This is a genomic window from Cytophagales bacterium, from assembly GCA_033344775.1.
Lineage (GTDB): Bacteria > Bacteroidota > Bacteroidia > Cytophagales > Cyclobacteriaceae > JAWPMT01.
The window spans coordinates 1,499,461-1,614,803 of sequence record JAWPMT010000004.1 but is presented as its reverse complement, the minus strand read 5'-3'; the positions used below and the strand labels follow the sequence as shown (position 1 = coordinate 1,614,803).

84 protein-coding genes (2 of these 84 only partly in view) are annotated in these 115,343 nt (G+C 44.1%); 55 read left to right on the top strand and 29 right to left on the bottom strand.

The window, feature by feature from the left end; translation table 11 throughout:
* Positions 1 to 443, bottom strand: the beginning of a protein-coding gene (gene topA, locus R8G66_15715) for a type I DNA topoisomerase (protein MDW3193819.1). 1,879 nt of this gene lie to the left of the window's left edge; 443 of the gene's 2,322 nt are visible here — the first part of the coding sequence; its start codon is at positions 441 to 443; its stop codon lies beyond the left edge, outside the window.
* A gap of 120 nt (positions 444 to 563) precedes the next feature.
* Here topA and R8G66_15710 point away from each other — a divergent pair, with 120 nt between their 5' ends.
* Together R8G66_15710 and R8G66_15705 are read left to right on the top strand one after the other, a co-directional pair.
* Complete coding sequence (locus tag R8G66_15710; GenBank protein MDW3193818.1) at positions 564 to 1,049, top strand: histidine phosphatase family protein; 486 nt, start codon at positions 564 to 566, stop codon at positions 1,047 to 1,049.
* A complete protein-coding gene (locus tag R8G66_15705; GenBank protein ID MDW3193817.1) occupies positions 1,049 to 2,071 on the top strand; it encodes an agmatinase family protein in 1,023 nt (340 codons plus the stop codon). The genes R8G66_15710 and R8G66_15705 overlap by 1 nt, the downstream gene beginning before the upstream one ends.
* Here the strand turns inward: R8G66_15705 and R8G66_15700 are convergent.
* The gene (locus tag R8G66_15700; protein ID MDW3193816.1) at positions 2,046 to 2,657 is read right to left on the bottom strand and encodes a TlpA disulfide reductase family protein; all 612 of its coding nucleotides are present in this window, start codon (positions 2,655 to 2,657) and stop codon (positions 2,046 to 2,048) included. The two genes, R8G66_15705 and R8G66_15700, sit on opposite strands and share 26 nt — an antisense overlap.
* Before the next feature lie 265 nt (positions 2,658 to 2,922).
* Here R8G66_15700 and R8G66_15695 point away from each other — a divergent pair, with 265 nt between their 5' ends.
* On the top strand, positions 2,923 to 3,234 hold the full coding sequence (locus tag R8G66_15695; GenBank protein MDW3193815.1) for an endonuclease domain-containing protein: 312 nt from the start codon (positions 2,923 to 2,925) through the stop codon (positions 3,232 to 3,234).
* A 52-nt stretch (positions 3,235 to 3,286) separates the two neighbouring features.
* On the opposite strand, the gene R8G66_15690 is transcribed toward R8G66_15695, so the two are convergent.
* A complete protein-coding gene (locus R8G66_15690) occupies positions 3,287 to 3,481 on the bottom strand; it encodes a hypothetical protein (protein ID MDW3193814.1) in 195 nt (64 codons plus the stop codon).
* A 111-nt stretch (positions 3,482 to 3,592) separates the two neighbouring features.
* On the opposite strand from R8G66_15690, the gene R8G66_15685 reads away from it, so the two are divergent.
* The 4 genes from R8G66_15685 to R8G66_15670 all read left to right on the top strand — a co-directional run bounded on the left by R8G66_15685 (position 3,593) and on the right by R8G66_15670 (position 20,004).
* On the top strand, positions 3,593 to 5,842 hold the full coding sequence (locus tag R8G66_15685) for a Tex family protein (GenBank protein ID MDW3193813.1): 2,250 nt from the start codon (positions 3,593 to 3,595) through the stop codon (positions 5,840 to 5,842).
* An 85-nt stretch (positions 5,843 to 5,927) separates the two neighbouring features.
* Complete coding sequence (locus R8G66_15680) at positions 5,928 to 7,724, top strand: hypothetical protein (GenBank protein MDW3193812.1); 1,797 nt, start codon at positions 5,928 to 5,930, stop codon at positions 7,722 to 7,724.
* Complete coding sequence (locus R8G66_15675) at positions 7,708 to 8,148, top strand: hypothetical protein (GenBank protein MDW3193811.1); 441 nt, start codon at positions 7,708 to 7,710, stop codon at positions 8,146 to 8,148. Before R8G66_15680 ends, R8G66_15675 begins: the two co-directional genes overlap by 17 nt.
* Positions 8,149 to 8,688: 540 nt before the next feature.
* Positions 8,689 to 20,004 carry a T9SS type A sorting domain-containing protein gene (locus R8G66_15670; GenBank protein ID MDW3193810.1) on the top strand — a complete coding sequence of 3,772 codons (11,316 nt, stop codon included), beginning with the start codon at positions 8,689 to 8,691 and terminating at the stop codon, positions 20,002 to 20,004.
* A gap of 533 nt (positions 20,005 to 20,537) precedes the next feature.
* Here R8G66_15670 and R8G66_15665 read toward each other — a convergent pair.
* Entirely contained in the window at positions 20,538 to 23,996 is a 3,459-nt protein-coding gene (locus R8G66_15665) for a COR domain-containing protein (GenBank protein ID MDW3193809.1), read from the bottom strand.
* A gap of 552 nt (positions 23,997 to 24,548) precedes the next feature.
* On the opposite strand from R8G66_15665, the gene R8G66_15660 reads away from it, so the two are divergent.
* Positions 24,549 to 38,330 carry a Calx-beta domain-containing protein gene (locus R8G66_15660; GenBank protein MDW3193808.1) on the top strand — a complete coding sequence of 4,594 codons (13,782 nt, stop codon included), beginning with the start codon at positions 24,549 to 24,551 and terminating at the stop codon, positions 38,328 to 38,330.
* A gap of 534 nt (positions 38,331 to 38,864) precedes the next feature.
* Here R8G66_15660 and R8G66_15655 read toward each other — a convergent pair.
* Both R8G66_15655 and R8G66_15650 read right to left on the bottom strand, forming a co-directional pair.
* Positions 38,865 to 39,557, bottom strand: coding sequence for an RsmE family RNA methyltransferase (locus R8G66_15655; GenBank protein MDW3193807.1), 693 nt, complete (start codon positions 39,555 to 39,557; stop codon positions 38,865 to 38,867).
* 450 nt (positions 39,558 to 40,007) lie between these two features.
* Positions 40,008 to 42,722: a COR domain-containing protein gene (locus tag R8G66_15650; GenBank protein MDW3193806.1), complete on the bottom strand. Its 2,715-nt coding sequence runs from the start codon at positions 42,720 to 42,722 to the stop codon at positions 40,008 to 40,010.
* 317 nt (positions 42,723 to 43,039) lie between these two features.
* Between R8G66_15650 and R8G66_15645 the strand changes: the two genes are divergently transcribed.
* Positions 43,040 to 44,716 (top strand): hypothetical protein, encoded by a 1,677-nt coding sequence (locus R8G66_15645; GenBank protein MDW3193805.1) that lies wholly within the window; start codon positions 43,040 to 43,042, stop codon positions 44,714 to 44,716.
* Positions 44,717 to 45,078: 362 nt separating this feature from the next.
* On the opposite strand, the gene R8G66_15640 is transcribed toward R8G66_15645, so the two are convergent.
* On the bottom strand, positions 45,079 to 46,914 hold the full coding sequence (locus R8G66_15640; GenBank protein ID MDW3193804.1) for a hypothetical protein: 1,836 nt from the start codon (positions 46,912 to 46,914) through the stop codon (positions 45,079 to 45,081).
* Positions 46,911 to 47,267, bottom strand: coding sequence for a BlaI/MecI/CopY family transcriptional regulator (locus R8G66_15635; GenBank protein MDW3193803.1), 357 nt, complete (start codon positions 47,265 to 47,267; stop codon positions 46,911 to 46,913). The genes R8G66_15640 and R8G66_15635 overlap by 4 nt, the downstream gene beginning before the upstream one ends.
* A 141-nt stretch (positions 47,268 to 47,408) precedes the next feature.
* On the opposite strand from R8G66_15635, the gene R8G66_15630 reads away from it, so the two are divergent.
* The 6 genes from R8G66_15630 to R8G66_15605 all read left to right on the top strand — a co-directional run bounded on the left by R8G66_15630 (position 47,409) and on the right by R8G66_15605 (position 56,803).
* The gene (locus R8G66_15630; protein ID MDW3193802.1) at positions 47,409 to 47,573 is read left to right on the top strand and encodes a hypothetical protein; all 165 of its coding nucleotides are present in this window, start codon (positions 47,409 to 47,411) and stop codon (positions 47,571 to 47,573) included.
* 57 nt (positions 47,574 to 47,630) lie between these two features.
* Positions 47,631 to 48,164 carry a DinB family protein gene (locus R8G66_15625; GenBank protein ID MDW3193801.1) on the top strand — a complete coding sequence of 178 codons (534 nt, stop codon included), beginning with the start codon at positions 47,631 to 47,633 and terminating at the stop codon, positions 48,162 to 48,164.
* Positions 48,165 to 48,258: 94 nt separating this feature from the next.
* On the top strand, positions 48,259 to 49,173 hold the full coding sequence (locus tag R8G66_15620; GenBank protein ID MDW3193800.1) for a carboxypeptidase-like regulatory domain-containing protein: 915 nt from the start codon (positions 48,259 to 48,261) through the stop codon (positions 49,171 to 49,173).
* Positions 49,174 to 49,280: 107 nt separating this feature from the next.
* Positions 49,281 to 51,122: a histidine kinase gene (locus tag R8G66_15615; GenBank protein ID MDW3193799.1), complete on the top strand. Its 1,842-nt coding sequence runs from the start codon at positions 49,281 to 49,283 to the stop codon at positions 51,120 to 51,122.
* A gap of 11 nt (positions 51,123 to 51,133) precedes the next feature.
* Positions 51,134 to 51,874, top strand: a complete 741-nt coding sequence (locus R8G66_15610; GenBank protein MDW3193798.1) for a LytTR family DNA-binding domain-containing protein — start codon at positions 51,134 to 51,136, stop codon at positions 51,872 to 51,874.
* Positions 51,875 to 52,090: 216 nt separating this feature from the next.
* Positions 52,091 to 56,803, top strand: a complete 4,713-nt coding sequence (locus R8G66_15605) for an MBG domain-containing protein (GenBank protein ID MDW3193797.1) — start codon at positions 52,091 to 52,093, stop codon at positions 56,801 to 56,803.
* Between the two features lie 168 nt (positions 56,804 to 56,971).
* Here the strand turns inward: R8G66_15605 and R8G66_15600 are convergent, their stop codons facing one another.
* The 6 genes from R8G66_15600 to R8G66_15575 all read right to left on the bottom strand — a co-directional run bounded on the left by R8G66_15600 (position 56,972) and on the right by R8G66_15575 (position 61,999).
* Positions 56,972 to 57,640 (bottom strand): hypothetical protein, encoded by a 669-nt coding sequence (locus tag R8G66_15600; GenBank protein MDW3193796.1) that lies wholly within the window; start codon positions 57,638 to 57,640, stop codon positions 56,972 to 56,974.
* Between the two features lie 51 nt (positions 57,641 to 57,691).
* On the bottom strand, positions 57,692 to 58,276 hold the full coding sequence (locus R8G66_15595; protein MDW3193795.1) for a hypothetical protein: 585 nt from the start codon (positions 58,274 to 58,276) through the stop codon (positions 57,692 to 57,694).
* A gap of 95 nt (positions 58,277 to 58,371) precedes the next feature.
* Positions 58,372 to 59,028, bottom strand: a complete 657-nt coding sequence (locus tag R8G66_15590; GenBank protein MDW3193794.1) for a hypothetical protein — start codon at positions 59,026 to 59,028, stop codon at positions 58,372 to 58,374.
* Position 59,029: 1 nt separating this feature from the next.
* Positions 59,030 to 60,085 (bottom strand): DUF2911 domain-containing protein, encoded by a 1,056-nt coding sequence (locus R8G66_15585; GenBank protein MDW3193793.1) that lies wholly within the window; start codon positions 60,083 to 60,085, stop codon positions 59,030 to 59,032.
* 94 nt (positions 60,086 to 60,179) lie between these two features.
* Positions 60,180 to 60,944, bottom strand: coding sequence for a LytTR family DNA-binding domain-containing protein (locus tag R8G66_15580; protein MDW3193792.1), 765 nt, complete (start codon positions 60,942 to 60,944; stop codon positions 60,180 to 60,182).
* Positions 60,941 to 61,999 (bottom strand): histidine kinase, encoded by a 1,059-nt coding sequence (locus R8G66_15575; protein ID MDW3193791.1) that lies wholly within the window; start codon positions 61,997 to 61,999, stop codon positions 60,941 to 60,943. The genes R8G66_15580 and R8G66_15575 overlap by 4 nt, the downstream gene beginning before the upstream one ends.
* Positions 62,000 to 62,117: 118 nt before the next feature.
* Between R8G66_15575 and R8G66_15570 the strand changes: the two genes are divergently transcribed.
* Positions 62,118 to 62,606 (top strand): hypothetical protein, encoded by a 489-nt coding sequence (locus R8G66_15570; protein ID MDW3193790.1) that lies wholly within the window; start codon positions 62,118 to 62,120, stop codon positions 62,604 to 62,606.
* Positions 62,607 to 62,660: 54 nt separating this feature from the next.
* On the opposite strand, the gene R8G66_15565 is transcribed toward R8G66_15570, so the two are convergent.
* Positions 62,661 to 62,960, bottom strand: coding sequence for a hypothetical protein (locus R8G66_15565; protein ID MDW3193789.1), 300 nt, complete (start codon positions 62,958 to 62,960; stop codon positions 62,661 to 62,663).
* 52 nt (positions 62,961 to 63,012) lie between these two features.
* Positions 63,013 to 65,547: a methyl-accepting chemotaxis protein gene (locus R8G66_15560; GenBank protein ID MDW3193788.1), complete on the bottom strand. Its 2,535-nt coding sequence runs from the start codon at positions 65,545 to 65,547 to the stop codon at positions 63,013 to 63,015.
* A 169-nt stretch (positions 65,548 to 65,716) separates the two neighbouring features.
* Here R8G66_15560 and R8G66_15555 point away from each other — a divergent pair, with 169 nt between their 5' ends.
* The 7 genes from R8G66_15555 (at position 65,717) to R8G66_15525 (ending at position 70,584) form a co-directional block, all read left to right on the top strand.
* Positions 65,717 to 66,706 (top strand): NAD(P)-dependent alcohol dehydrogenase, encoded by a 990-nt coding sequence (locus R8G66_15555; GenBank protein MDW3193787.1) that lies wholly within the window; start codon positions 65,717 to 65,719, stop codon positions 66,704 to 66,706.
* Between the two features lie 2 nt (positions 66,707 to 66,708).
* Positions 66,709 to 67,050, top strand: a complete 342-nt coding sequence (locus R8G66_15550) for a DUF6713 family protein (GenBank protein MDW3193786.1) — start codon at positions 66,709 to 66,711, stop codon at positions 67,048 to 67,050.
* A 4-nt stretch (positions 67,051 to 67,054) separates the two neighbouring features.
* A complete protein-coding gene (locus R8G66_15545; protein ID MDW3193785.1) occupies positions 67,055 to 67,531 on the top strand; it encodes a GNAT family N-acetyltransferase in 477 nt (158 codons plus the stop codon).
* A gap of 201 nt (positions 67,532 to 67,732) precedes the next feature.
* Complete coding sequence (locus R8G66_15540; GenBank protein MDW3193784.1) at positions 67,733 to 68,725, top strand: endonuclease/exonuclease/phosphatase family protein; 993 nt, start codon at positions 67,733 to 67,735, stop codon at positions 68,723 to 68,725.
* Between the two features lie 212 nt (positions 68,726 to 68,937).
* Positions 68,938 to 69,252 (top strand): hypothetical protein, encoded by a 315-nt coding sequence (locus tag R8G66_15535; protein MDW3193783.1) that lies wholly within the window; start codon positions 68,938 to 68,940, stop codon positions 69,250 to 69,252.
* A 60-nt stretch (positions 69,253 to 69,312) separates the two neighbouring features.
* Positions 69,313 to 69,897: a hypothetical protein gene (locus R8G66_15530; protein MDW3193782.1), complete on the top strand. Its 585-nt coding sequence runs from the start codon at positions 69,313 to 69,315 to the stop codon at positions 69,895 to 69,897.
* A 69-nt stretch (positions 69,898 to 69,966) separates the two neighbouring features.
* Entirely contained in the window at positions 69,967 to 70,584 is a 618-nt protein-coding gene (locus R8G66_15525) for a hypothetical protein (GenBank protein MDW3193781.1), read from the top strand.
* Between the two features lie 18 nt (positions 70,585 to 70,602).
* Here the strand turns inward: R8G66_15525 and R8G66_15520 are convergent, their stop codons facing one another.
* The 4 genes from R8G66_15520 to R8G66_15505 are packed head-to-tail and all read right to left on the bottom strand — an operon-like array spanning position 70,603 to position 74,869.
* On the bottom strand, positions 70,603 to 71,568 hold the full coding sequence (locus R8G66_15520) for a kelch repeat-containing protein (GenBank protein MDW3193780.1): 966 nt from the start codon (positions 71,566 to 71,568) through the stop codon (positions 70,603 to 70,605).
* Positions 71,565 to 73,454 carry a serine hydrolase gene (locus R8G66_15515; GenBank protein ID MDW3193779.1) on the bottom strand — a complete coding sequence of 630 codons (1,890 nt, stop codon included), beginning with the start codon at positions 73,452 to 73,454 and terminating at the stop codon, positions 71,565 to 71,567. Before R8G66_15515 ends, R8G66_15520 begins: the two co-directional genes overlap by 4 nt.
* A 31-nt stretch (positions 73,455 to 73,485) precedes the next feature.
* Complete coding sequence (locus R8G66_15510) at positions 73,486 to 73,713, bottom strand: hypothetical protein (protein ID MDW3193778.1); 228 nt, start codon at positions 73,711 to 73,713, stop codon at positions 73,486 to 73,488.
* Between the two features lie 25 nt (positions 73,714 to 73,738).
* A complete protein-coding gene (locus R8G66_15505; GenBank protein ID MDW3193777.1) occupies positions 73,739 to 74,869 on the bottom strand; it encodes an IPT/TIG domain-containing protein in 1,131 nt (376 codons plus the stop codon).
* 87 nt (positions 74,870 to 74,956) lie between these two features.
* On the opposite strand from R8G66_15505, the gene R8G66_15500 reads away from it, so the two are divergent.
* From R8G66_15500 to R8G66_15470, 7 genes are all read left to right on the top strand, one after another.
* On the top strand, positions 74,957 to 76,051 hold the full coding sequence (locus tag R8G66_15500; GenBank protein MDW3193776.1) for a helix-turn-helix domain-containing protein: 1,095 nt from the start codon (positions 74,957 to 74,959) through the stop codon (positions 76,049 to 76,051).
* 95 nt (positions 76,052 to 76,146) lie between these two features.
* Complete coding sequence (locus R8G66_15495; protein ID MDW3193775.1) at positions 76,147 to 76,944, top strand: helix-turn-helix transcriptional regulator; 798 nt, start codon at positions 76,147 to 76,149, stop codon at positions 76,942 to 76,944.
* Between the two features lie 94 nt (positions 76,945 to 77,038).
* Positions 77,039 to 78,328: an SMP-30/gluconolactonase/LRE family protein gene (locus R8G66_15490; GenBank protein ID MDW3193774.1), complete on the top strand. Its 1,290-nt coding sequence runs from the start codon at positions 77,039 to 77,041 to the stop codon at positions 78,326 to 78,328.
* A 32-nt stretch (positions 78,329 to 78,360) separates the two neighbouring features.
* Positions 78,361 to 79,260 carry a WD40 repeat domain-containing protein gene (locus tag R8G66_15485; GenBank protein ID MDW3193773.1) on the top strand — a complete coding sequence of 300 codons (900 nt, stop codon included), beginning with the start codon at positions 78,361 to 78,363 and terminating at the stop codon, positions 79,258 to 79,260.
* Positions 79,245 to 80,294 (top strand): kelch repeat-containing protein, encoded by a 1,050-nt coding sequence (locus R8G66_15480; GenBank protein MDW3193772.1) that lies wholly within the window; start codon positions 79,245 to 79,247, stop codon positions 80,292 to 80,294. The genes R8G66_15485 and R8G66_15480 overlap by 16 nt, the downstream gene beginning before the upstream one ends.
* Positions 80,295 to 80,378: 84 nt before the next feature.
* Complete coding sequence (locus R8G66_15475; protein ID MDW3193771.1) at positions 80,379 to 80,717, top strand: helix-turn-helix transcriptional regulator; 339 nt, start codon at positions 80,379 to 80,381, stop codon at positions 80,715 to 80,717.
* Entirely contained in the window at positions 80,704 to 83,244 is a 2,541-nt protein-coding gene (locus tag R8G66_15470; GenBank protein ID MDW3193770.1) for an ABC transporter permease, read from the top strand. Before R8G66_15475 ends, R8G66_15470 begins: the two co-directional genes overlap by 14 nt.
* A 38-nt stretch (positions 83,245 to 83,282) precedes the next feature.
* Here R8G66_15470 and R8G66_15465 read toward each other — a convergent pair whose 3' ends face one another.
* Together R8G66_15465 and R8G66_15460 are read right to left on the bottom strand one after the other, a co-directional pair.
* Positions 83,283 to 84,230, bottom strand: coding sequence for a haloalkane dehalogenase (locus tag R8G66_15465; protein ID MDW3193769.1), 948 nt, complete (start codon positions 84,228 to 84,230; stop codon positions 83,283 to 83,285).
* Positions 84,231 to 84,267: 37 nt separating this feature from the next.
* The gene (locus tag R8G66_15460) at positions 84,268 to 85,152 is read right to left on the bottom strand and encodes an RNA polymerase sigma factor (protein ID MDW3193768.1); all 885 of its coding nucleotides are present in this window, start codon (positions 85,150 to 85,152) and stop codon (positions 84,268 to 84,270) included.
* A gap of 127 nt (positions 85,153 to 85,279) precedes the next feature.
* Between R8G66_15460 and R8G66_15455 the strand changes: the two genes are divergently transcribed.
* The 19 genes from R8G66_15455 to R8G66_15365 all read left to right on the top strand — a co-directional run bounded on the left by R8G66_15455 (position 85,280) and on the right by R8G66_15365 (position 100,067).
* Positions 85,280 to 85,672, top strand: a complete 393-nt coding sequence (locus tag R8G66_15455; protein MDW3193767.1) for an ACT domain-containing protein — start codon at positions 85,280 to 85,282, stop codon at positions 85,670 to 85,672.
* Positions 85,673 to 85,735: 63 nt separating this feature from the next.
* Positions 85,736 to 86,854: a helix-turn-helix domain-containing protein gene (locus R8G66_15450; GenBank protein ID MDW3193766.1), complete on the top strand. Its 1,119-nt coding sequence runs from the start codon at positions 85,736 to 85,738 to the stop codon at positions 86,852 to 86,854.
* Positions 86,855 to 86,971: 117 nt separating this feature from the next.
* A complete protein-coding gene (locus tag R8G66_15445) occupies positions 86,972 to 87,346 on the top strand; it encodes a hypothetical protein (protein ID MDW3193765.1) in 375 nt (124 codons plus the stop codon).
* A 625-nt stretch (positions 87,347 to 87,971) separates the two neighbouring features.
* The gene (locus R8G66_15440) at positions 87,972 to 88,556 is read left to right on the top strand and encodes a TetR/AcrR family transcriptional regulator (GenBank protein ID MDW3193764.1); all 585 of its coding nucleotides are present in this window, start codon (positions 87,972 to 87,974) and stop codon (positions 88,554 to 88,556) included.
* A 43-nt stretch (positions 88,557 to 88,599) separates the two neighbouring features.
* Positions 88,600 to 89,259: a hypothetical protein gene (locus R8G66_15435; protein ID MDW3193763.1), complete on the top strand. Its 660-nt coding sequence runs from the start codon at positions 88,600 to 88,602 to the stop codon at positions 89,257 to 89,259.
* Entirely contained in the window at positions 89,256 to 89,621 is a 366-nt protein-coding gene (locus R8G66_15430; GenBank protein MDW3193762.1) for a YciI family protein, read from the top strand. The genes R8G66_15435 and R8G66_15430 overlap by 4 nt, the downstream gene beginning before the upstream one ends.
* Before the next feature lie 124 nt (positions 89,622 to 89,745).
* Positions 89,746 to 90,345, top strand: coding sequence for a hypothetical protein (locus R8G66_15425; GenBank protein ID MDW3193761.1), 600 nt, complete (start codon positions 89,746 to 89,748; stop codon positions 90,343 to 90,345).
* Between the two features lie 81 nt (positions 90,346 to 90,426).
* Complete coding sequence (locus R8G66_15420; protein ID MDW3193760.1) at positions 90,427 to 90,795, top strand: nuclear transport factor 2 family protein; 369 nt, start codon at positions 90,427 to 90,429, stop codon at positions 90,793 to 90,795.
* Positions 90,767 to 91,156: a DUF1801 domain-containing protein gene (locus R8G66_15415; protein ID MDW3193759.1), complete on the top strand. Its 390-nt coding sequence runs from the start codon at positions 90,767 to 90,769 to the stop codon at positions 91,154 to 91,156. The genes R8G66_15420 and R8G66_15415 overlap by 29 nt, the downstream gene beginning before the upstream one ends.
* A gap of 3 nt (positions 91,157 to 91,159) precedes the next feature.
* A complete protein-coding gene (locus tag R8G66_15410) occupies positions 91,160 to 92,329 on the top strand; it encodes a hypothetical protein (GenBank protein ID MDW3193758.1) in 1,170 nt (389 codons plus the stop codon).
* 96 nt (positions 92,330 to 92,425) lie between these two features.
* Positions 92,426 to 93,202, top strand: a complete 777-nt coding sequence (locus R8G66_15405; GenBank protein ID MDW3193757.1) for a LytTR family DNA-binding domain-containing protein — start codon at positions 92,426 to 92,428, stop codon at positions 93,200 to 93,202.
* 59 nt (positions 93,203 to 93,261) lie between these two features.
* Positions 93,262 to 93,648, top strand: coding sequence for a DoxX family protein (locus R8G66_15400; GenBank protein ID MDW3193756.1), 387 nt, complete (start codon positions 93,262 to 93,264; stop codon positions 93,646 to 93,648).
* A gap of 58 nt (positions 93,649 to 93,706) precedes the next feature.
* Positions 93,707 to 94,051: a gamma-glutamylcyclotransferase gene (locus R8G66_15395; protein MDW3193755.1), complete on the top strand. Its 345-nt coding sequence runs from the start codon at positions 93,707 to 93,709 to the stop codon at positions 94,049 to 94,051.
* A gap of 118 nt (positions 94,052 to 94,169) precedes the next feature.
* On the top strand, positions 94,170 to 94,916 hold the full coding sequence (locus R8G66_15390; protein MDW3193754.1) for a DUF1330 domain-containing protein: 747 nt from the start codon (positions 94,170 to 94,172) through the stop codon (positions 94,914 to 94,916).
* 88 nt (positions 94,917 to 95,004) lie between these two features.
* Positions 95,005 to 96,036 (top strand): histidine kinase, encoded by a 1,032-nt coding sequence (locus tag R8G66_15385; GenBank protein ID MDW3193753.1) that lies wholly within the window; start codon positions 95,005 to 95,007, stop codon positions 96,034 to 96,036.
* Positions 96,033 to 96,782 (top strand): LytTR family DNA-binding domain-containing protein, encoded by a 750-nt coding sequence (locus R8G66_15380; protein MDW3193752.1) that lies wholly within the window; start codon positions 96,033 to 96,035, stop codon positions 96,780 to 96,782. The genes R8G66_15385 and R8G66_15380 overlap by 4 nt, the downstream gene beginning before the upstream one ends.
* A gap of 166 nt (positions 96,783 to 96,948) precedes the next feature.
* Positions 96,949 to 98,382: an alpha-amylase gene (locus R8G66_15375; protein ID MDW3193751.1), complete on the top strand. Its 1,434-nt coding sequence runs from the start codon at positions 96,949 to 96,951 to the stop codon at positions 98,380 to 98,382.
* A 177-nt stretch (positions 98,383 to 98,559) separates the two neighbouring features.
* A complete protein-coding gene (locus tag R8G66_15370) occupies positions 98,560 to 99,570 on the top strand; it encodes a helix-turn-helix domain-containing protein (GenBank protein MDW3193750.1) in 1,011 nt (336 codons plus the stop codon).
* A gap of 86 nt (positions 99,571 to 99,656) precedes the next feature.
* Complete coding sequence (locus R8G66_15365; protein MDW3193749.1) at positions 99,657 to 100,067, top strand: nuclear transport factor 2 family protein; 411 nt, start codon at positions 99,657 to 99,659, stop codon at positions 100,065 to 100,067.
* 184 nt (positions 100,068 to 100,251) lie between these two features.
* Here R8G66_15365 and R8G66_15360 read toward each other — a convergent pair whose 3' ends face one another.
* From R8G66_15360 to R8G66_15350, 3 genes are read right to left on the bottom strand one after another with little or no spacing between them, the layout of a single operon-like run.
* A complete protein-coding gene (locus R8G66_15360) occupies positions 100,252 to 100,920 on the bottom strand; it encodes a hypothetical protein (protein ID MDW3193748.1) in 669 nt (222 codons plus the stop codon).
* 20 nt (positions 100,921 to 100,940) lie between these two features.
* Positions 100,941 to 101,279, bottom strand: coding sequence for a cyclic-phosphate processing receiver domain-containing protein (locus tag R8G66_15355; GenBank protein MDW3193747.1), 339 nt, complete (start codon positions 101,277 to 101,279; stop codon positions 100,941 to 100,943).
* Positions 101,276 to 103,567 (bottom strand): FdhF/YdeP family oxidoreductase, encoded by a 2,292-nt coding sequence (locus tag R8G66_15350; GenBank protein ID MDW3193746.1) that lies wholly within the window; start codon positions 103,565 to 103,567, stop codon positions 101,276 to 101,278. The genes R8G66_15355 and R8G66_15350 overlap by 4 nt, the downstream gene beginning before the upstream one ends.
* Before the next feature lie 86 nt (positions 103,568 to 103,653).
* Between R8G66_15350 and R8G66_15345 the strand changes: the two genes are divergently transcribed.
* Positions 103,654 to 104,646: a helix-turn-helix transcriptional regulator gene (locus R8G66_15345; GenBank protein ID MDW3193745.1), complete on the top strand. Its 993-nt coding sequence runs from the start codon at positions 103,654 to 103,656 to the stop codon at positions 104,644 to 104,646.
* Positions 104,647 to 104,910: 264 nt separating this feature from the next.
* The gene (locus tag R8G66_15340) at positions 104,911 to 107,307 is read left to right on the top strand and encodes an FtsX-like permease family protein (GenBank protein MDW3193744.1); all 2,397 of its coding nucleotides are present in this window, start codon (positions 104,911 to 104,913) and stop codon (positions 107,305 to 107,307) included.
* Here R8G66_15340 and R8G66_15335 read toward each other — a convergent pair whose 3' ends face one another.
* The 4 genes from R8G66_15335 to R8G66_15320 form a co-directional block, all read right to left on the bottom strand.
* Positions 107,308 to 107,673, bottom strand: a complete 366-nt coding sequence (locus R8G66_15335; protein ID MDW3193743.1) for a hypothetical protein — start codon at positions 107,671 to 107,673, stop codon at positions 107,308 to 107,310.
* Positions 107,670 to 108,053: an alkyl hydroperoxide reductase gene (locus tag R8G66_15330; GenBank protein ID MDW3193742.1), complete on the bottom strand. Its 384-nt coding sequence runs from the start codon at positions 108,051 to 108,053 to the stop codon at positions 107,670 to 107,672. Before R8G66_15330 ends, R8G66_15335 begins: the two co-directional genes overlap by 4 nt.
* A gap of 150 nt (positions 108,054 to 108,203) precedes the next feature.
* Positions 108,204 to 108,851 carry a hypothetical protein gene (locus R8G66_15325; GenBank protein MDW3193741.1) on the bottom strand — a complete coding sequence of 216 codons (648 nt, stop codon included), beginning with the start codon at positions 108,849 to 108,851 and terminating at the stop codon, positions 108,204 to 108,206.
* Positions 108,835 to 109,326, bottom strand: coding sequence for a sigma-70 family RNA polymerase sigma factor (locus R8G66_15320; GenBank protein MDW3193740.1), 492 nt, complete (start codon positions 109,324 to 109,326; stop codon positions 108,835 to 108,837). The genes R8G66_15325 and R8G66_15320 overlap by 17 nt, the downstream gene beginning before the upstream one ends.
* 109 nt (positions 109,327 to 109,435) lie before the next feature.
* Here R8G66_15320 and R8G66_15315 point away from each other — a divergent pair, with 109 nt between their 5' ends.
* From R8G66_15315 to R8G66_15300, 4 genes are all read left to right on the top strand, one after another.
* Positions 109,436 to 110,383, top strand: a complete 948-nt coding sequence (locus R8G66_15315) for a proline iminopeptidase-family hydrolase (GenBank protein MDW3193739.1) — start codon at positions 109,436 to 109,438, stop codon at positions 110,381 to 110,383.
* 232 nt (positions 110,384 to 110,615) lie between these two features.
* Complete coding sequence (locus R8G66_15310; GenBank protein MDW3193738.1) at positions 110,616 to 113,090, top strand: FG-GAP-like repeat-containing protein; 2,475 nt, start codon at positions 110,616 to 110,618, stop codon at positions 113,088 to 113,090.
* Positions 113,091 to 113,268: 178 nt separating this feature from the next.
* Positions 113,269 to 115,272, top strand: coding sequence for an OmpA family protein (locus R8G66_15305; GenBank protein MDW3193737.1), 2,004 nt, complete (start codon positions 113,269 to 113,271; stop codon positions 115,270 to 115,272).
* On the top strand, positions 115,269 to 115,343 hold the start of the coding sequence (locus R8G66_15300) for a hypothetical protein (GenBank protein ID MDW3193736.1). It continues 1,974 nt past the right edge of the window; 75 of the gene's 2,049 nt are visible here — the first part of the coding sequence; the start codon lies at positions 115,269 to 115,271; its stop codon lies off the right edge, out of view. Before R8G66_15305 ends, R8G66_15300 begins: the two co-directional genes overlap by 4 nt.

Genomic DNA, 115,343 nt, shown 5'->3' with positions numbered 1-115,343 from the left:
AACCCTACCAATCTATCGAGGATACGACGGGCTTGCTGCGCATTGACAAGATCCAGATCTATCCCTCGAGGATTTTCGATAGCATTGGTTACTGCCTTTTTGGTGATCTCACGAAATACGATCCGCTTGGTTTTCGACTCCTGCAGCTCCAAAGCCTCTTTCAGGTGCCACGAAATGGCTTCTCCTTCACGGTCATCATCACTCGCGAGGTAGATGGTCTCGGCTGTCTTGGATCGTTTCTTTAGTTCTTTGATGACATCTTTTTTGTCCGGCGAAACTTCATAGGTCGGTTTGAAGCCATTCGCTATGTCAATTGCGTTTTCTCCTTTTGGCAAATCCCGGACGTGACCATACGAGGAAGTGACTTCATAGTCCTTTCCCAGGTAGCCTTCAATGGTCTTTGCTTTCGCAGGAGACTCTACAATGACAAGATTTTTCCCCATAATAGTCGTGTTTTACGGCGCCAAAGATGTAACCAATGTTTTGTAAACTCCAAGTGAACTTTGGCATTCAATGGATAAATTGCGTAATTCAACCCTCTGATTAACGCCGCCGCAATAATAATGGTTAAGAAACTTTATCTCGTAAGACACGCCGAAGCAGCCAATACGACTGCAAGTGATTTTCAACGACCTCTGACTGGTGAAGGAGAACGAGTCGCCCGACGCCTAGGGAAATGGGTGGATGAGCAAGCATTTTCTATCGATCAAATTATTTCAAGTACGGCATTGAGAGCCAAAACCACCGCGGAATTAATCAACGAATCCTTAGGCAAAGGTAGCGTTCAGCAAGATGCGGAACTGTATGAAGCTTCGGTGCGGACTTTTTTAAGGACGGTTAATGCCATTTCCGATGATATCAATGGGGCGATGATGGTGGCCCACAATCCTTCCATTACTTACCTCGCAGAGTACCTCACAGGATCTCCAGTTGTCAACATGGAACCTGGAAGTATGGCCATCATTACATTCTCCGACTTTGATTGGGCTGAAGCAAGTGAGAAAACCGGGAACCTGGATCGCTACGTTTCTCCAAGAGAGATCAGTTGATGGTCGATTTTGATCCGTCAGGAGTAGGCATAAAAGGCAGTCTGTTTGGTTTTCCTTATCAACCAGAAGATGCCGACCTGATCATTATTCCGATGCCATGGGATGTTACCGTTTCTTATGGAGCAGGTACAGCTTTGGGGCCAAAGGCCATTTTGGATGCTTCTGTTCAATTGGATTTTGAGCTTTATGGGGTGGAAAGACCCTGGTCTTACCCCGTGGCAATGGTTGAGAATTTATTGTTTGAGAAAGACAACATTCAAAGTCGTCAATTGGCCGAAGCCATCATTGATGAGCTTGAGCAAGACAAGCCAGTTGATTCTAATCAACTTAGGATGGTCAACCAGGCTTGCCAGGAAATGTTTTTGCATGGCCATGATTTGGCCAGTACCTGGTTGGACAGAGGAAAAAAGGTCGCTTTTCTAGGAGGTGATCACTCTACTCCGCTGGGTTTGATAAAGGCTTTGAGTGATCAACAGAGTTTTGGTATACTGCAGATTGATGCACACATGGACTTGAGACAAGCTTATGAAGGATTCGAATTTTCCCATGCCTCAATCATGTACAATGCCATTCGATTAGAAAGAATTCAGTCGATCACGCAAGTAGGTATCCGGGATTATTGCGAGGAGGAAGTGAATTTCATCAAGCAGTCCGAAAATCCGATCCATGTCTTTTATGACGATCAGGTGAAAGCCGGTATGATGCAGGGGCATTCCTGGCATGATTGGGTGGAGCAAATCATTGCAACGTTACCCGATCGGGTTTATATCAGTTTTGATATCGATGGGTTGCAGCCTTTTCTATGTCCTAATGCGGGTACTCCAGTTCCTGGAGGACTTACATTCGAAGAAGCCGATTATTTATTACGAGCAGTAGCCAGATCCGGTAAAGAGATCATTGGATTTGACCTGTCAGAAGTAGGTCCAGGGGAAAATGAGTGGGATGCGAATGTAGGGGCGCGTATCCTTTATAGATTGTGTACCTACCTGGGACTTTCTAGCGGTCAGTTAAATTGGGATTGAGCAGGTCGTCTGAGTTGAGAGAAGCCAAATAATTCCTAAATTCCTCCGTATCGTATTTGGCCATACCCGAACGCGTTACAGTAATGTTGCCTTTAGGGGAAATGACGAAAGTAGTCGGGATAGAACCGGTCTGATATTGTGGAGGCATGGCCGAACGTTGAAAGTAGACTGGAAAATCATAGCCTTTGCGTAAAATCCAGTTCCTGGCTTTAGCCTCATCTTCATCCCTTGAAAGCATGACAAAAGCTACTTCACCATTCATTTGCTCGTACAGCCCGTTTATGTCGGGCATTTCCGCGACACAGGGTGCACACCAGGTAGCCCATAGGTTCATGAAGATGGTTTTGCCTTTCAAAGAAGACAAGGACACTTGGTTGCCTTCCATGTCTTCCAGTAAAAGATCATATGAGGCCTTTTTCATCTCCTGCTCCAGTGAAGGTTGCATGATGCCTGTGGCCAGAATCCCCCGCTGCAAGGTGCCGATCACGGTCGTATGAAGCCCTGTGAAATAAAGGAACGATCCTACTGCGATCAGGATGATCCATTCACGTGCTTCTTTGGAAATTTTTCGTTGTTTCTCAGCCATGCTTCTTTATTCAGTCATCAAGAATACAATATTTTGAAAGGTAAGATTCCGATCCCATTAAAAATTAACAGAATTTGTCGTTCAATTTAAAGGAGTCCCCCTTGAAAGGGGGTGCCCGGAAAGGGTGGGGGATTCTTATCAAATTACGATTCAAACAACTTTCAGAATAACGTGTATTACTTACCCTATAACAAAAACCTTAAGGAGTTTTCAAGACAGCTAAGGAATAATAGCACATATTCCGAAGTTTTACTTTGGGAATGAATTGAGGGCTGCCCAGGTTAAAGGATTCAAATTCAATCGTCAAAAACCAATAGATAACTATATTGTTGATTTCTATTGTAAGAAGCTAAATCTTGTGATTGAAGTGGACGGAGAGAGTCATGTTCATGACCAGGCATCGATTGGAGATGAGAGAAGACAAAACCTTTTGGAACAAATGGGGGTGTCATTCCTCCGTTTTGACGATCTGGATGTGAAATTTATTATGACCTTTGTTCTAGGCGAAATATATCATTTCATTGAAGTCTGGAAAGCTTCGAATCCCCCTAGCCCCCTTGATAAGAGGGATTACTAAATAGAAGTCCAATAGACTCACTGTGCAATCACGGTTGATTACTCTCTCAAATTCACCCCACTACCTGTGCGCACCTCAATTCCTTCAGCACCTTGTGCCCAATCCTTTCGGTCGTTTCATTAAACTGAAAAAGGACATTGTCAGGATTTGCGTGGTTCATGGCGACCATCGAATTGAAATCAGCAATGTTGGAAAAGTAGTATTGCTGCTCTTTAGAATCGAACCAGATGACGGCACTTACTTTCATTAATGCTTAACTTTTGCTGATATATACGGGAAGACAGCATAATACCCCACCTTCTTTTTCTCACTTTCCAACTTTTTCTATTTTTTTGCGCACCTCAAAAAATAAAATTGAATGAGATCTCACTCGGAGAAGATTGCCAAAGAATTATTGATCAAACCCTCACAGGTCGATGCTACCGTTAGTCTATTGGATGAAGGAGCCACAGTTCCATTCATCTCCAGATACCGGAAAGAGCGAACCGGCAGTTTGGATGATCTGGCAGTCAGTACGATCCGCGATCGCATTCAGCAGCTTCGTGATCTGGACAAACGACGTGAAAGCATTTTAGGCTCCATCGAGGAACAAGGAAAACTCACTCCGGAATTGAAAGCCAAGATCAACGGAGCAGAAACGATGAACGTGTTGGAGGATCTTTACCTCCCATACAAGCCCAAGCGTAAAACGAAAGCTTCCGTGGCGAGGGAAAAGGGGCTGGAGCCACTTTCACAATTCCTGTGGAAGCAAGGACCTGAAGATGTAATGGCCGAAGCAGCTAAATACGTGAACGAAGAAAAAGGAGTTGGCAGCGAGCTTCAGGCGATCTATGGGGCACGTGATATCATTGCTGAAATGATCAATGAAGACGCCAGCGCCAGAGATGAGATCAGAAGATTGTTCATGAAGGAAGGGGTGATTTCCTCCAAAGTCCTGAAAGGTAAAGAAACGGCCGCCGCTAAATACAAAGACTACTTTGAGTGGACAGAAGGCATTGACAAAATCCCTTCTCACCGACTGCTGGCTATCCGGCGTGGAGAGCGAGAAATGATGCTGTTGGTGGACATTGCACCAGATGAAGATGAAGCCGTTTCTCGTTTGGAAAGGCGCTTTTTGAAAGGCAACAATGAATCTACAGAGCAGGTGCAAGGAGCGATCAAAGATGCTTACAAACGGCTGATGAAACCCAGTCTCGAAAATGAAGTCCGACTGGAATCCAAGAAAAAGGCCGATGGAGAAGCCATTCAGGTATTCTCCGAGAACCTGAAACAATTGTTGTTAGCCGCACCCCTGGGACAAAAGGCAGTAATGGCCGTAGATCCTGGTTATCGTACAGGTTGCAAAGTGGTTTGTTTGGGTAAGCAAGGTCAGCTGCTGGCATTTGAAGCAATTTTCCCAAATACCCCGCAACGCGAGACCATGAAAGCGGGTGAGACGGTGAAGCACCTGGTCAAGCAACATAACATTGAAGCCATTGCCATTGGAAATGGAACGGCAAGCCGGGAAACTGAGCAATTCATTCGAGCATTGGACCTGCCAGCTAATCTGGTGATTACTGTCGTCAGTGAAAGTGGTGCTTCTGTTTATTCCGCATCCGAAACAGCCAGAAATGAATTCCCGGATCAGGATGTGACGGTAAGAGGTGCTGTTTCTATTGGTCGTCGTTTGATGGATCCGCTGGCGGAATTGGTGAAAATCGATCCGAAATCCATTGGAGTAGGGCAATATCAACATGATGTAGATCAAAGTTCCTTGAAAAAATCACTCGATGACGTGGTAATGGCCTGTGTGAATGGGGTAGGAGTTGAACTGAATACCGCTAGCAAAGAATTACTGACCTATGTGTCGGGGCTTGGTCCTCAATTGGCAGAAAACATCGTTGCTTATCGCAATGAGAATGGTCCTTTTAAGCAGAGGAAAGACCTTCGAAAGGTGCCACGATTGGGGGACAAAGCATTTGAGCAGGCAGCAGGGTTCTTAAGAATCCAAAATGGAGAAAACTTACTGGATACCAGCGCGGTTCACCCCGAGCGATACGCCATTGTAGAGCAAATGGCAAAAGACCTGCAAGCGAATGTGTCTCAGCTGATGAGCAGTGCGGAGCTCCGCAGCAAACTGAACCTGAAGAACTACATGACTGATGAAGTCGGGTTGCCTACCCTGCAAGACATTGTACAGGAGCTGGACAAACCAGGGCGAGATCCCAGAGAAGCCTTTGAAGTCTTCCAATTTGCAGACGGCATCACGGATATTACCCATTTATCCGTAGGAATGAAATTGCCGGGTATCGTAACCAACATCACGAAATTTGGTGCTTTTGTGGATGTAGGAGTACATCAGGATGGCCTGGTTCACGTTTCACATCTGGCCGATAAGTTTGTTAATGATCCAAGCAAGGTGGTGAAGTTGCAGCAACACGTTCAAGTAACAGTGACGGAAGTCGATGTTTCCCGCATGCGCATTTCCCTTTCCTTGAAAGCCGATCCATTTGGTCAGGAACGTCAGAAAAAGCCAAATTTCAAATCCAAACAAAAGCCTCGTTCTTCAGAGCCAGAAGGGGATTTGCAGGCAAAACTGGCCATGCTGAAGGGGAAGTTCAACCGTTAATTGAGTTAGCTCTGGTAATACTGTCCCGATTAAGACCTGAATACAAGTTCGTTTTTTGTACTTTTACTGGATATAATTAAGGAATATGAAGAAGCTCTCTTTATTGATCCTCCTGCTCGTTGCTGTTGGTACACTTTCTGCGCAAAAAGTAAAGTACAAGGAAATATTCCCCGATCTGGAAGCTCGGAAATTCAACAAAGTCGAGCCGCTTTTGAAGCGATTCCTGGATGATGAAAAAAATTCGGAACATGCCAACGCCCATTATCAGATGGGTTTGATCACCGAAGCGCATTTCCTGCTACAAGACATTGTGGCGGATACGGCGGCCTTGTACACTTACGGTGAAGACGCGCTTGGCTATTATCGCAAAAGCATCACCTTGATCACTGAAAAAGAGTTGAAGAAAAATGATCAGTATTATCAAGCTTTCAATCGGCGCGATCTGCGTTCAGGGGAGTTTGGGATTAAAATGTCGGATGTACATCTGGCCATCGAGGAAAAAATAGCAACTGTTGAAAACAGAATCGCGGCGGTGAGATCATTCCATCAGGCCGTGGGTGAATTGACACGCATTGAAAGCGTATTACTGAAAAGCTTTAATGGGATTGTTTCAAATTCATCGAGCTACTACGATTTTCTTTTAAAGTCGGATCTTGAAACCATTACCGTGTTGGGTGACATGCAAGCGGCCTTCAAGTCGTTTGATGACAAAGCCAACGAGACGATGAAAGTAGGCAAGGAGCTGGGAGCCGAGGATTATTACAGTAATATCGAGTACCTGCCTGTCCAGCAATTTTCGGAACGAACTCCGAAGTTTCCGGATAGTAACACTATCATCCGTACCTGGCAGTTTTCTGATTGGGCTTCTAAATCAAGGAACCTCCTGAATCAAGAGATTTTCACGATGAAAAATGGACTGAAATCACTCAATAAGCAGCTGATGCAAGCCACCAATGCGTTAAAATCCGGAACTGCTTTGGCCGCCCCCGAAAGCATTCCTCCTGTTTTGAATACAACGCTGAATAAATATGATTCGCAGCCATTGCCAAGAAAATTGCTGCATGCTAAAATGAAAGAGAATGCCATTCGTTTTCTTACTGATACAACGATGAATACCATGTTACTGGACAGTTCTGTGATCGCCTATCAATTAGGCATGGCGGATAGTATCATGGATGCAATGGATGCGGTTGATGAATTACTTGATCTTGACGCCATGGAAATAACTCGGGGAGCCGAATATTATCCGGAATTTCTTCAGGCTTACGGAGGAGCGAACGGATTGAAAAACTATGCTGCAGGTACGCGTTCATGGATAGCTGGAATGCGAGACTATTGGCAAGCCAACAAAGACTTTTGGTTCATGCGAGACAATTGGGGCGTTACCGCAACAGATACCATTCCTTTACACGTAGTGGACAACACTTATGAAGGTGATTTTGTAACCAAAGGATACCTTGATCTTCCAGATAATGAGATCATGACTTGGGGGTTTAAGCGAGATTCCGTGATCGGGTTTGTGGCTCGATTCGGAGCTGATCGGTCACTCGTATGGGAGAGGCGATTTGAGACAGAACTACTTTATGTCGACATCAATTATGCATTCGAGACAGATACCCTGTCTTCCGATTCTTCTCAGGTTGCATTTTACATCTATAAAGAGCTAGTAGCCGGAGAGTCCAATATCAATGTCGTGAATGTGGAATTAGCGGGAGAACTCAATTGGTCTGTCAATGCACAAACCAGTCGAAAACCAGAATACACGACCTATAGCCATGAGATTGGAGAAACCACGATCTTCCTCTATCCTCAGGAGCAATATCCGCTGACCAATGGTGAGTTGGGCTTCCTAATTATCAATCGCGATGGTGAAGTCAGGTAAGTTTTTGCTCTTACTGATAGGTTTCATTTGGGCGTGCAGCGAGGACTTTAGTAGCCAGCTCTATGACTATCAAGTCGAGCGATTGTTGACAGGTGGCGACCAGGCAACCTGGTCTCCTACATCTATTTTGCTCAATGGTGATCAACTACTCAATGACTGTGCAGATTCAGTATTGTTCATGTTTGAACTCAATACAGATGACTCCTTATCATTACGTCGCCTGAGACCCAACTGTCCGGGAGGTACCTTGTACGATACGTTGGGAATTGAGAAAGGGAATGCCTCGGTTGATGAGCAGATTTTCACAGATTCCATACGCTTTTCCGATGGGGGTTTTTTCCTGATCAATTCCGTTTTTTCCCAATCGTTAGAAATCCAATCGGGGGACACAATTTTGCGTTTCAGGCGCTTTTCAACCGATTAAATCTCGCTGTTAGGTGTTTTAACGCGTATTTCAGTGGTTGATCGAGTAATTCATCCGATTAGTCGAATATTAGATATGTCCTACTAGGAGTTGGATAATTTAGCTGTGTTATTGATCCACTTTAATTGTTTACCTGACCAGAAGGGTCGCCTAACGGACAATAAGCAATAGCTTGAAAATTCTTGAAATAGTTAAAAAAGACCTGCAATCACTACAATATTCTTCTTTTATCTATCTTTGAGGAAGTTGGTTTTTAACCGTGAACCAACAACTAGCTAGCATAAAGTGTATCAGTAGACGTTAAATGCTGATTCATTTAAGCGTAAGACAAAAATGCCCGACGATATGAACCGTGTTGATTCCTGCACTACCATGAACAATTGTGTTCAAGGCGATAGCTGTATGATGAGATTTAGTAAATCTCTTATAGGGTTAAAGTTCAAGAATACTAGTGATTATCCCAATTCAACGTCGTTTTTTCGTTCGAGGTATTCAATTCTTTCTGCTACCTACCTCGTATTTTTCTCAACTCTTTCCAACATGCTTAGAGCATCGACTTTTATTCGTTTGGCAGCACTGTCTTTTCTGCTGGTTCCAATTTTATCCTTTGCGGAAGGCTCGAAAAACCTGACTCCTTCGGCTACGGGTACCGCGACTACTGCAAATAATTTTGTCGGATATCTGATGCACGACCAGGAATTTGGTACATCGGGTAATTTCCTGAATGCAGCGGCTACTGCAGATGAAAGACTCTACATTCATATTAAGGCAGGGGAGACGGTATACATGGGATTTCGTCGAATCTTACCATTGACGAACTTCCGATTGGGAGGTAATACTTTTGGAAATGCCACACTTACCCTTCGTGAGAATGATGGTACTTTGGTCAATACATTCGGCTTTACGGCGGATGCCGGAACTACGCAGAGTTCTGGTTTTGCATCAGGAACTGGTGTGATAGAATCATACGCAGAAGCACTGGCTGGTCCTGCGGCGGTAGTGGGTGTCTCAGGATACAATGCGATTTCTTATACCAACACGACAGGCAGTGATCAGGACTTTTACATTGAATTGGTAGAAGCGGGTGGTGAAGAGAGCTGGTACGATTTGTGGGATGTCTCCGTTTATGATGGCACGACAGAGAAGCCTGGTCGAATGTTTTGCAAAAGATGGGCGTTCAATGGTGGCGCTTTCGGACAACAGTTTTCAGACGACTTTCAATTATTCATAAGGATCCCATCAACAGTAGCTGGGGCAAGTGCCGGGAATTACATCAAAGAAATTGACCTGGCAGGAATTGAGCCATTTGCGACCAGTGTATTCGCCAACAGTACCGGTGCCAGTATAGCTGGAACTTCGGACCTCAACGGTGATGGAGTGACCGATTTTAGGGATGCCAGAAGATCTCAAGATAATGACGTTGGAGGATTGGAATACGATATTTTCATCAATAACCCTGACGTAGAAATTTATGCCACAACCATTTTACCGACTGTTAGGATCACCCAGGCCGTTTTTGGCTGTAATGGAGATGGTACAGGTGGAGAGGCCAGTATCACCATTGAAAGTAATCAAAGTGGAGTGATCGCCGTTTTTCTTGATCTGGATGGAACACCTGGTTACAATGATGGAACAGAGGATGTCATTCTCGAACAACTCATCGACGCTTCCTCTGGCACAGGTTCAGCAACAATCTCCTGGGATGGATTAAACGGATTTAATGCCACGGTTCCGAGTGGTACCAGTATCAACATCAGTGGTCGATTCAGTGCAGGTCCTTTGCATATCCCACTTTTTGATCCAGAAGTTAATGATGTGGGGATCAACATGATTGATGTGAGACCACAGACCAGTTTTGACCTCATTTATTGGGATGACCGGTCTACTGGCCTGAACTCCTCGCCGAATGTAGAGTTGACGGGTACCAATACAGGGCAACATACCTGGAATGGTAATACGGGTGATGGCATTACCGTAAACACCTGGTCTTATGGGTTTCTGCAAAGCAACACGGAAAATGTGACTTTCAGTTTTGATTGTGATCCTGATGGAGATGGGGTCAATGGTTCTAATGATTTGGATGCTGATAATGATGGTATCTTAAATTCTGTAGAAGGTGATCCTTATAGTGATGCAGATGGCGATGGCGTATTTGACTATTTGGATGCGGATTTTGCGGGATATGTTGACAGTAATAATGATGGGGTCAATGACAATTTTGATCAGGACCTGGATGGCGTCATTGATGCACTAGACCTGGATAGTGATAACGATGGAGTGCCTGATCTACAGGAAAATGACCAGCCTGATACCAATGGGGATGGTGAACTTGACACATTTGTTGATGCCACGGCCGATGGTGTTAATGATTCATTTCAAGGGGCATCTGTTACGAATAATTTGACAGCTCCTGATGATTGTCAGGAAGCTGATGCACCAACCCATACCTTTACCTTTACGGGAATATCTACGCTGGATGCGACAGCTGACGTAGATCTTATCTTCGATATTCAGGGAGATTATGGCCCACAAGCCAATGAAAATTTCACTGTTTCTGTTGATGGAACAGGGCTGGGAACAACTTTTGATCCGGGTGGAGCGGATTGCGCATTAACAACGGATTTTACAGTAACTATTCCACAAGCGACATGGAATGCGAATAATGATGATGGAGCAATCACCATTGTCGTACAAGCAGGAACTGGTGTTAACGATAATGTGGGTGGTTGTAATGATGCTGATGGAGATGGCATTGAAGATGGTTCATGTCTTTTTAATATAAGAGCTTCTTATACGGTAACCAATCCAACGCCAGGAACAGCCTATACATTGATCGATACCGATAGTGATGGAGTCAACGATTTTCTTGATATCGATTCCGACAATGATGGTATCGTGGATGTCATTGAGTTTGGAGGTTCGGCGGATGCAAGTAACGGGCAAATTGCTGGTTTCACAGATACGAATTCAAATGGGTGGAACGATACACAGGAAACGGTAGCGCTAGCTCAACCAGATACGGATGCCGATGGCACTTTATTCGATGCTCGCGACATTGATTCAGATAACGATGGAATTCCTGATAATGAAGAAGCTCAGACCAGCGCATCATTCATTGCCTCAGTGGCTGGTGATACCAATGGAAATGGATTGTTGGATATATACGACCCAACAAATGGCGGTACCTTCCTACCAACAGTAGATACCGACACTGACGGAACGGCCGATTACCTTTCATCCGATGCTGATGGCGATGGGGTAGCTGATATTATTGAAGGCCACGACGCTAACTTCAATGGGTTTGCTGATTGGGATACGAACAGTAACAATTTACTTGAGACCGCAGACTTTTCAGGATTCGATAGCGATGGCGACAATGATGGACTTTGGAATGTTTTTGATACTGATAATGGAGGTACAGCCGCTCCAACTCAAAACACCGATGGGGCCGATAATGATGATTGGCAGGATACGGATGATGACAATGACGGTATCCTGACTTCAGGCGAAGATACCAACACCAATAACGACTTTACTGACGATAAAACACAAGGACAAGGAGGATCATCGGCTACGCCGAATTATTTATTCCGTGGTGATTATGATGGTGATGCCATCGTAGATGCGCTAGACGCGGATTCTGATAATGATGGGATATTAGACGAAGATGAAGACAATGGTGAAACTGTCAATCCTAGTGAAGATACGGATGGTGATGGTATTCCAAACTATAGAGATGCAAGTGACGCTGCAGTTACAGGCGCCCTGACTTCTACTGCTGATTCTAATGGCGATGGCATTTACGATGTATTTGATTCCGACCTGGACGGTGTACCCGATTTCCTCGACCTGGACAGTGATAATGATGGCGTTTGGGATGCAGTAGAAGCGAATGAAGGAGCTGTTCCATTTGGATTGAGCACGACTACAGGACAATTTACACTTCAGGACCCTGACAATGATGGGATCATGAATTTTGTGGATACCGACGATGTATCTGCGGGCGGGTCTTCAGATCTGGCCAATCCTGATACGGATGGTGATGGCTTGAGTGACTACCGCGATATTGATAGTGATGGCGATGGAATACCCGACATTATTGAGACCCAGACAACAGCTGCATTTTTTGGTTTGGCCAATGCAGATGCAGATGGCGATGGAATCGACAACAATTTTGATCCGGATGCAGGAGGAACGTTAATCACTCCGGTGAATACAGAAGGCCAGGATGTTCAGGATTACCTGGATACGGATTCCGATAATGATGGCGTACTGGATGTCATAGAAGGAGATGATGTAAATCAGGATGGCTTTGGTGACTGGGATGCCAATCAAAATAACCTCCTGGATGATGGCTCATTCAATGTAGATACAGATGGTGATGGACTGTCAGACCTGTTCGATACAGTGACCAAGGGAACCGCTGGAAATGAAACCGGATCAAATGCAGATCTCCAAAATACTGATGGTATTGATTTTAGAAACTGGAGAGATAGCAACGATGATAATGACGCGGTAGCCACTGCTGACGAGGACGCCAACAGCAATGGCAATTTTGCTGATGACTTAAATGCCGATCCTACAGCTAACATACCTGACTTTTTGTTCTTTAATGATTTTGATAATGATGGAATAACTGATGCCAATGACGGTGATTCGGATAACGATGGAATTCTGGATATCAATGAAGCTGGTGGTGAAAGTGTAGATCCATCCGGTGATGCGGATGCGGATGGAATTCCAAACTTTAGAGATGCGGATATAGTAGGGTTGACCTCAACTGCTGATACCAATGGAGATGGTGTTTTCGATGTATTCGATCAAGACCTGGATGGTATTCCTGATTTCAGAGATCGAGATTCTGATAATGATGGAGTTCCGGATCTGATTGAATCCGGAGGAGCAGATACGGATGGTAATGGTATTGCCGACGGAATAGAAGATGCTGATAATGACGGTATCCCAGACGATGTTGATGTAGATAGCACAGGCGGGGTAGACAGTGATGGCGATAGCATCGATGATGCCTTTGATTTCAGCATCGTCGGAGGAACTGACACAGATGGCGATGACATCATAGACGGTTCAGATCCTGATTCAGATGGAGATGGGATTGCCGACACTTATGATGCGGATAATGGTGGAGCTACCATAACTCCTGCAGATTACGATGGAGACGGCCTGGTAGATTACCTGGATCGGGACAGTGACAATGACGGAATTCCTGACTTGATTGAGTATGGTGGAACAGATACGAACGGTGATGGTGTACTGGATGATCTTACTGATACCAACACAGATGGTATGGCGGATTTGGTGGATGTCGATAATGGTGGCACAGCCCTGACCCGACCTGATTCAGACAATGATGGGATAAGAGATTATCAGGACCTGGATAGTGATAACGATGGGCTCACCGATACCGTGGAGAGCGGTGGTTCCGATACCAATAACGATGGTGCGGTGGATGATTTTTCTTCGGATACCGATGGCGATGGCCTTGCTAACTCCGTGGATCCTGACAATGGCGGAACACCAATAGGCAACTCAGATCTCGATGGAGATGGTGTCCTCGATTTCCGCGACCTGGATGTAGACAATGATGGTTATCCGGATATTTTGGAAGCAGGAGGAACGGATTCTGATAATGACGGGATTGTAAATAATCAGCTAGATACTGATAATGATGGGGTACCGGATAACGTCGATGTGAGCCAGTTCGCGACCAATGGTGGTAGCGGAACAGATACAGATGGTGACCAAATCGACGACACGTTTGATGTGGATCAAACGGGAGGCAGTGATTCGGATGGTGATAGCATTGATAACACCTTCGATACCGATGCCAATGGTGATGGGTATGATGATGCCGTGGAGGCCAGTCCCTACGGACAAGACGATAAAGAAGGGGATGGAAATAAGGATTTCAGAGACATGGATTCTGATGGTGATGGTATTCCTGATGTGACGGAATTCGGTCAAACAATTAATACTGCGAATGCACAGATCAGTGGTTTTACTGATAGCAACAGTAATGGTTGGAATGATACCCAGGAATCTACTCCGATCAATCCGGTAAACAGTGATAGTGATGGACTGGAAGATTACAGAGATATCGATTCGGATGATGATGGTATTGTTGATAACCTGGAGGCGCAAACGAATGGGACATTCATCGCGATTTCTGATACAGATTCGGATGATGACGGTTTAGACGATGCTTATGATCCAGATAACGGAGGAACCATTTTGGTACCTGTCAACACAGATGGTACTGGCAGTGCCGATTACCTGGATTCAGATTCAGATGATGATAATGTACCTGATGCAGTGGAAGGAGCCAATGACGATCGGTCACAATTCGCGGATTGGGATAGCAACAGTAATAATGATGCAACCGATGAAGCCAGTTTTGCGATTGACAATGACAATGATGGTTTAAGAGACCTCTTCGATACGGATTTCAGTGCAACCTCTGCTAACGTTATCGGTTCATCCTCAAATGCACAGGACTCAGATGCTGATGGGACGTGGGACCATCAAGATACCGATGATGATGGAGATGGAGCGCTGACTTCTGCAGAGGATACGGATACTGCCGATGGTGATCCTACCAATGAGTTTGGTGCAGGCGGGTCACCAATCCCGGATTATCTATATGGTGTACAGGACAATGACGGTGATGGTCAGGATGATGTAGCGGATCTTGATTCAGACAATGATGGTATCCTGGATACGGACGAAGCGGGTGGCATTGCGATCAACCCCTCTGCGGATACCGATAGCGATGGAATTCCAAACTATCAAGATTCGGATATTGATGGCGATGGCACGGTAAACACGGCAGATACGGATACTGGAGGAGTGAATACTACGACCTTTACCGATTCCAACAGTGATGGGGTCATCGATCAATTCGATCGAGACTTAGACGGTCGACCAGACTTCCTGGACCTGGATTCTGACAATGATGGCATAACCGATATACTTGAAGTAGGATTGACCGATGGAAATGCAGACGGAACCCTGGACGAAGGATCAGGCATCACGGATACAGATAATAATGGATTGGATGATGCCTTTGGGACAGCAACGGTAGTGAATTCTGCTGATGAAACTTTGACAGCAACAGGGCCATTGCACACGATCAATTTTACTGTAAGTACAACGGACGTGTTGGTTGATGCCACCTTTTCCTTCGATATATCGGGAGATTATGGCCCTCAGGCAAATGAAGACTATACAGTGACCTTAGAAGGGGGTATTGATCTGGGTACATTTGATAATGCTGCTGGTGCAGACTGTGATGTGCTGAATAATAATATTACCATAAATGCAGCCGATTGGAATGCAGCCAATGATGACGGTACAGTGACCATCACCATTCAGGGTGGGACAGGTGTAAATCAAATTACCTGCACCGGTGCCACTTCCTCAACGTTAGCCAACGTGAGTGCTACATTTGCTGTTCTAACTCCGGTCTCTGCATCCGATACAGATGCTGATGGAATTAGTGACTACCTGGACCTTGATTCTGATAACGATGGTATTGTTGACAATGTAGAGGCACAAACCACTGCTGGTTATATTGCTCCTGTAGCGGGTGACACAGATGCGGACGGAATTTTGGATGTATACGATGGTAATAACGGAGGTACAGCAATAACTCCTGAGAATACCGATGGAACAGATAATGCGGATTATTTGGATACGGATTCGGACAATGATACCGTACTGGACAACATCGAAGCTTTTGATGCCGACAGTGACGGTTTCGCTTCATGGGATACCGATGGCGACAATGACATCACCGATGAAGGAGGGTCCGGATACAATGTGGATACGGACAATGACGGTCTGTGGCTCATCTTTGATAATTCTAATGGATTGGGTACCATAGCCAATCTTACTGGATCCAACAACAATCGTCAGGATACGGACGGTGATGGCGCTGAGGATTGGAGAGATAATAATGATGACAATGACTTGTTATTGACTTCTGCGGAGGACAATAATACCAACTCCAATTTTGCCGATGACTTTACGCAAGGTGGAGGTACTACACCTGATTACCTGTTCAACCCGGACGTAGATGGAGACAACATTTCTGATAGTGCGGATGCAGACTCGGATAATGATGGTATCCTGAACACCGATGAATATGCGGGTACAACCTATGCGGTAGGTTCAGACGTCTCTGGTAATGCCGGAACACCATTTGGGGATTCCGATGGGGATGGTATTTTTAATTATCTGGATGACAATGACGTCAACTTCACCATCACTGACGTAAACAGTGATGGCGTAGACGATCGGGTAGATCAGGACCGGGACGGGATACCTAACTTCTTTGACCTGGATTCTGATAACGATGGAATTTTGGATGCCATTGAAGCCAACAGTGGAGTGACACCTGCGATTGGATCATTTAGCACCAGTACGGGCAGATTCTCTGGAACAGATGGCGATTCTGACGGAATTGTTGATGCGGTGGAGTCAGCACCTTTGGCCAAGCCCAACTTTGATTCCGATGGCCTGGATGATTACCTGGATCTGGATACCGATAATGACGGAATCACAGATAATGTGGAAGCCCAAACAACCGTTGGAAGAGTCAATCCATCGGATACGGATACGGATGGCGATGGTTGGGATGATAGCTATGATCCTGATAATGGAGGAACAGCCATTGTGCCCATCAATACGGATGGTTCTTTCACCATTTCCGATACCGAGCCTGACTACAGAGACATAGATTCGGACAATGACAATGACGGCATAGGTTTCGTCGGTGATCAAATTGAAGGATTTGATGCCAATCGAAATGGATTCAGTGAGCTGGATTCAGATCTGGACCTGGATTTGACGGATGAGACTGGCTACAACGTGGATACGGATAACGATGGACTCTGGGATCTGTATGACAACTTCTCCGGAAGAGGAGTAAATAACATCAACGGAACCAGTGCTAATCTGCAGGATACGGATGGTGACGGTACCCTGGATTTCCGTGATCAGGATGATGATGAAGACAATATTTCTACCGCGGTAGAGGATGTAGACAGTGATGGAAATTGGACCAATGATAAGTTTCAGGGCGGAGGAGCTACCCCGGATTACTTGTTCTTCAATGACAGTGACAGGGACCGGGTAGCGGATGGCCAGGATGCCGATGGTGACAATGATGGTATTTCTGATACGAATGAATATGACAACACGATCTTGAGAAATCCATTTGGTGATCAGGATGGTGATGGCGTATTTAATTACAATGATCCTGACAATCCGAACCGACTGGATGGAACCACTCCTTTGACCGATGCTAACTCGGACGGGATTTGGGATGAGTATGATACGGACCTTGATGGTGTACCGAACTTCTTTGATCTGGATTCAGACAATGATGGTATCCCGGACATTGTAGAAGCCGGAGGAACGGACAGCAATAATGACGGGATTCTGGATGGGATAGAAGACTCAGATGATGATGGGATTCCTGATAATGTTGATGTAGACAACTTTGCCAGCAATGGCGGAAGTGGAGTCGATACGGATGGAGATGATATTGACGATACGTTCGATTCAGACCAGACCGCAGGAACCGACGCAGATGGAGACAGCATTTTGGATACCTTCGACTTTGATGACGATGGTGATGGGATCATAAACATCATTGACACGGATGAAGGTGGCGCTGCTCTGGCAGATGGGGATTTTGATGGAGATGGACTGGTGAATCGAATTGATCTGGACTCAGATAGTGATGGAATCACCGATCTCATCGAAGGCCGCGGAAGTGATACAGATGGCAATGGGGTGCTGGATACCACCGGAGATACCGATGGCGATGGTTGGGGTAATTTGCATGATCCAACCAATGGCGGAACACCACTTGCTTTGCCGGATACCGACGGAGATGGTAGTGAGGATTACCTGGATATCGATGCGGATGCCGATGGTGTATTTGATTACAATGAAGGTTTCGATGACGATGAAGACGACACGTTCACCGATGATTACACCGCTCGGGCAACCGCTTTTGGTAATGCGAGTTTCTATGATCCGTTAAATCTGTTCTGGTACAACGATGACGATGACATGGACAATGTGCCAAACTTCCTTGACCCTAATTCCGGGCGATTTGTAGATACAGATAGCGATGGGATCATTGATCTGTTCGATACGGACAATGGCGGAAATTTCTATGGTAACCTCGGTGGCAAGCCGGATAATGACAATGATGGCACGGAGAACTACATCGATCTGGATGGTGGTTTCATACTGAATACGACGACCATTACGACGGGTGAAGATCTCACTGCCGATAACTTTACAGTCGTATTGACCCAACAGCCGACCAGTAATGTGGTAATCAATGTATCCACGACCAGTGATGAGGCAACCCTAAGCACTTCGACACTGACCTTCACCAACGGCGATTGGAATATGGCTCAAACGGTCACCGTAACGGGTGCCAATGATTTTGATAATGACGGGGACATAGCTTACACGGTATTGGTATCGGTAAGTGATGCATTGAGTGACGATAATTTTGATGACGCGCCGAATCAAACGGTGAACGGAACCAACCTCGATAATGAAGGGTCCATTCGGGTGAGTACCAATACCTTGAATACATCGGAAGACCTAACAACAGCCGATTTCACGGTTGAGTTGACAGTAGCTCCTACGACTAATGTGGTGATTGATCTGACAGTTGCGGATTTGACTGAAGGTGGCATCAGCGGTGCGACGTTAGTATCTGATCAGTTGACGTTTACTAACGCGAACTGGAACATAGCACAAACAGTGACCGTAACAGGAGTTGATGACAACTTGTTGGATGGTGATATTGCGTACAACATCACCGCCTCTGTGAATGATCCAGCCAGTGATGATGGATTTGACGCAGCGGCAGATGAAATCATTGCGGTGACTAATGCAGACAATGATCAAGGATACATCTTGAGCAAAACTACTGCGACCACCAACGAAGATGGTACAACAGATCAGTTTACGGTAGTGCTGGATGTCCAACCTGCAACTGGACAAGTTGTAGTAATTGATTTGACGGAATCCAGCGATGAAGGTTCCGTAGGTCCAACACAGTTGACCTTTGATGAATTCAATTGGAATGTGGCACAAACGGTGACCATAACTCCAGCAGATGATGCCGACCTGGATGGTAATCAAGTTTACAACCTTACATTATCGATCAATACAGGTAGTACCACTGATAACTCATTTGATGGCCTGGCCGATCAAACGGTATCCGTGACCAATCAGGATGACGATACTTTACCATTGCCTTTGGATCTGCTCTCGTTCGAAGGTGAATATGAAGACGGTTCTGTATGGTTGGACTGGGTAACGGCCAATGAGAAGAATGTAGACTTCATGGCAATAGAAAGGTCGCTTGACGGGACCGAATATGAGGAGTTAGGAAGAATCAGTGCAGGCAATATCGAAACTTCGATCAATGAATATGCTTTCGAAGATGAGCGTCCTGTGGTAGGCTTCAACTATTACCGATTGCGAACGGTTGACTTTGATGGTTCCTACGAGTATTCCAATGTGATCATTGTGATGGCAACAGCTCAGGAATTTGAGATCAAAGCCTATCCGAATCCAGTGGTAGAGCGATTGAACATCTCAAGTACCTTGTCGCTGGGTAGCATGAGTTATAGCGTATATGACATCCGAGGAAAGTTGGTGCGTTACGGTAGATTCAGAGAAAACGAGTTCGATGCAGAGATCGATCTGTCACAATTGCCAACAGGCATCTATCAATTGATGATCACTTCACCGACCATGACTGAGCACATCCGAATCAAGAAGTTGTCGGATAGTCCATAAAAGTCCCCCTTTCTCGAAAGGGAGTGCACGAAGGGTGTGGGATTTTTACCGTCCTGCGGCCTTGCGGAATCTCAGTATTAAGAATTGTAGATTTAACCCTGTTAGGGCTCCAAGCCCCTAACAGGGTTTTTCTTTGTTGGAATTATCCAAAAGAAGCACAAAAATCCCCCTTCGAAGGGGGGTGATTTTAGCTAAACCTTTAAGGCCTCTGGAATCATGTAGAAGATGCCTTATAATTTTTTCATGGAAATCGTCGAATTTATCCTTAACCTGGGACCGTCATTCCCGGTATCACAGTAATATCATGAATATCTTTAGCTCTATAATTGATCGTACGGGAATCTCACCAAAGGGAATACCTGCTAACATACATTAAGATTTCGGTATTCTTTCGCTACGCTTCAGAAACCGGAATGACGGTAATGATTTAAGGCCGTCATTCCGTGCCTGCCGGCCGGACAAGGCTGGGATTGCATGCAGAGGTCCACAAAAATCCCCCTTCGAAGGGCGGCCCGCATAGGGGCTGGGGGATGTTAAATCTTCCCCATCACCTTAAAAAACTGCAACTCGTGCTTCTTATACATCTGCTCCGACCAGGCCTTCAGATCAAACTCAGCGTCTACGCTGACTTTCGGGATACCTGGAACATCTGGTATTTCAGATAACCCCGGAACCATACTGGCTAGTAGTGGCAAGCCTACCTTAAGCTTCAGGCTAGCAAGCTTTTTAGGCTCATTCATTCGAAGGAAAATCTCTTTTACTTTCTCGTCCATATCTCCGTGATGCAGTTCAAAAGCCCTGGCTAAAGCCTTGATCAGCTCTTGACGAATCTCATCTGTTTGTTCTATCTGTAGAGACGTTATTTCATCAAGTAGACGTTCATCCCAATCAGGAGGCAGGTTGGTCTTTAGATATTCATAATGCTCGACCTGCTGTTCATAGATCAAGTCCAGTTTGGAATGACTCTGTTGCAACATGCTTTGAAGTTTTTTGAATCCTTCAGCCATCGAATTATCTTCCTTATTAAGAGATACAATTCCTTCCAATAACTGACTCACAGAATAGAGGATATTATCATCTTTCTCTTCAATGTAGTGACTGTAAGTTGTAATTCCTTTACGCTCTAAGTTTCGTAACTGTTTGTATCGTACAAATTCATTTTCTAAATCTGGAAGTGGAATCAGCATTTTTGGTGAGTCACTGAACTTTCTATTAATCTGATCGATTAAGAACCGAATGATCGACATGAACTCTCGATTTTTTTTCGCCTCACCCTCCACGATGATCAGGATCTGATTCTGGTAAGCATTGATCATGGCCCGACTACCATCATGACTCAAAACACATCCCGTACGCCAGATGTGTTCCAGCATGCCATGCGTTTCCACCATGATCTCAGGAATGATCGAGCTAGGGATGTAAGTATATTGGTAGATAAACCTAAGGGCTTTAGTAGATTTTCGAAAAGGTTGGGTGATTTCTTCTGGAGCGTTTGTTTCCAGCAGGTCTGGAATGATAAAATGCTGTCGATCATTCACATAAAAGCATAGTTTAAATTCATTTAGAATATCTAATAGAAATTGTCTTTGATTTGGAGAATACTTGATTTTCTCGTAATTCTTAGGCTGATAGATTTGTTGCTTATCGGGCTCGTCATTGATGATGTATTCTAACCTATTAATTGAAACAATACCTTTACGTTCTCCGGCGTAGCTGGAGGTTAGGATTTGATATACCCCATAGGTGATCCAATAAGGATCCAACACATAGTACTCTTTTAAGTTTTTACGAATTCCTTCAAAATGCAACAACAAGCCCAAATCATGGAGAAACTTCACTAGACTCTCTTGTGAAGTTTTATTATCAAGTCCATGGAACTTACAGATTTTATGGAAACTTGATTCATCCAAGTAGCGACCTTCTTCTTTCTTTTTTTTGGTCTCCTCTTCTAATTGTTTTTTGATCGGCAGCCAGCGTTCATCAATCTCTGTCTCGAACATTTCCGCTTTCGGTATCCATTCTTCCAGAAGCATTACTAATTTTTCGATGTTTTCTCCATCCAAACAGGAAACTTTCAGGAAGCCTTTGATCTGTGGAAATTCCTCACGCAAGTTGGCTTCATTTTCGAAGCCAAAGCCTTTGTTTATATCAATCTGATTAGCAATGACAATGATTGGAGAATTTCCGCCAGTGGCTCTGATTCTCTGAACCCAGTTCCGAACTTGATTAGAAACCTGTTTATCTTTCCGAGCATCAAGAACAAGGATGTAAACAGATCGATTGGTTAGGAAAAACTGATGCGTCGAGTTCATGATCTCCTGTCCTCCAAAGTCCCAAAAGTGACCCGTGATGTCTTTCAATGCGCTTTCATCTGGGAAAGAAGGACAAGTGCCAAATTCAATGTCTTCAATATTGATCCCGTCTGTTTGCGGTTCATTCTCATCGAAAGAACCATCTTTTAATCGCCGTAACAGGGAAGTTTTACCGGCCTTAGGATCACCGATAAGGATCAGTTTGACTTCATTGAGTTTAGCTTTATTCGCTTCGAACCATTCGAGAATTGCTTTCCTTCCTTGGTTGACGATTTCTGGTGATGGAGTACTTATTGGATTATCTTGAATAGAGATATAATGACCATCAAAAGAATTGACATCTAATTTTGTCCGTTTTAGAAGAGGAACTAATCTCGATAAATCTCTAATTTCATTACTAGCTAGATTAAGATATTCCAATCTAGTCAAAGAATTGACATGATCAATATTAACAATCTTGTTGTAAGAGAGATTTAATTCAACCAATCCCTTTAGATTCTTTAGAGGGCTAATATCTGTTATTTGGTTATTCGATAGGTTCAATACTTCAATTTTATTAAGTTGATCTAGGAATGATATATCATCAATATTGTTATCGCCAAGGATTAAATCCTCTAATTCTTTCTGTCGACTTAAGTCAATGTTTGAGGTATTTGTGCCATGTAAGTAGAGGCTTTTGATTTTAGGAAGTTGTTTTAGGAAAGAGAGCGATTTTAATGGATTACCACCGAGATTTAATTCAAGTAATTGGTTTGAACTATAGTCTTCACTTAAGTATTCTATTTGATTTGAATAAGCTGAGAAATATTGAAGATTGTGTAAATCAGGAAGAAAGTTTGTGTTTGATACATTGTTATAATTTAGTTCTAAGACTTCTAGCTTAGACAGATTTGCAATTCTGTTTACAGAACTGAATTGATTATTATCTAAGTTCAAAGATCTGAGATTCGGAGTTCTTTCAATGAAGCGAAGGTCTTCTAAATTATTCCTTTCTAGGTTTAATGTTTGAAGACTACTTAATTTTCTACTAGGGTTAAAAGTGGACAAATTATTATCTCCGAAGTTCAGTGTCCTTAGTCTTTGTAAGTACCCAATATGTTTGGATTCAAAGACTCTATTAAATTTTAAATCCAAAACTTCTAGGTCCGGAAGTGTCTTTAAAACCTCTATATCATCAAAATTATTTTGACTTAGTGATAAGCTTCTAAGCCTATTCAATCCCTCAATGAAGTTTATGTCTGTAAGTCGATTTTCATCTAAGGTTAAGTACTCAAGCTGTTTCAGGTTGCTTATGGAATAATAATCTAATATATCATGACAGTTAGAAAGATCAAGTTTTTTTAAGTTCTTTAAATGTTTTAAAGCGTCGATATTAAATATTCCTATTGAAGTGTTTAAGTCTTTCTTTGGAATGTTGCCAATTCGAAGGTCTTCCAACTGCTCAAGTTTTTTTATACTTTCAGGGATGCCTTCGATATTCAATGAATTTGATTGAATATCTTGCTCAGAATCATAGAATTTGCCATCTTCTATGTAGTAGTTCATGAGATTCAATTCCCTCAACCACGTCAACTCAAAAACCTCTTTAGGGATCTCCGATAATCCGGTAAACCCCAAATCCAACTTCCCCGTCCGTTCCTTCTTCTCTTCGTGAATCAATCGTAATGCTTCTTCCGACATAGCAGTGCAGTGTGTTTACCCTGGATACAAGATAACGCCTGTGTGTGAGAAAGTAAAAAGAAGTGAATTCCGTTTTGTAAAGGGCGGCCAGTAGGGGCTAAGAGGGTTCTTAAAAAGAGACCGTCATTCCGGCAGATCAAGTTTACATAGAAGAAACTAGAATGGACATTGCACTGATCGCCGAAATGACGGAAAAAAGCTTACTAAACTCCCCTTCAGGGGTTGGAGTAAGTATCATTTCTCTCAATAATTAGCATTTAATTTCGCTCCAGTAACCTGATTACTTAAGTGATCAGGTTACTGGAGCAACCAACCACCGAGCCTCAGCTTCCATTCATCGAAATCCAAAATGAATTGTTGCATTTGCAAACAAAACATCACCTGAAATGGCTGAAACAAACCTTTGCGGCTTAGTCGGCAGAAATTCCATTTCAGCGGCAGTTTAGTTCCATTCGCCGAAAACAGAAAACCTCTGACTTTGCTGATAGTTACCTTAGCAACTGTATTAAATACCCACTTTAGGGTATTGACTTAGACAAGTAATTAACCAACATGCTGATATCGCTCAGGCACATTTTTGTGTCCCTGCTCTTGCTACCCATTGCTGTAATAGCACAAAATGGTCCCGGAGGAACAGGAACAACCGATGGTACCTCTTCTCTGGTGCTATGGCTGAGTGGTGATAGCCTCAATACGCTCAATAACGGCAACCGCGTTAATAACTGGAGAGACCTTTCCGGTTACAATCACCACGCCACCAATGATAGCAGCTACATCTTCGATGCAAATACCCCAACTTTTCTAGATACAATCTTCAATGGTTCAACAGCCATCAAGGCGGTGCGTTTCGATGGGGATGATTATTACGATAATGGCCATTCGTATCAGGCTAGAACTGTTTTCGTGGTTTTCAATTTCCGTGATGACTTGCAAGGTACTGATGACCTGGGGCAAATCTGGGGAGCATATGGCGATGGTGTGCATGTGGCCATGGATTCCAGATCAGGAAATCTGAATGGCTTAAGTTTTGACGGGAATGGTACAGGCTCAAATCAGGCAAACTTTGCTTATAATAGCAACAACTACGGCGCTTTAGTAGGAAACAGCAATTCCCCACAATTTTCCAGAGATCAGTGGCAGATCCTTTCTGCGGAATTCAATGCGAACCGAACCCTTAACCGTCAGGTTATGGGGTCATTGCTACCTAATTTCTCTATCGCTGCACATAATCTGGATGCAGACATTGCAGAATTGATCGTTTTTGATCGAACACTGACGGACCCGGAACGCGTTTCCGTAGAAAATTACCTGTCTACTAAATATGGCATTGATATCACAGCCGCCGGAAATGATCGATATGCTTATGATAGCAATTATCCGGGTACAGTGGCCGGGATTGGGCGAGTTGGATTCGAATATGATACCGCGAGTTTTTCAGGTGTACTAGGCCTCGATACATTAGGAAGTGTTACTGTCGATAATGGTGACTTTGCCTTTATTGGACATGACAATGGGGCGCAAGCCTGGACCACATCCGAAGCACCCGCCGAAGGGCTTTCAAATATCCAACGCATCGCCAGAGAGTGGCGGTTGGACGAGACCAACACATTCGGGACCATGAAAATTTTGGCAGATACCACGGCACTTCCTGTCTTGTCTGCTGGATATGATACTTATGTTTTGTTGGTGGATTCCGATGGCGACTTTACCAACGCGGAAGTATATGAAATGGCTCGCGTTCCCGGAGCAGGTCATTGGGAAGTAGCATTGAATTTGTCAAATGGAGACTACCTCTCTATCGGTGTGGTTCGTCCGGTTCTTGGATTCACAAATGCCACCCAAGACGATTTTGAAACGGTCGCTTCCTCTACCATCGAAGTAAGGACCAATTTCCGAGCTTTGAGTAATCTCCCTGTGAGCTATGCTACGTCTGATAATGGGGCCACCGCCGGTGACGATTACACGGCTATTCCTTTAACGGCCACCAATATCAACGCAGGGAGCAATTCATTCTTGTTTCCGTTAGCCATTTCCAATGACTCAGATTCAGAATCAGGAGAAGGCATCGACATTACTTTGTCCGGTTTCCCTTCCAGGTTCAATGGATTGAACAATCCGCTGACTTATACAATCAAGGATGATGACAACCCTCGTAAGATCTATTTTGATGCGGCTAGTGCGACCATCAATGAATCCGGAGGATCGCTAGACATCACCGTTAACATTACTCCAAGTCAGGTAGATCCAGGAAATGCGACCACCGTGGATTACACGGTGACCGGAGGAACTGCGACCGGTGCAGGTGAGGACTTTACGCTGGCGGCAGGTACCCTGAACATTCCTCCCAATAATATTTCTAACACGTTCACCATCACCCTGACGGATGATGCGTTGAGTGAAGTCACTGAATCGGTGGAGATTAGTTTATCAAATCCAACGAATGGTAACTTGTCGGACGTAGAACCGATTGAATTCACCCTCAACATTGAGGACAATGATCCAACCCCATTGGTACAGTTCAACGTCGCAGCAAGATCGGAATTAGAAAGTGTAACCAACCCGCTGATTCCTGTAGTGCTTTCTACGGCATCAGGTCAGGATGTTACTGTGAATTATACGGTAAGTGGATCGGCTACCGGTGGTTCTACGGACTTTACCTTGATCAACGGATCAGTCACCATCCCTGCAGGATCTATTTTCACGAATATTCTTCCTGTCATAGCCGATGATGCGGCTCCCGAGGAAAGCGAGACCCTGATCATTGATCTTTCTTCGCCTACAGCAGCTAGTTTGGGGACGAATACAAGATTTACATATACGATTCTTAACGATGATGGACCATTCGGATTTACCGGACCAGGTGGCGTAGGAGGGACCAATACCTTACCGGTGTGGTATAAGGCCGATAGCCTGGTGTTGACTGATGGTGATCCCGTTACAACCTGGATGGATGTGTCCGGTAACAACAACGATGCAACGCAGGGCAATGCCTTATATCAGCCGACCTATCAGACTGGCGAGATCAATGGCTTTCCGGTGGTACGATTTGATGGTACCAATGATTTTACAGATGATGCCTTGACTTACAATGCAAAGACCATATTCATTGTGTTCAGAACCTCATCGACATTGCAGCCTGGCAATGAGCTTGGACACATTTGGGGAAGTTATAACGAATTGGCGCACATTGCTCCCGAACCTCGCGGCGGTGCCGATCAGTTTGGCTACAGCTTTGATGGTAACCAATCCGGTACAGGTACAGCTAGATACGGCCAGGACGGTCAGGCTTATGGGGCTTTGGTTGATGATGGTACCTATTATCAATGGAGTTATGATCAGACCCATATTGTTACAGTGGAATACGACGAGACAGAAAACCTGACAAGATCTATTCTGGGTGGCCTCGTTGATAATTTTGCTGTTGGCGCACATCATTTCGGAGGAGATGTAGCCGAGATCATCGTTTATGATCAGGAACTTTCTCAAGTACGTAGGGACATTGTTGAGAACTACTTAAGTGCGAAATATGGTGTGACGCTGCAGGGCTCGAATGATTTCTATGCCCATGAAGGAACTCATTTTTATGATGTGGCTGGTGTAGGTCAGGATATCAATGGAGCAACACACACCGATGCAACTTCTAACAACATCGTACGCCTGACCAATCCTGATGCTCTGGCTAATGGAGAATATTTGCTGTTAGGACATGATAATAGCGCATTGACCTGGAGTGCTACGGAGACACCTACAGACTCTATTCAACGGATCGCGAGAGAATGGAGAGTAGACGAGACTGGAGAAGTGGGTGACCTGCAAATTCGGATCGATACCACCTATTTAAACAATAAGCCAACGGATTTTGAAGGTTATGTACTGTTGGTGGATGATAATGGTAACTTTTCTACTGCCGATGGCGGGACTACCATTTACAGTCTGACGCAAGAAGGGAATTATTATACGACGACCAGTCCGGTCAATCTTGCTGATGGCGCTTATATAACTGTTGGCACCATAGGAATTACCGTGCAGTTCAGCATTACTTCTTTTTCACAATCGGAGACCATTGGCAATTACGGAGCACAAATCCAATTAAGCAGACCAGCGTCAGTAGACATCAATGTAAGTTATGTCGTTGGGGTTTCCAGTACCGCGACGGAAGGAGGAAGCAATGATTTTCAATTAGAGGTAACACCTGAAACCATCACTGCAGGCAACCTGACATCCAACATCAACCTTCAGATCAATAACGACAGTGAAATAGAGGTAGATGAAACAGCCATTATTCAATTAACAGGAGCGGACAACAACGTATCCGTAGGTACTGACACAGAATTCATATTGACCATTCAGGATGATGATGCAGCCAATGCAACGGGTACAGGACCTGGAGGAGTGAGAAGACCTTCGGATTATGTCTTCTGGCTGGAAGCAGATTCAGAGGTTTACAGTAATGACCCTCCAACAATCTTAGCTGCGGATGGTGCGACCATTGCCTATTGGGAAGATCAATCAGGTTCTTCAAATGAGTCAGAAGACGAGGCTTCCATCACCGGAGCGTCCTATCGAAACAATGCAACGGATAATCAGAACCAAAAACCAGTCATTGATTTTAGTAGTGGTAATGTAGCCCTGACCATTGCAAATGCATCGGTCATCAACGAGACCACCTATGCCCAAAAGACAATAGTTGCCGCCTTCAGAACAGGAGCGGATGTAACCAATCTCCAAGTGGTTTACGAACAAGGAGGAGGGTCGAACGGGATCAATATTCATATTCAAAATAGTAATGCGTATTTGGCAGCCTGGGACAATGACTGGACGGGCACCTATCTAGATGTTTCCGGGGCGGTTACTGCCAATACCACCTATGTTGCAGTACTGGAAGTTAATGCTTCCGGGACTGTGATTGGTGGGTATTTAAACACGGTTGATCTGGGGACACAAGCCATCCTGGGAGGTCAGACTGATCTGGATGCACATGGAGGTCTGGTAGGCATAGGAGCCATGATCAATGATTCCTATTTCAATGGAGTCACAGCGGCAGAATCGGGGAACAACTATTATTTCACAGGCCAGTTGCTGGAACTATTGTCTTTCAACAACAGCAATTTCAATGATGCACAAAGGATCATTTTGGAAAACTACCTCGCTGGAAAGTGGAACATCAATATCTCTGCTGGCAACGACATCTATCAACACAAGACTACCCATAGTTATGGAGTAGCAGGAATTGGTCAATCTGCCTCTGATGAGTATAACCTTGCTGCTCAATCCGGGAACCTCGTGACGATCACAAACCCTACGGGAATGGACAATGCAGAATACCTGATCCTTGGCCATGACAATGGCGATACCACTAGCTATGCAGTAACTGAAGCGCCTTCTGCTGATTTTCTACGACTCGGAAGAGAATGGCGCGTCAGTGAGCAGGGAGATATTACGGGTGTCAAATTAGCTTTTGATACGACTTATTTGAGCTTCGGACAAACTGCAGACTATAACGAATACGTTTTATTGATCGATGCGGATGGTGATTTCACTTCTGGAGCACAAGTACATGCCATGACCCAAAATGGTGGTACTTATGAAGTGTCGAATATTGACTTTTCCAATGGAGATTACTTCACGTTTGCTATTCTAAGACCAAGCATTCAGTTTCAGTTGGCGGCTGCCAGTGGAGCAGAGTCCGTCAACAACGTGGATGTGTTGATCAGTTTGAATCATGCGATCACCAGAGCCATCAGTGTAGACTTTGCTTTGGATGTGCCGAATTCAACGGCAACAAGAGGGGCATCTGACGATTTTGAGTTTACCGATGGCACATTGAATATTGCTGCCGGAGCCACGCAAGGACAAATTGCTGTGACGATCAATGATGATGCAGTCATCGAAGGTGGCGAGAGCTTTGAAATTGACCTTGCCAATCCATCGGCCGGATTAACGCTTGGAACCAATGCAAGTTTTACTTACACCATCGATGATAATGACATCAGTACTGAAGTAGACTTCAGTGTGGTCAGTTCATCAATTTCAGAAGGCTCGGGTTCTGCCAATATTACCGTGAAATTGAATCAGATTGCTGCATCCAATGTAGACGTACAGTATACCGTGACCGGAGGAACTGCCGCAGGATCCGGAGAGGACTTTACACTGGCAGACGGCACAGCTACAGTAATTGCAGGAGCTTTGAGTACCAATGTACAATTGCAACTGGTCGATGACGTGATCCTTGAAGCGGTAGAAACGGTGCAAGTGTCCCTGAGCAATCCGGTCAATGCGAGTCTAGGCTCCAATACGATACACACGGTTTCCATCAATGACAATGACGTAGCACCAGAGGTCGCTTTTACAACGGGTAGCCAAAGTACTTCAGAAGGTAGTACACCGGCCAATGTCTTGGTGGAACTTTCCGCTGTTTCGGGGCTGGACGCAACTGTTGGGTATGAAGTGGTATTAGGGAATACAACGGCTACAGGTGCAGGTACGGACTACACCTTGTCTGCAGGTACCGTGACCATTCCTGCAGGAAGTGCCTCTGGAATTATTTCGATCGTGATCGTGGACGATTCCGAATTGGAAGTCGATGAGCAGATCCAGATCCGATTGTTGAATGATGGAAATCTGACCAATGCCACACTAGGTAGCCAAAGTACACTGGATATATTGATCAATGACAATGATGCTTCCGGTTTCAATGGTCCCGGCGGTGTGAGGTCTACTACAGATTATGTCTATTGGCTAAGGTCCGATAAAGGGGTGCAGAGAGACATTAGCAGTAATCTGAATGCAACAAATAACACCATCGTACAACGTTGGCTGGATTTTTCAGGGTCTGATAATCATGCATTAGGAGACTCTGGATCGGAGCCTATTTATCGGAATAACATCAGCGATAACATTAACCAGAAGCCACTGATTGATTTCACTTCCGGTTCGGCGAGCATGACCATTGCCAATGCCAACGCCATCAATGATGTAGGACCCTATACCAACAAAACCATTGTAGCTGCATTCCAAACAGGAAGTGATGTAACGGCCCGGCAAATCGTGTACGAGCAAGGCGGAGGAACCAACGGGTTTGCGATCTACCTTTATCAGGATAGCGTGTTTTTGTCAGCCTGGGAAAACATTGGAACTGGGTCCAATGAAACGTTTGACACCCTGAGTGCACCAGTTGTTACCAATCAGACTTACATCGCACACCTGGATTACGATGCCACCAATACGTCATTCAATGGCTTTATCAATGGTACCAGTCAGGGTACTAAAACGGTGGTGAATGATGGAATTCCTTCCCATGGCGGAGACATTCGAATGGGGATCAATAATGGGACCGCCATCCATGGTTCAGGAGGAGGTCCATTCCTGGGCAAATTGATGGAATTAATCCAGCTCAACAGCAATTACAATGAAACCCAAAGAAGGGTATTGACTAACTACCTTGCGGCGAAATACAATGCGGATATATCTGGTGCAGGTATTGATTACTTCAACTATCAAGGATCACACAGTTTTGAAATAGCTGGCTTAGGCCGGGTTGGGGCAGGAGATTTTAAGACCATTACTCAGTCCGATAGCATGGTGTTGATCTCCAATGCCAGTGCCTTAAGTGATGGAGATTATTTGGTATTTGGTCATGACAATGGAGCCATAGCTTCCTACACGACAACAGAAGCACCAACAGGCATTCAAAGAATTGCCAGAGAATGGCGCATTACCCAAACGGGGGATCTCGGAACAGTAACCTTTGCCTTTGATACAATCAATTTGGGAATCACTCCAGGAGCTGATTTTACTGAAAGGGTCTTGTTGATCGATGCAGACGGAGATTTTTCATCAGGTGTTCGAATTGTTTCGTTGACCAGAAATGGCACAGCATATGAAGCGAATAATGTCGATTTTAACGATGGTGATTTCTTCACCTTTGGGGTAATCCGCCCAGAGATCCAGTTTAGCCTGGCAGCATCCAATGGATCTGAAAACGTCAGTCCTGCACAAATCGAAATCGCCCTTAATTATCCGTTAGGAAATGATGTGACTGTTACAGCCACTCAGACAGGTGGAAACGCCACAGAAGGTTCAGACTATTCGTTTGCAGATGGAACTTATACGATAGATGCGAATACCACTTCAGTATTTGCTGATCTTATCCTGACTGATGATTCAGAGGTAGAAAGTGATGAGACAGTGATCCTTACTTTATCCGCACCAAGTGTAGGGCAATTGGGTACAAATTCCGTACACACTTTTTCCATCAATGACGATGACAATTTCCGCAAAGCCAACTTTGCCAAGAGAGATTCTACGGATACAGAAGGAGACACCACCCAGGGCATTGCAGTATTCCTGAACGCCAGAGACAATGTGAATGCAACTGAGGTTTACATTGAAGTCACCGGAGGCACGGCACTGAATGATAGCCTGGATTTCTTTGTACAAGCCAGAGATACCCTGACGTTTGCTGCAGGCGATACCGTAGAGATCTTACCGATCAATTTGATTGATGATTTGATTGATGAGAATGATGAAACCGTTGAAGTTTCTATTGTTGGAGGAACCAACACCACCGTCGGCGATACTGCTACCTTTACCTTGACCATTCAGGACAATGATCTTCCCCCGTCAGTGGAGTTTGTCAGTACCACCCAATCGGGAGATGAGTCGTTTCAGACTGTGGATCTCGCATTACAGCTTTCTTCCGTATCGGGTAAGGATATCACTGTTTCTTTCGGTGCAACTGGTGGTAATGCGGTAGAGAACACGGATTTTCAATTTGGAACAACTTCATTAGTGATTCCTGCGGGAAGTACCACTGATAGCCTTCGTTTTACCGTAATCAATGATCAGTTAGAGGAAGTACCGGATGAGACCCTGATCATTACTTTGAATGACCCCTCTCCAAATGCTACTTTAGGTGCTAATGCCAGCCTTACCTATACTATTTTGGACAATGATGGTGCTGGATTCCGCGGACCTGGAGGAGTAGGGAACCTTGATGCACAAACGGCAGTCTGGCTACGTTCGGACGATACAAATTCTGGATTGACAAATGGTTCGCCTGTAAGCAGATGGGAAGATCAGACCACCAACGACAATGATGCTTTTCAGGCTACTGGAAACAATCAGCCGCTGTTTGTAGAAAATACCATGAATAACCGACCCGCATTCGTCTTTGATGGAACAGATGATGTGTTGGAGATCGGTGTTTCCGATGACATCAATACGGCCGGCCCTTATGATAACAAGACAATCTTCATGTCTTTCCGAACCCCAGTAGACATCAACATGCGTCAGATGTTGTACGAAGAAGGTGGAGGTGTTCGTGGGTTGAGTATTTACATTTTGAATGGCGAATTGTACATTGGTGGCTGGAATCAAAACAATGATGATGGTGGAGCGACCACTCCCTGGCCACAAGCCACACCACCATTTACTGTGAACGTGCGCAGGCCTTTGGCTCCAAATACCAACTACTTTGTGCTTTTACAGTATGACTTTGACGTGGATGGAGGCGGCTTTGATGGGGATGTACGCGCTTCCCTCAACGGAGAAAACTTATTAGAATTAACAGGTGCCGGTAGATTGTTTACTCACCCTGATCGTGTAGCCATTGGTGGCGTGTTGGGGACGACTGTCTACCATGACCTTAGCAGTTCGGCTGGCCCGGATCCATTTGCTGGAAATGTAGGGGAGTTGATTGTGACCAATATCATCTACAATCAAGCACAAAGACGGATCGTCTATAATTATTTATCGGCGAAGTACGACATAGATATAGCTGCGGAAGATGTATTCACGTATGAAGCCACTCACGGTTATGATGTTTTTGGGATCGGTCGGGTTGATGCTGCCAATACACACAGCGATGCCCAGGGCCCAGGGATCATCAGAATGAATAATCCTTCCGACCTGGGTGATAATGAATTCTTGCTCATCGGCCATGACAATGGAACGGTAAATGATTGGGTAGAAACAGATCTTCCTAATAGTAATAGCTCAGATTTCCGTCGCCTAAGTCGTGAATGGAGGGCAAGTGAGACTGGAGATGTAGGTACGGTGAAACTTACATTGACCAGTAGTAATCTCAGTTCTCCCCCTAGTGGCTTTCCGGCCAATTATGTGCTGATGGTGGATGATGATGGAGATTTTACGTCAGGGGCTACGGTCTATCAATTAGCACAGGAGACTCCTGGTGAGTACTCCCTGAATGGAGTGGATTTATCCGGCGGAAAATACTTTACCATTGGGCTTGCGAGAAAAGTCCTTCAATTCACCCAAGCAGCCAGTAATACCCTGGAGAATGATTCGCCTGCCAGCATCGAAGTTTCCCTGAACTATGTGACGCAGGAAGACCTGACACTAGACTACACCGTAGCAGATGGAACAGCCACGGGTTCAGGAACAGATTATACGTTGGCCAGTGGCTCAATTACTGTAGGCACGGGTAATCAAACACAGACCATTCCTGTGACATTGATCAATGATACGGCTGTGGAAAGTGATGAAAACTTTACCGTTACTTTGAGCAATCCTCCTGTTGGAGCGGTATTGGGTGCCAATTCCGTTCATACGTTTACCATCAATGATTCTGATCAGTCCCTGAAAGTAAACCTGGCCAATGCAGACAGTACGAATACTGAGGATCAGACCCCTATTCTGCTGGATGTATTTCTGAGCGAACGTGATGACATCAATCCAACGGAGGTCTATTACTCAGTGAGTGGTACGGCTTCAAATGGTACTGGACTTGATTTTGAATTGGCAACGCCCGACACCTTGACTTTTGTGGCATCGGACACGCTGGAGACCATCTCTATTCCGATCAATGACGACATGACGGATGAAGACCTGGAAACCATTGTGATTACCCTTACTGGTGGATCAAACACTGGTCTAGGAGATACACTGGTCTATACTTATACCATTCAAGACAATGATGATCCACCGACTGTCAGCTTCGGTAATCCTGTTTCTTCAGGTTCGGAAGGCGTGACTTCTGTCAGTATTCCGGTCAATCTTTCTGCGGCCAGCTTCCTGGATGTAACAATTGACTATGCCGTAAACGGAGCGTCTACTGCTGTAGGAGCAGGTGGTGATTACAATTTGGTAGGAAGCACCGTTACCATTACCGCCGGACAAACTTCGGGTAACATCAATTTGACCTTGTTCAATGACCAGATCGTAGAAACGGACGAGACGCTGATCATTGACATTTCTAATCCCATGAACGCCACGCTTGGAGCAACGACCCAGCATACGTTCACGATCATTGATGATGATGGAGGCTTAGGACCAATCGGACCCGGTGGAGTTGGTAGAAACCTTACCGGTTCTGAAATGGCTTTCTGGTTGAGATCCGACCTTGATGTATTTAATGAGCCAACAGGAACAACACCTGCCACAAACGGAGATAATGTGTTCTTCTGGAGGGATCAGTCAGGTTTGAATCATCACGCTTATGATACTACCGGCTCTACTTCTTCACCAAATTATTTGACCAATGCATTAAATGGTCAGGCATTGATCGACTTTACCAGTGCCAATAGTGATGACTTGCTGATGGATAATGACAATCTGATCAATACGTCACCAAGTAACTATGTACAGAAAAGCATCGGATTAGTTTTCAGAGCTGGAGCTAATGTCACAGATCGTCAGGTGATTTATGAACAAGGAGGAACGGGCAATGGATTGAATGTCTGGCTCGAATCTGGCACCCTGCATTTCAGTGCATGGAGTACAAGTACAGGTTGGAACTACATTGATGTGACTACTTCCATTGTAGCCAATGAATCGGTTTATGCACTATTTGAACTGGACCAATTGGATGGTGAGATTCGAGCTTCAGGGTACAAATCCATTGGTGGTGCTTTCTCAGGTAATAACACTGGCGTGACCGCTTTATTGAATGCACACGGAGGGTTGATTGGAATCGGGGCAACCAGAAACGGAACCAAATTTGGTGTCACCGTACAGAACGATACGGAAGGGGATCATTTTCAAGGAGAGATCGGGGAGATCGTTCATTTTAATGAAAGGAATGCTAATACCTTCCAGCAAAAATTATTGGCTTCATACTATGAAGGCAAATACGGTATCTCGGTTACCACAGATGATATTTATCCTGATGCCAACGATGCGACGCACCCCAATGATATTTTCGGAATTGGACGGGATGATGTGACCAACCGACACCTGATCGCCCGAAGTTCGGATCAGATGCTGCAAGTTCAAAATCCAACCGGCCTTACGGATGGTGAGTACATCGTGATCGGCCACGATGGCGCTTCCATGGGATCGTTCAATAATACGGAAGTTTCCATGTCTTTTGGCAATTTCGTTCAGCGCGTGGACCGGGAGTGGTTAGTAGAAGAAGCGGGTGAAATCGGAAATTTTCGAATCATGGTGGATACTACCCAGCTACCGGCACAACCTGATGGATACAACTCCTATTTTGTGATTGTGGACAATGATCAGGATGGAGACTTTACCGATGTAGGGGATGGTGACCTGACTTTCTATCGACTATATGATCGCTTTGGGACTTATGCGTTCTCCGATACAGTGAATGTTGCCGATGGTGATGTATTTACTATAGCCATGGCTCGAAATGTGGCCATCAATGACGGAAACTGGAACGATGCAAGCACGTGGTTGCTGGGTGTGCCACAGGAAGATGAGCCCGCCTTGCTACAAGCTACGGTTACCCTGGATCAGGATGTGACTGCTAGTCAGGTGATCGGTTTGGACAGTGCCGTTCCTTCGGAGCGGGGCCGTCTGGCGCTAGGAACGCATAAATTGACTGTTACCGATTCCTTGATCATTTTAGGATTCGGAATGCCGGCAGAAGACACCACGACATTCATGTGGGGTACAGGAACCGTAGAATACCGCAGTTCCGGGGATCCGATCTTTATTCAGCCGCTGGTTTATTACAACATGATCCTTTCCGGTCAGGGACCAAGACATTTGAGAAGTCAAACACTGGTTGAGAATGACTTTACTATCAACAATAACCCTTGCCTCGTTTTAGATGGCAACAACCTGAACATTCAAGGAGATTGGAACAATTCGGTAGATGCTGATTTTCAATTTGGATCAGCCACGGTACGGTTCAATGGTACTACGGGGGATCAGACCATTTCTCCGACCAATGAAAAAATCACCTTTGCTAACCTGATTGTTGATAAACCTGCGGGTAAATTGATTCTGAATGATACCGTTGAAGTATCCTCACAACTGCAATTATTGAGTAACAACCTGGAGTTAGGAAACGAATTGCTGATCGTCACTAACAATTCCGCTTCGGCGATTACCGGAAGTAGCAGTGCTTACATCGAAGCGGGAGGCAATGGTGGTGTCAGATGGTCTGTTGCCAGCGGTACGAATTATCAATTCCCGATAGGAGATGGTTCTGGAAATTATACGCCGTTCGAGTTTCAGGCCAGCAGCCTGACTGGTAGTGATCCTCAATTGAATTTGCAGGTTGCGAATTCAGCACATCCAAGTGTGGACGATACCCGTGCACATTTGGCCCGACAATGGACCTTTGAGCCTGTTAATGTTACGGCTGCTACCTATGACATCACCATGCACTACGATGATGCGGACGTGATTGGAAATGAAGCAGACCTGGTGCCGATCAAATTCAATGTGGATGCGGATACCAGTATGTTCCCTAACTATACCGTGGATGTTGTCAATAACACCATCTTGTGGCAAAACCTTACCACTTTTAGTACAGGTACGGCCGGGACTACCCCTGATGTAGTTACACCAGTGACCTTACTCTCTTTTAAGGGCGTAGCTGAGGATAAGATCGTGATTCTTAATTGGGAAACGGCAGCAGAATTGAACAATGATCGGTTCGAGATCGAATGGTCTGAAGATGCTTCTTCTTTCATCTATATCGGTGAGGTTGCCGGCAATGGTACCACAGAGTTCCGAAATGCGTATCGTTTCATTGATGATCAACCACTACCAGGCATCAACTATTATCGTTTCCGACAGGTGGATTATGATGGCCAGTTTGAGTACAGTCCGATCATTGCAGTAACGGTGCAGGAGTTCTTTGAAGAAGCAGCTTTCGAAGTTTATCCAAATCCAGTAACAGACGGACGATTCCATGTCAGTATGGAGGGCTTCCGTGAAGGAGAAGAAGTCGTTCTGTCAGTGGTGAGTTTGTCAGGTCAGAAGGTCTTCAGCCAACATATAGAAGCCTCCGATGAAGACCAGGAAATCTATTTGCCTCAAGGCACACCAAGAGGAATCTACACGATCATCTATCAGTTCCGAAACCAATTGAAGAGTGACAAACTTTTGATTGCGAGGTAGCAAACCCTCCAACAGTCCATCACGCTACCATGGTATATACGAATGCCGTCATCACAAGTCGCCATGCCGCTGTGACCATGCTTCATGCCAACACAAAAGTGCCCAAGCCGCTAATCTTGTCCGTCATGCCACCTCGGTGTTTGCTCATGCCAATTTTTATTTCGCCATGCTAATATTTCTATACTCATGCCAAATTTTATTCCGTCATGGGAGTAGTTTGAGGCGCCATGGTGACCATGACAAGTAATTGAGTAGGCATGGAGGGTATCGATGCGCCCATGAAGGGCCACATAGATGCCATGATACATGTTTAAACTCCCATGAAGAGCCATGTAGGTGGCATGACGCGTGTTTATGCTCCCATGAAGGTGTAGATAGTGGCATGAGACATCAGATTACCGCCATGAAGGGTGGTTCAGGTCGCATGACAGGTATCGTTCTCCCATGAGCGATTATGAGGTAGCATGAGAAGTCAGATAGTCTCTATGAAACCCACATGTGCATTTCGTCTGGTCTAATCATTATTTCGATCTGCTAAAAACCATTCATCAGGTTCACGGTATGGCACGCCAATAGGCCAGCGGTTTCCGTGCGAAGTACAGACTTTCCAAGGCTCACAGGCTGGATGCCTTTTGCCTTCGCTAACGCCACTTCCTCAGGGGTAAAATCTCCCTCAGGACCGATGAATAGGTTCACTTGTTTGTCCGGAGAGATGCTGTCTTTCAATGCCTGCTGCTTCTCTTCCACATAAGCTAAAAAAGACTCACCAGTCAGTTTCTCGATTACTTGATCAAAAGGCTGAATGGTATTGATCTGCATTTTCCACGCGCTTTTTGATTGCTTCAACGCACTCACTGCTTTCTTTTCCAATCGCCCCAGATTGGCTTTGGGTCTTTCCGAATTTCTGGAATTGATGAACGTAATTTCATCGACCTGTATCTCAGCGGCTTTTTCCACCATCCACTCCATCCGGTCAAAGTTCTTGGTCGGGCAAATGAACAAGTGCACCCCAAAAGGTTTGGCTGGTTGGTCCAGTCGCTCGATGGCGGAGAATTGGAGTGCTGATTTGGAAATGCCGTCAATGGTCACTTTCGCCATGGCCCCCTGACCATCGGTCATGAATACCACATCACCTGCCTGATGCCGCAAGACTTTCACACAATGATGAAACTCATCGCCTTCCAGCGTAGCGTTTTCTTTCAGGTCCGGTTTGTAGAAGAGGTGCATGAGGCAAGTTTACATATTCTGAACCGTCATTCCCCGGATCACAGTACATTCTTCCATCTGTATACTTGTTCAATGATCATAGGGAAATCTCATCAAATGAAGTAACAACTGATATTCGTGAGATTCCGCAGGGCCGCCTAGCGGTACATCAATTTCAATTAGTACTAGTCGTGAGAGACTACAATGATGACCGGAATGACGGAAATTATTTAAGGCCGTCATCCGTGACTGCTGGCCGGAAAAGGCTGGAATTGCTTACAGAAGGAAAAACGTTACCGAGACCAAAGTGCAATCGTAACGGAATCTGGCAATGCCATTAAGCTAAGATTCGTCACTGCGAAGAATTGAAGCAGTCTATTCTACATTTCTGCTTCGAAACAGTATTTGAGATTGCTTTTTTGCATCGCAATGACGGTCCTTTACCTTAGCTAAATGGCATTGGGGCATTTGCTACCCAATCTTCCCCATCATCTTAAAAAGCGGCAGCTTATACTTCTCATACATCTTATTTCCCCATTCCTTCAAGTCAAATTCCCCTTCGATACTGACGATATTAGGCAGCAGTGGCAGCGCAACCTTTAGCTTCAGCTGGGTATTGCTGGGAGCAGTCTTCAGGTTTTGGTAGATGGTCTGTAGTTCTTCATTCATATCCGCATGATGCAACTCGAATGCGGTGGCCAGTGCCTGAGTTACCTCCCTGACCATGGATTCTGCATGGTGGGGTTGCACCGCTTCCAGATCATTAATGATGGCCTCTTTCCATTCCGGCCCCAGTTGCATCGTGAGCGTTTCAAAGTGCTGTTCCTGCGTTTGGATGAGTTGGTCAATGCCAGATTGAGCCTTATCTATTTTGGAACTTAGTTTGTCCATTTCCTTTCGGACAGCTGCCATGTCGTTGAAGGGTGTGATGCCTTCCAGTAGTTTTGAAATGAGGAAGGTCGTGGTTTCGTCGGTGGCTTCCGAGTAGTGCGGGTATTCTTCCTGACGAGCACGCTCCAGGCTAAGCAGCCTTTTATAGCTCACCATATCGTTCGGTAAGCCCGGTAGCGGGATGAGCATCTTTGGTGGATCACTCAGCTTGCTGTTGATCTGATCCAACTGGTAGCGCAAGACGGACAGGAATTCACGTTTCTTTTTATGCGTGCCCACCACCGTGATGTAGATGCGATTTTGATCTGCATTGATCAGGGCGGTGCTGTCTTCGTAAGTCAGCAGACAACCGGTTCGCCAGATATTGGCCAGCATATGGTGGGCTTCTACCATGATCTCTGGGATGATCGATTTCGGCAGATAGGTATATTCATAGACAAACCGAAGGGCGTCGGAAGCATTTCGGATGGGTTCCGTCACTTCTGGCGACGCTTCCGTTTCTAATAAATCCGGCACGATGAAGTGCTGCCGATCGTTGACATAAAAGCAAAGCTTAAACTCATGCAGGATGTCCACGAGAAACGTCCGTTGAGCGGGACTGTAGTGGGTTTTTACGAAGTTCTCGGTTTGATACAGGTACAACTTATCAGGCTCCTCGTTCACGATGTAATCCAGTCGGTCTACGGGTACGATGCCTTTGCAACTGCCGGCAAAGTTGGAAGTGAGGATTTGATACACACCGTAGGTGATCCAGTTGGGGTCCAATACGTAATATTCCTCCAGGATCTGGCCTAACCCTTCAAAATGAAGCAGTAATCCCAGGTCATGCAAGAAGGTAACCAGACTCTTCCGGGACGTAGGGTTCAGGTCTTTGCAGATCTGCAGAAAACGATCCTCCGTCAGGTACCGTTTCTCCGCCGTTTCTTTTTCCATCCGGTCTTTGATAGGTAACCACTTTTCGTCTACTTCTGTACGGAACAATTCCGCTTGCGGGATCCATGCTTCCAACTCAGCGATCAGGGACTCCATGTTTTCACCGGTATCGCAAGACACTTTGAGAAAGGCCTTGATCTGAGGGAAGTCTTTACGGAGGATCGATTCGTTCTCAAAGCCAAAGCCACGATTTACGTCGATTTGGTTGGCCACAACGATGATAGGCGAATCGCCACCCGTGGCCCGGATGCGCTGTACCCAGTTCCGCACCTGATTGGCTACCTGGTTGTCATTTCTCGCATTGAGTACCAGGAGGTAGACAGAGCGTTTGGTCAGGAAAAACTGATGCGTGGAGTTCATGATTTCCTGACCGCCAAAATCCCAGAAGTGACCAGTGATGTCTTTCAATGCACCTTCACCATCAAAGTTATCACAATCACCAAAGTGGATGTCCTCGATGTTGATCCCGTCTGTTTGGGGTTCATCTTTGTTGAATGTGCCATCTTTCAGTCGGCGGAGAATCGATGTTTTACCTGCTTTGGGATCGCCGATCAGGATGAGTTTGACCTCATTGAGTGCGGTCTTATTGGCTTCAAACCACTCCAGGATGGCTTCCCGACCTTGCTCGACAATCTCAAGGGGAGGTTTCAGGATTTCATTTCCTCGTAGGTTCAACTCTTCGTTTCTTTTGTCCATGATAACTTCCATAGAGGTGCGTTGAAGTAGGGGCAGTAAGGGGGAGAGGTCTTTGAGGCCCAATTGTTGCAGGCCCAGGTATTCGAGTTGTGGTAAGGACAACAACGGAGACAGGTCTTGTATGGGGTTTTTGTCCAGATCTAATTTTTTAAGATTACGCAGTTCCTGAAGGGGAGATAAATCCTGGATCGAATTTCGATAAAGCCATAACTCTTCTAACTTGACTAATGAAGCCAGTGGTTCAATATTCTCAATCCTGTTATCTCCTAATTCTAACTCTTGAAGTTGGGTAAGCTTATTCAAGTTACTGATGTCCTCAATATGGTTGTAGATCAGGTCCAGTTCTTTGAGATGTCTGAGATTTTTTAGAGGAGAGATGTCCTGAACTTCATTACTGAATAGTTTTAATGAACGGAGTTGACTAAGATTTTCAAGAGGGGACAGGTCCTGTATTTTATTCATACTTAACCCTAATGATCGCAGTTTGGTGAGCTTTGTCAACGAGGAAATATCCTGAATACTGTTGTCATCAAGATCAAGGTTGGTCAGCCAATGCATTGCTTGCAGTTCTTCGGGGAGGGCGGTAAGTCCAGTTTTGGTCAGGTACAGTCTTCCAGTTTTGTTTTGCTTTTCTGCTTCGATGAGTTCTAAGGCTCTTTCGGACATGAGAGTAGGGGTTTCCGTTATCTAATATAGTGAGAAATGGGTAGTTGGGAAGATTTTTAGGCGATGAGTAATTCAAAGCTTAAAGATTCTCGTTGACAACTGCTTTGAATGTTTAGGTCAGCGTTTCCGGAAAAAATAATAGCCGCCATGAATCACAAATGCATTAGTTTTGTGAAATTTTAGCTGATGCTGTTTAGCGATTTGTTTCCTGATTTAGAAGATTCTATGAAGAATCTGTTCCTCCGAAATAAAATCGCATAGAATGCTAATACTTGCAGTAGTCAGCCTTTCTAACATATAAAAAACAACCTTTTTGAATGAGCGTTGATAAAAAACGTACAAGAGAATCCAGGGCCGCAATCGAAAGGCTCTACATCACCATGCGCCACCTGTTTTTGAGGGGAAGCTACAAACCCATGGGCGTATCTGGAAAATCATTAATTGAAGCCATGAAGGTCCTGAACCCAGAGATCTATGGGGTGATGTCTGATCATGAGCGTGTAGAATTGGATGGTCTGCTCTACGTCATGGAGCGGCTACCCAAAGGCATTGAAGAATGTCGGTTCATCAAACTGATCGCGAGTGAAGGCTTTGAAGGATCGGGTTACGAACTGATCATTCCTCCCAAACGTCGCCGCAACTGTTATCGGATCGATAAAGAGCGGATGTACATTGAAATGACACGTGGACGAAGTGACATCTATGACATCTTAACGCACTTGACCTTCCTCTACATTGAGGCATCTAAGATCAAAGATCACGCCATGACGGCCAAGCGGGAGATCGATGAAGATTGGCGCCGACTGGAAGAGGTCGTGGAATATGAAGGTCGAGGGAAGGCCTTCGATGAGAAGCGTGCCATTGTCTATTTGAGTAACATCATTGGCCGTACGCTGGAAGAAACCCGCCAGGCAGTTGAGAAATTTGCACAAAGCAGCAGTAGTAACAGCCTGTACCACATTGTTTATCACCTGGGTCGGGTAGCCATCCTGGAAGAAAAAGAGAAGAAGGACAAAGGCATCAGCTTTTCAGCAAAATTGAGAGAGATCGTAGGGCAGCATGCTTTTGGGACACAATGGGCACAACGCATCAAAGACTTGCTGTTTGAAAAAGGCTTGATGGATCGTACCAAACACATCATCAGTGCCAACCTGCACAGTGTAAAGAATACCTTATTTGGATTCGAGGCGCTGAAAGAAGAGCAGTCTTATCCGTCGATTTCTGCGCTGGCTGAAGCGACCAGTGCACCGGAAAACGCGCCCATGCGGGAGAAGATCGGTGTTTTTGCGGAAACGCATGGCTTATACGAGATCCAGGATAATTCCGGGACCAACCTGACGGTCCAGATCATTGAGCTTGATAAAATTGATCCCAATCATTTGCCACCGGACCTGAACCTGAAGCAATTCAAAAACAAAGAAGAGGTCCTGATTGTGATGGACTATGCCTTCGGAGAGCAGGCTTACGAATGTCTGGATGAACTACTAAAACCTTACGAACGAGCGGAACTAGAATACCCGATGCGGGTAGAAACCGTATCCATTATGGGTAAAGCGGGTATCCTCGAAGGGGATAAAGGCGATATCATGATCCCTACCGCTCACGTTTTTGAAGGGACGGCAGATAACTATCCGTTCGACAACCAGCTGAGCAAAGAAGATTTCGAAGGTTGCGGCTTGCAGGTTTTCGAAGGAACCATGATCACGGTACTGGGGACATCTCTTCAAAACCATGATATTCTGGCTCATTTCCTGGAGACGACCTGGAATGCGGTAGGCCTGGAAATGGAAGGAGCACATTATCAGAAAGCGATCCAGTCGGCCTCTCGTATTCGTAGGAGTGTGGATGAAAACGTGAAAGTATTTTACGCTTACTACGCTTCTGATAATCCGCTGCGAACGGGAAGTACGTTGGCTTCCGGAAGTTTGGGTGCAGAAGGGATCTTACCGACTTATCTGATCACCAAGAAGATTTTGGAGAAGGTGTTGGGGTAGGAGGTTAGTCAAGTACATCATAACCTCAGGGTGTTTGAAATGAAGTGTTGGAAATCTTTTCTTTCAAATTACTAGAGAGACCCACTTCAAGAGTTTTTGGCTGTCAACTTAAACCAAAAAAACAAAACCCGTCATTCCCGCCGTACCCGGATGGGACTGTGTTCGGGAATCTCAAAGTCTGTTAGCACATCTAAGTTTGAGATTCCTTGGTCAGGCACCCTGCCTACGCAGGAATGACGCTTAAGTTGACTGATATGCGTCAAAAGTGGGAATACAGGTGTTTCAACTACTTCAAAAATAGATCCGGTCACCGTGTGTAAGAGGTGAAATTCATGCTGAACTAAACGAATATTCCGCTGATCTTACCAGAATTCATATTCGTAAAGAATGGTGTATTCTGGTTCATTGTAGATGTTGAAGATTTCTGAGCGATCTTTCAGTCCATTTTTGTAATGATGGACCCGCGTATTGACTAACTTTCCGTATTTGTAGTACTCCTGTTTGGTAAGCAGATTGTTCTGATAAAAGAACTTATAAGTAATCGGATCTCCATACGAATCCTGGGTGGTGATGCTTGTCAATAACTCCCCGTCAAAGAAAAACTTGATGTCATTTGTCACCTTTCCGGAGTTAAGCTTGGCCCAGTCTAATTGTTTTGCTACCTCTGATTCCATGCCTTCGTATTTAGTTAAATACGTCTCTATTTGGCTTTCATCTATTTTGTATTCAGTCATCTTTGACGTTGAGATCACCTTATTGCCGTCATACTCGAAGAACTGGGTTGTTTCGGGAGAATTTAAAAATGAAATACTATTTCCACTGTAATCTCTGGCAACCTTGATTGATGTCGGATTTATCTCTTTATCGGCGGTAATTTCTTCATCCCAAAAGCCCCTGCTTAGCTCGGAGTTTCTTTTATCTCTTAGATGTTTGAGATAGGCCGTAGACCAGTCGTTGCCATAGAGAAGGTTCCTTTCAGCAACCCCTAAATTCAACCCATCCATGGCGTGAAAAAGGTTCTTTTTTGCTGGAGTATCCCAAAAAGTCTTTTTCACTTCATATTCACGATCGTAGGGATAAGAGGTCTTTTCTACGAATTCGTCAAGACTGCCATCCGGAAGAAAAGTAACTCTGGACACAATTTTACCAGTCTTTTGTTGCGTATCGTTTTGATGACTGACGAATTTAGTCGTGATGGATTTCACATCAACTAGCCGTGCATCTAACGCGGATTCAGTATTCCTGGAGGCAGTACTTTCGATGATGTCACTACAACTTACTGCGAGGAAAGAAATCGTGATCAGTAGAACAGGTACGGCAAGTATCCATTTCTTCTGAGAGGATTGATTCGTCATGGATTTAATTCGGACCTTGAGGTGGCCCGCACTGAAATTGTTCAATACATAGGACACCTGGGTTTGGTGAAGGTTGAGCAAGAGCTCTCCGTACCTTTTGATGGATACCTTTTGTGAAAGGACATGGTCCGTTTCTAATTCTGCATTTAGTTTGATCTGCCTCAATACATACCAACTCCATGGGCAAGCCCAAAACATGATCTGGTAGAGGTTTCCTAAAATCACATCGAAACTATGTCTCAATCGACTGTGTGTCATTTCATGTTGGAGGATCAATTCCGTATCGCTGCTGTCTATATCGGAACCGATGAATATCCATTGAAAGAATGATGCCCCCGTAAAACCAGACTGATTCACCTTGAATACTTTCCTGCCGTCGATCCGTATTGTTTCAGCCTTTTTAGTCATCATCAGGATTTGTGCCAGGCCAAATAAGAACCGGGCAAATAATAGGCCCACTATCGAGAAATAGAGAATCAGAAACAAAGATTGATAGGAGAAATTCTTGTCTTTAGATGGGGCTGCTTTGGGAACAACTTGCTGATTGGCTGAGGTCTGAACAGGGATGGAAATTTGCGGTGGATTTTGAGGTGTTAAACCATCCATTGCTTTGAATTGATGGTCTACTTCCTTTCTCTCAAATGCATCATGTGATAAGTAAGCTACCGGGTATTGGTAACCCTCAATAGATATCAGAGGAAAGATCGAAGAGGATAATAGCCAGCAAAGCAGAAATACGCGTCGAAGCTGCGGAGTTGCATGTTCCTTGATCAATAAATAAATGACAAAAAATAAGGTAGAGATCAATAAGAACTCCGACAGGTAAATAGCAATTTCAATCATGACTTTTCATTTAGCAGTTTTTTCATTTCCTCTAGTTCGTCTTTCGATAGATCTTCGTTGGCAATCATTTGAGACAACAATCCCTTATAAGAACCATCGAAGTATTCGAATATCATCGTCTTGAGTAGTGACTTCCGATACTCGCTTTTCTTGATCAATGGGTAATATTGATAGGTCCTTCCATAAGCCTTGTGCCCTACCATGTTTTTGGACTCCAGTACCCTCACAATAGACGATACCGTGTTGTAGGGGATTTTCTCCGATAGTGCTTCAATGATGTCTTTGATGAACACTTCTCCCTTATCCCAGATAATCTTCATGATAGGCTCTTCAGCCCTGGTTAGTCGTTCCATAGGTACAATGATATAACTGATTCTTCAGTTACACAACTGTTAATTCAGTTTATTAACTGAAAAACCAGTTAAATCCTTTTCGCTATGGCCTCTGAATTCTTCATACCTTGAGTGTCAATTGAATCAAAACCAACACAAATCATGAGCAATTTTATTCTGATCGGAGAAATCGCAGTTTTAGGACTAGGGATCATTTACGTCCTGCAAAAGGGATTTAATGAGACCATCAAAGGCATGGAGTCTCTCAGTAAGCAAATAAAGCGGGTAGAAGAAAAATTGGATAGGGGAGAGAAGACTGATCAATAGCAATTGTCTGGTTCAATGCTGAGCATCTTTGAACTTCAATAGTTCGTATAGGGTCTTATGGAACAACAGAAATGGTTTGACAGGAAGTTTGACTTTGTCAATGATGTAAGTCTTTATCCGCTCCTATTGGAACGATTGGAGGGAACTTCGGCACGAATTAATCAGAAGCTGCAGAATTGCTCAAAAGAAACACTCATCAGCAAGCAAGATGGGAAATGGTCTATCCAGGAGCATGTAGGTCACTTAGTTGATCTTGAACCCCTTTGGCTGGGACGATTAGCCGATATTTTGCATGGAGAATCACATTTGCGACCGACAGATCTGGAAAACAGGGCGACGGATCAGGCGGGACACAATGATGCTGAAATGGAAGACATTCTGGCGAGCTTCAATTTAGCAAGACAAGACATGATGATTAAGCTTCGTCAGCTGTCCGAGGAAGATCTCCTGAAAACGGCATTGCATCCCAGGTTGGAAATACCAATGACGATCATGAATTTATTCTTCTTTGTTGCTGAGCACGATGATCATCACCTCGCAGCGATCCATGCCCTTCTCCAACAGGAGTTGGAAACGGATTTGAATGAGTAGGACTTTTCGGTGCTCAACGATGTTAGTTGTAAAATAGGCTTAGTTCCAGTTTATTTATATTTATAAGGAACTGTCGTCAATACAATTAGCAATCATGACGAGACAACTACGGCTTTTAAATTTTTCAATACTCTTTAGCATCATTGCTCAGTTGGGGCAAGCTCAGCACGTTGTGAAAGGCAGGGTTTTAGGTAACGATGGCGGTTCAGTCCCGAATTGTAACGTTGTAGTGAAAGGGAAATCGGTTTGGACGACCACTGATTTTGATGGATTTTTTGAACTGACTGTCCCATCGTCAGATGACGTTCTGATCTTTTCATTTATTGGATTGAAATCGAAAGAAGTGGCGATAAAAGGACGAAGCTACTTGGATATAGTACTTAAATATGACTGTACCGTGCACTTTTGGGACTACAGAAAGGTAAGTTTTTATGCGCTAGCGGGAGCGATACAATCCACTTATGGTGGCAAGATCCTGCTGTCATTACCGAAAGACCTCCTATTCAATACGAAAGGACCACTCATTGGGGACCTGACTTATCAGGCAAATAGGAATGATGATCTCTTCTTGAGAAGTAGCCTGGAATATCGTCACTTCATTTATGATTGTGGTTACTCTGCTGACATCAATGTACGGTACCGCAATATTGATATCAATAGGTTCTCTTCCTGGGTATATGCGGTTGAAGGCGATTTCAACTTTAAGCAGCATACCCTCACACTCGGTTACAGTGGATTGCGACAAGATATATTAACCGCAGGTTTTGAAGAATTCAGGACTTTTTCTGCACCAGTGATCGGACTAGGGACTAAGATTTTCAAGTCGTCTACTTCGATCAGGGGTAAAATATCCTTGTTTGGGACTCAAAAGGTGATCGAAGGTGAATTGAAGTATGACTTTAAAAAGCTTAGTGTTTTTCTGAATTACTATGAGTTCGATACTTTTTCAGAATTGTCTCTGGGGGCAGGGTTGAATTTGTCTTATTCCCTAAAAAGAAAGAGTGGATGACTAATTGTTATGAATCGCCGAGTTTATTCTCGAATTGATCTTCTTGACCATTTTTGGGCATGAGTCCATATCTTTGATATTCATTCATAGGGATTGAGTCATTAAATATGCGGGAAAGTAGGGCTGCCGGAAGCTTATTCCAAAACAATCATTTGCTAGCAAAAGTTGTCTTTTTCACCATTTCCATCGTGCTTTTTCTGCATTCAACTCCACTGCGGTCTCAACAGATAAAACAAGATAGTCTGCTCCAATTGTTAGATCAATATGAGGAACCCGATTCGCTTAGGCTGGAAGTGTTGTTGAAACTGGCAGCGGTTTACAAAAATTCAATGCGCGATAAAAGTGAGGCATATCTTCAAGAGGCTCTGGAAATTGCCGAAGCACAGCAATTGCCTTATCAAAAAGCGGTCGTAAAACGTGAATTAATTGAACAGTACGCCTTAGGCGGAGAGATCGAAGAAGGCATTAAAGTAGGATTAGAATCAATCCGGATTTTTGATTCACTGGGACGAAAGGATGAAACATTGATCACCCAGGGTGACTTGATACCGATCTATGCTACAGCTGGATATCATGAGAAAGCACTTAAATTAAGTCTGAAAAGCCTGGAATTAGTAAAAGATGATCCCGAAACTCCTTCGAAAGGAATGTTCTATTTCAATGTTGGGAAGTCTTATCGGGATTTGAAAGATTATGATGAAGCGCTATCTTATTTTGATCAGGCCCGTGACCTATGTGAGCGTGTCAATTTCAGAGCGGGTATCGCAGTAACATCCCTCAACATGGCTACCTGCAAAATCTATCTGGAAGAATTTGAGCAAGCCAAGGAGTTGTTGCTTTCGGAGTTGCCTTATTTCCGCGAAATCAGGAATGAGAACCTCCTGACAAGTGCGCTTGAATCACTCGGAAACATAGCGGCCGAACAAGCTGACCATCAACTCGCCATTGCGTACTACGAAGAAGCCATGACTTATTTTAAAAAGTTGGGGTTCATCGGTCGCATTCAGGATGTAAGTATGAAGCTATTTATTCAATATAGTATTATCGGAAGAAAAGATTTGGCAAAAGCATCGGAAGAGAAGTATAAGGCGTTGCGTGACTCTTTGCAATATGAAGAGACGAATAAAATCGTCGGAGAACTCCAAACCAAGTATGAAACAGAGAAGAAGGAAGCAGCGATCGAGGCGCTTACTCAGCAAACGACTATTCAAGAGCTGACCATCGTCCGACGCAATCAAATGCTGATCATTGGATTAGTGATTACTTTATTGATAGCAGGTATTGCGTATTTCCAGTATTACCGACAAACCACGTCGAGGCAAAGGCAACAAGCAGAATTGGAACAGCGCTTTCTACGCTCTCAACTTAATCCTCATTTTATTTCCAATGCCCTCATTACTGTTCAGGCATCTTTGTTTGATAGGGATACTGAGGCAGCAGAATCATACCTGGAACTATTCGCGCGTCTGATGCGAAAAATTCTTGAAAATTCTCGGGAGGAGTTCATTCCGGTTGAGGATGAAATTGCAATGGTTAAAGATTACCTTGAACTCAATAAACGAAGGTTAAAGGATGCTTTTGACTATGTCATTGAGGTGGATGAATCGATTGATGAGGAGATGGACAACATCCCTCCAATGTTCATTCAGCCATTTGTTGAAAACGCCATAGAACACGGTTTGAAACCTGATGAGCGAGGACTGATCAAAGTGAAATTATCTCAGGCAGAGGATTCCATTCGTTTGGAAATCGAAGACAATGGTGTTGGGATTGTGGAAAGTGAATACAAAACAAGCAAACGTTCTTTGAGCACAACCATCATCAAAGAAAGAATTGATTTGTATAATCGTTCGCTAAAAAACAAAATCCAACTGTTGATCGAAAACAGAACGGATAATAGTGGAAATCCTGATGGAACACGTGTAGCATTGCATGTTCCTGTACGGTAAATGAGCTGCTTTTGAGAGTCGCAATTATAGATGATGAAAAAACGGCGCGTCAGCACCTTCGTGCCATGCTGGAAAAACACGTTCCTGAAGCAGAAATAGTAGGTGAAGCTTCGGGTGTAGTTTCCGGATTGGCATTGTTGGAGAGCGAATCGATAGCTATCGCATTCATGGATGTGGAAATGAGGGACGGGCTTGGTTTTGATTTGTTAGCGAACTTCGAAAGTCCGGATTTTCAAACGATTTTTATTACAGGGCATGACCGATATGCCATTCAGGCATTTAGGTACAGTGCGACAGATTATTTGATCAAACCCGTTTTTCCGGCTGACCTCAAAGATGCTATTACTAAGGCTAAACAAAGAAATTCTGAATTAACAAAGTCTGCGATCGCTACCCTGGTAGAAAACAGGGTACTCAATCAGGAAGATAAAAAGATCATCCTCAGTGATAATGAGGCCATGCACGTTGTACAGATCAAGGACATCATCAGGTGTGAGTCAGACAGCAATTATACGGTCTTCTGGTTTTCAAAAAAGGAGAAACTGACCATCTCCAAAACCCTTAAGGAGTACGAGAAAACCCTCGATGATCAGCCCTTTTTTCGGGTGCATAAATCCCATCTCATCAATATGACTTACGTCGAGCGCTTTGAAAAACGTGATGGCGGCCTTATTCATTTGTCCGATGGGTCATCCGTGCCATTGGCAGTCAGGAAAAAAGAGCAATTCATGGAAGCGTTGGCCAATCTTTAATTGGTATCCACCTACACATAAGCATGTTGGGCTGCTCTATTTGACCTTTTTTCAGGGTTATAAGCACCCTTTGAGAAGGTATCTCTCACATCGATCCAATACGTTACTCAACCTTTCTCGACGATAACTCAAAAACTCTCAACGGTAACTCAATCCTCGAAAAATTGCCTTTGTGACTGTATTGTTTTGCTCTGCATTTAACAAAAAAACAAACACATGAGGGAGATTTTACTTACTCTATGTATACTCTGTAGTACGCCCATAGCACTCTTAGCTCAATGCTCTGATCCTGTCTTTACCGTGGATGAAGATTTTGAAAACGTAAGCGGCTCGATTCCCGATTGCTGGATTCGAGCAGCTAATTCCAGTGTCTCGGACAATGATGTAGCGGTCGTTAATGGTCAATTACGGATCAGCGTCTTTTTTCAGGGAAGAGCCGTCATGCCCAGTGTTGAGAATTTGACGGGAATAATCACCTTCGATGCGGAGGCAGAAAATATCCTTCCTTCGGAAATGTTAACCATGCAACTTATGGCGACGGATGATGGGAGCCAGTGGGATGTTTTGACTTCATTTCAAGTCGGCACAACTTCACAGTCTTACACTTATGATTTGAAAGACGCCAATTATACGGGGAATTATACACGACTAGGATTCACATATCAGTTTACGCAGCAAGTGGTTTCTTCTTCGCTGCTGATTGATAATGTGCTGTATACCAGTGAATGTACAGACCCTAATCCCACCGTCACGGCAGTTACGAAAAACATTACAGTAATGCTGGATCAGGACGGTGAGGCCACCATAGCACCAGAAGATGTCGACAATGGATCGAAGGATGCATGTGATAACCTTCCTACTTTATCGTTAGATAAAACGCTATTTACCTGCGCTGATCTAGGTAACAATACAGTGACCCTGACGGCCACTATTGGATCAAGCAGTGATACAGAGACAGCCAATGTGAGGGTTATCCCAGAGCTGCCGGATAATAATGAAGTGATACCTGTTTACTTGCCGGCTTCAGGTATGCTCACTGTAGTCGCTTCAGATTTGGTTAACAGTAATTGTACGGATGTTACGTATACCTTGGATCCGCAAAGTCAGAACACCTTTGATTGTAATCACGTAGGTAGTTCAATTCAAAATTCCATCAAAGCCACCTGGGGAAACGGAGCAGACTCTCATTCTCATTCGATTACGCTGATGCCACTTGATACCATTTCACCGGTGCTTGATTTGATGGATGGTGCTGTAACACTTGATGGTACTGGGAATGCGACAGTATCAGCTGCTTTGTTCGATACAGGGTCAACCAGTTCTTGTGGGCTGACACTATCCCTTTCCAAATCGCAATTCACGTACGATGATATAGGAGTAAATACCATCACGGTAACTGGTGTAGATGCTTCAGGTAATTCGTCAAGTGGCAATGTTCAATTAACCGTACAAAGCGGCTTGGTAGAATTCAATGCGGCGCCCGCATTGCCAGCACCGTATTGTATAGATGGAGCGACAGCTTTTGATATCAACTTGGATGGGTCTGTAAATGGTAGTACCTACTATTTAATAGATACGCTAGATAACTCGATTGTAGATGGACCAGTACTAGGAACAGGAAACGCCCTGACATTCAGTACAGGAATACTCAGCGGTCCGAAAACATTTGAGGTTGCTGAAGAAACAGCCTTCACATCGATTGATCAGGGTTCTGCTTTTACTTTCGTGGGGAGCGGTGAATACGCAGATGGAAATGGTAATTGGCGCTTCAATTATGCGAACGGCTACACATTTGAAGCTACGATAGATGACTTTAAGGGAGTAAGTAGCAATAACAATGTGCTATTCTCAATTGGTAACAGTGGAGACAGTGATATAGAAGCCTATATTCAGCAGAACACAGGTTACTTAGTGATTCTTCATGAGCGAAATGGAGGGTTGAATTTTGAACGGTATCCGGCACCCGCTTTCAATACAAAAACGCACATTGCTATCGTTTATGCACCGAATGGTTCCCAATTCATGAGTGTTTATTACGATGGTGCATTGATCTCGAAAATAGGCGGGGGAATCAATAATAGCCTCGGTGTTAACAGTAACTATGTGTTTAAAGTAGGGGAGATCAATCACACGGCTTTTGGCAGTACCAGTATTTCAGATTTGACTATTGATGAAGTGAGGGTTTGGGATGCGCCCAGAACAGCTGCGACCATTCAATCGCTGATGAATACCTGTGTGGATGAGACCTCACAAGGTCTGATGCACTATTACAGACTGGATGAAGGTGCCGGCACGGTAGCGAGCGATCTATCAGGTTCTTTAGATCTTACACTGATCAATCCATTAGCCAATGCTAACAATTGGGCTGCTCCAGGTTCTGGTCTTGTTGCCTGTTCGGTAGATGTGTTAGTTCCCATTTCTAATGACGTGACTATAGGTGACATTACGGCCCCCACAGTGGTACTACAGGATGTTACTTTATCTCTGGATGCTACAGGAAAAGCAACACTTGCACCGGCTGACGCGGATAATGGTTCGAGCGACGATTGTACACCTGCATCAGAGCTAACCTTTGTGGCCGACCTCACGGACTTTTCGTGTCATGATTTAGGGGACAATACGGTAACCATTACGGTGACTGATAAGGTTGGAAATGCTGCCAGTCGGACCATTATAGTAACTGTCGTGGATGACGTGGCGCCGGTTTTCTCTGCGAACAACCCTAATGGATTATCACCCCTGAGATTTGCGATCGATCCTTCAAGTTCAAACGCAGTTACTTTTGCTGTTAGTGATCTGCGAACTTCCGTAAGAGATAATTGCGATCGCAACCCAACCGTAACACTAAGTCAGTCAAGTTTTACTTGTAGTGATTTAGGAAGCCAAACCATTACTTTGACGGCTACGGATGCGTCTGGTAACACTAGTACAGCTACAGAGATTATAGAGATTGTAGATGAGACAATCCCTACTGCAGTCACACAGGATGCAACGATTGCATTAGATGACAATGGTGTAGCAACAATTGCTGCAGACGAGATCAACAACGGCTCTACTGATAATTGCACTGCGACAGGAGATCTAATTTTGAGTCTTTCCAGGACGTCTTTTAGTTGTGAAGATCTTGGGGCAAATACGGTGATCCTTTCGGTCTCTGATGCTTCAGGAAATGAAACGACTGCCTCTGCCATCGTCACAGTTGTCGACAATATAGCACCAGTGGCTTTTGCGAAGAATATTACCGTCGATGCTGGAGAAACCCTTCTTCCATCCGATATTGATGATGGATCTTCTGATAATTGTTCTGTCACCTTGTCTTTAGATCAGAATGTGTTCAATACACCTGGAAGCTATACTGTTACCCTGACAGCTACAGATCCCGCTGGTAATACGGCTACTGCAATGTCAACCGTGACAGTATTGGAAGTGAGAACTGCGCAGAGCATTGCCTTTTCCCCAACGACTAGTAGTGTGTATGGAGAGGTGGTAACACTCTCAGCAACGGCCACCTCACAACTACCTGTTGTTTTTACAGTATCTACAGGGCCAGGTACCATCAGTAATGGCAATACACTGACCCTAACAGGGGTAGGACATGTGACCATAGTGGCCAGTCAGGAAGGAAATGATTCCTTTTCAGCGGCACAGGAAGTGACCAGGGTAATTGAAGTGTCAAAAGCACTTCTATCGGTAGTCATTGATAATCAATCCATCACTTTTGGAGCAGCCCTTCCCACCTATTCATTTAGTTACCAGGGATTTGTTTTGGGAGATGGGCAAACCTCACTGGATGTAACGCCGATTGTAGGATCGACAGCTACTGCTGCTAGTGAGGTTGGAACTTATCCGATCACGGCTACAACATTGGGAACAGATGATTCTTACGAACTGCAATATCAAGATGGCGTATTGACAATCAATAAAGCAGATCAAACCATCGATTTTGATGACATTGCTGATTTGGATTTGTCGGTGACCAATTTTGTTACCTTGGCTGCAACAGCTTCTTCCGATCTGGCAGTGACATACACTTTATCACAAGGGGATGGGAGCATATCGGGCAATGCGTTGACCGTAAATAGAATTGGAGATTTTACCGTTGTGGCAACACAGGTAGGTAATTCCAATTATAATGAGGCAACGGCGACGCAATCTTTTACGGTGATAGATTCCAGAAAAACTGATCAAGTCATCACCTTTAATGGAGTTTCAGATCGGGTGTACGGAGACGTAGTGGCCTTGTCAGCGACGGCAAGTTCCTCATTACCAGTGACTTTCCAATTGGTATCAGGAACCGGGAGCCTGGATGGGAATATCTTAACGATCAGAGGAGTGGGGAATTTTGAGGTGGTAGCATCACAGGGCGGCGATGCAATTCATAACCCTGCTTCTGCTGTACATCAACAATTTACGGTAAATAAGGCACCCCTCACGGCTACGGCTGTAGATGTTGAGATCAATCTGGGCGACATCCTGCCAAATTTCGAGATTTCTTATTCAGGCTTTAAGCTGAATGAGACAGTTGCTGTCTTGGACCAGCAACCTACCGCATTTGTCGATGCGTCCGTTGGGACAGATCCCGGCGAATTTCCGATCCAGTTGGTGGAAGGCAATGATGACCACTACGAAATCGGACTGCAGCCGGGATTACTTACCATCGTTGAGTCCGTGCTATCCAGTTCATTGGAGATTCCTCTCACAAGTAAGGTTTATCCCAACCCAGCAACTGAAAAATTTATTTTCGAATGGAGCGGTACAGGTATTGTGGTACTGAATGTAGTGACCATGCGTGGAGAGAAACAATGGACAAGTAAACCCTTTACAGGTTCCTTGGACGTGGATGTATCTGCATGGTCAAGTGGTGTATATTATGTACAACTATTCGACCAAGGTAATCTAATGGGTACCTATAAACTGTTCGTCAAATAAGATAGTCAATATTGCTCAACCAGCAATCTACAACAACAGGTGAAGAGGCTGTTCCGAAAAGGGGCAGCTTTTTTTACGAGTCAGTTGATTACTATCCATATTGCTTTACAATAGTATATTCAAGATACTGAAGTAAGGTTTCTGGCGAAAGAGAATACGATTAGATAGCTAGGTACTCCGCCATGAAACTCCATTCACGATTGTTTTTTCCAGGTCTCCGCCATATTCTGAGATCACATCCAGTTCCCATCGGCAAGGGTCAGTTGGGTTCGAGACATCAATTCCGGTGACGCTTAATTCCCGGGTGCCCTGGTCAATGGGAATCGTGGCGATGGCATATTCCAGGTTGTGCAGGAATTCGAATGCTTTGACAACATGAGCGACTGACGGAGATTGTCCATTTCCGCCAATCAAAACTTCTATTTCATCAATGTCCAGATAGCCGGGATTTTTCAATTCCTCATAACCAAGTACCATTTCCTCCGCATCGAATTCCGCTTGCCAAATGGTGTGATTTAGGTGCGGGTAGTCTGGAGAAATTTCAAAATCGAGTCCTAGAAATTCCTTGAAATTACGGAGGACCCATTGCTCGTAGTTTTGATATTCCACCGCCTGATCCTGTACATAGGACAACAACCAGCTTTTCTCACCTACATAGACGAAACCGGACTTTTCTTGCTCTTCAAGTTGCTGGATCCGCTGTTGGATCATGGAAGCCTCGACCAGATTCAATGGTAGTCCAATGAATGACCGGTTCCTCTCCGCTTCCATCCATCGGAAATAAGTGGAGATAGGGATGTACTTCCTGATCTGGTCGGAGTTTGGTTGGATGTGCATGGTAGCATGAATTGAATTTGGCAATAATAAAGTTACCAAAGTTCAATAAGCTCATTGTTGCTCCGTTGCTTTATAAGCTTTGGTCCTTTCCGGAAATTCAGTCACGGTGTAATCAAATTCAGAAGACCATTCAAACTCAATTACTTCAAACCCATTGTAAGATTCCAAAGGTGTCAGTTCATACCCCCTTAGGGTCATCAAAAAGCGATCCAGGCCACCAAACGGATAACCATAAGGAGCAAATTCGAAAAGGCCATGACTTGAATCAGTCATTTCCAGTTTGACCAGCGCTGTTTCAAAGCCATATTCCAGATAATTGAGCATTTCCGCAGGTTGGAAACTAAACATGCCGTACCTGACCTCATCGTATTTGGCATACCTTTCAAAGCATCGCTTTACGTAATCGGGGATCAGTTCCTGGTAGCGTTTTTCCTCTGTAGTAGGTGAATTTTCAACCGCTTCGTATGCTTCATCAATTTCTTCCTGCGTCATGTTTGCCCAATCGATATCGGGTTCTGCTTTTTCTTCCTCTTCGAATCTGAATCCGGGCTGACGGACCTGTTCCATGTGCGCATAAAGCTGTTGGAAGTCGGTGAATTTGGCAGCATCATTGATGGCGAATTTGATGTAGAGCATCGGCATAAAGTAAAGATAACTATCGACCTGCTTTACGAAGATCCGATGTTGGAATGCTCCTTAGATCGACTTGAAAATCTTCGTTAGGAGACGATTCACCTCAATTGATCCATGCGCTCAATGGTACCTTTTCCAATCAATTTCCGCATGACATGAGGGCCGTTTTTGATGATCTCTATCCGACTGTTAACTCCAGCATCCAATAGGCGCTGATGGCGATCTTTGGCGGCATTCATCCAGTAGTTATCATTATCACCGACGACAAAGGAGACCTTTACACCTTTCAGTTGAGACAACTTATTTTTATTCGTAGTTCCCGGGTTACCTGCCATACCAGTGATCGAATGGAAATGATTGGGGATGGACATGACCAAATCAAAAATTGAAGCACTATTGGCGCTAAAGCAGATGGTATGGAACTTGTTGCCTTCTACCTTGTAGGTCGTCCTTAAGTGATCCATTAGTGCCACGACTTGCGCTTGTTTTTGTGAAGACTCATAGAGGGTGAAATCAACCAGTATCCATCCGTAAGTTGCTGTTGTTTTACGCCAATAAAAAGACTGGTCACCTTCCGATTTCACTTCTGATGGACCGATCGCAACTGGATAGGTCTTGTTGGGATCAAAATCATCTGGAAGCTGAATGGCATAAGTCACAGCCTTACCCTGAAAATCAAACGTTTTGAAGGTTCGGGTAGATCCCCAGGTGGTGCAGGCACCACCCAGGAAAAGTAGGAAGAACAATGTTCTCATTTTACTTGGATTCAAGGTCTGCAATGACACCATCCAGGTAAGCAAACTGATTTTCAGGAGCAAGCGTCCTGGCTTGCTTGTAGTATTTCAGCGCGAGTTTCTTATTGCCATCTTTGAGATAGGCTTCACCCAGACTGTCGGTAAATCCCCAGATGAATCGGTGTTCAGCATTGTTTTTTACATTCATTTGGAATACCTCGATGGCCCCTTTGGTATCTCCACCATTGAGCAATTGGTAGCCATACTGGTTGAGTTGGAATCCGTTTGCCATCGGTATAGCTTCCTTCATGAGTGCTTTCGCTGCATCTTCCTGTCCTGCTTTTGCGAGCAATCCCGCTTTCACCTGAAGATTAGTAAACCCTTTGCTCATGTTGATAGACTGATCGATCCAGGCCATGGCTTGTTCCAGTTCCACGTCATTTTGCAGCGCGAAGTTGGCTGCCTGGGAATAGCCCCGCCATGAGAATCCTGCAGGACCTTTGAGTTCTGCTTTTGCATTTTCAAGAACGATGCTTGCCACATCAAAACCGATGGTGAACGGAACTTCCAGATCTGCCCATTGCAAAACCGCAGTAACCTCATTTCCGCCACGATCTTTGAAACTATAATTCAACCACTCTTCCGCAGCAATTTCTTTGGTCTTGACATCCACGATTGCTGTGGTCTCGGCCTCCGTGGGGGAAACGGTTCCCCATGATTGGGAGAATTGAGACAAAATGACCCTTACGTTCTGTTTGTCTACGGGTAGCATGAACAATCCATAAGTTCCGGCAGGTACACTTTGACCTTCAATAGTTGCATCGTGAGAAAAGGTAATGGTGGTATTTTCATTGGCTCCTGCTCGCCAGATAGACCCGTATTGGATGATCCCACCCCAGATGTTCCGACCTTTGGCGCCTGGGCTGTGATAGGTGATCGTGACATTAGAAATACCCACTCGCTGCGACACTTCAGCGTATTGACTTGCTCTTGGTAGTGTCAGGTTTTGTGCAAATGTGAAGGTGCTGATCAGGAGCAGCAGACACACAAAAAATGATTTCGATTTGATGTAATTCATGTTTTAAGTTTTTGATGACTTGTAACATGCTTTACGGTTCTGGTTGAGGCAGGCACATGAAAGAATGACCAACCGTGAGACGTGTGATGAATGGTTAGCTTTGATTCAAATAAACCATCACATCCTGCTTGAAGGACCGCCCGGAAGCTAATTCCTGACCATTTTTCAAGGTAAACCGATATTCGTTGTTGCTGGTATAGGTGCACTTTCCGATGTACCGTTTATTCAGGATCAGAGAGCGATGAATCCGGATGAATTCCTCAGGGTTCAACTGCTCGGCGAGGGCATTCATTGTTGTTCGATACAGGTGCGTCTTGTTTTGTGTGAACAGATTAACATAATTGCCATTTGCTTCAAAGTACAGCACTTCATCCAGGTCCACTTCAAATTCACGCCCTCTGTCTGTAATGATGAGGTGATCCAGAAATTGATCGGACCGATGAAAAGTCTGGATCATCTTGAGTAATTCTTTGTTGAAATCAGTGGTTCGTTGTGATTGAAAATGAGTGGCCACTTTACGAATTGAAGCTTGAAAACGTTCTTCATCGATGGGTTTGAGTAAGTAGTCCAGGGCATGAATGTCAAAAGCTTTGATGGCATACTGATCGTAAGCGGTCGTGAAAATGATGTAAGGCATTTGCACTCCCTGGATACGTTTGATCACTTCGAAACCATCAAAATCGGGCATTTGCACGTCCAGAAAAAGCAAGTCTGGTTGCTTCAGCCGAATGAGGTCTACCGCTTCCTGTCCATTTTTTGCTTCTCCCAGCACCTTGATTTGGTCGTGAGTTTCCAGCAGTTTGATCACTCTCTGACGAGCGAGAAATTCATCATCGATTACGAGTGCTCTAATGGTCATGTGTTGCATGGGATTTTGAGAGTAGCCGTATATGTTTCTGTGGTTTTTTCCGCGTTAAAGGCTTGCTGGTCGCCGTACAATTCTTCAAGCCTTGCGGCTACATTACGGATACCAATGCCAAAGCCACTTCCGTTAACCGATCCATTTTGAGCCGGGCAATCATTGGTGATGCGGATATGCAACGCTTTGTCGAAGACTTTCGCATTTAGCGCGATACTTCCCCCGTTTACATTTCTGGAAATACCGTGTTTGATCGCATTTTCGACCAGCGGTTGAAGCAGCAAGGGCGGGACTGGTGTGGCCAAAGCCTGATCGTCAATATCAAAAGTCAGGGACAAGCGGTCCTGAAAGCGGATGCGCTCGATTTCCAGGTAGGCCTTGATGTAATTGAGTTCATGCTCGAATGAGATCATTTGACGTTGATCTTTTTCAAGGATCTGCCTTAATAATTGGCCCAATTGAGCTAGCATCTTCTGGGCCTTTTTGCTGTCAATATCGATGAGAGAAGAAATGGAATTCAGGGTATTGAACAAAAAGTGTGGCTGTAGTTGATGTTGAAGAGCGCTGAGCCGGGCTTCATTAAGTTCTTTCTGCTGTTTGAGGTAGCGTGAATAGTAGGTAATGGCCAATAGCAGACACATGATCAGCCAGTATTCCAGAACGCTGGAAAAGAGCCCGGCTGAAAGAGCCACCTGGTTACCGAGGGCAAACCAATCCGGTAAGAAACCCGACCTGAAATAATAGGCAATATCGAATAGCAGAACAGTCAGTACCCGGTGACAGATAGCGATCAGTAGGCTTATCCCCACGTGTTTTAAGGCGGTCCAGACGCCTATTTTTCTGGCCAATAACTTTTGTGCGATGCGAAGTAAAAAATGAAAAGAAACACCCCAAAGCAAATAAGTGATCAAGATTCGTGTACTTACTACAAACCAGCTGAATTGATAGCCATAGTCATTGATCAGGTAGTCGGTATACTGTCGCAAGATGAGAAGGCTACTTACCAATAAGGCAAGCAGTACGGCATGTCCGGTACTGAATGGTGAGGGTTTCATCCGCAGGTATTGTTCCTGATTTATTGATTAAAATTACGTTTTTGGCCGGGTTGTGATCCAGTTTTGGTGACCAATGGCTAAAAATGTGATTTTTGGTAAAAACTCAAATTTCCCGCTCATGTCTGAATCCATTCCCCGTTTTATTGTTTTGTATGCATTGATGGTTTTGTCCGGTTGCTCAGGATCTAACCAAAATAACGACAGTTCTGCCGTTGCCTCAGAAGTCCCTTCCGAGGAATTAAAGAACGTGAATGACCTGACCTATATGGAAGTCGTAGAACTGGTATTTAAAGATGAAGGAGAAGGAGTAGAGTGGCACGGTGAGGCATTGCCCAATGAATTGAAGGAAGCATTGTTGATCGAAGAAGGTGGCCCTTGTGGCGAGCATGATTGTGGAAAAATCGTCAATATTCGAAATACTTCTGACAAAACGATTGTAGCCATCACTCGGGGAGATTTTGATATCAATGAAGAGCAAGGATATTTAGCTCGGAAATACACAATCCCGGCAGGGCAGACCCGTTCTATGGGCTGTTCACACCTATGCTATCGGGGCGAGGCTTTTCCATTTCCGAGAACCATTGTTGGAAGTGCATATTCGGATTAGCAGGCTTAGTTGTAAGAGCTAAGACTCCAATCCGATAAAGAAAAATAGTGGGAACTAACTCCTAAAATACAAGTTCATGACCAGGATGCCATTCGATCGTTCCACTTCATAGCTGTCCAGTTCATTCAGGTCGAAAAACTCATTGTCGACCCTGAGGTTAGAATCTCCGATGAATTCATAGTCGCCGTGACTTTCGTCCGAACAAAAACTATTGGCCACACATGGAACAAGGGCGGTTATGTTATTGCGCTGAATGATACCCTGGAGAACAGAAGATAATGTTGTTTCGTCATCGTCATCATTGCAAGAAAAAGAACCCAGGACGAGGAGGAATAAGATGATTTTAGTTTTCATAATTGAGTCGTTAAGTTTTGAACAAAACGGCAATTATGATGCCATAGTACATCTAATGCCCATTTGGCAATAAAGTTAGGGAAGCGTTTTCCTTCAACTTAAACTTTTCGATGGCCATTTTCAATTGGTTTAATGTAGTTGCTGTTGCCTGTGTCTGCGACTGATACTGCTCCATGCCTGCTGCCAGCTGTGCTGCGGAACTAGATACCTCTTCTGTTCCAGCTGCCGTTTCTTCGGCAATGACCACTACGGATTCGGTGATATTCACGATATCACGGATGTCTTGCTTTTGTGCCAGACTTGCTTCATAAATCTCGCGGGCCAATTGTAAGGTTTGATCGGTTGCCCCGGCTATTTCCTGAAAAGCGTTGGAGGCTTGTTGAGAAGCGTCTTCACCTGCCTGAATGCGCTCATTCATGACTTCCAAAACCTGGGCGGCCTCTTGTGTGTCGTTTTGGACCTCTTCCACCAATTGACTGATGCTGCCAGCTGACCGTCGCGAGTCTTCGGCCAGTTTACGGATCTCATCCGCCACTACGGCAAAACCTCTGCCAGCATCTCCCGCCTGGGCCGCTTCTATGGCCGCGTTAAGGGCGAGGAGATTGGTTTGTGCAGCGATCTCAGTAATGACGTCCAAAGCCTGAGAGATTTCTTTCGAACGGTTGGTCAATACCTGAAATGAATCGTTGGTTTTTGCTGAGAACGTAGAAATGTCCTGCATGGACAGGTTTACCTTTTGGATTCGGTCCATTCCTTGTTCACTTTTCTCAGTACTGGCCTGTGCAGCCCTGTTGATGTTCTGTGCCTGATCTTCCATGCCTGATGAAGATTGCATGATCTTTTCAATCAACTGAGAAGACCTGTCTGTCTGTTCTACCTGGCTTGTGGCACCATTGTTCATTTCCTGAATGGCCTGGGCAATTTCAGCGGTGCTTAGGTTCATTTCCTTACCGGTACCGAGCATAACCGAAGCCGACGATTGTATTTCGTTGACTTGTTCGATGACGTTGGCAAGGAGCAAAGTCAGGTTTTGCAATCCCTGGTTCAGGTTGAGCGAAAGCTGTCCAATATCACCTTTCAGGTCTTCATCCAGACGTTCGGACAAGTCACCTTCTGCCATCATTTGAGTGAGCGAACTGATGGCCTGAAAAGGAAAATGGAATGATGCCAGTAAATCATTAATGGATTGTGCCAACTCCTGCCATACCCCTTGTTTTTCTTCTTGATTGATGCGAGTAGATAAGTTGCCATCTTCGGCAGCTGTAGTTATGACTTGATTGACTTCACTAATCACCGCCAGAAGGTTTTGCCGCATTTGCAGCAGGGATTTTCCCAACTGGTCGGCTGATCCGGAGAGTTGAAAATCAGATTTCAAATTGCCCTGTCCGATCTCCTCTGCAAAGGCTGCTTTTTTAGATAGCGCTACCAGTAATAAATTAACTGATTGCGAGATCCTACTCAATTCATCTTTCCCGTGAATGGCAATTTGTGCCTGTGGATCTACTTCACCACGAGCGAGCCTATTCAATAGCTGCTCGGATTTTTGGAGGGACCTCACCATGCTATTGGTGATAAAGACAATGGCCATTACCAACAGGAATAGCCCTGCAAGTCCAATGAAGATGGTATTTCGGATAATTTCGATGGATGCGGCCGTGATCTCTTTGAACGGAACCACGGTGCCTATCGTCCAGAACATTTGTGACTTACCAATGGGGACCTGTCTCAAATTGACGTATACTTTTTCATCTGAATACCCATCAAAACCTTCGAAAGTCCAGGCTTCTCCCTCAGATAGTTGCTGCTTCAATTGGCGCGGATCACGATCCTTAATAAAAGTGATTTGGTCGATGTATTCATTGATCAACCCCTGGTCAGGGTGAGCGACCACTTTTCCCCTGTCAGATATGATCAGGGCGTAGCTTCTTTCGAAAGCATCAAACGTGGTAGTGGCCATGTATCGACTCGTAGCAAAATCAAAACCAACCTGACCCAGGTATTGATGGTCTTTCATCACCGGACTCACAATGCTGGTGCCCAACAAGCCAGGCCAGGCATTTGGTGCGAAATGATAAGGTTCCGCAGCACCTTCTTCCTCAAGCAAACGCAATTGATAGTAGAAGTTTTCCGGGTTATAGGAAGAAAGGTCCGTAGAATCTGAGAATTCTCTGCTGGAACCATTGGGCAAGCGTGTATAAGCATGACGTTCCCGACCGTGATCTTTACTCCATTCTAGCCATATGGACGATAGGTCCCAACTAAGCCAGACCTGTTTCAGATCGGGGTTGCTATCCAGTATGTTAGACAAGAGTTGTCGTTCCAGCTCAAATCGTTGATTGGCTGGCAGGCTGGGGTAATCCTGGATCATCTTGGCCATCGCTCTGGAAAGCGATAAATAGCCTTCAAAGTCGGATTGGATCCGATTGGCTTTTTCCTTTGCTCCCAGATCCGCCAACTTCTTAGCGTCTGCAATGGATTTTTCAGCCATGTTCCATCCTACATAGGTAATCGCCGAGGAATAGGTAATCAGCGAAATTCCCAGGATCAGCAAAAGCATTTTTTGCCGAATAGAAAATCGTCTTAGCATAAATCTGTCATATAAAATGACATAGCCTGGTAAAACGGGTCAAACAGCTAAATGGTGTATAGCTATTGCAAAGTTAGAAGAATCTGACTTTTTGTTGACCTGACTGGTCATGAATTCGTAGGTATAGGTGATCAATGGGTATTTTTATCACTAATCATTATTTTGAAACTTGAAAAGCTATATCGTAACCACCTACGGCAATCCTGAAGAGGTAGTACACTTACAAGAAGTGGATCAACCAAAGCCCGAAGGAAAACAGGTACTCGTTAAAGTGAAGGCCGCACCGGTCAATGATTACGATTGGTCGGCTTCCAGTGGGCTTCCGAAATCCTATCGGTTGTTGTTTGGATGGTCCAAGCCTAGAAAGCGATTTCAGCGATTGGGCATGGAAGTCGCGGGTATCGTCGAGGAAACAGGGCCTGAGGTGACACAGTTCAAGGTAGGTGATGCGGTTTACGGCGATACCTCCGATCATGAGTTCGGGAGCTTCAGTGAATACATGTGCGTGAATGAGAAAGCATTGCACATCAAACCTGAACGTATGTCATTTGTAGATGCGGTAGCCATTCCTCATGCTGCCATGTTGGCTTACGAAGCATTAATTGACCTGGGAAAACTGGGAAAAGGACAACAAGTATTAATCAACGGAGCTGGAGGAGGCATGGGTACATTTGGGTTACAGATCGCAAAAACCTATGATGCTGAAGTAACAGGTGTGGACGGTGCGCATAAATTCGACATGATGCGAGATCATGGATTTGATCATCTGATCGATTATCAACAAGAGGATTTTACCCAAAACGGAAAGCAGTATGATCTGATCCTGGATGCCAAGACGAATCGGTCTCCCGGCGCTTACCTTAAGTCCCTGAAGCCAAAAGGAAAATACATAAGCGTCGGAGGGAAGTCCGGTAAACTATTGCAATTGGCGTTTTTCGGAGGAGTCATTAAACTGTTTACCGGCAAATTGTTCAAAGTATTGGCACTGGAACCAAACAAATACCTGGACAAAATGAACGAGATGTATGAAGCTGGAGCGATCAAACCAGTGATAGACGGACCGCATTCGTTCGACAAAGTTCCTTATTTGATCAAGTACTTTGGGGACGGACTGCACAAAGGCAAAATTGTGATTACCATGGAGGAGGACATACTTTGATAATGGATTTCTTTACCCTCGGCCTGAGTTTTATTTTGTTGCACGAACTGGATGCGATCCGGTGCCACGAATGGCGAATGTTTCCCTTGACCAGCTTTCTTCCGGAACGAACAGGAATGATCGTTTTCCTTTATCTACATATACCACTTTTCTATTGGATATTGTTGCCTTCTACTTTAAATGATCCTACTTTCAAATATGGCTTCAGTATCTTTTTGATCGTGCATTGCTTTCTACATATTGGGTTCTTGTGGCATAAGAAAAATGAATTCAAAGACTGGATTTCCTGGTCCTTGATCATCCTGGCGGCCCTCTGCGGGATGTTACATTTACTTGATCTCTAAGTTTATGATCAGAAAAGCTAAACCCATAGACTATGATTCGGTCTGGGAAATATTTCATCGCGTGATTCAGCGTCGGGATACGTATGTATTCGATCCATCAACACCAAAAGCAGATCTTTTGAAACATTGGTTCGCGCCGAACATGCATACCTATGTCTTTGAAGAAGAGGGAAATATTCTGGGGACCTACATCATCAAGCCAAATCAAATTGACCTGGGAAGCCACATTGCCAATGCCAGCTACATGGTCCATCCTGATGCGCAAGGGAAGGGCATTGGCCAACTGATGGGTGAGCATTCTTTGAAAATGGCGAAATCGATCGGTTTTTTAGCGATGCAATTCAATGTCGTCATCAGTACCAATATTGCCGCTATCAGATTATGGGAAAAGTTAGGCTTTGAAATCATTGGGACTACTCCTGATGGCTTTCGAACTACTTATGGATTGGTAGATACTTATATCATGTACAGAAGCCTTTAAGTAAACTTCGTCAATTTTAGAAAATCAATTGTTTTTACCCGCTGTGGCGGATCGCCCCAACCCTTAAGGGAGTCAATTGATTTTCGATCTTTCCCTTTAGGGAAGTGAAGCGACCCACGCCGGGGGTAAGAAAGAAAAGTTGACAAAAAAGAGTCAATTTTAGATAACATACTGATCAAATACCATGATTAGATTTGTTACATGAATCGATTCCCTTTCATGCTATTGGCCTTCTCGGTGTTTGCCTGTGATCAACCTTCAACTGAGACTACTTCACCTGTTGAAAGCCCAAAAGTTGTGCTTTCCGATTCTTCAACCATTGCTCACCCCGTAGGGTACCAGTTTCCTGAAGAAGAAACGTTCAAGGTACTGTCATGGAATGTGGAACATTTTGTAGATCCTTATGATGATCCGTATATCAGGAATCGGAGAGAGGACAACCCCGATCCAGATATGCCACAGCGTGCACAGCTACTGGTGGAGGCCATCAAAATGGCAGATGCGGACGTGGTGATATTGCAGGAATTCGAGAGTGAAAAATACCTGATGAGTCTTGCTCGAGATTCCTTTCCGGAGCTGGGTTATCAATTTTTTGCGGATGCTGCAAGTCCTGGATGGTACATGAATGTAGTACTGATGAGTCGCTTTCCATTAGGTGTACTACAGGCCTATGGAGACATTTATACACCAGTCACTGGATATGTGGATGATGAAGGAAACAAGCAAACGCAGGTCAACCTGAATACCCGGATGTGGACTATGCAAATTTTTGCTGATCCTTCTTACGATTTCTGGCTGACCGGGGTTCACCTCAAGGCAGGTAGAGGTCCAAGGAATGAAGCCATGCGAGCGGGTCAGATCCATTTACTGAATCAGCAATTCGATCAATTGGTACAACAAAACCCGGAGGCCAACCTGATGATGGCCGGAGACTTCAATGCCTATCCGAATAGCAATGAATTGAAGTTACTCACGGACAATCATCTGATTGATCCAATGGATTCAACCGTATGGACCCACCCTTCAGATTTACCTGCAAGAAGGCTGGACTATATGTTAGTCAATCAGGGCATGGCCAATGAAATGGTGGTCGGATCAGTGCAACCAGTTTATTTCTTCAATGCAGATTCCATGCGCATGCTCAGTGATCATTTACCGGTGATAGGTGAGTTTAGGAGGGGAGAAAAGCCTTAAATCATTGATAATTCATCTCCAGTTTGTAATATATCTGGCGAGTAAGATGGAGGCCCCTGAATAAGAATTATGTTAGTCGCCCTGAGTTATTTTTCCAGATCGCGCAATAATTGACAAAATTTCGATAATTCATTAAAGGAGATTTGCCGAAGCCTTGTTCTTAACTTGAAATGTCAAGGAATTGGTGGTTATTGGTTTTTTGTTTGATGATAATGCTCGCTGAATTATCAGGTCAGAGTTCTGTTTCTGAACAAGCGCAAACGGACCAGGTAGCTGGTCAACTCTGGTCGGCATTGGGGAGCAATCTATCGCAAAAATCTGCATGTTCCATATTCCCTTTATGGGCAATTCTTAGAGATCAGGAAAACCTTACTGAAGACAACTTAAAGCGGTTTTTGAGCTACTTCCTAAATTACGATGTTGAGGGATTGAATCTTAATCAGATAAGTTATCGATACCCCCATTACAATAAAACCGCCATTTTGAAGGATATAGAGCATTTTATTCATCTGGAATTAATTGAGTAAGGAGTTGAAGGCTGGACCTTGAATGATCGAGGGAGGACTATTATAGATAGCTATTGGGACTTGAAAGTTGAGGTAGCCGAAACATGTAAACCCGATTACGCTCATGTCAACGTGCTTACCACAATTGCCAGAAAGATCATTTCCTTCTATGCTACCAGGTTAAAACTACCTTCCTTAGAACTACGGCTTGACAACAGGCCTATGGGCTTCGAAGAATTCCCCCCGATACTTCAGGCTTTTATTTTTCAGCAGGAATTGTCCGCAGCGTTCAATGATATCGGTCATCATCGATTTGACAACTTTGCATCGGTCAGTGTTGAGGAATGGGCCAAGTGGGAGCTGAGTTCTTTGGCTCGGGAATTATTGGGAGCGACCCGAAACCATCGTGTTTATGCGATAGAACGATGTTACAACCAACCCTTTTGGAGGGTGACTCAGATAACTTGTAATGAAGCGATTCAGGAACTTCTAGATTTATCCCTTATCGAATCTCGTTCGGATAGTATTTATCAGACAAACCTCGGTCGCGATTATTTCAATGCCGCCAATGAACTGGCTGAGGAACACATTTATGGAGCATGGAATCATATCAGCCAGCAAGAGTATGATTCTTTTAAAGAGACGTTAGAATGGCTGTACAGATGAGTCTCAAACGTCCTATTCCGCAATTTTTGACAAAATGCCTATTAGCCATAATGCTAGATTTATCGGGATATGGAGCAACAGGCTGAGCATCGTTTGAATAAGAAAGGAGCAAGACACTGGCACATACTAACTCTGTGGTTGGGTTTAGCGATTATCGCCGGACCATTGGCGATCATTACTCACGAAGGGGGTCACTTTTTTGCAGCGAAAACGCTAGGGTATTCAGACGTGGTGTTGCACCATGCCTCTATAGAAAGAGGGATTTCTCCATTGGAAGAAGAAAGTCTTACGGATCGAGGAATAATCAGTTTCGCAGGTCCTCTGATTACTCTGATCATGGCAATTGGTTGTTGCTTTTGTATAAGGAAAGGCAATAAATCGATCTTTTGGATCGCGTTGGGTATTTCAACACCACTTAGGAACCTTGCCAGCGCGGCTGCATTAATCATAGTTCTGGCCGGAAAAGAGGTGAAAGGTAATGACGAAGTGAAAGTTGCTGCTTTTTTTGATATATCTCCAGTAATCCCGCTATTGGGAAGTATTGCTGTATTACTGTTCACTTGGGGCTATCTGTTAAGAATTTTGTATCATCGAAAAGGAGTTCCGGGACTTCTGGTGGTATTATTAGGGATCGTTTTGGGAAATGTGTTCTGGCTATCATTGCTTGGTCCGATTGTGTTGCCCTGAAGTGGCACACTGCTCTGGCTATTCGAGAGATTTCCATTCGTTCTCATCAAGGTACCACCAGTCCATGAGCGGTTGGTTGGTGTGGTCCCAGCCACCGAAAAGTGTAATTCGATGGATGTGAGTGTTATAGGTCAATCCTGGTTTTCCCGCTCTTCTGGTTAGTCCGGATTCGATTGCCTGCGACAATGGTCGCCAGTTGGAACCATCCCATCCCCAGGTATCGCCCAGGTATCCCTCATGGTAACCTCCAAACAAGATGGTCAATTTAAGATTCGGATCATAAGTCATGGCATGGTGATCTCTGGCAAGATGGTCATTCATGCTGGCCAAAACCCAGCCGTTAATATGGTCCCATTCCCAGGTATCACCAAGGACTATTTTTTCCGTCCCAATCCGATTAAAGCCTCCGAAAAGGACCACTTTTGCTCTAGTGTTATCATAGGTCATGGTATGTTGAAGGCGAGCTGGAGGCCCTGCTTTATCTGTTTTTTCCAACCATGTTTCTCCATTGAATATCCAAGTATCTCCAAACGCCTGACGATTGACATCCGACCCTCCAAACAGTAGGAGATCCCCAGTGCTGGAATTTACCACCAGACGATGAGATTGCCTGGCTGGCGGCCCAGATTCAGTAATCAAATGCCACGATCCGTTTTTCCATTCCCATAGGTCATTGAGTAATAACCCCTGATCATTTTTCCCTCCAAAAAGAAGGAGTCTTCGATGCGTTGGGTCATATATCATGGTATGGCCACTTCTGGGCTCCGGTGAATGATCTTGTTCGATTAATTGCCAGTGCTGGCCGTCAAATTTCCAAAGGTCGTTGAGGCGTGTTTTGCTCTCAGAACAATATCCTCCAAATAAGTAAAAGGATCTATCCTGTTCATGGTAAGCAATTACCGGTTGATTTCTCGGGCAAGGAGTTGGTTGAATGGATCCGGTAAGCGTTAGAATTGAAACGGTGACCGATAGCCAGAGATTCATTTACCTTCAGAATTGATCATCTCCTTAAATTCGGAATTATTTTCGAGATTTTTTAGTAGAGGGCTCATCAAGATGAAATCTCGGATCTTTTGGGCGGCCATACCCGACTCCTGAGCATCTTTTTTTATCCTGGTTATCCATTGTAAGGTGCCTGGCAGATTTTCTTTGGTCATGTAAAGTTCCGCAATCATTCTCGCCGTATGTCGTTTCCATTGTCCCAGATCATAAGCCTTGATTAATGCCTCAATTGCTTGCTCTTTTTTGCCGGCATTGGAAAGGCACATGCCCAGGTAATGATAAGCCCGTCCATCATAGGGACGTAAATTGACAATCTCCTGATAGGCCTCGGCTGCATTGGTCCATTCTGCTAAGCCTCTATAGGTCATTGCTCGAAGTGGCAACATGGCCTCTTTTGAAAATCCGGACTGCTTAACCTCCAGAAGCAGGGAAGGTCCCAGCTTTTCATATGTAGCGTCAGAGGACCAATTTCCAAAAACATAATTAACCTCTCCACGAGTATCTTCTCGGAAGGCAAGCTTGAATCTTCCTGTGGAGTCCGTAAAATTTAGCGGATCGTAAGCGTAGAATTTTGTGCCCAGGAACTCAATCATCCCTTTATCAACCGCTTTAATGGAAAAAATTCTCCTGGTTGCGCCCTCGCCCTCAAAACACATGCGACAATATATGGTATTGGCGTATGTTCCTTCAAATCGCTTGGCATCGACCGAAATCTTTTCAGGCAGCTTAGTAGCAGGTTTTTGAAACCATCTATCGATCAGGTGATTGGGTAGTAGGTTTCTTAAGTTTGGATTAGGACCGGTTTCAAAATCCCGGGTATAAACCAAGAAGAAACCAAGGTTGTGTTCAGGTAGCAGGTAAAGAGAACTCGAATATCCATTCATGATTCCTCCATGCCAAAGAATACGTTCTTTTCCGATTATCCTTTCCCATAGTCCGTATGAAAATCCCGGGATTTCCGGAGCATTTCTGAATTGGCGTTTGTAAAGGATTTCCTGCCATAGATCCGTAGATAAAATTCCGGCATCTTGTCCCAGAATACCTTTTATGAATCTCCCAATATCTGCAGCTGTTGCATCCATGGAAGAAGCGGGAGTAGTGACATAATATTCGTATTTCTGGGGTACGAATGTTTCCGATTGAAGTCCATAACCCGTGGCCGTAAGGCGAGGAAGTTGATCAGCCATTTCTATTCCGGAGAGATTCATGCCCATCTTTTTTAAGATATTTTCAGAGATAAATGCTTCAAATGACATACCAGAAACTCGCTCAATGATCCTGCCGGCCAAAGTGATTCCATAAGTATCATAAGAACCGACCCTTCCTGGCGGTTTCACTTGTATCAATTCACCCTTGAGAAAAGAATCAATAGTTGGACGATCTTCTGGATTATCAAAAAGCCTGCCTCTCAGTTTTTGATCAAAACCTCCCGTATGAGTCATGAGATGCCAGACCCTTACAGGCTCTTCATAGTTAGACATTAGCTTTAGTTCATCCAGGTATTGGTTAACCTCATCATTCATATTGATCTTATTGTCATTGATCAGTTTCATCAGACCCAGTACCGTAACAAATTTGGTTATAGAGCCAATCCGAAATAGGGTGCTGTCAACACTGACAGGTGTATGGTTCTCCAGATTAGTGACGCCATATCCCTTTTGATGAATGACCTGATCCCCATGTACCATGATAAATGCCGCCCCTGGTAGTCGGTCTTGCTCCATTTCATGGCTTATCAGTGAATCAATTGACTTGATCAATAACGTGGGATTTTGTAAGTCTGCGGCCAGATCAATTTTATGTTCCTGACCGAAGGCTGTACCTGGGAGTGTAATTTGAATTGCGAGTACGATTAAAAGTAATCGCAAACAGTGCCTTCTTAAGTTCATCATGGATAGATCAATCGAGATAGTTTTCCATTAGAGTCCAATACTGCTCTTGAAAATCGTTCATGTTCAGGTCGAAATGCGCCTCAAAGGCAACTTGAACATTAACTCCACGGCCTAAGTCGTTGTAAAATGCTTTGAGATCAGCAATGCTTTTATTGTGGCCTTTGGGATCAAGAAGGTATCGTACAGCCAGCTCGAAATAGGCATAATAATCCACGAAGGAATTGTTGTCTATCACTGATTGTGGGAAGTCCCCCCATACCCTAATGGCGATCGGGTTTTCCTTCTCCCGGCAAATTCCTGGTTTGGTTTCGCCAGGTATTGAGTTGTGCTACGGTCTGTACTCTGTGATTACGCGCGCCATAATTCCCAAATCCCTCTCGCATCCATACTGTATTGGCTTGTCTGTATTGAAATTCACCAATCATCAAAAATTCAACGACATGTGCCATTTCATGTTGAAATACATTTTTCCATCGCTCCAGGTCACCATTGTACCTTGGTGAATCCCTCGCCCGAATGATAAATCCATCACGATAAGCCAGACCTACCCAGGGCTGTTGGTTGTAATCGGCGAGGATATGGATTTGATCTGTTTCGTAATCTTCACGAAATCTGAATTCTCCTTCCTGATAGTCGATGATAGATTTAAGATCGTCGAAAGAAATTTCAGCTTCACTGGCAATTTGACGCCTCATGGCCTGGCTGGATTTTTCACTATAGACGATGAAGTTTTTAGATTCGACCGGACGGCCATCGTGCCATCGGTCATTCCAAAAGCTATTCCAGGACCCTTGCGAGGTATTGATCCAGAACTCTTGATCATCCGTGGCGACCCGACAACCGATTTCTATGGTGAATGTGCCTCTTCTATCGATAGCGAACGGTACACTGACCCTAAGCGAGGACCGAGTTGCAGAGATTACTTCAAATTCCGTAAACCCAAGCCTGACGATGTTTTTCGTAGGTTCTGGGTCAAAATTTTCACCTCTGATCAGGATTTCATCACCAAAAAAGCCTTCATTGGTAGAGATGCTTTCGATCACAATAGGGCCGGGCTTAGATACCTCTAGCGTTTGTTCAGATGTGGCTTTCAGTTCTCCTTTGAAAACTTCAATTTGACCTGATTCCTCCTCTTCCGAGAGAATGATATTAATTCGATCATCACTCACATGTCGGATTTCAAGCTCCACTTCATTCAATAGGACCCGAAGGTCAGTTAAAGAGTTTCCGAAGGCGTTTCCATTGATGGATATAATATCCCCGCATGTACCAAATGCGGGGGTAATGCTGGTGATCTGAAAGGTGTTACTTTCATCATCATCCGAGCATTGAATCAAAAAAACGCACAAGGCCAGCAGAAAATAATGTCCTTTGATAATTGATCGCTTCATGTCAATTGTTCCAGTTTTGTCAAATATCTGCCGGATGCACCCTTTCCTTTTTGTCAGATATTGCAGAATAAGTTGGATAACCAGAAAATGAGCCTATCACTACATAGTTTGATCTTCTTTGTATCTACGCTGAATGCACTCACTTTCAGCATTCTTGCCTTCCTCAGGGTAAAGCGTGATAAGAACAATGCTTACCTGGGGACCCTCCTTTTACTACTAACCTTTATGTTTTTTGATGAATTTGGTCGTTGGACACCAGATTTCTTCATCACCTATCCGCAGTTTACTTTTATTTTCACATTTACCTGGTTTCTTTTCATTCCCGTCATTTTCATCTGGATCAGGTATCAAACGACAGGAGTGACTTTTAAATGGATTGATCTGATACACTTCGTTCCTGTTATTCTCATGAATTTGGTGGATAACCAGTTTGTGATCGACCTGGAAGTTCGGGAGAATTCTTTGCTATCTCATCAGGAGCAACCTGAAGCACACTATGGTAAATTCATTTTCTCCGCTCAGATTGCTGGATATATGGTTTGGGTGTATGCACTTCTTTCGAAGAGATACCTCTTTCATGGTGTAGAATTGTGGCTACGTCTGAGTCATTGGTTAAAAGCTCTGGCCATTCTTTTCTTCAGTTATTTTGTGGTGGTGTGGCTATTTATCGGAGTTTATGAGATGTCGGGAATTTACCTGAAATCCCTTGATATCTGGAAGACCAACTTTTTTCTCATCTTTATTTACGGTTGGTTGTTCTATGTCATCTATAAACCCGAAGCGCTGAAGTATCCCGTCAGAAGTATCAGGATCTGGCAGGATAGGTTTAATTGGGAGGCCTATTCTGTCTCCTTAAAAGAAATGGTAGAGCAGATCACCTTGATGCAACTTTATTTGCAGCCGGATTTGGGGGTAACAGAACTTTCGAAAAAGTTGAAGATATCAGGAAGAAAACTTACTACCCTGATCAATCAGGAGATGCAAGTGACCGTCCCGCAATTGATCAATATCCTTCGGATCAAGGAGATGGAACGGCGATTTCTTAATAAAAGCAATCAACCTTTTTCGATAGAGGGGCTTGCAAGAGATGTCGGCTTCAAGAGCAAGACCTCTTTTTATAGAAGCTTCAAGGAATTTACGGGAGAGACACCTGCCAACTACTTCAATAGGCTGACCAATTAGGGGTCGGAATTAAGTTCCATTTTCTGCAGAATGCGTTTCAAAGCTATTTTGCGAGACATTACTTATTGAGATTCACCGGAGACAAGGGACATCTCATGGTAAAGTACATTACTGATCTCAATATTGAGTCGATGGATTTCAATCGGGTTGAAAGCGGTATGCTTATTTTTAATCATCGGCAATTCACGCGTTTTGAATACAAAGCACCTGCATCGATCAAGTATGTACAAAAAGGTAGAATTTCTTATCTCATCGATGGAAAGGAGATAAGTGTGCGATCAGGGAATTACCTGTTTGTCAATGAAGGAGTGGAGGTGCTCACCACCGTGTCTGAGGCTTCCGAAGGGTATTCTATCTTCTTGAATAAGGATATGTCATTAGGTCATCATCTGAACACTTTTCCCATTTTGGATACTGGCCTGATCAAATACATTGAATCTACGAAAAGCAGGATGATTGGAGAATCCCTGGATTCGATAACCTACATTCATCAACACTTGACAAACTATCTGACCCAGGCACATGATCATCTTGATATGTTGTCTCTGAAGACTGCCGGAGCCAGGTTGGACATTCTCAAAAAACTGCTGCTAGTCAAAAGTACGATCGAGCGAAATCCAAAATCCATGTTGAGCCTCGCTCAATTAGCAGAAAACGCTTGTTTGTCAAAATATGAATTGATCAGGCGATTCAAAGAAGTTTTTGGGATCACACCCTACAAGTTTTATCAACTCAACAAGATTGAAGCCACCAAGCGTGAGTTACTCAGTGGTAAGACACTTATGCAAATTGCTGTGATTTATCATTTGGGCGATGCTCATACCTTCAGTAAGTTATTCAAGAAGACGACTGGGTTCACTCCTTCCGAGTACCGGGAACTGCATCGCAATTGACAACATAAAGTGAATTGGTAACTCCGCAATTTCTGACAAAGTGTTCTTCATTTCATCTCATGATATTGGTGCTAAGTAATAAGCAAGTATCCCAATGAGATTTAATTTTTTTCTGCTTTTTTGTTGTTCAATTCTTCTGTTTCTTACTTCCTGCAGTAGTGATGAGCCTCCATTAGGAGAAGGTCCAGTCCTCATGCCGGTAACGGATATTACCGTGAAAGATGTTGCGAACTTTGCAGATGCCCGTGATATCAGCGTTTCTTTTCGAAAACCAAGGGATCTTTCCCTAATCGAATCTTTGCGGATATTGATCGTTCCAACGGAGCTGCAATCAAGTTTTGATTCGATCGCTGCATTGAACAGCAATGCTTTCTTGTCCCTGGGAACCAGTGCAACCAGTCAGGGAATAAGGTTTGAAATGGATCAACAAGATGTACAGGAGGAGGCAATTTCAGAAAATGTTTCCTACGTGATTTTCGTGCTTTCTGTCGGCATAGCAGATGATGCAGGTGTGCTTTCCGAACCGTCTTCCGCCTTTACGCTGCAACGAAAAAATGTTGTTAGAACATTGACGGGTACATTGAATGAAGGCACAGGAGGTATGGACACTGATCGTCAGGGAAACATCTATGTGGCAGATTTTGGCCGGGCCACCAATCAAGCCAATGGCTCCAACGTTTTGAAAATTACCCCAGATGGACAAGTTTCTAATTTTGCGTCTGGATTAAACGGAGCCTCTGGCAATGATTTTGACCAGGTAGGCAATCTGTATCAATCCAATATTGCTGGAAATACCGTCAGTAAAATAACTCCTGCGGGTGAAGTTTCCCTATTTGCCACAGGTTTTAGTAATCCTGTAGGCATTGCCTTTGACGGGGACTCATTACTCTACGTCTGCAATTGCGGTAACAACACCATTAGTCAGGTAGATATGGAGGGCAATGTATCGGCATTTGCTTCAAGTTCACTTTTCAATTGCCCAAATGGGATTGATATTGATAGAGACGGCAATCTGTACATCGCAAGTTTTGGTAGTCCGACAATTGTAAAGATCACTCCTGAGGGCGAGGTGTCAGATTTCGCTACTATGCCAGGAGGTAATAATGGTCATTTATTAATTCACGGAAATTCGATCTACGTTGTTTCCAGGGGACTTCATCAAATCCATCGGGTTTCTTTAACGGGATCCGTAAGGCTCTTGGCTGGAAATGGCAACCGCGGCATTGTAGATGGCCCGCTTACGCAAGCCAGCTTTTCGTTGCCTAATGATATCGCTTTTAGCCCCGATGGTAGATATCTCTACGTGAACGATGTGGATGGTTCCAATTCAGATCAGGCAGTTATTAGTCCGTCGATCATCCGGGTAATTGAATTAGTAGAATGAATTGTTATTGATAAATAAGAAACCACCAAGTGATGTTCAGAAAGATTTTATTGACCTCAATGCTGTTCTGGTCTGTTTATTCCTCAAAGTCGCAAGACTTATGGAAAGTGCTGGATCATCCCAATACGGTGTATGACGTAGATATTGCGCAGGAAGCTCCCTTTCTTGTCTTAACTGCGGGAAAAGATTCCTTAGGACGAATTTGGGACCCAAATACAGATTTGGTTTTGCCCTTGGAAGGGCATTTCACCTCGGTTTCATCCATTGACTATCATGAAGCAACCGCTTCGATCCTAACCGGGAGCTATGACCATCGTGCCATTTTGTGGAACTTGAAGGGAGAACCTCAAGTCATCTTGGAAGGTCATGAAGAAGCTGTCGTCAATGTTTGGAATACCTCCGATTTTTTGGCAACCATCAGCCGGGATCATTCGGTGATCATCTGGAGTAGAACAGGTGAGGTGAAGCTCAGTTTGAAGGGGCATACCGGCCAGGTAAATGCGCTAGTCTATCAATCAAATTCAGATACTTTTTATTCGGGGAGTGATGATGGGGATTTGAGGTCCTGGGGCAAAGCGAATCAGGTGGTTGCTTCTTTTGATTCCGGAGTAAGACGTTTGTTGATACACGGTAAAAGCAATCGGATCGTACTTGGTCTGAAAAACGGAAACCTGGCTATGGTCCAACTTGACAATGGAAAGGTGACTTTGTCGGAAGGGCACGAGTCAATGATTACGGGTTTAGCATTTTTGGATGAAGATCGTTTCATTTCCTGCGGTACAGATGGTCAAATCAAGCAATGGACGTTAGACGGCCAATTGCAATCAACTTTTGAGGCGCATGAAAATTATGTCAGTGGACTGGCAGTCTCGAAGGGATTTTTGGTTTCTTCGGGTGGGGACAGAAAAGCGAAAATATGGCGGATAGAGTGATTTTTGACAGGGTCAGGCAGTACGGGAGCATAGTCAATCCATTGCTTGTTTGGGTAGCATTCTTCGTTTGTCAGGAAACCGTAGGGCAAGTAAGAAATGCACATAGCCTGGTATACCATGAAGGTGAATCGATGGTATATCTATTTGGGGGAGCAACAGAGAAGGAGGTCATCGCTGATTTGCAAAGGCTAAATGGCCATCAGTGGGAGGATGTGATTACGGCGGAAGTACCACCAGCCCGGACTTTTGCAGGATTGGTTTATGACCCTCAGAATGATCGACTGGTGCTTTTCGGTGGAAGCAAGGTGCTTTTTGGAAAAGAGACCAGCCTGGACAACCTGTTGAATGATACCTGGCAATTTAAAGATGGGGCTTGGAGGCAGCTTTTTCCTGAAAGCCAACCTTCACCACGTGCAGAGATGTCCATGGCCTATGATGTTCAACGTCAGAGGCTGGTTTTGTTCGCCGGGTATACTATCGAAGGAAAAAAATACATCAAGCTCTCGGACACCTGGGAGTACTATGAAGACAACTGGCATCGGGTAAAGGCCAAGGGACCAACAGCCAGACACGGGGCTCCTATGGTCTATGAGCCTTCTCGTAAGCAGTTGCTGCTTTTTGGAGGAAGTACAATTGATCGTCAATATGGTCCGGGAACCGGAGAAACATGGGTTTGGAATAACAACAGGTGGGAGAAATTAACGATAGAACAACCTATCGGAGTATTCAACGCCGCTATGGCTTACGATTCGGTTTCTTCAAGAATCATTCGTTTTGGTGGCTACAATGGAGATTCACGTGTCAATAGTACTTTGCTTTTTTCGGGGAATGCCTGGGAGCCATACGAGTCCAATCAAAATCCCCTGCCACGAAATCATCATGCGATGGTCTATGATGCCAGGGAGAGTCGGGTACTGATGTATGGTGGACATGATGGCAAAAAGGTTTTCGGGGACCTTTGGGCATTTCAAATCGGTGAATGGCAAATGCTATACGACGTGGCACCTAAAAAAAGGGTCCGAAACAGCCATTGATCTTCTGGTTAGATTTTTATAGATTATATTTTTTAAACATTTATTAATATTATTGCGTCTGTTATTTAAACGATTGTTAATAATATGGAATCTATCGGTGGTTTAGAAGAAGTTATTCTCCTGATCCTGCTCAATAACGAAAAGATCCATGGCGTAGAGATTGCCGAACAATATGAAGACGCCCTGAAGAAGACCATTTCTCTTCCGGCCATTCATGTGGTGCTAAAACGCATGGAGAAAAAAGGTTGGGTTAAGTCAGAATTCGGTCAGCCTTCTTCGGAGCGTGGTGGCAAACGCAAGCGTTTATACTGGGCAACTTCCGTAGGATACAACATCATCAAAGAAGCCCATGAGAAGAAGAATGCACTTTGGTCAGGTGCAGCGAAACCGCAATTCGAAATCATTTCTGGTGTCCAATTTTAAAATTACCGATCAGATATTAGGGGTCTTTCTTCAAGGGGACCTTAAGGAAGAAGTTTCCGGCGATTTGCAGGAGGCTTACTTCATACGGTCGGGTAAAAGAGGAATTGGTTATGCGCGGACATTTCTTTTCTGGGAGCTACTGATCAGCTTGAGATTAGCTAATCGGACATTTATCAAACTCAAAATAGGTCAATTCATGTTTTTTCAAAATTTCGTCAAAACGGGATTCCGATTCCTTTGGAAAACCCGCCGCTATTCTTTTATCAACATTCTGGGACTAACACTAGGAATAACCATGGCCGGGTATACCTGGCTTTTTGTTTCTGATCAATATTCTTATGATCGGTTCCATACCCACGCAGATCAAACGTATCGCATTGGAATGCACATGACTTACAAGGGTCAAACCCGGTCCTTTGGAGGAGCATCATTTGTGATGGGTGAGGAGTTTAAGCAGCAGATTTCAGGTATCGTAGCTGCAAGTCAGGTGAAGTCTGGCTATCCGCTTCTGAAACACAAAGGCGAGACCCAGAATTTTGTATGCCACTATGTGGATGTGGATATCTTTCGCATTTTGGATTTCGAATTCCTTTCTGGCGATGTGTCCCTATTTGGAGCACCCAAGGATGTATTTGTCTCCCGTTCATTTTATGAAAGAATGGATCAGCCCGAGACGATTGAATTCATTTTCAATGGAGAAAATCACACTTTCCAAGTGGTAGCTATTTATGAGGACATTCCTCGAAATAGCTCTTTGAGGCCGCAGGTAATGGTTGCCAATAGTTTTTATCGAACCCTCACTCCTGAGCGCCGGCTGACGGAATGGTTTGATGTGAATCTGAATGTGCTGGTTCGGTTGGAAAAACGTACATCGCAGGAATTCATCGAGCAACAAATGACCGAACTGCTCCCGGAGGAGGAGAGCGATATGAGATCCGAGGTATTTCTACAGCCCTTGACTGAAATTCATACGAATGTTGATCTCCGTGCAGGCAATGGCCTGATCGGGACCATGGATGCTGCCGTGCTGTTGGTCTTGATATTAACGAGTCTACTGTGTCTGTTGATCAGTACGCTGAACTTCGCCAACTTCTCAGTGGGCAACTACCTGAAGCGGGTAAAGGAAGTAGGGATTCGGAAGGCAATAGGTGCGGATCGTGCCATCATCTTCTCTCAGTTTCTGGTAGAAGTGAGTCTCAATGTTTTGCTGGCATTTGTATTGGCGTGGGTGCTTCAATTATTGCTATTGAGCCCCTTCTCTAGCTACATTGAACATCAATACACCGTCAGTGCTTTGTTTACGGGAAAGTACCTCATGGGAATGCTGTCAGTAGCAGTGGTGGCGATCCTACTATCCGGCAATTTTCCTGCGATATTCCTTTCCGGGATGAATGTCCTGAAAGCCTTACGCGGCTACAAATTCATGGCGCATCGTCGACCCATGAGCAAATTGTTTCTTTCCTTTCAGGCGGCGCTTTCCATATTCATGCTACTGGTGACATTCACTACCCAACAACAACTTCGGTATTTGCTCGATTTCGATTTAGGATATAACTCCGAAAATCTACTTTTTGGAAGAATCCAAAACCAGGAGAAAGCTGACATTCTCAAAGAAGAATTATTAAGGTTGCCAGGTGTTGAATATGTTTCCTTCAATTCAGGGTATAATGGTACCCGGCTATCTGGCGAATACGATCAAGTTGGTACCCGCCACCTGCACATCGATCCCGATTTTGTAGAAATGATGGACCTGGAAATTGTTCAGGGCAGAAACCTGAATCCTGAAATTAGTACGGATTTTACCAGTGCGGCGCTGATTACCCAAACCATGGCCAAAGAACTGGGATTTGATGATCCGATAGGTCAGGTATTGCCAATTAGTTATGGAGAGTTAAAGGACCCGACGATTGTGGGGGTGGTCGAGGATTATCATTTCCAGTCTCCAAGATACGACCAGGAACCCCTGGTGATGTACCTGACCGATGCCTATCCTTTTCAATATTTCTTCGTGAAGACCACACAGACAGATGTGACCATCGCCGATCAAGTGAAGGAGGTGTATGAACGAATATATGCGCCTTATGGCCTGGAGTACAGTTGGGTGAGTGACTACAATCAGCGGGTTTACGATTCGGAGGCTAAAGTGAGTAGGGTGAGTCTGATCGGTTCTGGGTTAGCGATATTTTTGGCTGCACTAGGTTTACTTGGAGTCTTGGGGACCAACATTGAGAAGCGTCTCAAAGAAGTGACCATTCACAAAATCAATGGAGCCTCCATTGCGGCTTTGTACAATATCTTCTTCAGAAATTTTCTGCCATGGCTTGCCCTGGGATTAATTGGAGGATTGTTTCCCGCCTTCTACATGTTGAACCAATGGCTAGAGGGCTATGCCAACCGGATCACTTTAACTGCGGACTTGTTCGTAATAGGAGTCTTGAGTTGTGCTGCGGTATTCATACTGGTCATGCTGATCCAACTGTCCCGAATCAATCGACTGAATCCGGTGAATTTCTTGAGGGATGAGTAATTAATTGCCGGCCTGAATCATTTCAGCCGGCGCTAATTTCAATAGGTCTTTGCATACCAGGCTGCGATACCGTCCCCAATTTGATGGGGATATTGTTCCTGGATGTAGTGCTTGCCCTTTCCGAGGAAAATCGTTTCCAGATTATTCCATGAAGATTTGATTTTATCAGCTTCTTTTTTCTTGATGATCATTCCTGGTTTTACATGGAACATCATTTTGGGAACAGAGGAAGTTGGCAAGTAGTCAGCATAAGCCTGGATGACCTTGGTGCTGAATTCAGGTTCACCACCTATGGGGATTTGGGTAGGCCAGACCCTAACAGGTTTTCGGTCTTCTTTTTCTAAATAAGGAGCACGGTATTGGTCCATCTCCTCCTGAGTGAGTTTGCGTCCGGCCATCATTGGGATGAATTTCTCAACGAAGAAGTTTTTCTCTACGATCAATTTATGGCCTTTTTCAGGATGACGAAAGCGTTTAAAGATGAATCGTTCGATCAAATTGGCTTCTTTCCATTCGATGGGTCTGGTGATCGCCTCAAAAAAGACAATACCTGCCACCCGGTTCTGGTATCTATGTGCGTAATGAAACCCCAGACCGGAGCCCCAATCCTGTACCACCAAAATGATGTTATCCAATCCCAACCCATCGATGAAAGCATCCATGTATTGGATGTGATCTTCGAAAGTATAATCAATGGCTGGTTTTCCGGATTTCCCCATCCCAATAAGATCAGGTACTACTACCCGGCCTTTTGGAGTAAGGTGTGGGATGATGTTTCTCCAGAGGTAGCTGGAAGTCGGATTTCCATGTAGCAGAAGGAAGGTGTGCGCCGAATTTGGATCACCTTCGTCAACAAAATGCATTTTCGAATCAAGTACCTTTTGGTAGTTAGATTCAAATGGGAAATCAGCCGAGATTGGCGCTTGTTGGCTAAAACTTGACATAGCAATAACGATTAGGCCCGCTAAAAGCAATGGCTTTTTCATGATAGGATATTTAAATAAGACGATTAAAGAGGGGAGGCTAGATCTCAAGCATTTGCTTCAAATGCTTATCTCCCAGTATGGTATTCATAACTTCATCCACGGTTTGAGTAGACTTCATCGGATGTCGACGGTAAAGTTTGGAGTAGACTTCATCTGAACTGCGTTGAAGTTCATGCAATTGGGATCTAGTATAGTCTTCGATGCGATGTTTGTAATCCTTGTTCCAAATCAGATTGCCTGGGTCTACGATTCCACGATCAATGAAACCCCTGGTTTTCTTGTTGCATCGACATGGATTGTCCTTATTGATCAAACCACAGCGATTGTGCATCCATTGGTGCAATTCATTTCTAATCCTGCTAAGTCTTTTACGAAAGCTCTCTTTGGTCAGGTCGAATATTTCTGCACCCAGATTGTGATCGATCTGAAATAAGTCCCCAACTACGTAGAGTAAGCGTTGATCTCTGGTCAGGCACATCAGCATACCACTGGTGCATTTGATCTGCACTTCCAGGGTGTAAGCATGGTTTTCATCAGGGAATGCCTGATTGGGTTCCAGTGACTCGTCCGGGATACTTTCTACTGCTCCAAATAGCTGACTGAAGGAGCTGATTCTTAATTCCGTGGCTGATTTTTTCTGATCGAGGAGATGATTGAATGCCAATCGATACAACCAAGGACGAAAATCCCCTTTTCCCGGGTCATATTTCGACAAATTGGAAACGATCTTGATGAGTATGTCTTGGGTCAGGTCTTTTGAAAGTTCTAAATCACCTGTCATCTTGATGGCGATGTTGTAGATGAACGTATTATGGTTTTCCAGTAATTCGTTTAAGGCTTTTCGGTCGCCTTTTAGTGTCCGGTCAATTAGTGAACGATCCTTATCTGAATCGTAATCTGTATGAAGTGGGTTTGTCACCATAAGCTTCGATGTTGTAATATAAATACGACGACTTTTGATAGGTGTGACCAAAATTGGTCTGGGTTTCTATATCTCTTAGGCAAAACAGGTTTTGAAAAGCCTGTTTCTTTGAGCAAAAGAATAAACCATGACGGGCGAAGAAGATCTTTCGAAATTGATTAAGCATTTGACTCCAAAATTAAATCCGGGGAAATACGTGTTCTCAACTGTAGAGAAAGACAAGTTGATTGATCTCCATGAAGTCATCGCTACCTTCAAGGAGAAGGAAGGCATTACCATAATTCTGGAGCAAAGTAAGGCCGACGAATTGGGTTTGACTTATGATTATGTGGCCTCATGGATCACCTTGCAAATACATTCTTCATTAGAAGCTGTGGGTTTGACCGCTGCCTTTTCCACGGCGTTGGCCAACGATCAAATTAGTTGTAATGTGGTCGCAGGGTATTATCATGATCATATTTTCGTCAATGCTATTGATGAGAACAAGGCGCTTGAGGTGCTGAAAAGACTATCCAATTGAAGTTCTTAAAGCTTTTTATCTAGAGGATAAAAATTGTGATTCATTCCATGCATCTTTACTGCAATGGATGCACTGACCATTGTTCTGATCATTATTTTATGTATCGGCTTTTCTCAAGGAATGGCCTTTGCAATCATTCTGTGGCGTAAACCTCCGATCGCCAACAAGTACAAGGCCATGTTGTTGTTGGTGCTGTCTTATGGTTTACTCAATCAGGTGCTGTACCTTTTTGGGATTGGTCGTTACGATGCCTGGTATCATCTGACGATGGACCTGGAATGGGCATACGGACCACTACTTTTTTTATATGCCAAAGGACAAGTAAATCCTGAATTTCATCCGGGTAAAAAAGATCAATGGCTTTGGCTTCCGATCCTAATTCAGATCATTTGTAGCATCTATGTTCGGTCACAGAATTTTTTCTGGGATGGCACGAGAGAAAGCCTGACCTGGCTGGGCTATTATGGATACATGGTCTGGATGAATTACTCTACGGTCCCCATCATTGCCAGCTTGTTGATCATCGGATTTGCCTGGAAGTCTCTTCAGTTGTTAAGAAAACTTGATTCAAAGGATGTCGTGCAGGAAAACTATCGTTGGATAGTCAATCTTGTGAGAGGATTTGGGGCTTACTATTGTGTGGTGCTGATCATTTTGATTGTAGATCTGATCTTCTTCATGTCGACGGAGAGTATATATTACTTCTATCGCACTCGGTTCTATTACTATCCTTTTTTCATAGGTATGGCCTTGCTTGTCTATTGGTTTGGCATCTCCAGTATTATTCGTTCAGATCATCGCTTGTTGAAACCGGTTAAGAAAATTCCCGAAGCTGAAAGGGCTGCTCTTTCTGAAATCGCTGACAAATTGAAGGAACTGGTAGAGGGTCAACAAGTCTATAGAAATTCGGAATTGACACTAGCGGGGCTGGCGGAGCAAATGGAGGTCAAACCATATTTGCTGACGCGTACCCTGAATGATCTGGCTAAAAAGTCATTTACCGATTATATCAACGAGTACCGAGTTCATGAATTGGAACAATTGGTCAAAGATCCTTCTAATGATAAATACACGTTGTTGTCTCTGGCACATCAAGCCGGATTCAATTCCAAATCCTCCTTTAATCGCGCGGTAAAGAAACATTTAGGCATTCCTCCCAGTCAATTGAAGCAAAGATCATAGGTGTCAATTTCTTAATTGAGACCAGCAAATATGCAGCAACAGGGTTCAATTTTAGAATTGAGCCGATCCTCATGATCCTGACTTACAACTTGCCTCCCAAATCAAAAATTTCAAAGTATGAGAACGATTATCTTAATGTCATTAGTCCTGTTTTTGAGTTTCAATGTAGCCGCTCAGGATACTCAGGAATTAGTTGGCAAATGGAAACTGGACATGAGTCCGCAGGATACAACCGATTCAAATTTTGCCATGATGGAAATCATTAGAGTCAAAGGAAATGAAATGTATGGTACCTTTTATCGTGAAGGTGTAAAGTTAAGATCTGGCCAGCTTAATACCCAGACTGGAACCATATATGGTGCATTGATCTCCGGAGATAACAGTGGTGAGTACAATACTTCATTTTACCTCAAGGATGGTAAGCTTTATGGTACCACACATGCCATTGATCGGGGGTTTCTTGCAGTGTGGGTAGCAACGAAGGAGAATTGATCAAAGTTGGAAGCACACGATACGTGTGCTTCCAACATCCGCACAGTCTGATCATAATATATATTGGCGCTATCGATCGGCGCCTTTTGTTATTTGAATGACTAACTTCAACCTATGTGGATTTGCCCAGAATGTCAACAAAAATTCGTCAACTCAAATCAATGGCATTCGTGCAATCAAAATACGATAGAACATTTCCTGGAGGGTAAAACGGAAGATACGCTTCGACTTTATCAACTGCTGATCGATGAGTTTAAGTGCATAGGGGAATTCGAACTCCATCCTGCAAAAACAAGGATTGCACTCAATAGTCGAATGCGATTTGCATCGATCAATAGATTAGGGGATAAATACCTTGCAGGGCATCTTGTATTAAACAGGAGATATGATGAGACTGCTTGCTTTCATCGAATTGAGACTGTGACTAAATCTGCCCATGTTCATCATTTTAAACTTTGCCATAAGGAGGATATTAACCAGGAGTTGATTCATTACATGCGGATGGCTTATCAGCTTGGCCAATAATGCTTAAATGGGTATTTCAATTAGTTTTTTTAAAAAATACCAAGTAGTATGAACTCTTATTCAGTAGATGAAGTTTAAGAAACATACTGACTAGTATTTTATGAAAAAATCAGAGATCACCCGCCAGTACCTATTGGAAAAAGCCTTTGACCTCATCTATGCCAATGGTTATCAGGCGACCAGTATCGATAAGATCATTGAAACGACCAGTGTGACCAAAGGAGCTTTTTTCTATCATTTCAAAAACAAAGAAGAGATGGGACTTGCGGTGATCAAAGAAGTGATTGCTCCAAGATTTGAGCAGTCACTGATTACCCCTGTTGTAGATAGTAAACAACCCGTACAAAAGATCTATGAAACGATTGAGACCTTTATGCTCAATATCTCTGATGAGCAAGTCATCAATGGATGTCCCACCAATAACCTCATCCAGGAAATGTCCCCGGTCAATCCGAAATTCATGGTAGCCCTAAAAGGTATTCTGGAAAAGTGGAAGCATACCATGGCGCAAGTACTTCAAAAAGCGGCAGATCGTAAGGAGATTGAGCAACATAATTTCGAGGAGGTGGCCACTTTCATTGTTTGCAGTTATGAAGGGACCCGGGGCATTGGCAAAATTCATCAGAGCAAGGATTTCTATCAGCTTTTTCTCCGTCAGTTAAAGACCTATTTAAGTCATCTCTAAAAATTTTAATCAAAAACATACCAATTGGTATTTTTTAATATACATGGATTCTATCTATTACCCTAATACTACTTATTGGGTGATTGCAGTAGCTGTAATCACCGCAATAGCCACCATTTTTTTGTATCGACAAGCTAGGTCCTCTTTGAGGGCGCAATGGACTGTCGGAATTTCATTTACAGTTATGATTTTAATCGTGCATTGGATATTTGGCGGACAGCACATGATTCCTCCGACCATCAGCGGTGGAGCTTTTTATTTGATCATATTGATCGGAGCATCGGTCGGAGTAGGTCTGTTTTACGTCACTTCCAACAAGATTTTTGAAGCACTCTCTCAAGAACATTTACAAATTGTGCAGGGCCTCAGGGTCTTTGTGGGGGCTGGCTTTCTGATGGAGGGCGTTGTAGGGGTGATCCCTGCATGGTTCAGCATTCTGGATGGGTACTTTCATATCACTTCTGGCTTTCTGGCCCTCGTCGCTGCCATCGCTTTTATTAAAAAACATCGATCAGCCAGAACACTCCTTTGGTCAGCCAATATCATCGGATTGCTTGACATTTTCACGATTATCACCAGTATTTGTTTTTTGGTCTGGGAAGACCTGGGGCCTTTTCATAACATGAATTATGTGGTGTTCATCGCAGGTCCGGTCTTGTTGTGGCTGCACTTTGTTTCTATCCGAAAATTACTTCGATCATGAGGCTGCTCTTCATTTTACTTACCCTGATTCTTTCAATAAACATGTTAGCACAAAAGCAAAGTACCTTCGTCTATGAACTCACGCTGTTTGAATCCTACAAGCACAGGTCTATGTGGACGGATCGCGAGCATAACATTCAGCAGGAGCATGTGGCTTACTTGGATTCACTTGAGCGGGAAGGTAAGCTTCTTATCGCCGGGATCATAGATCAAAACCTTGAGAACCATAGTGGTTTTGTGATGCTACAGACAGAAGATTACCAAGAGGCGTTTGAACTCGTCCAGCAAGATCCTTCGATCAAAGAGGGTATGATGTCGGCAAAATTGCGCCCAATCAACATTTACTTCAAGTACGAGGAATAGACTTTAATTATAAGTACGTGGAATTGAATGCCTTCATTTGAAGGCATTTTCTTTTGTAGGTAGCAGCTTCACTTCATGTTTATTTGAATTTTCATATCTTCATGATCCAACCAATCTGCCCCACATGTCGAAGTTTGAATACTTGATGGCTTTTGAGACCATCCTCTATGGTCTGGTCCTCGCTCATTGCGTGGAAGGCTTTGGTAAAATGATCTTTCACCGCAAGACAATTCAGTTTTACTGGGCACATGTATTGGCCTTCGTGACGATCTTCATCGTAGTTATTCAGACCTATTATACGCTATTTTGGGTGCCTGCAGAGACGGTTACCAGTGCCTGGTCTTTTCTTGTGCTCAGGATTTTACCATTGACCTTGCTTTCCGTTGCTACTTATCAGATTATTCCGGAGAAGTACAAACGCCTCAAGTCGGAAAAATTCTTTTACAAGCGCCTCAAAGAGATATTAATACCTACCATCCTATTTAATATTCTCGCTGTAGCAAAGACAGTGTACTATCGCTGGGATCAATACCTGGAATTGGGCAACGGCAACATCATGGGAAGCCTCAAGTTTTGGCAGTTTGTAACCCCTTCAATGCTTATTTCTGGATTTGCCTTCTTTATGGTTTTTTTCTATCAAAAGAAAAGGTTGGTGGAGGCTTTTGTCATTTTTATGTTTATCATGTCTTTGGGCTTCATGACATTTGCTCCAACCTCTAAATGATTTTTAATAATGAAATTTTTTCGAAAACTTCCCTTACTGCTGCTAATGTTTGCTTGTTCCAGCGAACCAACTGAGCAGCAAATGTCACAATGGAAAGAAGAAGTGCGCCTGGCGGAGAAAGCTTTTAACGACATGGCACAGGAAAAGGGACTCGTGGAAGCTTTTGAATACTTTGCTGCTGAAGATGGTGTGATCCGACGAAGCAAAAAGATCATAAAGGGGAAAGCGGACATCCGGGACTGGTATGAAAAAGATGTTCGTCCTAACGAAACCCTGACCTGGGCACCCACCTTCATCGATGTGAGTCAGTCTGGTGATATGGCGTATACCTATGGCGATTTTACATTTACTTATTACGATACGTTGGGCAATGAAAAGCAGAACAAAGGCATCTTCCATACGGTATGGAAACGACAAAAAGATGGCAGTTGGAAGTATGTTTGGGATTGAATATAACCTGGAGCTAAAAATGAATAAAATTGAAGAAGTCGATCAGTACATCGCAAAGGCCGCTGAAGGTCAAGTGTCGATATTGGAAGATCTACGCAACGTGATTGCCGATGCAGTACCCGAAGTTAAGGAACAATTGAAGTGGGGACAGCCGGTTTATGGTACTGCCAAGGATTTTGTGTATTTAAAGCACACGAAAAAGCACGTCAACCTGGGGTTTTTCAATTTTGAAAAAGTAGAGGACCCGGATGGATTGCTGGAGGGAACTGGCGTTCGAATGCGACATATTAAAATCACAGACCTAACAAAATTCGATGCAGATCAGTTGAAAAATATGATTAAACAAGCTGCAATCTTTTAGTTCATGAAGGGGCTGGGTTCTTTGATCCTTTTCTTTTGGTTGATTCATATGCCCGTGTTAGCTCAATCGCCATTGGGTAGCTATGAACTGGAAGTGTTTGGCTGGAAAAATACAACTTCCGGAAGGTTGGAGGTGGCTGGAGAACCAGGGGATTATTTTGGACGGGTCACTTTTCAATCTAAAAGAGAGCGGGTTTTCGCACTTGGATCAGATGATGTATCTCCCGATACCATGGTTTTTTATCTGGGAGACAGGAACGGATACCTAAAACTTTACCGTAAGGCGAACCAAGCCTGGCAAGGTGCCTTCAAATATTTTGGTTTGCGAGGTGAACTCAAAGCCGTCAAAACAGGCGAAAATGCCCCAGAAGCTTTACAGCGATTGACCAAATTGAAACCACTTACCACTGGAGTAATCACGACGAAAGGGCAGGAGTCATTTCCTGTTTTTGATACGGAAGCAGAGGGTTTGTATTATACAAGAGAAGGGCACATTCTGTTGAGTTTAAGGGCTGGAGAGGAGTGGGCAACTCCAAAAGCCATTCGATTTTCTACAAGCGCTCGTGATAGTGCTCCTTATTTATCGCCTGACGGAACTTATATGGTCTTTACTTCTGATCGACCATTTGGGTCTGGCAACAAGAAGAATTTGTGGCGATCAGATCGCGTTAATGGACAATGGAGCGAACCAACAGCTTTACCTGCTCCGGTGAACATAGATTCATTGGGAGATTACCATGCAGCAATAGCCGGTAATGGAGACCTGTATTTTGTTTCTTATAATCGGCCAGGAGGAAAGGGAAAATCCGATATCTATCATGCAGAATTAAGATCGGATGGTAGTTGGCGAGTTCGAAATCTTGGAGATTCAATTAATTCCGATAAAAGTGAAGCGGATGTATTCATAGCGCCAGATGAATCTTATTTGCTTTTTGCTTCAACGGATCGGACAGATAGTTATGGTGCGGATGATATTTATATCAGTCAAAGGGAGAATGACAACTGGAGACAGCCTCGAAATCTTGGCCCCCTGGTGAATTCGTTTGCTTATGAATACGGTGCCTGGGTGGATCAACTGAATGGCTACTTGTACTTCAACAGTTTCCGTCGTGGTAGTTCCGATATTTATCGCATTGCTTTGGCTGAGCTAGAAGTTTTTAGTGATCTTGAATAAATAGAGCATTCACTTCCAGTAATGATATTAAGCTTAAGAATTAAGTCATTTTTTCAAGCGGTGCTAACGATTGACCGTCAATTATATCTCAAGTTAGTGGCAATCCTGTTTTTGGTGGCGGCACTTTCTCTGCTTTCTTCAGTGATCTTTCAGGTACATGTAGGGACCGTACCGACTGCTTATCAGGTGTTCGATATCTCCTTCTATCATTTTATTCCTTTCTTTCTGTGGGTTTTATGTCTGCCATTAATTCATTGGATTTCTCGCCAGTGGCCACTGAATCCAACAAAGTTTTGGCTCCAACACCTGGTCACTTCCGTTCTTTTTGCATTTGCCTCCCGAATACTGGCCATTTGGGTCGATTTTGCCATCAAGCATGCAGTTGGGATGACGGACGCTGCACCTTTATCTGTGTTGTGGGACGTCCGTTGGGTCGTACTGGCTTCGCTACCTAAAGCATTGCTGGTTTACTGGCTGATCATGTTCTTGTTCTCCTATTTCGAAAAGAAAGTTTCTGCCAGATCCATTGATAAGTTGGCCCTGGATACAGACGGAGGCACCATCTTACTGTCACCAAAGGAATTGCTCTGCATCGAGTCATCACGCAATTACATCATTGTCCATACATCTACCAAGAGGTACCGCTCTCGCAAAACACTGAAGTCCGTGAGTAGCCAATTGGGAGAACAATTCATGCAGATTCATCGATCACGAATCGTGAATACGGAAGCTGTGGTTCGCGTCATTCCCTGGCGGAGTGGTGAGTACATGCTGGAACTACAAAATGGTTTACATGTGTCTTCGAGTCGTTCTTTTCAAGGAAATGTCCGCATCATATGTCAGGGAGATGCAACTCGTCCCGCAACAGCCTGAATTCGTCCCAGGTGAGCTTTTACCTCCCATAGCTTTTCTACTATTGACCTAAAAAGGTCATGAAAAACTTAAACGTCATCAATATTCTCAAGGATGTGTTGCTATGGGCCGCATCCTTATATCTCGCCTGGCTATTCATTCGTCAAGGTTATGTCAAATTCGATACGGATGGGTTTTGGTCTGGTGCATTCGAGCGATGGGGCTATCCTGTATGGTTCATGTTTTTGATTGGATTTCTGGAATGTTTGGGCGCCATTCTTATACTGATCCCCAGAACAGCGGCCTATGGTGGACTGATTATAGCAATCGTCATGGCAGGGGCATTGATTACCAGAAGCATTCATGGAGCAAGTACTAGCGATTTGGTATGGATCTTTCTCTTTGGATTAGGCGGTGCGTTGATTGCCTGGGGCCGATTCAGGCAACGGTGGAAATTCAAAAATTGAACAATCGCTTTTTACGACTGCCAGACTACTTTTAACGGCACGAATATTTTTGATTTTCATGCCTGATCTCATCAACAAACTTTTCGTTTACGGGACCCTGGGTCCCGGACGCCCTAACGAACATTGGTTGACAAACATTGGTGGGACTTTCGAAGAAGCTTACGTCAGAGGCCGGCTCTATCCAGATGGGTGGGGTGCTACCCTTGGTTATCCCGCATTGGTAATCGATCCCGAGGGTGATGTGGTGATGGGGCACGTATTTAGTTCGGATAACTTGCCTGATCACTGGCAGGAACTCGATGATTTCGAAGGAGAAGGATATTTGCGTGTGCTGACGGAAGTAACGCTGAATGACGGGAGTATCCTACAGGCTTATTTCTATTCCCTGAGTCCAGCTCCATAAACTGGTCCTAAATTATTCGCGGTGCTTATTTCACTACTCAGGTCTCTGAGGATGCTATTGAGTAATTCTATTTCCTATTGTCGCTGAATACTGTTGCTACTTTGACCTCAAAAAAATCATGAAAAGGTTAAGTAACAGTGTATTGAAAGGGGTGTTCGTTCTTCTTTGTGGAATAGTGATTGCCGGAGTAGCATTGGCCCGCGTTTCAGAAGAAAAGGTCAATGATAAATACTATCAGGTGGTGATGATCTGGTTAAAGGATCCTGCCAAATTTCAGGAGTACGGTCAGAAAATGGGACCAATCGTTGGCAAGTATGGGGGAAGCGGAGAAAGGATATTGACCCCAGTGGAGAGCTTCTATGGCGGAAAAACAGGGGAAGGTCTTTCTAAGCCTGACATGGTCAATATCGTATACTACTACAGTAAAGAAGCCTACGAAAATTTCGAAAACGACCCTGCATTCAAGAAGATCGAGCACCTGCGATCGGAATCCATCAATATGGTAGCCATAGGTGGCAAGGTAAAAGGAGGCGAATTACTTCCAGGAGACGCCTCTCAACGATTGTACATGATTGAGTTTGGTTATTTCAAGGACAAGGGTAAAAATTACAAAGCCTATGAAAAAGCTTCGAAAGGATTCAATCAACGGCTGGGGTTAAACAAAGAACGCATACTGATTCCAGATCAGGTTTGGGGAGACATTGCCTTGCCGGATTTAGTGACCATAAAGTACATCGATGATGCTTCGAATAAATCAAAAATGGAATCAGATCCTGATCACGCCAAAATTGAAGCCCTCTATGGAGAAGCCATGAGCGACCTCATCTGGATAGAAGGAAAGGCCGCGTTCATCAATATGAATTAATGTGGCCGGTTAGGTTGATTGAACTCCCCTTCGTATCTATGGAGGGGAATCTTTCGTATTTCAATTGGTAAAAGTATGCATCAAAGTCATGAAAAATAGACGTTCGATTCAATTGCTGGTCATACTGCTGGTAGGTCTGCTTATGCCTTCCTATTACAAAGTGAAATATCTCATTCTGGAAGTCATCACCTGGTCTGATATTTTTAATTGGCTACTGTTACTGGAAATTGGATTTGGACTAATGTTGGGTACAGTAGTGGTTTTTGGCCATGATTGGGTGGCACAAGCGCTTCGAAAGCAAGGGAGTACCTCTTCTTTCTTACAGAGATTTATTGTTCAATATGGGCTATCTACTTGCTATTCAGTGGGTGCTGCCATTGGGTTTTCCTATTTTTTCTGGCACGTTATTGTCCCCATGGAGATAACAGGAGAATTTCTTTTTGATTATGGGGTGCTTGGATTATTGCTTCCGATTTTGTTGAATGGAATCTCTGAGAGCTTCTATTTCTATGGAAAATGGGAGAAAGAGTCTTACGAGAAGACATTGCTCGAAAAAGAGAACATCAAAGCCAAATATGAAGTGCTACAGAATCAGCTGAGCCCGCACTTTTTGTTCAATTGTTTCAATACCCTTGCCGTATTGATTGATGAAAGCAGAGCGACAGCAGTCAAATTCTTACATCAATTGTCGAAAGTATACCGATACGTACTGGAAATGAAAGATCAGGAATTGGTGTCACTTTACGACGAGATGCAATCTATGGAAGCCTATGTGGAGTTGATGAAACACCGGTATGGAGATAGTTTTAAGGTATTATTACCTGAAGAGTCCCAGCTTGCTAACCAAAGACTGGTCCCGCTTACTTTGCAGATCCTGTTAGAAAATGCATTGAAGCACAATGAGTTTAGTGATCAGCAGCCACTGGAAGTGCAGGTAGCGATCGAAAGGGACAAATTGAGTGTAATCAATCCGCTTAGATCTAATGGAAATCAATCGGGTACTGGCATTGGATTGAATAATCTTCGCAGCCGATATCAGGCCGTTTTAGGAAGTTCTTTAGAAATTACTGCGCAGAATGAAGCCTTCCGAGTGGACATCCCATTGATTTCCGATAAATGAATTGTCTGATAATAGAAGACGAGGCAGCGGCCCTGAGGGGATTGAAGAAAGCCTTAGAAGTAGCATCGCCTGAAGCAGAGATTGTTGGTGCGATCCCAACGGTAAAAGAAGCCATTCATTGGCTCCAAACTGAGCCCCTGCCAGATCTGGTCTTTATGGATATTCATCTCAAAGATGGCAGTAGCTTTGAGATTCTTGAAAAAGTAGACGTTGAGGCTCCAATCATCTTTTGCACCGCCTTTGATGAATATGCGCTGAAGGCTTTTCGGGCCAATAGCATTGCCTACCTTTTGAAGCCCATTTCTCACGAAGACCTCAAAGCGGCCCTGAATAAACTAGCGATGCTTCGCAAGCATAAAGAAGAAGTCGCTGGCCTCGGAACGCTCCTTAAGTATTTTGGAGAAAAAGAACAGACTCAGCGAAGGTTTTTGACCAAAACAGGCCACAAATTCACTTATGTACAGATGGAGGAGATTGCGTACTTTTTTAAAGAACATACGGCCGTTTATGCCAAAACATTCGAAGGGAAAAAGCATTTGATCGAATCGTCACTTGATCATCTCGAAGCGACTGTGCCGGACCGTGATTTCTTTCGAATCAATCGGCAATTTTTGGTTGCAGCAAAAAGTATCCGGAGTTTTGAGACTGATTACGGAAGCTTTCCTATTCTTCTGGATCCACCGGCTGGAAATGTCACCATTAGCCGTTATAGGATCAATGATTTTAAGACCTGGCTGGGTCAATAACGCGCCGTAAAAGCTCCATTTTTTCCATTGAAAATCTCGCAAGTCGGAAACGATTCCGGGTATGCTATATTGTAATTATTGCATTTTAATAGTGAATTAACTGGTCGCTGTTGTGATTATCACAAACTATTGTTGGTAAATTTTAAAAAACCTAAAATGAACCAACATGAGAAAATTGAATTTTTTGGCGAGTTGTTCACTTGCCCTTATCTTTTTTGCCTGCTCGGAAGAGCACCTCGTTTCGGAGTTAGATGCTACTCCAGGAGAAATGGAACCGGTCCAGGTCACAACCCATGACGGCCGACCCTTCAGTACACAAAATACAAATGGAGCTGAGTCTGGCATATTTGTAGGTGGCCCAGGTGGCGGTGTAATGATGCAAGGTTTCTATTGGGATGTTCCGGCAGGTGGTACATGGTGGGATACCCTTACGACCAAGGTCGTTGACTGGTCCAATGCGGGCATTCAGTCCGTTTGGTTGCCTCCCGTTTCCAAGGCGCAAGGTGGCGCATTTTCCATGGGTTATGACCCCACCGACTATTTTGATTTTGGAGACTACAATCAGAATGGTACTGTAGAAACTCGCTTCGGTTCTCGTACGGAATTGGAAACGTTCATCAGTGCAGCACATGCTCAAAACATGGAAGTGTATGCGGACATTATTCTCAACCACAACAGTGGTGGTCAACTGGAGGCCAATCAATATACAGGTACCAATACCTGGACGGATTATACGGCGATATCCTCTGGTAAATTCCCTAGAAGTCAGCATGATTTTCACCCTAATGGATATGCTAATAATGATTTAGGGGTCTTTGGTGGATTTCCTGATCTGAGTCACGTGGTGCCTAATGTGCAGGACTGGCTCTGGAATCGTTCAGATGGCGTAGCGAAGTATTACAAGAATACCATGGGTTTCGATGGATGGAGATTCGATTATGTCAAAGGGTTTGAGCCTTGGGTAGTGTCTACCTGGAACAATCAAGTCGGTGGCTTCTCCGTCGGTGAGTTGTGGGATTCCAATGTGGATTACCTGAACTGGTGGGCCAATCAGGCCAACAGCTCGGTTTTCGATTTTGCTGCCTATTACAAAATGAATGATGCCTTTGATGGGAATAACCTCAATGTCCTGAATGATGACATGATGTGGAAACGCAATCCTTACAAAGCAGTGACTTTTGTGGCCAATCATGATACCGATGAGATCTGGAACAAGATGCTGGCCTATGCCTACATCCTGACGCACGAAGGTTATCCAACGATATTCTACCGCGATTATGAAGAATGGCTGAACAAGGAGCGGTTGAATAACCTGATCTGGATCCATAACAATAAAGCAACCGGAAACACGACGATCTTACACGTGGATAATGAGGAGTACATTGCCCGTAGAAATGGCTACAATGGCAATCCTGGCCTGATCGTCTACATCAACAATTCCAGCAATTGGTTGGAAAGATGGGTTCCTACCAATTGGAACAGTACGCAGATCAAGGACTTTACCGGGCACTCCGGATGGTATCCAACCACTCAAGGGGGTGGCTGGGTAAAAATCCAATGCCCTCCCAATAGCTACAGTGTTTGGTCACCGAATATTTGATTGCACATTTTTAATGAAATGAAAACCGGGCTAACGTCCGGTTTTTTTATTGGTTAGATCGTTTAATAGGTTCAAATTCTGGGAGTAGTTGATTTTTGGTAGCCAAAGTGAGACCAATTACGTTAAGGAATGTGATATTTGAAATAAAAAACTATCAGCGTTTCCAGAGAAATATTGATGATCATCAGTCTGTTGGGTGTCTTCAACGGACTATTCCTGACTTTTTACTTTTTGTGGGGGAAGAGTAAACAAGGCTATCAAAATATCTATTTAGGGTTGATGTTGCTGGCCCTGGTATTGAGAATAGGGAAGTCCGTCTTTTACTATTTCAATCGTGGTTTAGATGAAGCTTACATCATGATTGGTCTGATGGCTTGTGTGGCCATAGGTCCGTTTAGCTTTTTCTTCGTTCGATCTCAACTGTCAGGAAATAAGCGTTTCGATTACAGGAGCCTATTTACTTTAATTCCCATCCTTTTCTTGATGAGCTATGCGTTTTTCGTAGAATCCTATTGGGAGAATAAGCCGCTTTGGAGCAATTATATCCTACGAGGGATCTACGTGTACTGGGGCATTTTTTCACTCACTGCTACAGGTTTGGTGTTGAGAAAGCGCTATGTTAAAAAAGAATCATTCCCAAATCAAAACTGGACGCTGGGTGTGACCCTGGGAGTTACTTTCATTTGGCTGACCTACATGACATCTTCGTTCACCTCCTACCTGGCCGGCGCGATCACCTTTACGTTTTTAGTTTATCTACTGGTCTGGATCCTTTTTGCCCGAGGTAAGGCAACGGACACCACCAAATCAAAGGCGAAATCGAATTGGAGTGACCGTGAGATTACTGGATACAAGACAAAGATCGAAGCGACTTTAACCAACGATGGGAGGTACAAAGATGCTAACCTGACCATGCCTAATTTGGCCAAAGAGATCGGGTTGACACCCCATCAGTTTTCGTTGTTCATCAATGATCATTTAGGAAAGAACTTTTCGCACCTCATCAATGAAGTGAGGATAGGTGCGGCCAAAGAAATGTTGCACAAAGACCATCACCTTACTGTGGAAGCCATTGCTTATGAATGCGGTTTCAATGCGACGAGTACCTTTCACACTGCGTTCAAAAATGTGACCGGAATGACTCCAGCAGCCTTCCGTAAACAGGTTCCGGTTCCTTCAGATTTATAAATCCGAACCACGAGATTATAAGTCAAAAGCCTTTTTTTTATAGATAAGGACATTTTTGAGATTGATAAAACTCAAAATAAGTTATCATGAAAAGAATCGTATTTATCCTACTTGTTTCCGTTTTTGCAATTAGTGCTTACGCCCAATCAGAAGAAGCGGCGGTCCGGGCCACAGCCATGGATTACATTGATGGAACGGCCAATGGAGAAATTGCACAGATCAGAAGGGCCTTCCATGAAACCGCAGCTTTGTTCGCGGTGAATGACGATGGTAGTTTGCGGAAAATTCCCATTGCACAATACATCGGCTACTTCAAGCAGGGGCAGAAAAATGACCGGCAAGGCAAAATCATTTCGATGGACATTGTGAACAATGCCGCACAAGTAAAGATCGAAATTGTTTCTGGTCAGTGGAGATTCACAGACTACCTGCTATTACTGAAACTCGAAGAAGGCTGGAAGATCATCAATAAGTCTTACACGAAGGTGAGGAAGTGATTCCGTTGTTTCAATGTTTGTGCCTTGAACTTATATGATTGTCATCAGTCAAATTAAGCCCAAAATTTATTAACCGTCATTCCCGACTAAGTTCGGGAATCTCAAACTCATTTAGCACTTAAATCTTTGAGATTCCTGCCTACGCAGGAATGACGCTTAAATTGACTGATTTAGTATTTGAGGGCTAATCCGGCCAAAAAACCCCACTTTGCTTCAATTTCGGTTTCCAGAATTGCCACCACTTCTTTCGGACTTCTTTGAAAAGCCGGGACTTTTTTTCCGCTTCCGTGCGATAGTCGTGGTATTCCAGGAAGTAGTCATTGTCCAGTTCCTTTTCACCGGTCAAAACGATCTTTCCGGAATCCAGCCAATAGATTGCGTCCTTGAGGCATTCGTCTAATTCCGGGTAAAAACCTGCGATGATATTGTCCTGCTCCTCCCTGGACAGTTCCTCCCAGGTTTGATCATAGTGCTTCGGCGGCGCTTCAATCGACAAACCGAATCCCATGCCCAGGTCTTCCAGAAAAACGTAACCCCGGCAACGCAAATCGTAGAACTCAGCCAGTAAGTCAGGGAGACGTTCATCTTTGTTGAGTGCTGCTTCCAGCTTTCCACGGATCTTTTGTGTCTCGTATTCGCCCAGGTCAACAAACCGCTTGAGCAATTGGATTAGCTCATATTTTGCTCCATTCTTTTTGAAGTTGAAAGAGATCAAATCAAGGTGATCTTCTTCCGATAACTCGTCCTCCAGACTGGAAGTATAGACCCATTCTTCAAATGCCTCAAGCGTTACCTCTCCACTGATCATATCGAAGCACTTTTGTTTGGAGGTATGGGAGAGGTGGGAGTTCATGACATATATGACGATCCTGGTTAAGCCTTGCTATTTAAGTGATTGATGTAATTAGTCAGCAGTCCTTTGATCTGTTCCGCCGCTACAGGATTGGCGGAGTGTACTTTAAATTCAAGGTTTCGCAAATCCAATTCCGATTCATAGACCAACCATTTCGCGGCAGCATATCCGTCCGGAGCCACTTCTCCATTTTCATCTAACCCTAGATCATTGTCAAAACTGATGAAATCAGGAAGACCATTCGCTTTGATGTATTGAACGAAATCATGGTAAGTTCTAACAATATCGAATTCGCGTTCCATGGATGGGTCATAGACCATATCAACGCTTCTTAAATCATCTAAGAATAGTTTTTTCATGGGGTATTTCGTTTTTCGATCCTCACCACAATCGACTTGCTGATCGGTGTACGACTACCTCGTGCAAACTGATCAATAGGGACCAGGACATTGGTTTCGGGAAAGTATGCCGCCAGGTTCTGACGTGGGATTTTGTAAGGAAAAACCATGAAGGATTCTGCTCTTCGTTCCACATGCTCATAGTGACTCGTTAGGTCAATCAGTTCCCCTTGTTGTAATCCTTTTTCCTGCATGTCCTCAGGGTTTATCATCACAATTCGCCGGGCGTTGTAAATGCCCCGGTAGCGATCATCCATGCCATAAATGGTCGTGTTGAACTGGTCGTGCGAACGGATGGTCATCAGCACAAATTCATCTTGCTGCAAGGAAATACTGGATGGCTCACAAACTGAAAATTGCGCTTTTCCTTCCGGTAAGGCTGTGAAATCGGCAATCCGTGCATTGTTCGGTAAGTCAAACCCTTTGCCTGCGGATTTTAACTGGTAGTCATCAAATCCAGCAATTACATTCTCGATCTTTTCGCGGATAAGGTCATAGTCATGTCCTAATTCAGTCCAATTCACGGGGCCTTCGTCTCCGAATACTGCCTGCCCGATGCCTGCAACGATTTCAGGCTCACTCATCAGCTGATCACTGGCTGGTTCACGGACACCTGCGGATCGATGCACCCTGCCCATGCTGTTTTCCACCGTGACGAACCGAGGTTGGGTTTCATGTTGATCTTTCTCAGAACGTCCCAGGGTTGGCAAGATCAAACTCGTTTTTCCAGCCATCAGATGTGTTCGATTGAGTTTCGTACTGATGCTGACGGTCAGGTCGCAGTTTTGTAAAGCTTGAGCTGTGAAATATGTGTCTGAAGCAGCAGAACCGAAATTACCCCCCAGACTGATGAAGACCCTGGCTTTTCCTTTGTGCATGGCTTGAATCGCAGCTACAGTATCCAAACCTTCGTTGTTTGGCGCCTGGAATTGAAATTCCTTTTGCAGTGCTTCATTCAAAGCAGGAGAGACTTTACTCATGATTCCAACCGTGCGATCACCTTGCACATTGCTGTGCCCACGCACCGGGCACGTACCAGCTCCCGCCTTTCCGATACTTCCTTTCATGAGGAGCAGGTTCACACAAGCTTTGATGTTGTCCACCGCATTTTCGTGTTGCGTCAACCCCATGGCCCAGCAAACGATGATTTTTTTAGGCTTGGCCAGTAGGTCAATAGCTTGATCCAATTGCGGTTGAGTCAAGCCAGTTCGTCCCAGTAATTGCTCCGCATCATATTTTCCCAGGTCTGTTTTAAAAGTCTCAAAACCAGTGGTTTTCTTCTTAATAAACTCCTGGTCTAAAACATCACCTTGCTGCGTTTCCTGATCCAAAAGCCCCTTCATCAGCAGGTGAAGCAGATTGACGTCCTCATTGATTTTCACCGGGAGGTGCAGATCTGTCAATGGCGTTCCATTGCCGATAAGACCGTTCATTTTTTGTGGATTCTTGAAGCGGACCAGCCCGGCTTCCTCCAGCGGATTGATTGAGATGATCTTTCCGCCATTTTGTTTGCACTTTTCTAAAGCGCTCAACATTCGAGGGTGATTGGTGCCTGGATTTTGACCCATGATGATGATCACTTCTGCTTGCGGAAAGTCATCCAAGGTCACTGATCCTTTACCGATGCCCAGTGTGGCTTTGAGTGCAACACCACTCGACTCATGACACATGTTGCTGCAATCAGGCATGTTGTTGGTACCCAATTGCCGGGCGAGCAGGCCATACAAGAATGCCGCTTCATTACTAGACCGTCCGGAAGTGTAGAAAATGGCTTCATCAGGATGGTCAAGGCCATGAAGCTGATCACCGATCAGATCAAATGCCGATTGCCACGTAATGGGTTCATAATGAATCGAGTTCGGCTTTAAGACAAATGGCCGGGTAATCCGACCACTTTTTCCAATGGTATAGTCATCCCATTGTGATATTTCTTCTACAGTATGTTGGGCAAAAAAAGCTTCATCCACCCGGTGCTCTGTGGCTTCTTCCGCGATGGCTTTTGCGCCATTTTCACAGTATTCGCCCAGCTTAGAGCGATCGTCCGGGTCGGGCCAGGCACATCCGGGACAATCAAAGCCTCCCTGCTGGTTCATTTTTGAAAGCGTCGATAGGGCAGAAGGCAGTCCTAATTCCTTGTTAAGATGATGTATTGCCGCTGTGATCCCACCTATGCCGGCTGCTGCCTCTGCAGGTTCTTTGACCTTCGGTGTTTCCTTTTTGATCTGTCCGGTAGCCGATATGTTCCGCATGAGGACAAGTTACCAAAAAATCATTCTACTTATGGTCTGGGTAAACTGAGCCTGTCGAAGTTGGTAATTTCTTCTTAAGTTCGATTATGGTTCAGCCACTGGAAATACCCTTGGGTCAATTGTTGACATTCGGTTACGGATGTTGTCTTTGCTTTGCTGGGCTGCTTGTTCTGATCCGGCAATTCCGACAAGGCTTATGGCTTGCTGTTGGTTTGTTAGCTTTGGGGCTGGTTACCATTGAGTCCGATTTGCTTTTAAGAGAAGTAGCTACATTGGTCATTTGGCCTGCTTTTTACTTGTATACGCGTCAAAGCCTTCAAATAGTACGTTGGTATCCACTCTTAGCTTTGCATTTTTTGGTTCCGATCATATGGGGAGCCGCACATTGGTTGGAGATTGTATCATTAGAACGATGGTTGGCTGCGGTGGCATTTCTACAATTGATACCCTATATCCTGTTGTCATTAGTTGAGCTCTATCGGCAATTCCGTTCCCGGATCTTTCAACAAGCCGTTCAACCTGCCTACGCTTCGTGGGCTTTCTTTGGGCTGCTAATGATTTTTGCCTTGAGACTGTTATTGCCCTTGATTCCGGTTGATTATCAGGTGTTGATGTCAGTTTTTTATGGAGGGACAGGGATGTATCTACTGGGCTTGTTCAGCTTTTCGATCCACGGGCCGTTCAGAAGAGAAAGTTGGACCCTGCATTTGGAGAAAGAAGGCGCCTCAAATTTTGAGGAAGAGCTGCAGCGGAGGCTAAACGTATTACTCCAACAAGAAAAGGTTTTCGTGATTCCAGACCTTACTTTACAGGAATTATCCAATAAAATGCACATTAAGTCTGCCGCACTTTCAGGCTTTTTTAGCACTTCTCTCGGTAGGAATTTCAATGAGGTGATCAATGAACATCGAGTAGAAGAGGTCAAGCGATTGATGCGAGATCCGAATACTGATCCGAAGGCCACATTGATGGAATTGGCTTATAAGGCCGGTTTCAATTCCAAAGCCACTTTTAATCGCATCTTCAAAGAAATGACTGGGATGACCCCCAAGGCTTTTAAGACGCAATTAACAGAATAATAGACAAGCGCGTCATGCCGGTTTTTATTGGCCTAAATTCCGTAGGATGTCAATAAAAGACCAGCGGTCGGCGAAGTGTATCTCTTTGCGCGCTTTCTTAGACATATCTTCGATAGTCTATATTCAATGTCGAACCTCCATTTCTACAACCAATTCATCGTTCGTATTGATCCATTTTAATTCGTCTCAAATTATTTTTAAGTCGTTTTCCGTGATTTTTGACCCTTCTTTTGACCTCAGAACCCATTTGGTCAATCACGAATTATGTTACTCAAAGAATTAAAAATCGTCTTTCGAAAACTCCAACGAGAGATCAATTATATGCTCATCAACCTAATCGGACTTACTATCGGGATCAGTTTTTCATTTCTGATCTATGATTTTCTAAGGATACAATTGAGCTATGATCAACATATCGAACATGCAGATCAGATCTATCGGATATCATCCGATTATGTGATCAATGGTCATCGTGATACTTATGCCAACAATCCACGGCCAATGGCACCTTTGCTCCAGCAAGAATTTCCTGGGGTGTTGGCCGCTACAAAAATTGCAGGCTACAATGGACTCACCATACATACGGGTTATTTACAAACAGGGGAAAAGCAAATTCTTAGTGAGCGATTGTTTGCGGCTGATTCCAACTTTCTGAAAGTCTTTGAAATTCCCATGATTTCAGGGGGTAGCGACGCCTTAAAACATCCTAAAACGGCCATCGTGTCCGAGACCATGGCCAGGAAGCTATTCAACTCATTGGACGTAATAGGGAACTCGATAGAATTGGAAAATCAGAGCCAGGTCGAGATTACAGGTGTTTTTAAGGATCATCAACAACCAACCTATTTTGATTTTGAGGTATTGGTATCGTACACCACTTTTTTCAACAACCCACAAGGTGAGATTTGGTGGTATGGAAGTCACGTGATGACCTACATTCGGACGGTGCCAGAGTTCCACCCTGACGACATTTATCAGAATTGGGATCCTTTCTTTACGAAATACATGAAGCCTACATTTGACGAACTCAATGGGACAGCAAAAATCATCATCCAGCCACTAAAAGAAATCTATTTATGGGAACCCTATATCTGGGAACCTTTTCCTCATGGCAATAGTGGAGAACTGATCGTCTTTGCTTCAATTGGCGTATTTCTGTTGCTGGTGGGTTGTTTCAATTACATGAATCTGACGCTAAGTCAATCCTACCAGCGTCAAAAAGAGGTGGGCATTAAAAAGTTGCTTGGAGCAAACATGGGGCAATTGATCAAGTATCGGGTGATAGAATCTCTGGTCATAGGGTGGTCAGCAAGTTTACTTGCGATATCACTACTATCTGCATTCAATCCAGTCGTTACCAGTCTTGCTGCGGGTATCGCTCCAATCGAATTTCTTGAACGTCCCATTTCAATTCTGATTGTCTTTGGAATTGGGACGGTTTGTGGCTTGCTGTCCAGTCTGTATCCCGCAATCATCGAATCGCGCTTTCGTTGGAGTCATTTGAAAAAGGAATCTCCTAAAAAAGGACCGTTCGCAATAAGAAAATTATTTGTGTTGGGGCAGCAAATGATTGCTGTGGTGTTGATTGGAGGTACATTGGTCGTGGTAGATCAGATCAATCATGTGAAAGATCGGGATTTGGGTTTTGAGCCAACTAACCTGGTGATAATTCCAGTCAAGGAGCGACAATTATGGAAGAATATCGACGCATTTACCAATGATTTACGTCAGGAATCAGGGATTGAGAGTCTATCGATGATGGACGAGTCTCCCAGAACAGGATTGAATGAATTTACCTATATGATCCAAAATGCCGAAGGTGAATTCGTTTCCAATCCTTCGCAGACCATTGGTATTACGGAAGGTTTTATTGAAACGACACAATTAGAATTGATTGCTGGCCGCCGATTGTCAAAACGTGATGACGATTATACAGGGGTCATCATCAATCGCTTTTTGGCAGAGAAGATGGGGTTTGCACCTGAAGAAAGTCTTGGGGCACGATTAAAGTTTGGAGTCAGTGACGAGGTGGAGAGAAAGGTAATCGGCGTGGTAGAAAACTTTAGCATGTCTTCTGCGCTGGTACCACAGCAGGCGATGACTTTGGGCTATTCTAAAGCTACCGTGAGGTTGATCCTGGCTCGCATTTCGGAAAGTAATTTTCAAGAGACATTGGCTCGAATTGATGAAATAGCTCAAAAACATGGAGCTAATCTTCCATTTTCATACAATTTATTTCAGTCGGAGATAAATGACATGTTGAAAAACGAGTATCGTTTGTATCAACTCCTAATTTTGGGTTCTTTCCTGATCATTTTTATTGCGTGTCTTGGTCTACTCGGCTTGATTGCTCATACAGCTAACCGACGTACCAAGGAAATAGGAATGAGAAAAGTGCTTGGTGCCGATATGCCGGATCTGCTTTGGGTTTTGGTTCGAGAATTTGTCTATACCTATTGCTGGGCTTTTCTCATCGGAGGAGCCATCGCATGGTTGCTTACCACCAATTGGCTCGAAGGATATGCCTATCGAGTGACTTTCAGCTGGACTAATCTGGCCATAGCAGGAGTCGTCGGCTTGTTGATTGTCTTTTTGACCTTGACCGTCAATACCCTCAGGGTAATTCAGGCGAATCCTGTCAAAAGCCTACGCTACGAGTGATCACTTCCTTGCCGACCAGGCCCAGAGGATAAGTAACGGATGAATGACCACTAATCGAACCCAGGCCACTGTCATTGTCGTACATAATCCGTCTTCAATGCATCCGCCAATCTGGATGAAATAAACATGAGAAGGAATGAAGGCAATCAACATAAGGATGATGCTGTATGCGGAAAATTTCTTCGTAGCAGAAAGCAGTAATCCGAGTCCCAATGCGATCTCAATGACACCACTAGCGAAGTTGATGAAGGAATGAAACGGCAAGTAGTCGGGGATCAATCCGGCATAGAAATCAGGATTGATGAAGTGATTTACACCAGCAAACAGGTAGAAGGCGACTTGTAAGTAATGACTGACTTTCTTCATATCAGCTGGACTTTATTTTCTTTCCATGACTGTTTCAGGATGAGGAAGAATGGCACCCACCAGATGAAATCGTTGGTGATCAGGGTATAGAAAAACTCAAACGGAACAATGCCTTGCGCATAATTGAAGAAGAAGCCCAGTGGGCCAAAGATCTTCCCCAGAAATCCGACGGCTACAATGGGCCAGTGCGTACTCGGATCAGTGGCTGCCCACCAGTAGCCAAGGCCATAAACGCCGATGACCATGCCCATGCCCTGCCAGATCATAAGGTGGTTGAGTGGTTCCATTCCAGTCAGTTCGAAGAAATGTGCCGGGAAAAAGACCACCCAGGCTCCCCAGACAATATTATAAATCGCAGCTATTCGCAGTACCAGTCGCATCCAACCCATCTTCCAATTAATGTTTACTCCTGAAAGAACCCGGAAGTCATACTTTTGTTAAGAGAAATTAATGTTGCCGGTGATAACACCGGCATAGGCTGACTATGAGCTGTTCGATATTTGCAATGTCGAACCTGGTAATGGCAAGGCTTACCCCTCCCTCAATTCCTCCATATCCTGTAGCAATTCTTCCAGTTTGCGGAAGATGCCACCATAAATTGCATTAAGATCGAATTTATACAGGAACTCACTTAGGAAAAAAGCTGCGATGATGAAGGTGGAAATAGGTAATATCCAAAAAATAGGCAGGCCCTGGACAAGTGTTGTATTTGGGTCGTTCATAATTCGTGTAATAAGGCTTTCGAATCCCGGCAATTCCGCGTAGAGCATACCCACTATGATTGATAGGAATAAGATAGGGTAAATGTAGCGGTAGATTCGTCGGTATTCCTCTATGGCGTTTTGTAACCAATGATTAAAGGAACACAAGTATATATAGCTACTCGCTCCGTACTGGATATGTTCCAATTCTTTCGCTTGTCGCTTACCGACCCAGATTAAGTATGATAATAACAAAACAATGAATGCGCCTACCCAGGCTATTTTAACCCAAAGGGTATACAGAAAAAGAACGACTGCTCCAATGACGATTCCATACAAATTTCGCTTGCCCATTCGTTTAAAGCGTTCGACAATGTGCAGTGATTTCTGGCTGTACAAATTGTTGATCTTCGGGGTGTTCAGCGTTTCCGTATTCAGAAAGCCCTCTTTCCAAATGCTTTCAATTGACCTTTCCATCTAATAAATTTTTTAAGCGTTCCTTAATTCGTTTGATCCTTACGCCGATATTGTTGGGGTTGGTCCCCATGATTTCTGCGATTTCCTGATAGGACTTTTCCTCCAGGTAGAGCATGATCACAGCCCGATCCACTTCAGATAGTTTTTTGATGGCTGCATACAGTTCATTCAATGACTCATCGGAAAAAGCCTGGATCGTTTCTTCCACTGCAACAGGAACAACATCAGAGACAAAGTGACGATCGCTGTTCTTCCGCTTTTTTAGAAGTGTAAGACAGACGTTCAGGGCCAGGCGATAGATCCACGTCGACCATTCTGACTGTCCACTAAATTGCTCGTGGCTTCTCCAGATCTGCAGGCACACCTCCTGATAGTAATCCTCGAAATCTTCTTCGGAATCCGTGTAGGCCCGGCAGATTTTGATGATGATCCCTGCATATGGGAGGATCGAATGTTGATAAAAATCGCTACTCAACGTAATTTTTCTTCGATTAGTGGCTGTCGGTCTATTTTATTACACCCCTTATCCAATTTTTTTTCAATGTTTTAAAGCTCATTCTAAATTACAGTCAAATAGTCTCGCCATGAAAAGCCATCTACTTGCCGTATGTTGTCTATTTCTCTTTGCCTTTCAGCCGGCTGATCTTCCCAAGTGGAAATATACCCGGCAAGGACACGTGAAAGTGAAAGGAGGTGAGGTCTGGTATGGTGTCATGGGAAAAGGAGATCAAACACCTGTCATGTGCTTACATGGAGGCCCTGGAGGAACAGGTTACGGATTCTTGTACCTGTACGAAATCGCTAAAGACCGTCCGGTAATCATGTTTGATCAGCTGGGAGGAGGTCGTTCGACCATTCATGAAGATACGTCCCTGCTAAAAGTAGACAACTTTGTTGAGCAAGTAGAAGCAGTTAGGAAGGAACTGAAATTGGAGGAACTCTATGTCCTGGGATATTCCTGGGGTACGGCATTGGCTTTGGAATATTATGATAAATATCCGGAAGCGGTGAAAGCAATGGTATTCAATAGCCCTTATTTCAGTACACCCATTTGGACCGCAGATGCAGATACACTGATCGCCGGATTGCCGAAAGACATTCAATCAGACATCCGACAAGCGGAAGCCGATAGTTTATTTACTACTCCTGAGTACGAAGCAGCAAACACCTATTTTCTGAGTCAGCATGGGCGGAGAAATGAGCGATTGACACTGCCGTTTGAAATGGAAAGACCCCAGGGAAGTTCATTCATTTACAACTTCATGTGGGGACCCAGTGAGTTCACGGCTACTGGAACTTTAAGAGATTATGACAATCATCAGTCACTGAAAGAGGTTAAAGTGCCTGCACTTTTTACGACTGGCGAATTCGACGAGGCGCGACCATCGACCATCGAGCGATTGAGCAAACTCACCCCTGATTCCCGCTTCGTGATGATCCCCGGAGCTGGTCACTCGACCATGAACGATAACCTACCTGCTTTGGTAGCTGCCGTGGATTCGTTTTTAGAAGAGCAGGACACCAATAATTAATCTTTTTTTAGCGTTATTGGTCTACAACGGCCAGCTGATCAAATAGCGTTTCGAATCTAATCTGTTAGCTAATTTCTTAATGAGAATGAGGCCAGATTTCCGGAATTGGGATAGTTATATGAAAATTCATGTTGTAATTAGTTTTCTAACTTTGTTAGACATGATAACTAAAGCTTCGGTTCGAAACCTTGGTGTTTAGAAAACAATTATTTCGCTACTCTGATCACTTACGATGAAAAGAACTTACACCAATACGTGTTTGTGTTTTGTGTTTTTAATAGGTCTGCATCATGCGCAGGCACAATCACTTGAAATTCGTGATCCTGACTTTGAGGCAGTTGATTTTCAGTTGAATGATTTAGTGGAGTCATTCAAAAATATTCACCGCTATAATGAGAGTATCAGGGATCCCTATGAGATCCAGGAAATCGATTCAAATGGCGTCAAACAATATGGGGATAGGATCATTGGTGCTTGGGGTAATGGCTATTATCAAAGATCAGTAGGCTTCAGAACCTATCCGTTTGATCATGATTCTACCATTTATTATCACCATACACCTTCTTTTTATGATCCGTCCAATTTGCCCGCTCAGGAAAAGTGGCAAGAGACTTATCTGAAATGGATTGGCACCGGAGCAGCTCATCAACCTCTTATCAGGGATGTGAGTCGAAGAATTGTAGGATACAGTCGAATGCTTATTGACCAATATGATGAAAGAAAAGTCGAGGATCAACTCTTATATACGGTTGTTAAAAATGGAGTAACCTACTTGTTAAAAGAGTTTGAAGCTGACGGTAACAAGACTTTTCTATTTAGAAGGAGCCAGACAAGTCAGAAGTCTTTCGATGCTTATGTTCACAGTTACGGTATGTTAGGATTAATAGAGGCTTATTGGCTTTTCAAACAACATGGCTTTCCGGATTCCGTACCGGAAAGTGCGTTGATAGATGTGATTTCAAAATCTGCCTATTCCTTTGTTCGTTTTAATCAGCAGTTCTATCAACCGTTGAGGAAAGAAACCTGGTACAATATTCTCATTGATGAAAATAAGAAAACGAATCACAAAGAGAATATCAATTATAGATGCCATGCAATTTGGGCACTTTCCGAGGCGTATAAAATTACTGGTAATGAAGACTTTAGGAGCTTATCGATATCTATTTTTCACAAACTTAAGAAGTATCAAAGAGCGGATGGTTCCTGGAAGACACCTGCTATAGATTCTTTACACGATAGTCACTCTCATTATCACGGGATTATCATCACCGGACTTTCATCGCTGTATAGTATTTCCGATTCAGATGTTGATCTGGGGCAGGAGATTGCTACATGTATTGTCAACTCAATCAATCATTTCATTGATTACAATGACCCAGGTCAACTCGGTCGCAGGATTCGAGGAAACGGAAGAATAACTCAATATAGAAAGGAAACGCCAGCATTGGTAAGTATGGAGGCGATTATGGGATTGTTGATGGCCAGGAGTCTTGTCATCGAAAATCATCCAGGGATTAATGGAAAGGAATATTTGGATGCCATCCTCAGTAGGATGATGAAAATCGCTTTTGTCAGCAAATATGGTCCCGGCCGAAACCAATGGCGGCTTCAATTTAGTAATCCAAAGTCTTCTGGAAGGTATGTGAAAAATACTGGTTTTGCTACACTGGTTTACGGTCTAATTCATGATTACGAATTGAATGGGTTCCACAACCGTTATAAAAAATTTCAAAAAAAGGAAGAATTAATGTTGATAGACGCGCAATCGAAGGGTTTTTCCCAAAGGTTGATGCATTACAGATCAGGTGATACAACTAATTATCAGTGGAACACAGCAGATTACGAATATCCTTATAAATTCATCACATCCGGCAATTTTGATGGAGATAAGAGCGATGATCTGGCAGTGATCACCTATAATCCGGAAACGGAAAAGTACACGCAGTTGCGGGTTTTCTACGGCAATAATATGGTGGCAATTTATAATTTCAATGATGGAAATGAATTTGCCGGATTGGTTGCAGGTGATGTCAATGGCGATGGCCTTGACGATATCTTATTATTAAATAAGACCGGAGGCGATAATACGGTTCGATTTAGGGTAATGGAGGGTAAAAACATTGAAAATGAGCTGTATAAGATTAATTCAGAAGTCCAATTTTCTGCGAATCTACAAGTCGTCTTTGGCGATTTTAATGGAAATGGGGCAGAGGAATTTGCTGTATTCGACCCATCGGCACCTGGTATAAGCATGCACTGGTTTGAGTGGCGCTACAATCCAGGAAAGTCACCAGAAATGCGGTCACTAATCAAATCATCTAATATTTTAAAAGATAAAGCATTTGAATACCTGGATGTAGCCACTGGAGATCTAAACAATGATGGGATAGATGAACTTGCATTACTGATTACTTATTCAGATACCGTCAAACAATTATACACATTTAGGGCTGATGGTCAGTACCTGGAAATTTTAAACGATTACGATGAAAAAGAACTGCTTGTAGATGAGCGTTCCATGACAGGGCTAGTCATGGGTGATTTCTATCCAAACAAGCCTGGTAAGGAGTTAATATTGGTGGAATCTGGCGGTTCCTTTACTGGGTTATACTATTATTCTGCTGCTGATACAGTCATTACCCAATTAAAAAGAACTGAATTGAATATAGGATTTCGTCGGTTGGAAATTACAAGTGGAGATTTTTGATTGAAGGAATAATTCATTCCTGAAAGGCCGACTTTTTTAATTAATCGATTGTGTGCTCATCTTCGAATTGTCCCAGGTAAGCTATTAATCTTGCGGAATCCCCCAGGTAGTGGTAATATTGTTAAAGTATCGACGCTCGACGTATCGACGCTAGACGAATTAATCTGCTTCTATCCGAATGAACAGACATTGCCTGCTTATTGCTGCGATTCTGCTACTTAGTATCCACCCGATCCTTGCTCAGGAGTTTGAGAAGATCAATCTACCAAATGCCATTGTAACCCAGGCTAAAGTAACTTTTGATGGCACTCGAATGGTATTCATGGCCAACTACGACGGTCGATTGAAGCCTTATATTGCCGATTACGAAACAGACAGTGCCCGATGGGGCGACCCGGTACTAATCTTCGACGCGACCACAAACGGTCAGTACGAGTTCCAATACCCGCAACTCAACTTTGATAATTCCCGGTTATTGATTTCCGCCCGACCTCAGGGCAAACCAGACTTTGATATTTATTCCTCTGAACTAACAAGAGGCACATGGTTCGATCCGGTACTGTTAGAGAATGGGATCAACTCAGATCGTGATGACCTGGCACCTTCCGAATCATCCGATGGGAAGAAAATCCTGTTCACCCGACCATTTGCCGCGGAAGAAAAAAAGGATGTTTTCTGCCAGGAGATCTACATGATTGAAAAAGATGAAACGGGGCAATGGCTGGCCCCGCGTGCACTCGCTCCTACTTACAATACCGGTTGTGTTTGCGATCCATTTTTTGCACGGGACAATAAGACATTCTTTTATGCTTCTTACGAAGATGTCAATGATGCTGAAGGTCGCAGGGTCTCTAGAAATCAATTCAACATTTATTGGGCTAAATCGGATGGCGTAAGGTCCTATACGCCGAAACTGGTCAGTTCTATTCAAACCGATGCAGATATTCGTTCATTATCGATTGCAGGAGATAGCACCCTGTATTACACCTACGGAGACATTACTTCTGATAACCAACGAAGGTGGTCTTCCAACATGCGCGGTGGCCCGCTGGAGAGTTCACTCCAACCAGAAGCCATGACCTGTTTGTCAGGTACGGTCACCAAATCAGGTTCCGCAGTAGATGCGAATGTCCGGGTAGTAGACCCCTTTACCGCTCAAGCTTATCAGGACATCATCTGCGACGAGAATGGATACTATCAGTTGTATTTGCCCAGGGATCGGCAATTTTCCGTATTGGCCACCAAAGAAGGACTCTCACTCCAATCGCAATTGATTGCCACGGATGTGGAGGAGATGGAAGTTGATTTCGAGTTGTTTGAGGCGGTCAAAACTTCGTTCAATGTGTTCGATGAGGAATTCTTCTTCCCGATATTCACCATCATCACGATCTACGATAGCACGTACAATCAGTTGGCACAGGTAGGTTCTAACGGAAATGTCGTTTTGGACATTGGACAAGAACTGAATGTGGTTTTTTCTGCGGACAATTACTGGGAAGATACCTTGAGCCTGCCACTGGATCAAGAGGTGCTTTTTGAGAATTTTGATTTTGACATTGTCCTGCGGCGAAAAGTAAAATCCGTAGACCTCACCTTTGAGGATGAAGAAACCGGCAATAGCCTGGGACTTGAATTGACCGTCCTGAATGTTACCCGTAATGAAAAAACCAAACGCCAGGTGAAGGGTGGAAAGATCACCCTGGAATTGCGAGATGGAGAAGTTTATGAGATCAGCACTTCCGCGCAGGGCTACAGTTATTTCAATGCAGAGATAGACCTTACCAAAGAAGAACCTGTAAAAGAGGTGAAAGCGGAGCTTAAATCGGTGAAAAATCAGGCCATCGTATTGAACAACATCACCTTTGAAGTGAACTCCTATAACCTGGGTGCTCAATCTTATGAGGAGTTGGACAAGTTAGTCACCTACCTGCTGGAGAATCCTGACTATCGTGTGGAAGTAGCGGCGCATACAGATGATGTAGGGGGGGAGGAATTCAACCTGACCTTGAGTAATCTCAGGGCCAATTCGGTCCTGGAATATTTACAAGATCATGCCATTACGGTAGAGCGGTTGGTTGCACAGGGGTACGGCGAATCCACGCCTTTGTTTCCTAACGATACTGATACTAACCGGGCTAAGAACCGAAGAGTGGAATTCAAAATTTTAAGTGAAGGCGAATGAGAAAGTTACTGACCCTTTTGTGTTTGTTTGCTTTTGCTGATTTGCTCGGACAAGCTGGTGAATATCGAAAG

Coding starts and splice junctions, on each gene's coding strand:
- R8G66_15335 (MDW3193743.1), bottom strand. CDS start 107,673: ATGAAGAAAGTCAGTCATTACTTACAAGTCGCCTTCTACCTGTTTGCT.
- R8G66_15465 (MDW3193769.1), bottom strand. CDS start 84,230: ATGAAAAAGCCATTGCTTTTAGCGGGCCTAATCGTTATTGCTATGTCA.
- R8G66_15500 (MDW3193776.1), top strand. CDS start 74,957: ATGAGCCTATCACTACATAGTTTGATCTTCTTTGTATCTACGCTGAAT.
- R8G66_15620 (MDW3193800.1), top strand. CDS start 48,259: ATGACGAGACAACTACGGCTTTTAAATTTTTCAATACTCTTTAGCATC.
- R8G66_15365 (MDW3193749.1), top strand. CDS start 99,657: ATGAAAAGAATCGTATTTATCCTACTTGTTTCCGTTTTTGCAATTAGT.
- R8G66_15665 (MDW3193809.1), bottom strand. CDS start 23,996: ATGTCGGAAGAAGCATTACGATTGATTCACGAAGAGAAGAAGGAACGG.
- R8G66_15325 (MDW3193741.1), bottom strand. CDS start 108,851: ATGGAAAGGTCAATTGAAAGCATTTGGAAAGAGGGCTTTCTGAATACG.
- R8G66_15460 (MDW3193768.1), bottom strand. CDS start 85,152: ATGGTGACAAACCCACTTCATACAGATTACGATTCAGATAAGGATCGT.
- R8G66_15330 (MDW3193742.1), bottom strand. CDS start 108,053: ATGCGACTGGTACTGCGAATAGCTGCGATTTATAATATTGTCTGGGGA.
- R8G66_15315 (MDW3193739.1), top strand. CDS start 109,436: ATGAAAAGCCATCTACTTGCCGTATGTTGTCTATTTCTCTTTGCCTTT.
- R8G66_15370 (MDW3193750.1), top strand. CDS start 98,560: ATGATCATCAGTCTGTTGGGTGTCTTCAACGGACTATTCCTGACTTTT.
- R8G66_15525 (MDW3193781.1), top strand. CDS start 69,967: ATGGAGCAACAGGCTGAGCATCGTTTGAATAAGAAAGGAGCAAGACAC.
- R8G66_15495 (MDW3193775.1), top strand. CDS start 76,147: ATGGTAAAGTACATTACTGATCTCAATATTGAGTCGATGGATTTCAAT.
- R8G66_15630 (MDW3193802.1), top strand. CDS start 47,409: ATGAGCAATTTTATTCTGATCGGAGAAATCGCAGTTTTAGGACTAGGG.
- R8G66_15650 (MDW3193806.1), bottom strand. CDS start 42,722: ATGTCCGAAAGAGCCTTAGAACTCATCGAAGCAGAAAAGCAAAACAAA.
- R8G66_15625 (MDW3193801.1), top strand. CDS start 47,631: ATGGAACAACAGAAATGGTTTGACAGGAAGTTTGACTTTGTCAATGAT.
- R8G66_15615 (MDW3193799.1), top strand. CDS start 49,281: ATGCGGGAAAGTAGGGCTGCCGGAAGCTTATTCCAAAACAATCATTTG.
- R8G66_15475 (MDW3193771.1), top strand. CDS start 80,379: ATGGAATCTATCGGTGGTTTAGAAGAAGTTATTCTCCTGATCCTGCTC.
- R8G66_15595 (MDW3193795.1), bottom strand. CDS start 58,276: ATGCTCTACATCAAATTCGCCATCAATGATGCTGCCAAATTCACCGAC.
- R8G66_15685 (MDW3193813.1), top strand. CDS start 3,593: ATGAGATCTCACTCGGAGAAGATTGCCAAAGAATTATTGATCAAACCC.
- R8G66_15640 (MDW3193804.1), bottom strand. CDS start 46,914: ATGATTGAAATTGCTATTTACCTGTCGGAGTTCTTATTGATCTCTACC.
- R8G66_15380 (MDW3193752.1), top strand. CDS start 96,033: ATGAATTGTCTGATAATAGAAGACGAGGCAGCGGCCCTGAGGGGATTG.
- R8G66_15580 (MDW3193792.1), bottom strand. CDS start 60,944: ATGACCATTAGAGCACTCGTAATCGATGATGAATTTCTCGCTCGTCAG.
- R8G66_15680 (MDW3193812.1), top strand. CDS start 5,928: ATGAAGAAGCTCTCTTTATTGATCCTCCTGCTCGTTGCTGTTGGTACA.
- R8G66_15430 (MDW3193762.1), top strand. CDS start 89,256: ATGAGGCTGCTCTTCATTTTACTTACCCTGATTCTTTCAATAAACATG.
- R8G66_15310 (MDW3193738.1), top strand. CDS start 110,616: ATGAAAAGAACTTACACCAATACGTGTTTGTGTTTTGTGTTTTTAATA.
- R8G66_15705 (MDW3193817.1), top strand. CDS start 1,049: ATGGTCGATTTTGATCCGTCAGGAGTAGGCATAAAAGGCAGTCTGTTT.
- R8G66_15520 (MDW3193780.1), bottom strand. CDS start 71,568: ATGAATCTCTGGCTATCGGTCACCGTTTCAATTCTAACGCTTACCGGA.
- R8G66_15490 (MDW3193774.1), top strand. CDS start 77,039: ATGAGATTTAATTTTTTTCTGCTTTTTTGTTGTTCAATTCTTCTGTTT.
- R8G66_15350 (MDW3193746.1), bottom strand. CDS start 103,567: ATGCGGAACATATCGGCTACCGGACAGATCAAAAAGGAAACACCGAAG.
- R8G66_15550 (MDW3193786.1), top strand. CDS start 66,709: ATGGATTTCTTTACCCTCGGCCTGAGTTTTATTTTGTTGCACGAACTG.
- R8G66_15455 (MDW3193767.1), top strand. CDS start 85,280: ATGACGGGCGAAGAAGATCTTTCGAAATTGATTAAGCATTTGACTCCA.
- R8G66_15400 (MDW3193756.1), top strand. CDS start 93,262: ATGAAAAACTTAAACGTCATCAATATTCTCAAGGATGTGTTGCTATGG.
- R8G66_15645 (MDW3193805.1), top strand. CDS start 43,040: ATGAGCGTTGATAAAAAACGTACAAGAGAATCCAGGGCCGCAATCGAA.
- R8G66_15535 (MDW3193783.1), top strand. CDS start 68,938: ATGCTCGCTGAATTATCAGGTCAGAGTTCTGTTTCTGAACAAGCGCAA.
- R8G66_15395 (MDW3193755.1), top strand. CDS start 93,707: ATGCCTGATCTCATCAACAAACTTTTCGTTTACGGGACCCTGGGTCCC.
- R8G66_15605 (MDW3193797.1), top strand. CDS start 52,091: ATGAGGGAGATTTTACTTACTCTATGTATACTCTGTAGTACGCCCATA.
- R8G66_15385 (MDW3193753.1), top strand. CDS start 95,005: ATGAAAAATAGACGTTCGATTCAATTGCTGGTCATACTGCTGGTAGGT.
- R8G66_15675 (MDW3193811.1), top strand. CDS start 7,708: ATGGTGAAGTCAGGTAAGTTTTTGCTCTTACTGATAGGTTTCATTTGG.
- R8G66_15560 (MDW3193788.1), bottom strand. CDS start 65,547: ATGCTAAGACGATTTTCTATTCGGCAAAAAATGCTTTTGCTGATCCTG.
- R8G66_15540 (MDW3193784.1), top strand. CDS start 67,733: ATGAATCGATTCCCTTTCATGCTATTGGCCTTCTCGGTGTTTGCCTGT.
- R8G66_15375 (MDW3193751.1), top strand. CDS start 96,949: ATGAGAAAATTGAATTTTTTGGCGAGTTGTTCACTTGCCCTTATCTTT.
- R8G66_15345 (MDW3193745.1), top strand. CDS start 103,654: ATGGTTCAGCCACTGGAAATACCCTTGGGTCAATTGTTGACATTCGGT.
- R8G66_15485 (MDW3193773.1), top strand. CDS start 78,361: ATGTTCAGAAAGATTTTATTGACCTCAATGCTGTTCTGGTCTGTTTAT.
- R8G66_15600 (MDW3193796.1), bottom strand. CDS start 57,640: ATGCACATCCAACCAAACTCCGACCAGATCAGGAAGTACATCCCTATC.
- R8G66_15655 (MDW3193807.1), bottom strand. CDS start 39,557: ATGCACCTCTTCTACAAACCGGACCTGAAAGAAAACGCTACGCTGGAA.
- R8G66_15440 (MDW3193764.1), top strand. CDS start 87,972: ATGAAAAAATCAGAGATCACCCGCCAGTACCTATTGGAAAAAGCCTTT.
- R8G66_15575 (MDW3193791.1), bottom strand. CDS start 61,999: ATGAAACCCTCACCATTCAGTACCGGACATGCCGTACTGCTTGCCTTA.
- R8G66_15570 (MDW3193790.1), top strand. CDS start 62,118: ATGTCTGAATCCATTCCCCGTTTTATTGTTTTGTATGCATTGATGGTT.
- R8G66_15390 (MDW3193754.1), top strand. CDS start 94,170: ATGAAAAGGTTAAGTAACAGTGTATTGAAAGGGGTGTTCGTTCTTCTT.
- R8G66_15565 (MDW3193789.1), bottom strand. CDS start 62,960: ATGAAAACTAAAATCATCTTATTCCTCCTCGTCCTGGGTTCTTTTTCT.
- R8G66_15480 (MDW3193772.1), top strand. CDS start 79,245: ATGGCGGATAGAGTGATTTTTGACAGGGTCAGGCAGTACGGGAGCATA.
- R8G66_15545 (MDW3193785.1), top strand. CDS start 67,055: ATGATCAGAAAAGCTAAACCCATAGACTATGATTCGGTCTGGGAAATA.
- R8G66_15710 (MDW3193818.1), top strand. CDS start 564: ATGGTTAAGAAACTTTATCTCGTAAGACACGCCGAAGCAGCCAATACG.
- R8G66_15340 (MDW3193744.1), top strand. CDS start 104,911: ATGTTACTCAAAGAATTAAAAATCGTCTTTCGAAAACTCCAACGAGAG.
- R8G66_15670 (MDW3193810.1), top strand. CDS start 8,689: ATGCTTAGAGCATCGACTTTTATTCGTTTGGCAGCACTGTCTTTTCTG.
- R8G66_15635 (MDW3193803.1), bottom strand. CDS start 47,267: ATGGAACGACTAACCAGGGCTGAAGAGCCTATCATGAAGATTATCTGG.
- R8G66_15355 (MDW3193747.1), bottom strand. CDS start 101,279: ATGAAAAAACTATTCTTAGATGATTTAAGAAGCGTTGATATGGTCTAT.
- R8G66_15435 (MDW3193763.1), top strand. CDS start 88,600: ATGGATTCTATCTATTACCCTAATACTACTTATTGGGTGATTGCAGTA.
- R8G66_15700 (MDW3193816.1), bottom strand. CDS start 2,657: ATGGCTGAGAAACAACGAAAAATTTCCAAAGAAGCACGTGAATGGATC.
- R8G66_15420 (MDW3193760.1), top strand. CDS start 90,427: ATGTCACAATGGAAAGAAGAAGTGCGCCTGGCGGAGAAAGCTTTTAAC.
- R8G66_15505 (MDW3193777.1), bottom strand. CDS start 74,869: ATGAAGCGATCAATTATCAAAGGACATTATTTTCTGCTGGCCTTGTGC.
- R8G66_15415 (MDW3193759.1), top strand. CDS start 90,767: ATGGCAGTTGGAAGTATGTTTGGGATTGAATATAACCTGGAGCTAAAA.
- R8G66_15585 (MDW3193793.1), bottom strand. CDS start 60,085: ATGAATTACATCAAATCGAAATCATTTTTTGTGTGTCTGCTGCTCCTG.
- R8G66_15445 (MDW3193765.1), top strand. CDS start 86,972: ATGAGAACGATTATCTTAATGTCATTAGTCCTGTTTTTGAGTTTCAAT.
- R8G66_15360 (MDW3193748.1), bottom strand. CDS start 100,920: ATGAACTCCCACCTCTCCCATACCTCCAAACAAAAGTGCTTCGATATG.
- R8G66_15590 (MDW3193794.1), bottom strand. CDS start 59,028: ATGAGAACATTGTTCTTCCTACTTTTCCTGGGTGGTGCCTGCACCACC.
- R8G66_15660 (MDW3193808.1), top strand. CDS start 24,549: ATGCTGATATCGCTCAGGCACATTTTTGTGTCCCTGCTCTTGCTACCC.
- R8G66_15425 (MDW3193761.1), top strand. CDS start 89,746: ATGTCGAAGTTTGAATACTTGATGGCTTTTGAGACCATCCTCTATGGT.
- R8G66_15690 (MDW3193814.1), bottom strand. CDS start 3,481: ATGAAAGTAAGTGCCGTCATCTGGTTCGATTCTAAAGAGCAGCAATAC.
- R8G66_15305 (MDW3193737.1), top strand. CDS start 113,269: ATGAACAGACATTGCCTGCTTATTGCTGCGATTCTGCTACTTAGTATC.
- R8G66_15450 (MDW3193766.1), top strand. CDS start 85,736: ATGGATGCACTGACCATTGTTCTGATCATTATTTTATGTATCGGCTTT.
- R8G66_15410 (MDW3193758.1), top strand. CDS start 91,160: ATGAAGGGGCTGGGTTCTTTGATCCTTTTCTTTTGGTTGATTCATATG.